The 115,343-nt window shown below is 40.2% G+C and carries 117 protein-coding genes and 1 pseudogene (2 of these 118 cut by a window edge); 63 read left to right on the forward strand and 55 right to left on the reverse strand.

Annotated elements, in window-relative coordinates; translation table 11 throughout:
- A protein-coding gene (locus tag CH377_RS06795) for an adenylate/guanylate cyclase domain-containing protein (protein WP_100723032.1) crosses the window boundary here: on the reverse strand, positions 1-962 show its beginning. The gene continues 1,120 nt to the left of window position 1, outside the view; only the first 962 of its 2,082 coding nucleotides appear in the window; the start codon lies at positions 960-962; its stop codon lies off the left edge, out of view.
- 105 nt (positions 963-1,067) lie between these two features.
- Here CH377_RS06795 and CH377_RS06800 point away from each other — a divergent pair, with 105 nt between their 5' ends.
- Positions 1,068-2,036, forward strand: coding sequence for an LIC12353 family lipoprotein (locus CH377_RS06800; protein WP_100723033.1), 969 nt, complete (start codon positions 1,068-1,070; stop codon positions 2,034-2,036).
- A 59-nt stretch (positions 2,037-2,095) separates the two neighbouring features.
- Here the strand turns inward: CH377_RS06800 and CH377_RS19845 are convergent, their stop codons facing one another.
- The 6 genes and pseudogenes from CH377_RS19845 to CH377_RS06825 all read right to left on the reverse strand — a co-directional run bounded on the left by CH377_RS19845 (position 2,096) and on the right by CH377_RS06825 (position 8,202).
- Positions 2,096-2,566 (reverse strand): MarR family winged helix-turn-helix transcriptional regulator, encoded by a 471-nt coding sequence (locus CH377_RS19845; RefSeq protein WP_423789928.1) that lies wholly within the window; start codon positions 2,564-2,566, stop codon positions 2,096-2,098.
- Positions 2,567-2,599: 33 nt separating this feature from the next.
- Positions 2,600-2,962, reverse strand: a pseudogene (locus CH377_RS19850) (EVE domain-containing protein); the annotation flags it as partial.
- Positions 2,959-3,384: an SRPBCC family protein gene (locus CH377_RS06810; RefSeq protein ID WP_100723035.1), complete on the reverse strand. Its 426-nt coding sequence runs from the start codon at positions 3,382-3,384 to the stop codon at positions 2,959-2,961. The gene CH377_RS06810 and the pseudogene CH377_RS19850, both read right to left, overlap by 4 nt.
- A gap of 160 nt (positions 3,385-3,544) precedes the next feature.
- Entirely contained in the window at positions 3,545-4,465 is a 921-nt protein-coding gene (locus tag CH377_RS06815) for an esterase/lipase family protein (protein ID WP_100723036.1), read from the reverse strand.
- 938 nt (positions 4,466-5,403) lie between these two features.
- The gene (gene typA, locus CH377_RS06820) at positions 5,404-7,218 is read right to left on the reverse strand and encodes a translational GTPase TypA (RefSeq protein WP_100723037.1); all 1,815 of its coding nucleotides are present in this window, start codon (positions 7,216-7,218) and stop codon (positions 5,404-5,406) included.
- A gap of 126 nt (positions 7,219-7,344) precedes the next feature.
- A complete protein-coding gene (locus CH377_RS06825) occupies positions 7,345-8,202 on the reverse strand; it encodes a pirin family protein (RefSeq protein WP_100723038.1) in 858 nt (285 codons plus the stop codon).
- A gap of 177 nt (positions 8,203-8,379) precedes the next feature.
- Between CH377_RS06825 and rplU the strand changes: the two genes are divergently transcribed.
- The 10 genes from rplU to rsfS all read left to right on the forward strand — a co-directional run bounded on the left by rplU (position 8,380) and on the right by rsfS (position 15,334).
- Entirely contained in the window at positions 8,380-8,691 is a 312-nt protein-coding gene (gene rplU, locus CH377_RS06830) for a 50S ribosomal protein L21 (RefSeq protein ID WP_008593635.1), read from the forward strand.
- The gene (locus CH377_RS06835; RefSeq protein WP_100723039.1) at positions 8,688-9,008 is read left to right on the forward strand and encodes a ribosomal-processing cysteine protease Prp; all 321 of its coding nucleotides are present in this window, start codon (positions 8,688-8,690) and stop codon (positions 9,006-9,008) included. The genes rplU and CH377_RS06835 overlap by 4 nt, the downstream gene beginning before the upstream one ends.
- Before the next feature lie 2 nt (positions 9,009-9,010).
- Positions 9,011-9,265, forward strand: coding sequence for a 50S ribosomal protein L27 (gene rpmA / locus CH377_RS06840; protein ID WP_100723040.1), 255 nt, complete (start codon positions 9,011-9,013; stop codon positions 9,263-9,265).
- A gap of 96 nt (positions 9,266-9,361) precedes the next feature.
- The gene (obgE, locus tag CH377_RS06845; protein ID WP_100723041.1) at positions 9,362-10,417 is read left to right on the forward strand and encodes a GTPase ObgE; all 1,056 of its coding nucleotides are present in this window, start codon (positions 9,362-9,364) and stop codon (positions 10,415-10,417) included.
- On the forward strand, positions 10,398-11,264 hold the full coding sequence (gene proB / locus CH377_RS06850; RefSeq protein WP_207797605.1) for a glutamate 5-kinase: 867 nt from the start codon (positions 10,398-10,400) through the stop codon (positions 11,262-11,264). Before obgE ends, proB begins: the two co-directional genes overlap by 20 nt.
- Complete coding sequence (locus tag CH377_RS06855; RefSeq protein WP_100723043.1) at positions 11,261-12,523, forward strand: glutamate-5-semialdehyde dehydrogenase; 1,263 nt, start codon at positions 11,261-11,263, stop codon at positions 12,521-12,523. The genes proB and CH377_RS06855 overlap by 4 nt, the downstream gene beginning before the upstream one ends.
- 16 nt (positions 12,524-12,539) lie before the next feature.
- The gene (locus CH377_RS06860) at positions 12,540-13,148 is read left to right on the forward strand and encodes a nicotinate-nicotinamide nucleotide adenylyltransferase (RefSeq protein ID WP_100723044.1); all 609 of its coding nucleotides are present in this window, start codon (positions 12,540-12,542) and stop codon (positions 13,146-13,148) included.
- 21 nt (positions 13,149-13,169) lie between these two features.
- Positions 13,170-13,763, forward strand: a complete 594-nt coding sequence (gene yqeK, locus CH377_RS06865; protein ID WP_100723045.1) for a bis(5'-nucleosyl)-tetraphosphatase (symmetrical) YqeK — start codon at positions 13,170-13,172, stop codon at positions 13,761-13,763.
- 42 nt (positions 13,764-13,805) lie between these two features.
- On the forward strand, positions 13,806-14,954 hold the full coding sequence (locus CH377_RS06870) for an LCP family protein (protein ID WP_100723046.1): 1,149 nt from the start codon (positions 13,806-13,808) through the stop codon (positions 14,952-14,954).
- A gap of 2 nt (positions 14,955-14,956) precedes the next feature.
- Positions 14,957-15,334 (forward strand): ribosome silencing factor, encoded by a 378-nt coding sequence (gene rsfS, locus CH377_RS06875; RefSeq protein ID WP_100723047.1) that lies wholly within the window; start codon positions 14,957-14,959, stop codon positions 15,332-15,334.
- On the opposite strand, the gene CH377_RS06880 is transcribed toward rsfS, so the two are convergent.
- The gene (locus CH377_RS06880; protein WP_100723048.1) at positions 15,331-17,418 is read right to left on the reverse strand and encodes a thioredoxin domain-containing protein; all 2,088 of its coding nucleotides are present in this window, start codon (positions 17,416-17,418) and stop codon (positions 15,331-15,333) included. The two genes, rsfS and CH377_RS06880, sit on opposite strands and share 4 nt — an antisense overlap.
- 94 nt (positions 17,419-17,512) lie before the next feature.
- Here CH377_RS06880 and CH377_RS06885 point away from each other — a divergent pair, with 94 nt between their 5' ends.
- Positions 17,513-19,156: a TolC family protein gene (locus CH377_RS06885; RefSeq protein ID WP_100723049.1), complete on the forward strand. Its 1,644-nt coding sequence runs from the start codon at positions 17,513-17,515 to the stop codon at positions 19,154-19,156.
- A 17-nt stretch (positions 19,157-19,173) separates the two neighbouring features.
- On the opposite strand, the gene CH377_RS06890 is transcribed toward CH377_RS06885, so the two are convergent.
- Positions 19,174-20,112, reverse strand: a complete 939-nt coding sequence (locus CH377_RS06890) for a cytochrome-c peroxidase (protein WP_100723050.1) — start codon at positions 20,110-20,112, stop codon at positions 19,174-19,176.
- 154 nt (positions 20,113-20,266) lie between these two features.
- Between CH377_RS06890 and CH377_RS06895 the strand changes: the two genes are divergently transcribed.
- The 4 genes from CH377_RS06895 (at position 20,267) to CH377_RS06910 (ending at position 24,119) form a co-directional block, all read left to right on the forward strand.
- Positions 20,267-21,454, forward strand: coding sequence for an NAD(P)/FAD-dependent oxidoreductase (locus CH377_RS06895; protein WP_100723051.1), 1,188 nt, complete (start codon positions 20,267-20,269; stop codon positions 21,452-21,454).
- Positions 21,451-22,446: an RNA polymerase sigma factor SigJ gene (gene sigJ / locus CH377_RS06900; protein WP_100723052.1), complete on the forward strand. Its 996-nt coding sequence runs from the start codon at positions 21,451-21,453 to the stop codon at positions 22,444-22,446. The genes CH377_RS06895 and sigJ overlap by 4 nt, the downstream gene beginning before the upstream one ends.
- 156 nt (positions 22,447-22,602) lie before the next feature.
- A complete protein-coding gene (locus CH377_RS06905) occupies positions 22,603-23,439 on the forward strand; it encodes an alpha/beta fold hydrolase (RefSeq protein ID WP_100723053.1) in 837 nt (278 codons plus the stop codon).
- Between the two features lie 83 nt (positions 23,440-23,522).
- On the forward strand, positions 23,523-24,119 hold the full coding sequence (locus CH377_RS06910; protein WP_100723054.1) for a Crp/Fnr family transcriptional regulator: 597 nt from the start codon (positions 23,523-23,525) through the stop codon (positions 24,117-24,119).
- Between the two features lie 97 nt (positions 24,120-24,216).
- Here CH377_RS06910 and CH377_RS06915 read toward each other — a convergent pair whose 3' ends face one another.
- From CH377_RS06915 to CH377_RS06925, 3 genes are all read right to left on the reverse strand, one after another.
- Positions 24,217-25,380, reverse strand: a complete 1,164-nt coding sequence (locus CH377_RS06915) for an acyl-CoA dehydrogenase family protein (RefSeq protein ID WP_100706713.1) — start codon at positions 25,378-25,380, stop codon at positions 24,217-24,219.
- Positions 25,381-25,575: 195 nt separating this feature from the next.
- Positions 25,576-27,108: an FAD-dependent monooxygenase gene (locus CH377_RS06920; protein ID WP_100723055.1), complete on the reverse strand. Its 1,533-nt coding sequence runs from the start codon at positions 27,106-27,108 to the stop codon at positions 25,576-25,578.
- Positions 27,105-27,659 (reverse strand): TetR/AcrR family transcriptional regulator, encoded by a 555-nt coding sequence (locus tag CH377_RS06925; RefSeq protein ID WP_100723056.1) that lies wholly within the window; start codon positions 27,657-27,659, stop codon positions 27,105-27,107. The genes CH377_RS06920 and CH377_RS06925 overlap by 4 nt, the downstream gene beginning before the upstream one ends.
- 478 nt (positions 27,660-28,137) lie before the next feature.
- Between CH377_RS06925 and CH377_RS06930 the strand changes: the two genes are divergently transcribed.
- Positions 28,138-28,533: a DUF1761 family protein gene (locus CH377_RS06930; RefSeq protein WP_100723057.1), complete on the forward strand. Its 396-nt coding sequence runs from the start codon at positions 28,138-28,140 to the stop codon at positions 28,531-28,533.
- Positions 28,530-28,934: a hypothetical protein gene (locus CH377_RS06935; protein WP_100723058.1), complete on the forward strand. Its 405-nt coding sequence runs from the start codon at positions 28,530-28,532 to the stop codon at positions 28,932-28,934. The genes CH377_RS06930 and CH377_RS06935 overlap by 4 nt, the downstream gene beginning before the upstream one ends.
- A gap of 8 nt (positions 28,935-28,942) precedes the next feature.
- Here CH377_RS06935 and CH377_RS06940 read toward each other — a convergent pair whose 3' ends face one another.
- The 4 genes from CH377_RS06940 to CH377_RS06955 form a co-directional block, all read right to left on the reverse strand.
- The gene (locus tag CH377_RS06940) at positions 28,943-29,884 is read right to left on the reverse strand and encodes an MBL fold metallo-hydrolase (RefSeq protein WP_100723059.1); all 942 of its coding nucleotides are present in this window, start codon (positions 29,882-29,884) and stop codon (positions 28,943-28,945) included.
- Positions 29,885-29,948: 64 nt separating this feature from the next.
- Positions 29,949-31,121, reverse strand: a complete 1,173-nt coding sequence (locus CH377_RS06945) for a CaiB/BaiF CoA transferase family protein (RefSeq protein WP_100723061.1) — start codon at positions 31,119-31,121, stop codon at positions 29,949-29,951.
- A gap of 123 nt (positions 31,122-31,244) precedes the next feature.
- Positions 31,245-32,111 carry a polysaccharide deacetylase family protein gene (locus tag CH377_RS06950; RefSeq protein WP_100723063.1) on the reverse strand — a complete coding sequence of 289 codons (867 nt, stop codon included), beginning with the start codon at positions 32,109-32,111 and terminating at the stop codon, positions 31,245-31,247.
- 196 nt (positions 32,112-32,307) lie between these two features.
- Entirely contained in the window at positions 32,308-32,685 is a 378-nt protein-coding gene (locus CH377_RS06955; RefSeq protein WP_100723064.1) for a DMT family transporter, read from the reverse strand.
- A gap of 144 nt (positions 32,686-32,829) precedes the next feature.
- Between CH377_RS06955 and CH377_RS06960 the strand changes: the two genes are divergently transcribed.
- Positions 32,830-33,657, forward strand: a complete 828-nt coding sequence (locus tag CH377_RS06960; RefSeq protein ID WP_100723066.1) for an alpha/beta fold hydrolase — start codon at positions 32,830-32,832, stop codon at positions 33,655-33,657.
- 13 nt (positions 33,658-33,670) lie between these two features.
- Positions 33,671-34,453 carry a helix-turn-helix transcriptional regulator gene (locus CH377_RS06965; RefSeq protein WP_100723239.1) on the forward strand — a complete coding sequence of 261 codons (783 nt, stop codon included), beginning with the start codon at positions 33,671-33,673 and terminating at the stop codon, positions 34,451-34,453.
- 73 nt (positions 34,454-34,526) lie between these two features.
- On the opposite strand, the gene CH377_RS06970 is transcribed toward CH377_RS06965, so the two are convergent.
- A complete protein-coding gene (locus tag CH377_RS06970) occupies positions 34,527-35,063 on the reverse strand; it encodes an Mpo1 family 2-hydroxy fatty acid dioxygenase (protein ID WP_100723068.1) in 537 nt (178 codons plus the stop codon).
- A 156-nt stretch (positions 35,064-35,219) separates the two neighbouring features.
- On the opposite strand from CH377_RS06970, the gene CH377_RS06975 reads away from it, so the two are divergent.
- From CH377_RS06975 to CH377_RS07000, 6 genes are read left to right on the forward strand one after another with little or no spacing between them, the layout of a single operon-like run.
- Complete coding sequence (locus tag CH377_RS06975; protein WP_100723070.1) at positions 35,220-35,399, forward strand: tautomerase family protein; 180 nt, start codon at positions 35,220-35,222, stop codon at positions 35,397-35,399.
- A 2-nt stretch (positions 35,400-35,401) separates the two neighbouring features.
- Positions 35,402-36,226: a YdcF family protein gene (locus CH377_RS06980; protein WP_100723072.1), complete on the forward strand. Its 825-nt coding sequence runs from the start codon at positions 35,402-35,404 to the stop codon at positions 36,224-36,226.
- 6 nt (positions 36,227-36,232) lie between these two features.
- On the forward strand, positions 36,233-36,631 hold the full coding sequence (locus CH377_RS06985) for a cytochrome c maturation protein CcmE domain-containing protein (RefSeq protein ID WP_086446084.1): 399 nt from the start codon (positions 36,233-36,235) through the stop codon (positions 36,629-36,631).
- Positions 36,628-38,811: a heme lyase CcmF/NrfE family subunit gene (locus CH377_RS06990; protein ID WP_100723075.1), complete on the forward strand. Its 2,184-nt coding sequence runs from the start codon at positions 36,628-36,630 to the stop codon at positions 38,809-38,811. The genes CH377_RS06985 and CH377_RS06990 overlap by 4 nt, the downstream gene beginning before the upstream one ends.
- Positions 38,808-39,392 (forward strand): cytochrome c-type biogenesis protein CcmH, encoded by a 585-nt coding sequence (locus CH377_RS06995; protein ID WP_100723077.1) that lies wholly within the window; start codon positions 38,808-38,810, stop codon positions 39,390-39,392. The genes CH377_RS06990 and CH377_RS06995 overlap by 4 nt, the downstream gene beginning before the upstream one ends.
- Positions 39,392-39,802 (forward strand): zinc ribbon domain-containing protein, encoded by a 411-nt coding sequence (locus tag CH377_RS07000; RefSeq protein WP_100723078.1) that lies wholly within the window; start codon positions 39,392-39,394, stop codon positions 39,800-39,802. The genes CH377_RS06995 and CH377_RS07000 overlap by 1 nt, the downstream gene beginning before the upstream one ends.
- Before the next feature lie 8 nt (positions 39,803-39,810).
- Here the strand turns inward: CH377_RS07000 and hisE are convergent, their stop codons facing one another.
- Complete coding sequence (hisE, locus tag CH377_RS07005) at positions 39,811-40,089, reverse strand: phosphoribosyl-ATP diphosphatase (RefSeq protein WP_008593771.1); 279 nt, start codon at positions 40,087-40,089, stop codon at positions 39,811-39,813.
- Positions 40,090-40,209: 120 nt separating this feature from the next.
- Here hisE and CH377_RS07010 point away from each other — a divergent pair, with 120 nt between their 5' ends.
- The gene (locus tag CH377_RS07010) at positions 40,210-41,031 is read left to right on the forward strand and encodes a thioredoxin family protein (RefSeq protein WP_100723079.1); all 822 of its coding nucleotides are present in this window, start codon (positions 40,210-40,212) and stop codon (positions 41,029-41,031) included.
- A 1-nt stretch (position 41,032) separates the two neighbouring features.
- Here the strand turns inward: CH377_RS07010 and CH377_RS07015 are convergent, their stop codons facing one another.
- From CH377_RS07015 to CH377_RS07035, 5 genes are read right to left on the reverse strand one after another with little or no spacing between them, the layout of a single operon-like run.
- A complete protein-coding gene (locus CH377_RS07015; protein ID WP_100723080.1) occupies positions 41,033-42,343 on the reverse strand; it encodes a UDP-glucose dehydrogenase family protein in 1,311 nt (436 codons plus the stop codon).
- A 42-nt stretch (positions 42,344-42,385) separates the two neighbouring features.
- On the reverse strand, positions 42,386-43,588 hold the full coding sequence (locus CH377_RS07020) for an ABC transporter ATP-binding protein (RefSeq protein WP_100723081.1): 1,203 nt from the start codon (positions 43,586-43,588) through the stop codon (positions 42,386-42,388).
- Positions 43,585-44,355, reverse strand: coding sequence for an ABC transporter permease (locus CH377_RS07025; protein ID WP_100723082.1), 771 nt, complete (start codon positions 44,353-44,355; stop codon positions 43,585-43,587). The genes CH377_RS07020 and CH377_RS07025 overlap by 4 nt, the downstream gene beginning before the upstream one ends.
- 38 nt (positions 44,356-44,393) lie before the next feature.
- The gene (locus CH377_RS07030; RefSeq protein WP_100723083.1) at positions 44,394-45,065 is read right to left on the reverse strand and encodes a JAB domain-containing protein; all 672 of its coding nucleotides are present in this window, start codon (positions 45,063-45,065) and stop codon (positions 44,394-44,396) included.
- 2 nt (positions 45,066-45,067) lie between these two features.
- Positions 45,068-45,292 (reverse strand): LIC12298 family protein, encoded by a 225-nt coding sequence (locus tag CH377_RS07035; RefSeq protein WP_086446075.1) that lies wholly within the window; start codon positions 45,290-45,292, stop codon positions 45,068-45,070.
- A 291-nt stretch (positions 45,293-45,583) separates the two neighbouring features.
- Between CH377_RS07035 and CH377_RS07040 the strand changes: the two genes are divergently transcribed.
- Entirely contained in the window at positions 45,584-46,450 is an 867-nt protein-coding gene (locus CH377_RS07040; protein ID WP_100723084.1) for a hypothetical protein, read from the forward strand.
- On the forward strand, positions 46,451-47,749 hold the full coding sequence (locus CH377_RS07045) for a hypothetical protein (RefSeq protein ID WP_100723085.1): 1,299 nt from the start codon (positions 46,451-46,453) through the stop codon (positions 47,747-47,749).
- 29 nt (positions 47,750-47,778) lie between these two features.
- Here CH377_RS07045 and CH377_RS07050 read toward each other — a convergent pair whose 3' ends face one another.
- The 7 genes from CH377_RS07050 to lexA all read right to left on the reverse strand — a co-directional run bounded on the left by CH377_RS07050 (position 47,779) and on the right by lexA (position 52,608).
- Positions 47,779-48,135, reverse strand: coding sequence for a DUF5615 family PIN-like protein (locus CH377_RS07050; RefSeq protein ID WP_100723086.1), 357 nt, complete (start codon positions 48,133-48,135; stop codon positions 47,779-47,781).
- The gene (locus tag CH377_RS07055; RefSeq protein ID WP_100723087.1) at positions 48,132-48,389 is read right to left on the reverse strand and encodes a DUF433 domain-containing protein; all 258 of its coding nucleotides are present in this window, start codon (positions 48,387-48,389) and stop codon (positions 48,132-48,134) included. Before CH377_RS07055 ends, CH377_RS07050 begins: the two co-directional genes overlap by 4 nt.
- Positions 48,390-48,506: 117 nt before the next feature.
- Positions 48,507-49,265: a CDP-diacylglycerol--serine O-phosphatidyltransferase gene (gene pssA / locus CH377_RS07060; RefSeq protein ID WP_100723088.1), complete on the reverse strand. Its 759-nt coding sequence runs from the start codon at positions 49,263-49,265 to the stop codon at positions 48,507-48,509.
- The gene (gene tsaD, locus CH377_RS07065; RefSeq protein ID WP_100723089.1) at positions 49,262-50,278 is read right to left on the reverse strand and encodes a tRNA (adenosine(37)-N6)-threonylcarbamoyltransferase complex transferase subunit TsaD; all 1,017 of its coding nucleotides are present in this window, start codon (positions 50,276-50,278) and stop codon (positions 49,262-49,264) included. The genes pssA and tsaD overlap by 4 nt, the downstream gene beginning before the upstream one ends.
- Positions 50,279-50,280: 2 nt before the next feature.
- Positions 50,281-51,648 carry a S41 family peptidase gene (locus tag CH377_RS07070; RefSeq protein ID WP_100723090.1) on the reverse strand — a complete coding sequence of 456 codons (1,368 nt, stop codon included), beginning with the start codon at positions 51,646-51,648 and terminating at the stop codon, positions 50,281-50,283.
- On the reverse strand, positions 51,638-51,940 hold the full coding sequence (locus CH377_RS07075; protein ID WP_100723240.1) for an LA_1448 family UV-C exposure upregulated protein: 303 nt from the start codon (positions 51,938-51,940) through the stop codon (positions 51,638-51,640). Before CH377_RS07075 ends, CH377_RS07070 begins: the two co-directional genes overlap by 11 nt.
- A gap of 59 nt (positions 51,941-51,999) precedes the next feature.
- Positions 52,000-52,608 (reverse strand): transcriptional repressor LexA, encoded by a 609-nt coding sequence (gene lexA, locus CH377_RS07080; RefSeq protein WP_086446331.1) that lies wholly within the window; start codon positions 52,606-52,608, stop codon positions 52,000-52,002.
- Between the two features lie 87 nt (positions 52,609-52,695).
- On the opposite strand from lexA, the gene CH377_RS07085 reads away from it, so the two are divergent.
- Complete coding sequence (locus CH377_RS07085) at positions 52,696-52,992, forward strand: type II toxin-antitoxin system Phd/YefM family antitoxin (RefSeq protein ID WP_100723091.1); 297 nt, start codon at positions 52,696-52,698, stop codon at positions 52,990-52,992.
- A 6-nt stretch (positions 52,993-52,998) separates the two neighbouring features.
- Positions 52,999-53,400: a type II toxin-antitoxin system VapC family toxin gene (locus CH377_RS07090; RefSeq protein ID WP_100723092.1), complete on the forward strand. Its 402-nt coding sequence runs from the start codon at positions 52,999-53,001 to the stop codon at positions 53,398-53,400.
- Here the strand turns inward: CH377_RS07090 and CH377_RS07095 are convergent.
- The 4 genes from CH377_RS07095 to CH377_RS07110 all read right to left on the reverse strand — a co-directional run bounded on the left by CH377_RS07095 (position 53,390) and on the right by CH377_RS07110 (position 58,305).
- Entirely contained in the window at positions 53,390-54,571 is a 1,182-nt protein-coding gene (locus CH377_RS07095) for an efflux RND transporter periplasmic adaptor subunit (protein WP_100723093.1), read from the reverse strand. The genes CH377_RS07090 and CH377_RS07095 overlap by 11 nt on opposite strands.
- 2 nt (positions 54,572-54,573) lie before the next feature.
- Positions 54,574-56,037 (reverse strand): TolC family protein, encoded by a 1,464-nt coding sequence (locus CH377_RS07100; RefSeq protein WP_100723098.1) that lies wholly within the window; start codon positions 56,035-56,037, stop codon positions 54,574-54,576.
- Positions 56,038-56,112: 75 nt separating this feature from the next.
- Entirely contained in the window at positions 56,113-56,709 is a 597-nt protein-coding gene (locus CH377_RS07105) for a hypothetical protein (RefSeq protein WP_100723099.1), read from the reverse strand.
- Between the two features lie 33 nt (positions 56,710-56,742).
- Positions 56,743-58,305, reverse strand: a complete 1,563-nt coding sequence (locus CH377_RS07110) for a tetratricopeptide repeat protein (protein WP_100723100.1) — start codon at positions 58,303-58,305, stop codon at positions 56,743-56,745.
- 310 nt (positions 58,306-58,615) lie between these two features.
- Here CH377_RS07110 and CH377_RS19855 point away from each other — a divergent pair, with 310 nt between their 5' ends.
- Genes CH377_RS19855 through CH377_RS07135 form a run of 5 tightly spaced genes read left to right on the forward strand, consistent with a single transcriptional unit; the run spans position 58,616 to position 61,775 of the window.
- Positions 58,616-58,900: a hypothetical protein gene (locus tag CH377_RS19855; protein ID WP_243402009.1), complete on the forward strand. Its 285-nt coding sequence runs from the start codon at positions 58,616-58,618 to the stop codon at positions 58,898-58,900.
- Positions 58,897-59,562: an ABC transporter ATP-binding protein gene (locus CH377_RS07120; RefSeq protein ID WP_100723101.1), complete on the forward strand. Its 666-nt coding sequence runs from the start codon at positions 58,897-58,899 to the stop codon at positions 59,560-59,562. Before CH377_RS19855 ends, CH377_RS07120 begins: the two co-directional genes overlap by 4 nt.
- Positions 59,559-60,464, forward strand: coding sequence for an ROK family protein (locus CH377_RS07125; protein WP_100723102.1), 906 nt, complete (start codon positions 59,559-59,561; stop codon positions 60,462-60,464). Before CH377_RS07120 ends, CH377_RS07125 begins: the two co-directional genes overlap by 4 nt.
- Positions 60,461-60,808: a histidine triad nucleotide-binding protein gene (locus CH377_RS07130; protein WP_100723103.1), complete on the forward strand. Its 348-nt coding sequence runs from the start codon at positions 60,461-60,463 to the stop codon at positions 60,806-60,808. The genes CH377_RS07125 and CH377_RS07130 overlap by 4 nt, the downstream gene beginning before the upstream one ends.
- Positions 60,809-60,827: 19 nt before the next feature.
- Positions 60,828-61,775, forward strand: a complete 948-nt coding sequence (locus CH377_RS07135) for a lysylphosphatidylglycerol synthase transmembrane domain-containing protein (RefSeq protein ID WP_100723107.1) — start codon at positions 60,828-60,830, stop codon at positions 61,773-61,775.
- Between the two features lie 6 nt (positions 61,776-61,781).
- On the opposite strand, the gene CH377_RS07140 is transcribed toward CH377_RS07135, so the two are convergent.
- Both CH377_RS07140 and CH377_RS07145 read right to left on the reverse strand, forming a co-directional pair.
- Positions 61,782-62,300 (reverse strand): OsmC family protein, encoded by a 519-nt coding sequence (locus CH377_RS07140; RefSeq protein WP_100723108.1) that lies wholly within the window; start codon positions 62,298-62,300, stop codon positions 61,782-61,784.
- 75 nt (positions 62,301-62,375) lie between these two features.
- On the reverse strand, positions 62,376-62,804 hold the full coding sequence (locus tag CH377_RS07145; protein ID WP_100723109.1) for an LA_2478/LA_2722/LA_4182 family protein: 429 nt from the start codon (positions 62,802-62,804) through the stop codon (positions 62,376-62,378).
- Between the two features lie 178 nt (positions 62,805-62,982).
- Between CH377_RS07145 and CH377_RS07150 the strand changes: the two genes are divergently transcribed.
- Positions 62,983-64,269 carry a beta-ketoacyl-[acyl-carrier-protein] synthase family protein gene (locus CH377_RS07150; RefSeq protein ID WP_100723110.1) on the forward strand — a complete coding sequence of 429 codons (1,287 nt, stop codon included), beginning with the start codon at positions 62,983-62,985 and terminating at the stop codon, positions 64,267-64,269.
- Between the two features lie 7 nt (positions 64,270-64,276).
- The gene (locus CH377_RS07155) at positions 64,277-64,816 is read left to right on the forward strand and encodes a SiaB family protein kinase (protein ID WP_100723111.1); all 540 of its coding nucleotides are present in this window, start codon (positions 64,277-64,279) and stop codon (positions 64,814-64,816) included.
- Between the two features lie 39 nt (positions 64,817-64,855).
- Here the strand turns inward: CH377_RS07155 and CH377_RS07160 are convergent, their stop codons facing one another.
- From CH377_RS07160 to CH377_RS07175, 4 genes are all read right to left on the reverse strand, one after another.
- On the reverse strand, positions 64,856-65,620 hold the full coding sequence (locus tag CH377_RS07160; RefSeq protein ID WP_100723112.1) for a PP2C family protein-serine/threonine phosphatase: 765 nt from the start codon (positions 65,618-65,620) through the stop codon (positions 64,856-64,858).
- 96 nt (positions 65,621-65,716) lie between these two features.
- On the reverse strand, positions 65,717-66,478 hold the full coding sequence (locus CH377_RS07165; RefSeq protein ID WP_100723113.1) for an SDR family NAD(P)-dependent oxidoreductase: 762 nt from the start codon (positions 66,476-66,478) through the stop codon (positions 65,717-65,719).
- A complete protein-coding gene (locus CH377_RS07170; protein WP_100723122.1) occupies positions 66,475-67,353 on the reverse strand; it encodes a four helix bundle protein in 879 nt (292 codons plus the stop codon). Before CH377_RS07170 ends, CH377_RS07165 begins: the two co-directional genes overlap by 4 nt.
- Positions 67,350-67,790 carry an acyl-CoA thioesterase gene (locus CH377_RS07175; protein ID WP_100723123.1) on the reverse strand — a complete coding sequence of 147 codons (441 nt, stop codon included), beginning with the start codon at positions 67,788-67,790 and terminating at the stop codon, positions 67,350-67,352. The genes CH377_RS07170 and CH377_RS07175 overlap by 4 nt, the downstream gene beginning before the upstream one ends.
- 331 nt (positions 67,791-68,121) lie before the next feature.
- Here CH377_RS07175 and CH377_RS07180 point away from each other — a divergent pair, with 331 nt between their 5' ends.
- The 6 genes from CH377_RS07180 to CH377_RS07205 all read left to right on the forward strand — a co-directional run bounded on the left by CH377_RS07180 (position 68,122) and on the right by CH377_RS07205 (position 78,859).
- Positions 68,122-69,933 carry a CoA-transferase gene (locus CH377_RS07180; RefSeq protein ID WP_100723124.1) on the forward strand — a complete coding sequence of 604 codons (1,812 nt, stop codon included), beginning with the start codon at positions 68,122-68,124 and terminating at the stop codon, positions 69,931-69,933.
- Between the two features lie 72 nt (positions 69,934-70,005).
- Positions 70,006-70,983 carry a ketoacyl-ACP synthase III gene (locus CH377_RS07185; protein WP_100723125.1) on the forward strand — a complete coding sequence of 326 codons (978 nt, stop codon included), beginning with the start codon at positions 70,006-70,008 and terminating at the stop codon, positions 70,981-70,983.
- A gap of 48 nt (positions 70,984-71,031) precedes the next feature.
- Positions 71,032-76,410, forward strand: coding sequence for a protein kinase domain-containing protein (locus tag CH377_RS07190; RefSeq protein ID WP_100723127.1), 5,379 nt, complete (start codon positions 71,032-71,034; stop codon positions 76,408-76,410).
- Positions 76,411-76,442: 32 nt separating this feature from the next.
- Entirely contained in the window at positions 76,443-76,994 is a 552-nt protein-coding gene (locus CH377_RS07195; RefSeq protein ID WP_100723242.1) for a SiaB family protein kinase, read from the forward strand.
- Positions 76,995-76,996: 2 nt separating this feature from the next.
- Entirely contained in the window at positions 76,997-77,371 is a 375-nt protein-coding gene (locus tag CH377_RS07200; protein WP_086446050.1) for a DUF1987 domain-containing protein, read from the forward strand.
- A gap of 21 nt (positions 77,372-77,392) precedes the next feature.
- Positions 77,393-78,859 carry an adenylate/guanylate cyclase domain-containing protein gene (locus tag CH377_RS07205; RefSeq protein ID WP_100723128.1) on the forward strand — a complete coding sequence of 489 codons (1,467 nt, stop codon included), beginning with the start codon at positions 77,393-77,395 and terminating at the stop codon, positions 78,857-78,859.
- 44 nt (positions 78,860-78,903) lie between these two features.
- Here the strand turns inward: CH377_RS07205 and CH377_RS07210 are convergent, their stop codons facing one another.
- The gene (locus CH377_RS07210) at positions 78,904-79,362 is read right to left on the reverse strand and encodes a VOC family protein (RefSeq protein WP_100723129.1); all 459 of its coding nucleotides are present in this window, start codon (positions 79,360-79,362) and stop codon (positions 78,904-78,906) included.
- Positions 79,363-79,431: 69 nt separating this feature from the next.
- Entirely contained in the window at positions 79,432-80,517 is a 1,086-nt protein-coding gene (locus tag CH377_RS07215) for an endonuclease/exonuclease/phosphatase family protein (protein ID WP_100723130.1), read from the reverse strand.
- Positions 80,518-80,666: 149 nt separating this feature from the next.
- Between CH377_RS07215 and CH377_RS07220 the strand changes: the two genes are divergently transcribed.
- Positions 80,667-81,692 carry a hypothetical protein gene (locus tag CH377_RS07220; RefSeq protein ID WP_243402011.1) on the forward strand — a complete coding sequence of 342 codons (1,026 nt, stop codon included), beginning with the start codon at positions 80,667-80,669 and terminating at the stop codon, positions 81,690-81,692.
- Positions 81,693-81,749: 57 nt separating this feature from the next.
- Here the strand turns inward: CH377_RS07220 and CH377_RS07225 are convergent, their stop codons facing one another.
- The gene (locus tag CH377_RS07225) at positions 81,750-82,700 is read right to left on the reverse strand and encodes an alpha/beta hydrolase (protein WP_100723132.1); all 951 of its coding nucleotides are present in this window, start codon (positions 82,698-82,700) and stop codon (positions 81,750-81,752) included.
- A gap of 261 nt (positions 82,701-82,961) precedes the next feature.
- Between CH377_RS07225 and CH377_RS07230 the strand changes: the two genes are divergently transcribed.
- From CH377_RS07230 to CH377_RS07240, 3 genes are all read left to right on the forward strand, one after another.
- Complete coding sequence (locus CH377_RS07230; RefSeq protein ID WP_100723134.1) at positions 82,962-84,347, forward strand: MFS transporter; 1,386 nt, start codon at positions 82,962-82,964, stop codon at positions 84,345-84,347.
- Entirely contained in the window at positions 84,348-85,052 is a 705-nt protein-coding gene (gene mtnC, locus CH377_RS07235; RefSeq protein ID WP_100723136.1) for an acireductone synthase, read from the forward strand. It begins immediately after the preceding gene.
- 246 nt (positions 85,053-85,298) lie between these two features.
- Positions 85,299-86,576: a tetratricopeptide repeat protein gene (locus tag CH377_RS07240; RefSeq protein ID WP_100723137.1), complete on the forward strand. Its 1,278-nt coding sequence runs from the start codon at positions 85,299-85,301 to the stop codon at positions 86,574-86,576.
- Between the two features lie 40 nt (positions 86,577-86,616).
- Here CH377_RS07240 and CH377_RS07245 read toward each other — a convergent pair whose 3' ends face one another.
- A complete protein-coding gene (locus CH377_RS07245) occupies positions 86,617-87,750 on the reverse strand; it encodes a putative glycoside hydrolase (protein WP_100723138.1) in 1,134 nt (377 codons plus the stop codon).
- A 92-nt stretch (positions 87,751-87,842) separates the two neighbouring features.
- Between CH377_RS07245 and CH377_RS07250 the strand changes: the two genes are divergently transcribed.
- The 8 genes from CH377_RS07250 to CH377_RS07285 all read left to right on the forward strand — a co-directional run bounded on the left by CH377_RS07250 (position 87,843) and on the right by CH377_RS07285 (position 97,275).
- Positions 87,843-88,769, forward strand: coding sequence for a histone deacetylase family protein (locus CH377_RS07250; protein WP_100723139.1), 927 nt, complete (start codon positions 87,843-87,845; stop codon positions 88,767-88,769).
- Positions 88,770-88,849: 80 nt separating this feature from the next.
- The gene (locus tag CH377_RS07255) at positions 88,850-89,080 is read left to right on the forward strand and encodes a hypothetical protein (protein WP_207797600.1); all 231 of its coding nucleotides are present in this window, start codon (positions 88,850-88,852) and stop codon (positions 89,078-89,080) included.
- Between the two features lie 238 nt (positions 89,081-89,318).
- Entirely contained in the window at positions 89,319-91,358 is a 2,040-nt protein-coding gene (locus CH377_RS07260) for a 6-bladed beta-propeller (RefSeq protein WP_100723141.1), read from the forward strand.
- Complete coding sequence (locus tag CH377_RS07265; RefSeq protein WP_100723142.1) at positions 91,355-93,376, forward strand: tetratricopeptide repeat protein; 2,022 nt, start codon at positions 91,355-91,357, stop codon at positions 93,374-93,376. The genes CH377_RS07260 and CH377_RS07265 overlap by 4 nt, the downstream gene beginning before the upstream one ends.
- Before the next feature lie 35 nt (positions 93,377-93,411).
- Positions 93,412-93,888, forward strand: coding sequence for an SRPBCC family protein (locus CH377_RS07270; protein ID WP_100723143.1), 477 nt, complete (start codon positions 93,412-93,414; stop codon positions 93,886-93,888).
- 144 nt (positions 93,889-94,032) lie between these two features.
- A complete protein-coding gene (locus tag CH377_RS07275) occupies positions 94,033-94,362 on the forward strand; it encodes a hypothetical protein (protein WP_100723144.1) in 330 nt (109 codons plus the stop codon).
- A 106-nt stretch (positions 94,363-94,468) separates the two neighbouring features.
- On the forward strand, positions 94,469-96,877 hold the full coding sequence (locus CH377_RS07280; protein ID WP_100723146.1) for a TonB-dependent receptor: 2,409 nt from the start codon (positions 94,469-94,471) through the stop codon (positions 96,875-96,877).
- Positions 96,878-96,885: 8 nt separating this feature from the next.
- Positions 96,886-97,275, forward strand: coding sequence for a hypothetical protein (locus CH377_RS07285; RefSeq protein WP_100723147.1), 390 nt, complete (start codon positions 96,886-96,888; stop codon positions 97,273-97,275).
- Position 97,276: 1 nt separating this feature from the next.
- Here CH377_RS07285 and CH377_RS07290 read toward each other — a convergent pair whose 3' ends face one another.
- Positions 97,277-97,723 (reverse strand): methylglyoxal synthase, encoded by a 447-nt coding sequence (locus CH377_RS07290; protein WP_100710321.1) that lies wholly within the window; start codon positions 97,721-97,723, stop codon positions 97,277-97,279.
- 93 nt (positions 97,724-97,816) lie between these two features.
- On the opposite strand from CH377_RS07290, the gene CH377_RS07295 reads away from it, so the two are divergent.
- Entirely contained in the window at positions 97,817-98,623 is an 807-nt protein-coding gene (locus CH377_RS07295; RefSeq protein WP_100723148.1) for an FcpA-related putative periplasmic flagellar protein, read from the forward strand.
- A 166-nt stretch (positions 98,624-98,789) separates the two neighbouring features.
- Here CH377_RS07295 and CH377_RS07300 read toward each other — a convergent pair whose 3' ends face one another.
- The 3 genes from CH377_RS07300 to miaB all read right to left on the reverse strand — a co-directional run bounded on the left by CH377_RS07300 (position 98,790) and on the right by miaB (position 102,828).
- Positions 98,790-99,626: a hypothetical protein gene (locus CH377_RS07300; RefSeq protein ID WP_100723149.1), complete on the reverse strand. Its 837-nt coding sequence runs from the start codon at positions 99,624-99,626 to the stop codon at positions 98,790-98,792.
- Between the two features lie 74 nt (positions 99,627-99,700).
- Positions 99,701-101,482, reverse strand: a complete 1,782-nt coding sequence (locus tag CH377_RS07305) for an LptF/LptG family permease (protein WP_100723150.1) — start codon at positions 101,480-101,482, stop codon at positions 99,701-99,703.
- The gene (miaB, locus tag CH377_RS07310; protein ID WP_100723151.1) at positions 101,479-102,828 is read right to left on the reverse strand and encodes a tRNA (N6-isopentenyl adenosine(37)-C2)-methylthiotransferase MiaB; all 1,350 of its coding nucleotides are present in this window, start codon (positions 102,826-102,828) and stop codon (positions 101,479-101,481) included. Before miaB ends, CH377_RS07305 begins: the two co-directional genes overlap by 4 nt.
- 113 nt (positions 102,829-102,941) lie before the next feature.
- Here miaB and CH377_RS07315 point away from each other — a divergent pair, with 113 nt between their 5' ends.
- Together CH377_RS07315 and CH377_RS07320 are read left to right on the forward strand one after the other, a co-directional pair.
- Complete coding sequence (locus tag CH377_RS07315; protein WP_100723152.1) at positions 102,942-103,586, forward strand: J domain-containing protein; 645 nt, start codon at positions 102,942-102,944, stop codon at positions 103,584-103,586.
- Positions 103,558-104,199 (forward strand): hypothetical protein, encoded by a 642-nt coding sequence (locus CH377_RS07320; protein ID WP_086446026.1) that lies wholly within the window; start codon positions 103,558-103,560, stop codon positions 104,197-104,199. Before CH377_RS07315 ends, CH377_RS07320 begins: the two co-directional genes overlap by 29 nt.
- A gap of 162 nt (positions 104,200-104,361) precedes the next feature.
- Here CH377_RS07320 and CH377_RS07325 read toward each other — a convergent pair whose 3' ends face one another.
- The 5 genes from CH377_RS07325 to ribH are packed head-to-tail and all read right to left on the reverse strand — an operon-like array spanning position 104,362 to position 109,311.
- Positions 104,362-104,997 (reverse strand): hypothetical protein, encoded by a 636-nt coding sequence (locus CH377_RS07325; protein ID WP_100723153.1) that lies wholly within the window; start codon positions 104,995-104,997, stop codon positions 104,362-104,364.
- Positions 104,998-105,024: 27 nt separating this feature from the next.
- Entirely contained in the window at positions 105,025-106,305 is a 1,281-nt protein-coding gene (locus CH377_RS07330) for a HEAT repeat domain-containing protein (RefSeq protein WP_207797607.1), read from the reverse strand.
- Between the two features lie 56 nt (positions 106,306-106,361).
- Positions 106,362-108,434 (reverse strand): tetratricopeptide repeat protein, encoded by a 2,073-nt coding sequence (locus tag CH377_RS07335; protein WP_165780467.1) that lies wholly within the window; start codon positions 108,432-108,434, stop codon positions 106,362-106,364.
- The gene (gene nusB / locus CH377_RS07340) at positions 108,382-108,846 is read right to left on the reverse strand and encodes a transcription antitermination factor NusB (RefSeq protein WP_100723157.1); all 465 of its coding nucleotides are present in this window, start codon (positions 108,844-108,846) and stop codon (positions 108,382-108,384) included. The genes CH377_RS07335 and nusB overlap by 53 nt, the downstream gene beginning before the upstream one ends.
- Positions 108,847-108,849: 3 nt before the next feature.
- Positions 108,850-109,311, reverse strand: a complete 462-nt coding sequence (ribH, locus tag CH377_RS07345; protein ID WP_100723158.1) for a 6,7-dimethyl-8-ribityllumazine synthase — start codon at positions 109,309-109,311, stop codon at positions 108,850-108,852.
- Positions 109,312-109,358: 47 nt separating this feature from the next.
- On the opposite strand from ribH, the gene CH377_RS07350 reads away from it, so the two are divergent.
- Entirely contained in the window at positions 109,359-110,162 is an 804-nt protein-coding gene (locus tag CH377_RS07350) for a tetratricopeptide repeat protein (protein WP_100723159.1), read from the forward strand.
- On the opposite strand, the gene CH377_RS19685 is transcribed toward CH377_RS07350, so the two are convergent.
- On the reverse strand, positions 110,159-110,329 hold the full coding sequence (locus tag CH377_RS19685) for a hypothetical protein (protein ID WP_165780463.1): 171 nt from the start codon (positions 110,327-110,329) through the stop codon (positions 110,159-110,161). The genes CH377_RS07350 and CH377_RS19685 overlap by 4 nt on opposite strands.
- A gap of 73 nt (positions 110,330-110,402) precedes the next feature.
- Here CH377_RS19685 and CH377_RS07355 point away from each other — a divergent pair, with 73 nt between their 5' ends.
- Positions 110,403-110,981, forward strand: coding sequence for a hypothetical protein (locus tag CH377_RS07355; RefSeq protein WP_100723160.1), 579 nt, complete (start codon positions 110,403-110,405; stop codon positions 110,979-110,981).
- Positions 110,975-112,309 (forward strand): peptidoglycan recognition protein family protein, encoded by a 1,335-nt coding sequence (locus CH377_RS07360; RefSeq protein WP_100723161.1) that lies wholly within the window; start codon positions 110,975-110,977, stop codon positions 112,307-112,309. Before CH377_RS07355 ends, CH377_RS07360 begins: the two co-directional genes overlap by 7 nt.
- Here CH377_RS07360 and CH377_RS07365 read toward each other — a convergent pair.
- Positions 112,290-113,510 carry a helix-turn-helix domain-containing protein gene (locus CH377_RS07365; RefSeq protein ID WP_100723162.1) on the reverse strand — a complete coding sequence of 407 codons (1,221 nt, stop codon included), beginning with the start codon at positions 113,508-113,510 and terminating at the stop codon, positions 112,290-112,292. The two genes, CH377_RS07360 and CH377_RS07365, sit on opposite strands and share 20 nt — an antisense overlap.
- A gap of 324 nt (positions 113,511-113,834) precedes the next feature.
- Between CH377_RS07365 and CH377_RS07370 the strand changes: the two genes are divergently transcribed.
- Positions 113,835-115,343, forward strand: partial view of a hypothetical protein gene (locus CH377_RS07370; RefSeq protein WP_100723245.1) — the 5' portion only. Its footprint extends 795 nt past the window's final position; only the first 1,509 of its 2,304 coding nucleotides appear in the window; it begins with the start codon at positions 113,835-113,837; its stop codon lies beyond the right edge, outside the window.

Genomic DNA, 115,343 nt, shown 5'->3' on the forward strand with positions numbered 1-115,343 from the left:
CCTAAAAATACATATTGAAAATAAGGGACCGGCAAAGAAGGAATCGGAAAAGGGAAAAGTGTACTTAATAAAAATGTAAATGAGATTAGATAAAATAATAACATCCATTTTCGAGGAAAATACGCCGGAAACGAATGCCTTAGAAAATGAAGTCCCAAAGGCAAAGCAGCATACATAGTCAGATATTCCAAATTCATGGATAGAGGATACTCTACCCAAGGAAAATAGAATTGGATCAGTTTTTCCTCAGTCACGAATATACGGAGGAATAAACAAAAACAGAATAATGCAAATACGAGAGGAGTTCGATCCTGTCTTCTCAGAAAGAAAAGACCAAGGTGATAGATTGTGGACATGAAAAAAAGCCCGGATAAAAAGAGATCCCAATCCCTAAGTATTAGAGTTTCTTTATAAAGTGCCGTTGCGTCTCCGAAACGGATATCGAACCAAAGTCCTGTCAACCTATGATGAAAATTAGAAATTTTGAAACTAATATCCACTTCCTTAGTGGACTCGTCCCATTCATAATAAACCGGCCTATTATCAGGAACACTTGTCTCAAAACTAGTTCCCGGTTTTCCAGAACTACCGGCAGAAACACCATTGATCAAAATTTCGAAAGCAGTTGCCTGGTGTTTGGAATAGATCGCTAATCGCCCGTGTTTCTCCGGAAGAAGTATTTTTAACTTAAGAAGTGCATAACCGGTGCCAGGCCAAACCCCAGGGATTTTTCGGAACTCTGGAGATTTTTCAATATTAGGATCAGGCTGGAATGTATTCGGGAAAAAAGACCAATCTCCCTGCAAATTAAATGTGGGAGTAGACCTATAATCCCAATGGGTTAAATCTAAAATCCCTTTTTGAGCAACTGGTGCATCCGCAGAGGAGCAAGAAACTAAGAAGATACAGAAAATTATAGAAAGTAAATATTGAAATCGGAAAGCTGTCGGCTCAGGATCCATCGTTTTTATCCGCTCATTGGTCTATGAAAACGACAACTTTGTCAAGATAATATGAATCTCCTTTTTTTTCTTTACCCTTTTCGGTAGAAAACTAACGTAATTCAAATGTTTCGAAACCGTTTCAAAATATCTGTAATTCTCTTAACCCTGTTTAGTATCCTCATAAACTGTGGAGATAGTTTAAGAGGTAAACCCACTCCGGCAATTCCAGAACTGGCAGGATTTTACGTAAATGAAAGATCCAAAGAATGGTTTGAAAACGGAAAAATCAAAATACAAACTCTTTGGATCCGACGCACCGCAAAAGGAGAGATGGAATTCAACCATCAAATATTAACAAGACTCCAATTTAGCGTGAGCGAGAACAGAGAGGAGTTAAAAGTTAAAACTGGAAAACTTCTAACTAGCGATAAGGAACTTTTATTTTTTGAAACGAATGGTAAAGAGTTCCATAGGAATTATCACGGCCAAAATTCGCCGGATCCTAAAAGTTGGGCGGTCCGTTCTTTCGGACCTTTTATGAAAGTAAAAGATTTCAACAAATTAATAGGAGAAGGAACCGGAAGATCCGCAGAACTTGCCCAAGACAAAAACTCCATCGTATTCTCTAACGGAGACGTTTATAGAAGGATAGGAAATCCGCTCTTAGGTAGAATCTCCATCAATCTAGGAAAATTTAAAAAAACCATAGATAACGAAGTTGCTGGAGTAATATTATATCCTTTAGATGCGGACGCGTTTCCTCAAACAGAAGGAAAACAAAACTTCTTCGCATTATTTTCCACAACAGATAATATAGTTGCAGGAACTCCAATCAAGATCGCTGAATTTCCTGGCCAAGTACAAGAAGTTTTCGAACATGTAGCCGTGGTAGAATTGAATAAAATGAAACCTGGGATTGTTGCACCTAGTATCCAAAAGTTCTCTTCTATAATTCTAGACGGAGTTGTGGATACTAAAACAATATCCCAAAAAGAGAGCACTGACGAACTCATCCGAAGATTAAAACAGGACCCGAATGTTTCTAAAGAGGAACTGATCCGAGAACTGGAAAAACTTAAAAACAAAGAGTAACTCACTCGCGAAGTTAATGAGCCTGAACCATTTTGGAAAGGCTCTTTGGACCTTCTCTGCTATTTCCTAGAAAGTATCTGCAGTCCAGTTACCATATCTTTTCTTTTTCCGCCTAAAATGGAAAAGAAAGCCTCATCAAAATCTTCTACCACCTTCACTGCTTGTTTTAGGACCTTCTGTCCTTCCGAAGTTGTTTTCACTAATTTTGCACGGGTATCAGTTTCATGAGAGATACGTTTTACTAACTTTTTGGACTCAAGAGTCCGAAGAACCGTAGAAGTAGTCATAGGATCCGTTTTAGCTCGATCCGCAATTTTGATCTGAGTGGTTTCCTCTTCGTGGAGTTCCAACCAATGTGTAACTGCTAAAAGAACGAATTGAGCATGGGTGAGATCCAAAGGTTCCAAAACCTTTCGGATCTCTCTCTGCCAAAGATTCGTGACCTGCCATAACAAAAATCCAGGACTATCGTCGGATTTATCGTATCTGAATATTTTGTCCTTCGACACTTCTTCCATCCTTTCCGATATTAGTTCGAAATCTTTCGAACCGATTTCCAGAAAACCAAACCGAAACGGAAAGCCCCAGGATTTTTTATTTTTGATAAAATCCAAAGATGAAACCAAAGGTAAAATATCCGCTTCCTGAGTAGGAAAATATTTAACGTTCCTTCTGAAAGGACAGAAATCTGCGCTCATTTGGAAAGGATAGATAGAATCATCCTCTATCTGCCCAAGTGAAGTGAATTTTCGATAAGGAGTTTTAGATCCGAAGTTTTCTTTAGATGAATACACCAAGACCCAATCCCCCTTTTTCATTCTTGCGAGAGGCGCTTTTTTTCCATGACAGGCTTGGACAATCCCTTGAGACGTTCCTAGGGTGGAATGCTCCTTGGAAGCGACAACGATCCAGTACTTCGAGCTCATCCGATTTCCTTCCTGACCAATTCGGAAAATTTGCGGATCTCTTCTTCCATTCCTTTTGCCTGTTCTTCTCCCAGGATTTTTTTCCAAAGAAAGCCAAGAGGCCCGGAAATACTCAACTCCACCTTGATCTCAGTTCCGTCTTGGTTCGGCTTAAAAAAATGCAAAAATTTCATTTTGGCCCCAGGAAGGTAGGTCACGTCCCCGAATACGAATGGTTTTTCGGATTCAGTGATCAAAACCTTACAGGCAAATCCTCCGCGAGGTTTCAGCACAAATTCCTTACCTACGGAAACTTCTCCTTCTATCTTAGTCCATTCTATATCAGAATCCCATTTGGACCAATTGGAAACGTCAGATCTGGCTTCCCAAAGTGATTTTGCATCTATCCCTTTTACTGTTGTATTATACTCATACTTCCACATTTTATTCCTCCAGATAATAAGCACACTTACTATCTGGATATCCTATATAATAAGTGCACATATTATGCAAGCATTTTAATAAGCATACTTACTATATCGGGAATAAAAAAAACGCCTCCAAATGGAGGCGCATCCTATTTTACGAGATCGAAACTGTCTTTTATTGATTACTTTTTGCGTTAGAAGCCATTTTTAAGTAATAACCGTTAGTATCATACCAAGCTTGTCCTAGGTATAATGCGTTAGTTGCTTCTAAGTGGTCTACACCTGTAGTTAAAACTCCATAAGAAGGACCACCTTTCCAGGTTCCCCATCTTTGAGAATCATCAGGAACTACACCGTCATTCCATACACTCATTCCATAGAAAGGTGCTCCGATGGAACAAATAGGTGCAAGAAGTCCCATTGCAGGGTGCTGGATAAGATCATTACCGATCATATAAGATCCGTAAGAGAAATACTTAACTCCAGAAGCATTCGGAACGCTTGCATTAAATGAGGTAGCACCGCTTACGGTCAGAAGTTTTAATGCAGCAACTGCATTTTGGCTAGATTGTCCGTAAACAACTCCCACCAAAGTATTCACTACTGTTCCTACATAAGGAAGTGCCCAATTCGGGATCACAGCTTCTATCACGCTCGCAACCGGACTTCCTTTGTGAGGAGTATTGATTGTGGTTAGAGTTGCTACTTTACTTGCAAAACTTAAGTTAGATACTAAGTATCTTGCGTCCAATCCACCTTGAGAATGTCCGAGGATATGGACTTTTCCGGTGTAATTATTAGCTGCCATTGCAGTTTGGATCGCAGTTTTCAACTGAGCAGCTCTCGCTGCAGAAGAGTTTGTGGCTGTTACAGTAGGAGTGAGAACAGTGGCTCCTTGGGATTGAAGATAAGCTGCGTTTCCGCCCCAATAATCAACAATACCAGTAGATTTACCCCAACCGAAAATACCATGAGTCAATACGATTGGATAAGCTCCTGCAAGAGGTTTACTTGAAGAACCTCCACCAGACGCGCTCACTGCTCCCGCTGCTAGGAATAGAACCCCAGCTACCATTAACTTTGCTCTTTTTAACATTCTCCTTAACCCTCTTCTTTTAAACTATTCTCTCTACGGATCTCACTTCCCGGGCTTTGCCTCTTTTGGAAGGAGTTCTTTTTATATATAACAAACAATCGATTTAAATATTTAATTTCGAACGTTCGCTATTTGAACCTTTGTACACCTCTTCTGTGTCTCCGGCCCACAAAGGGAATTATAGAACAGTGTTAAATTGTCAATTGAGAAAATAAGAGAATTATAAGTGTAAGTGAAAAAATAATCTTAAATCGATCGTTCAATCAAAAATAAAGATAGAGAATATTCTAAAATTATAATATGTTTTATACCATTTGGTGTAGAGATAATTCTGTAGCGATTGATACAGTGCTTAATTTTATTTAGAACACATATTTTCAATTTTATCAAATAGCGATACTGAATCAGTGCATCCCCAAGAACAAGAGCAGCCACCTTTGCTCCAGATACTAAGTTTTATGCTACAGAAGCAACCGTACTCGCAACTTGCAGGGCGATTTGAAAGTTTTATGACCGGAATTTCATTCTTCAAAAAAACAACGAATTCTCTATTGGAAGCTGATGACCAGAAGACCGGAATGGGACCGAAAACGAATCCGTTTGTATCGTTAGAATAAGCCTTATGATAATGTAAGGTACAAGTTCCCTTGGTCTCAATTCGTAAAGGTGGATAAACAGTTAAAGACTTTTGGTAGGAGTATATTTCATCAGCCTCTATCCGATGTTCTATATAACCGTTTTTTACAGAAGATACCATTAGTCCAAAGCAGTTTGACATTGGAATTATTATGAAAAAGACAGTAATCCGATTCCAAAAGAATATTTTCATACTAAAACCTTAAAACCCACTCTTACATAAATCCTTTGAAATCACAAGGAAGGACAAAAAAAGGCCCGCCTAAGCGAGCCTTCTTCTTTAAATGACTTTCGAAAATCGATTATTTGGCAGCGCGCTTTCTTGCGTTTGCATCCAAATGTCTTTTACGAAGACGCATACTTTGAGGAGTTACTTCCAAAAGTTCATCATCGTCCAAGAATTCAATATTCTGCTCTAAGCTGAACTTACGAGGAGGGACAAGTCTAATCGCCTCGTCTGCTCCAGAAGATCTTACGTTAGTAAGCTTTTTCTCTTTTACAGGGTTCACTTCCAAGTCATTGTCTCTGGAGTGGATACCTATGATCATACCTGGATATACAGCAGTTTGAGGATCGATTAATAACTCTCCCCTCTCCTGGATTTTCCAAAGTGCGTATCCTGTGGTCTCTCCTGAGTCCATGGAGATGAGTGCGCCGTTCTTTCTTCCAGGAATTTCTCCCTTATAGGCGTCGAATCTCAAGAATCGGCTGGATGCGACTCCCTCACCTTTGGTCTCAGTTACGAAGTAACCTCTGAATCCGATGATACCTCTGGTTGGGATTACGAATTCTACTCTGGTCATTCCGGATGGATGAGCATCCATTAACTGAAGCTCTCCTTTTCTACGGTTTAACTCTGAAATAATACTTCCTGTGAATTGGTCTGGTAGATCCATTACAAGATACTCATAAGGCTCCAGTTTTTCTCCGTTTTCTCCCTTCTTGATGATCACCTCAGGGCGGGAAACTTGTAGTTCGAAACCTTCTCTTCTCATGGTTTCAATAAGTACGGAAAGATGTAATTCTCCTCGGCCTAAAACCTTGAAGCGGTCTTTATCTTCTGTTTCTTCCAAACGCATCGCGACATTGGTTTCTAATTCTCTGTCTAAACGTTCGCGAATATTTCTGGTAGTTACAAACTTACCTTCCTTACTCGCAAATGGAGAATTGTTTACCATAAAATACATGGAAACGGTCGGCTCTTCTACCTCGATCGCAGGCATTGGTGCCGGTTTTCCAGGTTCACAAACCGTATCTCCGATAAATACATCAGGCAATCCGGCGATAGAAACGATATCTCCTGCTTCTGCTTCTTCGATCTCGTTTCTTTTGAGCCCTTCGAAATTATAAAGTTTAGTAATTTTTAAAACTTGGGTTTCGTCCCTACCGTTCGCTTTAGGGGAAAGTTGAACTACACTCATTCCTCTTTGCAGTTTTCCGTTATAGATCTTACCGATCGCAATACGACCTACGTAATCATTATAATCCAAAGAAGTAACTTGGAATTGTAGAGGAGCCTCTATATTCGCTTTTACAGGAGGCACATGAGAAAGTACAGTATCAAGTAATGCATCCAAATTCGTGCTAGGAGCATCTTCTAATTTGCTGACTGCCCAACCTTGTTTTGCAGAAGCGTATACAATTGGAAAATCCAATTGTTCGTTTGTTGCTCCCAAATCGCTGAACAAGTCGAAAACCATATCGACTACAGCGTCAGGGCGAGCTCCATCACGGTCGATTTTGTTGATAACTAGGATAGGTCTATGTCCTAATTGTAAGGACTTTCCGAGTACGAATCTGGTTTGAGGCATGGGCCCATCGAATGCGTCTACAAGAAGAAGACAGGAATCCGCTGTGGAAAGTACTCGTTCCACCTCTCCTCCAAAGTCCGCGTGACCAGGAGTATCTACTACGTTGATACGTGTGCCTTTATAAACAACTGCAGTGTTTTTGGCTTTGATCGTGATCCCTTTTTCTTTTTCGAGATCATTACTATCCATGATCCTTTCCCCGTCTTCCTTGGCAGTAACTGCTCCGGTTTGGCGTAAAATACCGTCTAGAAGGGTTGTTTTACCGTGGTCAACGTGTGCGATAATGGCGATATTGCGGATTTCCATGTTATGACCAAAATTTACGTAAGGGCCAGGGTGACAAGGTGGAATTTTAGGAAATTCTTTTCAATAGGATGAAAAAGAACGCATCCAATCGCTATTAATAACCGGTTTTAAACGATCTTAGGATTCTTAATGTTCGGGCAATGGGATCCTTTCAGTCTCTCCAGGCACATGAGCAAATCGATCTTCTTTCCAATCCACTTTTGCCTGTTCTATCCTCTCTAAAGAGCTAGATACAAAGTTCCAATACATATGCCTTGGAGTAGAAAGTGGAACCCCGCCTAGGAGTACAATTCGAGAGGTTTCTTCAGCTCTGAATTTTACAGCCCCACCTTTTGGATAGATAGCCATGTCCCCGACTGAAACAATCTTACCTTCTGCGTCAGCCTTACCCCTGGCTACATAAATGCCTGCTTCTTGTTCGGATGGAACTGGCAATTCTACTTCTGCACCAGCCTCAACTTCTAGATCCGCGTAGAATAAAGGAGAATATACTTTAACCGGAGAAACTTCTCCCATGAAGGAACCGGCGATCAACCTGAGTTCCCAGCCTCCTCCACTAACTGTAGGCAATTCTTCTCTTTCATGATGGAAAAATTCAGGAGAAGTCTCTTCAAATTCTTTAGGAAGAGCCACCCAGGTTTGGATACCTTCCAAAATATTAAATTCGGGATCTAATTTGGATCTTTCGCTATGTACGATTCCGGATCCAGCAGTCATCCAGTTCACTTCAAAGGGACGGATATCTTCTACCTTTCCGATACTATCTCTATGAGTGATCACTCCATCGTATAAATAAGTGACTGTCGCAAGACCAATATGAGGATGAGGGCGAACTACAATTTCAGTTCCTGTCTTAATGGGAAGCGGACCCATATGATCCAGAAAAACAAAAGGTCCCACATTTCTGGCTTCGATCTGTGGAAGTACCCTTCTTACAAAAAAACCGTCTCCCAAATCTTTTTTCTTAGCGATAAGATATCTCATAATAATATAGACTATTAGATCTGATTCCCAGAAATCTAAGCAAGATTTAAAACCCGAATAACGGAACTGCTTTAGCGAAAGACAATCTTCTTCCTTGGAAATCGTACCCCAAAACCCTTGACACCGGCTCGGACCGGTCAAAACTGGTCAAAACTCGAGAAAACTAGGCCAGTAATCATGTTCGCGATCATCTCTGTCGGCAACCGACAATTCAAAGTCACTCAGGATCTTGAATTCCTGACTGAAAAAACCGGTAAAAATGCTGGTGATACCTTCGATGCTAAGGTTCTACTATTCGCTGAAAATAATAAGGTCCATATCGGATCCCCGGAACTTAAATCCGCTAAAGTCTCCCTGAAAGTATTGGAAGACGTTAAAGGAGAAAAAGTAAGAGGATACGTTTACAAAAAACGTAAAAACTCTCAAAGAACTTGGGGCCATAGACAACAACTGCAAAAAGTTAAGGTAGTTTCTCTTTCGGCAGTTTGATCCGGATTAAGATACTCCGAAAGGGAGAAGAAATCCTAGGTTTGGAATCTTCCGGGCATGCTTCTAAGATGCACGGATCCAAAGGACAAAATCTTCTCTGCGCCGCTGTCGGAGTACTCATCCAAACTCTTTACTTGCACTTGAGCAAGGAAGGTTTGGCAGAAGAAGCGGTGATCGGAGACGGACTCTTGGACTTCAAGATCGTCTCCGGAAAAAAGACTGATCCGATTGTTCATACGAGTTTCGATCTCGTAAAAAGTGGATTGGTCAACTTGAAGGAACAATATCCTTCTGAAATTGAACTCATAGGAGAATAAACATGGCACATAAGAAAGGTGGCGGTTCATCCAAAAACGGACGCGATTCCCAATCCAAACGTCTTGGTGTAAAACGTTTCGGTGGAGAACTTGTTCTTGCAGGTAATATTCTCGTTCGCCAAAGAGGAACTAGATTAAACCCAGGAAAGAATGTAGGTGTAGGTAAAGATCATACACTTTACTCTCTAGTCGAAGGTCACGTAAAATTTGAACAAGTTTCTAAAACTAAAGTTCAAGTTTCCGTTTACCCGAAATAAGCATTAGATCTCAGATTTAGTGCGTGGAAAAAGAAAGGCCTTCCGGGGATTTTTTCCTCGAGCCTTTCTTTTTTTATTTTAGGGCCTTAGATTCACATGGAAAAATTTTTAGATGAAGTACTGATCGAAGTTACCGCCGGGCATGGTGGAGCCGGATCCATGCATTTCAGAAGAGAGAAGTATGTGGAATTCGGAGGACCTGATGGTGGTGACGGAGGAATTGGCGGCAATATTATTATCCGCGCCAACCTTTCCATGGTTACCCTAGATCGTTATCTTACTAAAAGAAGATTTAGAGCCCAGGATGGATTTCCTGGAGAAGGTAACGAAAGATCCGGTAAAAAAGGAGAAGATCTAATTCTTTTTGTTCCTCTTGGAACCCAGGTCTTCGACGAAGAAAGTGGAGAACTACTTTACGATTTCGTTAAGGATGACGGTGAATTCCAAGTTGTCAAGGGAGGAAGAGGAGGAAAAGGGAATACCCATTTCAAATCTTCTACTCACCAAACCCCTAAATTTTCTCAACCTGGAGAAGATGGAGAATATAAACATCTACGCCTGAGCCTAAAACTTTTGGCAGATGTTGGGATTGTAGGACTTCCTAATGCAGGAAAGTCCACCCTACTTTCTAAAATTACGGAAGCACACCCTAAGATTGCTGGCTACGCGTTCACTACTCTTTCCCCTAACCTAGGCGTGGTTAAAAGAAAGGGAGATATTTACCGTTATACTTTAGCGGATATTCCTGGGATTGTAGAAGGTGCAAGTAAAGGAATAGGCCTAGGACTTTCCTTTTTAAGACATATAGAAAGAGTAAAAGGTATATTATACGTTTTTGATGCAGCTGCTCTGGACATTAAGGAGGATTTCAAAATGCTTCAATCAGAATTGAGATCTTATAATCCGGAACTTCTGAACCGACCGCATTTGATCGTTTTAAATAAAATAGATATCTGGGAAGACCAGAGTTTTACGGAAGAATTACTTAAATCTATTTCTTCTTTGGGAAGGGTGATCCCCATTTCAGCCCAGGAAGAGATCAATTTAGAAGAATTACTTTCCGTAATGGATTCCACTTTCTTCCAAAAAGAACTGGAAGAATTACATTTTAACGAAGAAGAACACCGGGAAAATTCAGATGAATCGAAATGATCTGAACGAGAGAATTAAAACATCCAATAAAATAGTAATTAAGATAGGTTCCGCAAGACTTTCAGGCTCAGAAGAGGAAGTGAATGATTTCCTTTTCAGTCTGGTTTCGGACATACGACATTTAAGGGATCTTGGAAAACAAGTGATCTTAGTTTCCTCTGGAGCAATCGCAAGAGGAAGAAAACTTTTATCCTCACTTTCCAACCCGACAGAGGCCGGAGAATCTCTCCCCGAAAAGCAAGCTCTGGCAGCCATGGGCCAAAATCGCCTGGTGAACTTATACGATAGTTTTTTTTCCAAGGTAAATCTTCCGATCGCTCAGATACTTTTCGGAGTTCTGGACATGGAAAATCCGGAAGGATTTAAAAATCTGAAAAATACCTTCGGACAACTTTTGGATTGGGGCATTCTGCCCATAGTAAACGAGAACGACTCAGTCGCCACAGAAGAAGTAAAATTCGGAGATAACGACGTTCTTTCCGCGATCGTAAGTCTAATCGTAGAAGCGGATCTTCTGATCATACTCACAGGTGTAGAAGGTTTTCTAAAAGACGGAAAAGTATTACCTTTCTTGGAAGAAGTAGGAAAATCCGAACTTTCTCAAGCGGGAGGCCCAAGCGGCCCAGGCACCGGGGGAATGTATACAAAACTCAAGGCGGCTTCTATTTCCAGTGAGGCAGGAATTCCTTGCGGGATCATAGACGGGAATCTTAAAAATTGCGTGCGTGAGTTTATAGAAAAGAATACTCTAGGGACATTGGTTGTCTCTAACGGTAAGAAGAAAAACTTTACGGAGGAGGAAATTAAGTCCATTCTCCGAGCCAAACGTAACGGAGGTCAGGAATGATCCAAAGATCAGCAGAATCCATCTATGTGGACGAACTTTGTAAATCCGCGAAAGATGCTTATAGACAAATTCGATCGATCAATACATCCCAAAAGAATAAAGTTTTGGAAAAGCTCAGCCAAGCATTGGTCTCCAGAAAATCCGAAATCCTAAAAGAGAATATTAAGGATCTTGAAGCAGGAAAATCAAAAGGATTATCCTCTGCACTTTTGGACAGATTGACTCTGGATGAAAAAAGGATCCAAAGTCTAGCTAACGCAGTTTTAGAAATTAAGGCTCTTCCTGATCCTGTCGGCGAAACCGTAAGAGGGACTACTCTTCCGAATGGTGTGCGTTTAAATACAAAAAGAGTTCCATTGGGCGTAGTGATGGTGATCTACGAATCCAGACCGAATGTTACCATTGATGTGGGAGCTCTATCTTTCAAATCGGGAAACGCATGTATTTTGAGAGGCGGTTCCGAAGCAATTCACTCCAACACAATACTTGCTAAAATTTTCCAAGACTGTTTAAAAGAAGAAGGCCTGTCTCCGAATGCTGTCACCTTCGTAGATAGAACGGAAAGAGAATATATGATTCCTTTCTTAAAACAAACTTCTTATATTGATATAGTAGTTCCTAGAGGCGGAGAAGGTCTTATCCGTTTTGTTTCTGAAAATTCTCTTATCCCTGTGGTGAAACATGATAAGGGAGTAGTGAATCTTTATATAGATAAATCGGCAGATCCTAAAAAAGTTTTACCTATCGCGATAAATTCCAAGGTTCAAAGACCTGGGGTTTGTAATGCTGCAGAAAACTTAATTATACATTCCGAATATCCTTATATTAAAGAATTATTAGAAGGACTTGCATCTAAAGGAGTTCAACTTCTTTTAGATCCAAGATCTCTTGCAATTTTTCCTCAAGGCCAAGCTGTTAAAGAAGAAGATTACTTAGAAGAATTTTTAGATCTAAGATTTTCCGTCAAAACTGTGGATAAGATAGAAGATGCGATCGAATTCATTGAGGCAACTAGCTCAGGTCATACCGAAGCAATCGTAACTGAAGATGTAAGTGCTGCGAATTTTTTCAGTCGTTCCTTGGATTCAGCTGCTATCTTTGTAAATATCTCTACTCGTTTTCATGATGGAGGAGAATTCGGACTCGGAGCAGAAGTCGGAATTTCCACAGGGAAACTACATGTAAGAGGTCCTATGGGACTTGTACATCTTACTACTACCACTACTTACGCGGAAGGAGAAGGACAGGTCCGAGGATAAGGGACCTTCTACTTACATGAACTCTTCCGGGCTGGTCGGAGTTTTTGGCGGGAGTTTTGATCCTCCTCATCTAGGTCATGCAGAAGTCGCATCCAGTTTCTGGGAGAATTTTCCGAACGCAAAGGAACTTTTGATTGTTCCAAATCATACATCTCCTTGGAAACAGAATAAAAAAACTCCTCCAGAACTGATCCTAAATCTTGTTCAAACTCAGTTCCAAAACTTTCCGAATACAAAAGTTTGGGACTGGGAAATCAAAAGAGAAACTCCCAGTTACACCGAAGAAACCATTTTAGAACTTCTGAATATAAAACCCGGTGCCGGGCTCGCACTTCTAATCGGAGAAGATAATTATTCGGAATTCCATAAGTGGAAAAACTGGGAGAATATTTTGGACAAGATCCATTCTCTTTTGGTGTTCAGAAGATTTTCAGAATCCATTCCTCAAAATGAAAACCTGCAAAAATTCCAAAATAAAATCGTATTTTTACAAAATCAGATCATACAAGCTGCTTCCATAGATTTAAGGGAAGAACTTCCTAAATGTATTTTGGATAATAGGAAACCGATTGCATTGTCTGATGAAGTGTGGAATACCATACTTAAAAATAAATCTTACATTTAAACGACCAATCATTACTTATCAATGCTTCCGAATACTACTCTCGAACAGATAACTTATTTTACTGATATTGTTCCCAAGGAAATTACTAAGACCCGTTGGGAACATAGTCTTCGGGTAGCCGAGATTGCACAAGAACTGGCAAACATCTACTCTCCTAATGAAACAAAGGAGGCGTATTTAGCGGGTGTGGTTCACGATATCACAAAACAAAAACCCAAAGAATTCCATTTGGAACTTTTCGCTAAACTAGGAGACTCTGAATCCCCTAAACTTCCGGAAGCAGCCTGGCATTCTAGATCCGCCGTTTATTATCTGGAAACAGAATATGGTTTAAAAACAAGATCAGTTTTAGATGCAGTGAAACACCATACACTTGGTGGAGATGACCTGAAAATTTTGGATTATATCTTATATGCCGCCGACTTTTTAGGTTCCGAGTTTGCGGAAAGACAAAAGGAATATTCGGAATGGAGAAACAAGGCCAAAGAAAATCTATACAATGCCGTTTTGAATAAGGCGATCCATACTATGCAAGACCTTTTGGATCATAAAAGAGAAATCCATAAAAGAACCATCTCCATGTATCATTTCGCCTTGGGAAAATTATCCAATTGACAGGGTTATTTTTTCTTTCTGAATGGAATCCGAGGCTTTGATTTGAGTCCTAACAAACCGATTCGACCTTTTAATCTTATTCCATTATGGATCGCCGCAGGCTTTCTATTTTTGGCGTTATTGTTTTTTCTATTTCGTAATTTCAGAAGAACAGGTCTGGACGAGAAGATCAGCTCAGGCAAACCGATCCATATACTTTTCCATGCAGTAGGAAATGACGACATATATGAATTCGGATTTTTAGCCACTATCTTCCCTTCCCAAGAAAGAGTCGGCTTATTCTTCTTTCACCCGATCACTACATTCGAAGATCCGGAAGATAGTTTAGAACAAATCAAATCTAAGGCTACATCCGCAGTTAAAGATGCAGTCCAAGATATCTTAGGCTCTAAGCCAAATTATACGATAAAGATCAATGCTTCAGCATTTATTAAGATAGTAGATATTTTAGGCGGAGTGAATTTATACACCGATAATCGCACTAACAGAATTTCTCCTTCTTATGTGAGAGAACCTGGTTTATATTCTTATTCAGGAGAAGATGCGTATGATTACGTTTCTTATATGGATAAAAAGGAAACCTTGGATTATTTGGATCGTATCAGCAGACAAGAAAGCGCGGTCTTATCCGTTTACGAAACCTTATACGAAAACAAAGAACTTCTAAATTCGTTTTGGTCAGAGATGGTTTTCAGTCTGGTGGATTCTGATTTTTCAAAAGAGGATTTTTACACTCTTCTAAAATTCGCGACTTCTCATAGACTTGCATTTGGGATTACTGAACTTCCTGGAGAGCCTGCATTAGATCCGAAAACTAGACGTCTATTCTTAACTGCGGATCCTGCGAGAGTTTCCGTAGCCATCCGAAAATTTCATAAAGATGTATCTGCGGAAATTTTTACGGACGGGGAATATGCCAGAACGGAAGTATTAAATGGAACGGATGTTGCTGGTCTCGCAAAAGATGTTAGAACCACTTTAGCAGACAAACGTATCAAGGTCCTCTCAGTAGACAATGCTTGGACAAAAGATATCAAAAAAACTGTTATCTTGGATAGATCCGGAAATACCGCTGTGGCAGACAAAATTTCCTCCATATTAGAAAAAACGAAAGTATATCACGTATTAAGAAAGGATCTAGGGCTCGATTCTACAGTTCTCCTTGGATCCGATATAGAGCCTAAAAAATAAATATGAGTCCTTCTCCCAAAAATAACCCTGAAAGCACAATGGAAATCCTGAAAACCATTCATAAGATCATGCAGGATAAAAAATGCGAAGAGATCGCAGTTTTAAATCTTGAATCAGTACATTCATACTTAAGTTACTTTCTGATCTGCACCGTGAATTCTGCGGTGCAAGCAAATGCAGTAGCAAGAGAGATCAAAAAAGCATTAAAAGGTTTTAAACTACCTCATAAAGAAACGGACAAAACGGGAACATCCTCTTCTTCCGGTTGGACCCTACTCGACTACGGCGAATTCATAGTCCATATCATGACTCCTGAAAAAAGAGAATATTATAATCTGGACAGACTTTGGAGAGATGCAGAGAGAATAGAACTCTCTTAATCTTCTACCAATTTTGCTCTTAGGCTAGCCCAGTCCGATACTGGAAGCTCGCAGTGAAATCCAACGCAGACGTAAGCTTTCACTCCGCCACCGGAATTCCTGTTTCTTAGAAGTAGGAATTTTTCTCCATTCTCTTCCGCTTCTTTATCGTTCGCCCAAACAAGCACCGTTTCGGGTAAAAATAAAGAGCCGACACCTTTCCATATAGGTAATAATTCTTCTTGGGAAGAATATACTACTGCGAGTTCCCTTCCCGGGGATTTTCTAAGCCATAATGCGGAAAGCATGTATGGATAATTCATTGGATATGTTTCCATCTCAGGTTTGAAATAAGAGAAAATTAAATCCGCATATTGCAGATATTTTTCTGAATCCACTACGCCTAATTTAGAAAGTAAAACAAATGCGGTCGCAAAGGAACTATTTGCAGAAGGTTCTACTCCGTCATATCCATCTACAGTTCTTCTGAGTAATGTTTCTCCATCGATCCCGGAATCAAAGAACACTCCGGATGGACTTCTGAAAAGTCGGATTGCTTCTTCAGTATATCGGATTGCATTTTCCAAATATCTGAATCCTTTTCCTGCTTGGAATAAGTACAAGGATGCCAGTACAAACTCAGCATAATCAGTACTATACGCGAGGAATCTTGCTTCTCCTTCTCTAAATCTTCTAAGTAGTCGGCCGTCTTCTCGGATCAAATTGTTTTCTAAGAACTTATAGGTCTCTTCCGCTTCTCTTAATAAATCCCCGTCTCCAAATGCCATTGCGGCTTTTGTGAGCGCCTTAATGTATAAACAATTCCAAGAGAATAAGATCTTATCGTCGCGAAGAGGCCTGATCCTACTCGAACGTTTTTCTAAAAGTTTTTTCCTGTTTCTGGAAACAATCTCTTCCAGCTCGGAATGTTCCAAACCATGCAGTCTGGAGAAATTCATTCTGAATGTTTCATGTAGGATATTTCTCTCTTCGAAATTCCCTTTTTCGGTAATATTCCAAAATTCATCTAAAAGAGATGAGTCTTGTCCGCAGACTTCTCTTATTTCTTCTTTTGTCCAAAGATAGAATAAGCCCTCTTCTCCCTCTGAATCAGCATCTTCTGCACTTGCGATCCCACCACCGGATAATCTCATATCCCTGTGAAGATACTCTATTACATCGTAAGCATAGTCTTTGTATTTTTCTTCTCCCACTGCTTGGTAACATTCTACCAATGCTTCCAAGAAGAGTGAATTATCGTACAACATCTTCTCGAAATGTGGAACCAACCAATGATGATCGGTGGAATACCTACAAAGCCCTCCGCCGATCTGATCATAGATCCCGCCCTTTTTCATGGCAGTCAGGGTCTCTTCTACCATTTCAAGAGCTTTGGGTTCTCCGGTAGACTTATGATAACGTAATAAAAAGCTAAGGCCCATGCTTGGCGGAAATTTATTTACGGAATTAGATTTAAAACCCGCGTACTCCGGATCATAGAGTCGATCATATAATAAAAACCCATTCTCGAATACTTCCGGTCCCGGGGATGAAAGTTCAGATGTATCCGTGAGAGCTTTGGTTTCCTCGGATTCTTTTAAATGTTTGGTCAGATCTTCTGAAGCCTCGAGTAATTCTTCTTTTTTGTCCTTCCATAATCCGGTTATAATTCCCAAAACTTCTGTGAAACTTTTTCTACCATACTTGGGAACGGGAGGAAAATAAGTCCCACCTGTAATCGGCTTACCTTCAGGGGTTAAAAACATATTCAAAGGCCAGCCTCCCTGCTGTCCCATGGCATGTAACGCATCCATATAGATCCGATCCACATCCGGCCTTTCTTCCCGGTCCACCTTAATGGAAACGTAATCCTTATTTAAAACATCTGCAGTGGTTTCATTCTCAAACGATTCTTTCTCCATTACATGGCACCAATGACAGGTGGCATAACCGATGGATAAGAAGATCAATTTATTCTCGGATTTTGCCTTTGCAAAGGCTTCTTCTGACCAAGGAAACCAGTCCACAGGATTGGTAGAATGCTGGAGTAGATAAGGACTTTTTTCAGACGCGAGTCGGTTCAATTTTTTATCTGGAGTTTTCATCGATTTTAAGCTGTCTAGACTTTTACTTTAGATTTTTCGATTTGGCAAATTCTTCCGAACCAAAAACCATGCTCCGTAGGAAGACCAACGACATATGCTTAGGCCTGCAAAGATTCCTTCGTTAAGGAAATTTTATCTGCGACTCTTGCTTGTCGGAGCTTTTGGTTTTCCAGCTTCACAGTTCGCCCAAGAGTTAGACCCTTCCCTTCAAAATAGGCCTAGAGTCCTGAAACTCACTTTGAAAGAAGCGGTCAATTATGTCCTCGCGAATAATATCACAGTTAGAAACGCTGGGATGGAATTCGTGAAAGCGGATACTGCCGAGTTAAAAAATCTATCTCAATATGCATGGACGCTGGTCGGCGGTTTTTCGAAAACAAAAACTAATCTTCCTCTGAATAATAATAACGTTCTCTCCGGAACAAAGATCTCAAACGATCGAATAAACGTAGGGATCCAAAAAAACTTCCAGACTCTGACCTATTTTAGCTTAGAACTTAGCCATACTAGATTCGATGCGGACGCATTCGAGACTCAGGCAGCTGCTGCCAGACTAGGTGCAGTAGGTTCTTATTTAGCTGCCCCTCCTCAATACACAGATGCTTTGACTGTAACTCTTGGTCAGGAACTTTTAAAATATTCTTTCGGCCAGACTGAAAAAGAGAAACAAAAGGTCTTACAACAAAACGCAGTCATTCGTAGAGACGAGTTAGTTAATATTCTCGCTCAGCTCGTAGTAAAAACCCTGGTGGATTATTGGAGCTTGAGTGTTTACGATTCTCAGGTAGAAACTTTCGATAGATTAGAAAAGAATACCAAAAACATCAGGGATCTCACTGTCAGAAAACGTAATCTTGGTCTTTCGGAAGGATTCGAGGTTAACCAATGGAACAGTGCTCTCACTCAAACTGAAAATAGTTTAGAAAGAGCAAGACTTGCTAGATCAGAAGCAGAAAGAAATTTGATCCGAGTTTTAAATGTGGATCCAAGTTCTAAAATTTCAGGGATCACTGATCTTCAAGAAAAAGTTCCGAACGATATCAATCCTACTAAAGATTATCAATATGCATTGGATCATAGGATCGATCTGAAAAATTTGATCCGCCAAAGACAGATAGCAGAATTAGAACTAAAGATCAAGAATGCAGAAGATATGCCTTCTTTAAAAATTACGGGAAGTTATTCGACAAGAGGCCAAACTTTCTTAAATCCTCAGACGAACTATGTGAATCCTGATACTGGGATGATGTCTTTTAAGTATCCTGAAAAAACTTTAAACTTCGCACTATCTTATCCTTTATTCGATACCGGGATCCAGACAGATATCAGAGATGCAAAACTCAAATTGGATATCCTGTCAAAACAAGAAACAGAACTTAGGACTCTGATCAAAGAAGAGTTGGACAATAGATATTATGCGATCGTTGCAGGACAGGAACTTTTAGAAACCGCTAACACTCGTAAAGAAGAAGCGGAGAAGTTTTATAAGGGTGTCCAAGCACGCTTCAACCAGGGAAGATTCACAGCTGTATTAGTAAAATCTGCTTTGGACGGTTTAATCCAAGCCGAGCTGCAAGTGGCTCAAGCAAGGATTAACTTTAACGTGGATATCATCCGTTACGAACTGGCAAGAAACTCCGTTTTTGAGAAATTCGGAGTGAATGTGGATGAGATCGTAGACACGATCATCAAAAACGAAGTGGAGCGGGCGCGACAAGCCACTCCATCTAACAATTAATTTTATATTTAGTAAGATTAAGCTTTTGGAATAGAAGGGATCTCCAATTGGATCGGTTCCCCTTCTAATGCTTTTAAGAATTCAATCAAGTCCTTCTTATCCTGATCTGAAAGTTCCGCAGGTCTTAACATAGGATCATGCACGGCTTTAGAATGACCACCTTCTGCAAAATGGTTCACGGTATCTTCTATCGATCCAAAAATCCCGTTATGCATAAAAGTTTTCTTTTTAGTAACGTCCCTTAATGTAGGAGTTCTAACCTTATCCTTGATCCCTGCAAGTCCAGTTGTATGTAATTCCGAGTCAGAGAAGTTCGGACCCTGGTGACACTGGATACATTTTGCTTTGTTCTGAAAAACGTCCCAACCACGGATCTGAGCAGGAGTGAGTGCAGTCTCTTCCCCCATCACAAATTTATCGAAACTCGAATTTTTACTTACGATAGTTCTTTGGAAGGTAGAAAGTGCTAAAACAATTCTTTCTCCTGAAATTCCGGGATCTCCATAAGCTTTCTCAAAAAGTTCCTTATAACCTTGGATAGAAGAGATCCTTTGCACAAGTTTCGCTTCATTTTGGAACATCAGTTTAGAATGTATTTTATCTTTTACAAGATCTTCCAACTCTTTTGCTTCAGGATCTTTGAACACATCCTTATACAATGCTACATTGGTAAGAGAAGGAGCGGGATTATGGATCTTAGTACGAGGAAAACCTTTGGATGGAGAAGCAGTATTATGGCAGCTTGCACAGCTTACGTCTAGGTTGAAAGAAAGCCTAGAATCGAAATATAGAGTCTTACCCAACTCCACCTTTTCTTGGTTGAACGGGTTATTACTGGGATGAATTACACTTTTAACAACGAACCCTTCCAGTTCTGGGATTGGTTTTTTTTCCTTACATACAATCAATCCTAAGATCGAAATCAAAAATAGGATCAGGAAAAAAATACGCTTCATAGTTCCTTATCCAGGATGCTTAAAAGAATGCCTCTGTCAATCTCCTAATCAGAACCGTTCCAAAAGTCACCTGAGACCATATCTCAAAGAAAATCCAAAACGTTGTCACAAGTGTTACTCTAAACGCGTCTTGCTTTTAGAACCGGAGGCAACTATGTCAAAGAAGAAGGTATTGATCGTAGGTGGAGGTTATGCAGGGATCGTAGCGGCAAACAGATTGTCCCGCAAAAATCCAGAGGTAGAGATTACTCTGATCACTGCAGAACCTATCTTTAGAGAAAAGATCAGAAACCACCAAGTTATTGCAGGAACCAAAGGAAAAGATTTCCAGATCCGAAATTTATTGAACTCGAAGGTAAATTTGATCATCCAAAGAGTAGAGAAAATATTTCCGAAGGAGAACAAGGTTCTCTTAAATGATGGGACCTATTTCGAATACGATTATTTGGGTTATACTGCGGGAATGAGAGCAGGAGATCCGGGCACCAAGGGGGTTAATTATTTTTCAGTCGCAAGTTTCCAGGATTCGGAACGATTGAGAAAAGAATTAAACAACCGTCCTGATGCAAATATTACAGTATTAGGTGGAGGACTTTCCGGGATAGAAGTAGCTACAGAACTCGCAGAAAATTATCCAAGTGCAAAAATAACACTTTTGGATTCGGATAAGATCGGAAAAAATTTCTCTCCAAGCGCTGTTCTTTATATGAAAGAAGTCCTGAAAAATCTGCATGTAAACCTGATCGAAGGAGAAAGGGGAGAATATCTATTAGAAGATAAGATTAAAACTTCTAATGGAACGCAGATACTTCATAATTATTGTGTGATCTCGGCAGGGCTCGTTGCCTCCGACTTAGGAAAAAACTCGGAATTGGAATCCAATAAGATCGGTCAAGTGTATCTGAATGAATATATGCAGGTTCCTGAATATTCGAATATTATAGGAGCAGGAGATGCAGTAAAAATCCCTGGAGAAGAATATTCCTATTTAAGAATGGCATGCGCAACAGCTCTTCCGATGGGGATCTATCTAGGAGAAAGGATCTCCAACCTATTAGGAAAAAAATCAGATATAGGACGAAAACCGTTCCAATTAGCATATGTAGGACGTTGTGTAAGTTTAGGAAGAAAAGAAGGATTATTCCAATTCTTAAACTACGATGATAGCCCTAAGGAAAAATTTTGGACGGGGAGACTGGGAGCGTTTATAAAAGAGCTTATCTGTAAATTTACTGTCTTCTCCTTTAAAGCCGAAAAATATTTCGATTTTTATACGATCCCTCAGCCTAAAGAAAAAACTTTAGTTAAAGAAAACGAAAGATTAGTAACGGTAGAAAAATGAACACCCAAGAAAGACTAGATCAATTTATAGAAAACAAAGGTTTGGTCTTTGGGATCGCCTATAAGATGACAGGGAGCGTGGTAGAAGCCGAAGATATTGTGCAGGAAACTTTTCTGAGATGGGAAAAATCCAAAGAAGAAAAGATCAGATCTCCAAAGGCATTTTTATCCACTGTTGCTGCCAGACTCTCTCTGGACTCTTTAAGAAAAGCAAAAAGAAAAAGGGAAACCTATATAGGTCCTTGGTTACCGGAGCCGTTGGCTCCGGCACCTATGGAAGAAGAGCCAGATTCTGAAACTTTGGATCTGGCATTCCTACATCTATTAGAAAAATTAAACCCGATCGAAAGAGCAGTATTCTTACTCAGAGAAAGTTTCGAGATGGGATACGATTCTATTTCAAAAGTAGTAGGGAAAAACCAAGAGAATTGTAGGCAAATCCTCAAAAGAGCCAAAGAGTCGCTAAAATCGGATCGTAAAAAGTATGATGCACCTTCCGAAAAAAGAAAAAAGATCTTCCGAGATTTTTTACTAGCTTCTTCCAAAGGAAAACCGGAACTACTTGTTCCTTTCTTAAAAGAAGAGATAGTCCTTTGGTCTGATGGAGGAGGAAAAGTAAATGCAGCCAGGATACCTATCGTTGGTAAAGATAGAGCCTCTCATTTCTTTATTCGAACCGGAAGTAATAGACTCAAATATACGTTGGATTTCTATTTCGGAATGGTAAATGGCGCGGAAACATTGATCGGTTATTATAATGATCAGCCTGCATATCTGCAAAGTTTCCTAATAGATGAGGATGGAATTTCTAAAATTTATTCAGTTCTAAATCCGGATAAATTGAAATCCATGGAGAACAAACATAAGCTAATAGAAGAAGGGCTTATTTTTCCTATGGAGAATTTCTTATTATTCCCTCACACTTATCATAAGAAAGTTGCGAAATGGTTAAACCCAGTAGCCAAGTTGGTCAAATGGGCAATCGTAAGGTGAAAAGTAATTAACATAGGATAATCCGTTTATCTGCAGATCCTTTTCTCCTTTCTTGACTTCGCCTCGTCTTTAAGAGAAGATCCGAATATGAAACGAATACTAACAACAAGCCTATTATTCGGTTTGTTATTCATTCAATGCAGTGGAGGAGAGAAGATGGAAACAGTTTTAGAAAACAAGACTACGTTGCCAAAATCACCAAGTGGATATTATACTTCTAAGTTAGGAAAGATCGCCTATTGGGTAGAAGGAAAAGGAAAACCGATTTTTTTACTTCATTCTGCCGGTCATGATCATAATGATTTCGAATCCATTCTGCCAAGTTTATCAGAAAAATATAAAGTGATTTCTCTGGACTGGCCGGGCCATGGATTATCCGAAAATCCTCAACCTGCCACTTCCGCTTCTGCAGTGGAATATGCGGAAATATTGCCTGACTTGGTTGCAAGTTTAGCCCCGGAAGGTGGGATCTTTATAGGGAACTCACTTGGAGGATTCACCTCCATGAATCTTGCCGTCCAAAGACCTGAACTTGTAAAAGGACTAGTGATCGTAGATTCCGGCGGACTAAACGATCCGGATTGGATCACTAAAAGTTTTGCAGGACTAAAATCCAAGGTTTGGTTTACTGGACTCGTTTGGAACTTCTTCCCGAATCATTACATAAAGATTAGAAACAAATACACAGAATCCATTCTAACTAGGATTAAAGAAAGAGAGGATGTGGAAGGTTCAAAGGAAGTGAATGCTTCTATATGGAAAAGTTTTTTGGATGAAAGACATGACCTAAGAGAAAAAGTCTCCCAGATCAAAGCGCCAATGTTGATCGTCTGGGGAGAATATGATCCGGTGATAGATCCAAAACTTGCGCTAAGGCTTCATGAAAAAGTAAAAGGTTCAAAGTTGACCTATCTAAAAACAGGGCATGTTCCTTTTGCGGAAAATCCAAAAGAATTCCTGAAAGTCACACTTCCCTTCTTGGATTCCATCTGAGGTATTTTTGAATTTCTCCCATAATTAGATTTGTAAAATTTTCGTTTACGGACTTTCTTTAGAAATCCGTAAACGGGAATTATATGGATCAGAAAGATCATCCTTGGGAAAAAATATACCAAACCGTGAACCGGATCTCTCCAATGCCGAAAGAAGTCTGGAAAAAATCGGAACAACTATATACGATCCGCAAATTAGAATACGGGGATTTTCTGATCAAACAGGGAACCCAACCGACCGAGTTTGCATTCGTATTCTCAGGAGTTTTGAGAGAATATTATCTAACAGACCAAGGAAATGAGTACATTAAAAGTTTCAATTTCCCGGGAGACTTTACAGGATCTTATTTCGATCTACTCACTGAACAACCTTCTACCTGCAATATCAGAGCGATTACAGATTGTGAACTTGCAGTCGCAAAGTTTTCTGAATTCAGGAAATTGTTTTCTCAAGATATTGTATGGGAAAGATTAGGCAGGATTTTTGCCGAAAACTTATTTTTAAAAAAAGCCAGAAGAGAATATGAACTCTTAGCTTTAAGCGCAGAAGAAAGATACGATCTACTTTTAAAATCCAGACCGGAAATAGAAGAGCTTGTTCCTCAATACCATATCGCTTCCTATTTAGGGATCACTCCAGTTTCCTTAAGCAGGATCAGAGCGAAGAAAAAAAAAGATTAGAAAATCAGTGCTGTAGGAATTCCTACACGTAAGTAGAAACAAAAAAGGCGCCGGGTAAACCGACGCCTTCTTCAAGCTTTGCAATATTAGAAAATTCTTATTTTGCGGAAGCTGCTTCACGGATCACATAAGCTGCGATCTCGTTTTTCTGAATTTGAGTGGTTCCTTCGAAGATACAAAGGATTTTTGCGTCTCTCATCAACTTCTCAACAGGATACTCTTTAGTGTAACCGTATCCACCGAAGATTTGAACCGCGTCAGTAGCAGCTTTCATTGCAGTTTCAGAGCAATAAGCTTTTGCGATCGCGGAATATTTCGGAAGACGAGGATCCTCAGCATCAGACATACGAGCAGAAAGATAACAAATCTGACGTGCAGTTTCTACACCGATAGACATATCCGCAAGCATGTGCTGAACAGCCTGGAAGCTGGAAATTTTAGAACCGAACTGCTCTCTTTGACGAGCATATTTAGATGCGTGATCTAAAGCAGCTTGAGCAACACCTACTCCCATAGCAGCAACATATGGACGAGATGCGTTCAAAGTTTGAAGAGCGTAGATGAATCCAAGGTTTTCTTTTCCGATCATGTTAGCTTCTTCCACTGCACAATCTTCGAAGATGATCTGGCGGGTGTCAGATGCACGAATACCAAGTTTATCTTCTTTTTTACCTACGATCAAACCTGGAGTGTCGCGTTTAACGTAGAAACAAGAAACTCCACGAGTTCCACGGCCTTTATCAGTATAAGCAAAAACAGTATAAGCTCCTGCGCTACCGCCACCGGTAATCCATTGTTTGGTTCCGTTGATGACCCATTTGTCGCCTTTTTTAACTGCAGTAGTGCTCATACCTGGAACGTCAGAACCTGCACCAGGCTCGGAAAGACAGAAAGAAACTCCGTATTCTCCGTCAACGACTGGTTGGAGCCATTTTTTCTTTTGTTCGTGGCTTGCACCTTTCATGATTGGAAGGATACCAAGACCGGTATATCCAAAACAAAGGCTGATACCGAGACATCCTCTAGAAAGTTCTTCGGTTACCAAACACTGCTCTACTGAACCAAGACCCCATCCACCGTATTCTTCGGGGATAGTGAGTCCATTGACCCCTAACTCGGTTCTCATTCTATTAATAAGTTCTTCTGGATGCTTATTTGCTTCGTCCCAATGGATAGCAACTTCATGGGTGATCTCTTTCTTAACGAAAGAACGAATCGTGTCCCTAATCTCGATCTGCTGCTCAGTCAGTTCCTGATACATTTTTTCCCTTCTTGCGAGAGTTTCTAGTCCTAATTTTTCGCCAGGGTCGATTCAATCAAGAAAAACATGGCTGATTAAACGTTCATTTTAGCCCTAATGGGACAGAATTCCTGGAAATCTCGTTATTTTCCTAGATTTTGGCGATCCGAAAGCATATAAAAAACAGAACGTTCGTTCTGTTAATGTTTCTCTCATCTAATTTCGAGAAATAAATTGAGTAAACCAAAGAGACGCAGCCTGTCTTATAGATGGTTCATCAGGTTCGTTATCGGAAGCCCAAGAGATAATTCCATCTGGACGTATTAGCACCGCGCTTAAGCCTAACTGTTCTTTCGCTGGCCCAGAAACGTATCTCACTTGATCTCCGTATTCATTCGCCAAGGTTTTAAGAGAAGTTTTGGCATCGAAATCCAGAAGTATTCCTTGGCCATCTTGCATAAGTTCGCCTATCCTTCTACCATCCTTAAACTCGAAATTCGGAACACTATAACCCACTAAAGGATGAGCATCACCTAAATCATAATGTGTGAAAATTCCCCATACTCTTGCGGCCATATACGTTGAAGCATCACGAGTTTCCATAAGATCTCGAATGATCGAATTCAATGCGCGAGCCTGTGGATCTGGCTTCATGATCATAACCTGAGCGCGAGACCAATCTAAGACCTGCGCACCGATTGGATACCTTTCCTTATAATAACTATCGAGCAAACCTTCAGGTGCTTTTTTATGAATTGTTGCAGCAAGTTTCCATCCAAGATTCATAACATCTCCCAATCCAAGGTTTAAACCTTGGCCTCCCAAAGGAGAATGAATATGTGCTGCATCTCCGGCTAAAAGGATCCTTCCATTTCGATAGTTTGTTGCTTGTCTTGCTCTATCAGTCCAAGTAGTTGCAAAATGAAGAGCACTGATAGTCACATCCGTATTAGAGATACGTCGTAGAACTTCCTGCACATGTTCCAAGGTAATTTGTTTTTCCGAACTATGAAATGCTCCGCCATCAAAATCCTGGATCACTATAAAACCCGGTTGGGATTGTAAATACATTCCTCTTTCAGTTAGATTCCGTCCCGGATTTAACTTTTCCGGATCTGCGATATCGACCTTGGTGGAATAACCGGTAAATTCCGGTTCGGTACCTGCAAATTCGAAACCTCCCAATTTGCGAACCACACTTCGGGCACCATCACAACCGACAAGCCATTGGCTTTGAAAAGTTTGATCACCCGATCGAACAGTTACTCGATCATCCGATTGACGAAAAGAATCCAATGGAAGTCCTCTCTTGATCTCTACGCCCAACGCTACTGCTCGACGAGTCAAAATGGTTTCAATTTCTTCCATTTCAGAGATCAAATTTGTTTCTGTAGAACTCTCTAACCGATACTTCCACTGCGATGTGTCAATATTACCTTCAAGAAATGGAATACCTGCGAAATGCCCTACCTGACGGCGAGGGCCTTGTTGAACAGAATTGGCATGAGGATTTTTAAACCGTTTATGTATTTCAAATTCTTCTAATAATCCTCGGCGATAAAGAGCTTCAATACTAGGCGCTGAGAGTCCGCGCACCCCAAAAGGAAGTTGTTTGAAAGGCGATTGAGGATTTTCGGATTTTTCCAATATAAGAACTCTACATTTTGCTAATGCAAGTTCGCAGGCTAAAAAGAGCCCAACTGGGCCTGCTCCGGAAATAATAACATCATGCGGTTGGTCTTGTTTCATTTATTCCATCCATTTTTTAAAACTTTAAACGTAAGATTTAATACATCCTTTGGGGACGGTGAGTTACACGCAAAACTCACACCTTCTAAAATCAACTTTGCAATACATTCAGCTTCCAGCTTATTCACACCGGAATCGTTTTGGATCTCTTTAGCCAAAGAATTTTCATAACGCGCCCATAAACCGCGCAGATAAGAAGTAAGTTCAGGTGAAGATCTGATAAGTTTTCCAAATCCGGAAAAAGTTTTCTTATCGGGAGGGTTAAATAATTTACTCGAGAAAAAGTATTGATGGAGAGAATCCAAAATGGACTGGCCCTTCTTTCGTTGCCTAATCGCATTCAAGATATCTGCATCTATCTCATCCTCAAGATCGAAAATGAGGGATTCTTTGGTCGGAAAATAATTGAAAAGTGTAGTAACGGCAACTTCCGCTTTTTCGGCTATTTCAACGATAGTGACAGCATCATAGCCTTTTTCTATAAATAGATCACGAGCAATATCTGAGATAAGTTTTCGAGTTTTAGCCTTTTTTATTTCACGCAATCCCATCCGAATTTGCTCCCCCCAATCTGTATCAGTATTAAGCCTGTGTGACCTAGAAAACAATATCAAGTATAAAATTGTAGTTACTTCATTTTTCTACGTACTCCAATAATATTTAAATTGTAAAAATGCGTCCCTTTAGGGGTATAACGGGCGACTCCTCGCAAATGCTCGGACCGAGCTGCTACGGGCTACGCTAACGCTTCGGTCTCTTACGAGACTAAACCCTGCGCATCTCTGTCGCGGTGTGGTAATTTAAATTGATAGAGAGAACTGATTGTAAAAGGGTGCCCCACCCTACTTAGGGTGGGGGCCGGTGCGGTGGTACCCGCCTTAGCACATTTCCCTTTGTTTGGCGAGAAAAATTTACCACTACTTCCGACGTTGGAATTCCTACAGTGGAATTTGGATTCAGAAATTTGTTTGCTTTCGAAAGCAAGGAAGACTAAATATTTTTCTGAAATAGTATATCAGGAGAGATTTTATGGAACAAAGTGTCGTAGCGCCTATTATTGCTGGAATAGCTGGATTTATCTGTGCCTTTATTTTTAGTGGCCCTCTTTATTTCGGTCTTTCAAAACTTCTGAGTCTACCTACACAAGAAGAGAAAAAAAACCTCGGGATCCGAATATTTTTGAACTTCTGCGTTTTCCTAGCTACTGCATTTTCTATCTCATTGATCCTACAATATATGAGCTTACAAAATAAAGCTCATGGCCAATCTATCGCTTTCATTCTATGGTTCGGATTTATATTTACTTCCAGCTCGATCGATGTGATCTGGAAAGGTAAACATCTGAAATTATGGATTTTTGAATCGATAGCCTCTCTAATTACAATCCAGGTTTTAATGTTCGTTCTATTACTATTTTATAAATGAAACAAGCTCGATTCATTCTTACACTTGATTCTTCCGGAGCGTTTGTCGTAGGAGTACTTATCTTTCTTTTCTCCTCTTTTATTTCGACCCTAAATGGATGGGACAAAAGTTTCACTCATATGGAAGGTTTTGCAAATCTGATATATGGTTCTTATTCAGGAACTCTTCTACTATTTTTTAGAAAGGGAAATCTTCATCGTGTATTTGTTTTCATATTAATTACGGCAAATTCACTTTGGGGTTTACAATGTTTTGCTCAAGCTTGGAGATTAAAAGATGAAGCCACTCATGTTGGGAACTCTGTACTATTACTCGAAGGAATTTATTTGGTGGCATTAGCTTACTTTGAGGCAAAGTTCGTTTTGCCTCAATCTATCTCTATCCCTCATAGAGTGTCGTAGGTAAAAATCTATTTAGCAGGAGTAGGAATACTTTGGTGTCCAGGATGGATCTGGATTTTCGGGAACTTAGCCGCTACCGCCTGCAATAAATTTAGACTCACTTTGTTCCTTTCTAAATCCTTAGTAAAACCTCCTGGAGTCACGTTGTTAAGCCAACCCCAGCTAGTATGACAAGTATCGCCAGTAATTAGCTGAACCCCGCTAGTAGATTTTATCAAAAATGCAATACTACCCTCAGTATGTCCCGGAACAGAAATAATATAAAGAGATTGATCACCGAAGAAATCCAAAAATTTAATTGGAGCCCCTTCTTTCCCGAAGAAGTTCAACTCGGAAAGTGCAGTATCACGCCCGAGTAAGCTATCCGTACTTCCTTGCACAAAAAGGTGTAGAAAACGAGAATCTCCCGGTTCGTTTTGCCCAGTATATACAGAAGTTCCCGCCGGAAAATCTCGAGTACCCAAAATATGATCTAAATGCAAATGAGTAAGGAAGATACCTTCTACTTTTTTCGGTTCTTTTTGCTGCCACTCCTTAATCGTATTATGAATCTTCAGCTCACCTAGATTCATTTGAGAAGCAACTATGCCTGAAACAGGCCATTCCTTTTTATCTTTGCGAAACACATCGCCAAGTCCGGTATCTATTACATATCTGCCGAACTTCGGATGATCCATTACATAAAAATAAATTTGGATCGGTTCCTTGCCGGATTGCAAACCGGCAGCAACCGCTTTTGGATCCTCTAAATTGATCAAACCCGCGCGTTCTGCCACCCAATCCGCAGAGAGGATCTTTTTAAGATTGATAGGCCCTTTGTCAGAAGAATTTATATCTTGGATATTTACTAGAGTTCCTTTATTCACTAGAACGGAGCGATTAGAAGTAACTGAGCAAGCAGTTAGAAGCCAGATAGATATAAATGAAAAAATGATTCGTTGGATTTTCATGAGAACAGACCTTACACATTTAAAATAGTTAGAAAATAATTTTAAATTCCAAATTGTATTTCAATTAAATTACTTTATCTTTTTTCAATTCTTCTATCTCAGAGTCTGTATAACCCAGAGATTTTAGGATTTCTTGGTTATGCTCCCCGTGATCAGGAGGATCTGTCCTATAGGTCACCTTACTTTCCGAAAAAGGAAACGGGGAACCGAATTGTATATAATCGCCGTATTGTTTATGAGTGCGATCCAGGATCATCCCCTTCTCTTTTAACACCGGATCTTTAGAAACCTCATCTAGGGTTTTGATAGGAGTGAGACAGGAATCAGGGTTTTGGAATATAGGCTCAAGGTCAGCAAATGTTTTAGAGGAGAAGTATTCAGTTAGGATCTTTTTCCATTCTGCAAAATGTGTCTCTGCAATAGGTACTTTTTCTAAATGTGAGTCGAGGCCGGATTGTCTTAAGAATGTTTTGAAAAACATTTCTTCCAGAGCGCCTAACGCGACCCAACGACCTTCTTTGGTTTTGTATGTGGAATAATTCGGAAGTTTTCCGGATAATAATTCATTTCCACCTTCAGGATTTTTACCTGTAGCAGAATATATCCCACCGTATAAAGAGATGAATTGAAGAGAAGCTTCCATCATAGAAATTGCAATCTTTTGTCCACGACCTGTTTTTTCTCTATAATACAATGCAGCTAAAATAGATGAGAGCGCAGTTAATGTCCCTCCTCCTATATCCGCCAATTGGAATCCTGGAGCCTGAGGATTTTTTCCCGTTTGATCCAATACTCCTGAGAGTGAAAGATAATTTAAATCATGTCCTGCAAAGTCTTTATAAGCACCAGAGTCCCCATAACCGTAGATACCACAATATATCAATCTTGGGAATTTTTCTTTTAGGTCATCGTAACCGAGTCCCATTTTTGAAAGTCCGTCCGGGCGGAATCCTTCCAAAAGTATATCAGCATCTTCTAATAGTTTGAATAGAATTTCCTTCGATTTTTCCCTTTTAAGATTAAGCGTGATCGCTTTTTTATTTCTATTCAACATCAGGTATAAAGAAGGAGCGCCATTTTCTTTTTTGAACATCACCCTAGTTGCATCCATTGCTCTCGGATTTTCTATCTTGATGATCTCGGCTCCCATATCTCCTAAATACATGGAGCATAAAGGACCAGGCAGTAATAAGCTTAAATCTACTACCTTAACTCCAGAAAGTGGACCTTTGTTCATTTTTATAATTTCCTAAATATAGTCGCTACGCTCTTGAAGCCCACGCTGCAGACTAAAAACTTTGGACCTGTTTAGATCCGGAATGCGGGAAGAAAAGTGTTTTTTGTTTTTAAAAAACGGCGTTCAATCTGAGGCTTCTTCACTTAGCTCCTCGCTGGTTTTTCCCCACCGCCATCTAGTATAATCTTCAGCGGTAGCAAAAGTATACCCTTCTTCTTTTAATTTTTCTATAATGTATGGTAGAACTTCTTTGGTGGTAGGATGTGTATCATGGAATAAGATCACAACTCCCTGTCCTTCCGTTTTATATACCAATGAGTTATAGATACGATCCATTTTCCTTCTGAATTTTTCGCTATCTGGATTGATCCTCGGCCCCTTTTCATACCATTCTCCCTTCACCCATTCTTTGGAATCCGTGGAATCGAATTCTTTGGTCCACATGAATACAAGACCTTTTCCTTGTAACACTGAACTTACTCTTTTTCGAACTATTTCGTTTTTAGTTCTGACATAAGGAGACCCGAAAGGAGGTCGGATCCATATTAGTTTTCCGGAATATTCTCCCAGCTCATTTTGGTATAATTTTTGGTTTTCATACAATTGGCTTTCTATCTTTTTCGGAGACATATATGCGAAGTTCTGGTGACCGAGCGTATGATTTCCGATCGTGTGACCTTCTTCTTTCATTCGGATCAAAACCGTTTTGTATTTTCGGAAACTATTTCCTCTAGTGCTGGCCTTAGGCAACCATGCGCCACATACAAAAAATGTAGCTTTCACATTTTCTTTTTTGAGCACATCCAATACATCGCCGGTCCAGTCAGAAGGTCCGTCATCGAATGTCAAGAATGCGGTTTTAGGGGGAAGTGGGTCTCCTTCATAATATCCAATGGGGCCGTCTTTATGATCTGTTTGGATATTTGTAGAAGTTTCGAAGCTGGAACAATAGATTAGAAATAATAAAATTAGTAGAAAGGTGGTCTTCATAAAACTCATACCATCCTATAAAGTTAAAAAACTTTAAGCTTGGACCGGTTTGAATTTTAGCTTATAGTCCGGCTCCTCGGGCTTCATGAGCGAAGGGACTATCCTCCTGTAATTAGACTCCAGGAGTAACAACCTCGGTCACAAATGAGTTCGAGATCACTACTCTATTCGGTTTATTATTTATTAACTTTATGACTTAGACGAACATTTCCGCGGATGTCAACCATACGCCGGCAAGTATCAAACCAATACCGGTCCATTGGGTCCAGTTCAGTTCTTCTTTGAAAAATATTGCGGAAGCTACGAGTACAATGATAAATCCTGCGGAAGTGAAAAGTGGATAAGCTAAGGATAATTTTAATCCGTTACCTAATACCCATCTATAACCTAATAACGCGATCCCGAAAGAAGCAAGTCCCGCAAAGAAGACTGGATGTAAAAATGCTTTGATCAATCCTTCTATTCCGGAAGCCGTATTTGTTTTATCTCCTAAAGAACTTGCCTTGATCAAAATGTTTGCCAAGGCATTGAAGAATAATGCGACTATGAAAATGATTATCACCGTTAATTTCATCTATCTCTCTCAAGAATTCGATTATTGTTTTCTTGTAATCTCCCCTTAGGAAGAGTGTATTATCCCGCTTTTGGGAATCGGTCGAAACTCCGAATTCCTGTCCATCGAAAGCAAAGGGAAAGAAATAGCAAGGGCAAATCTTGAATGGATAGAAAAACGTTTAACTTCCGTGGGATCAAACTTTCTTATATTGATGCAGGCAACAAATCTTCGGATCCAATCTTAATCGCTCATGCTAATGGATTCTCTGCAGGTTGTTATACTTATTTAATACAGAAACTTTCTAAAACTCATAGAGTTCTTGCCTTAGATTTTTGCGGTCATGGAGGATCGGAGCCAAACTTAGAATGGAAGGATTGGTTTTTCTTTAGAGATCAAATTTTAGCTCTGATCGAAACAGAAAGTTTGAAAAATGTTGTGGGAGTCGGACATTCTTTAGGAGGAGCAAGCATGCTGCTATCCTCTTACCAAAGACCTGATCTGTTTCGTAAAATTTTCGCAATGGATCCTGTGATTTTAAATTTCGTGTATCTTCTTCTTGCATTGGCTTTCGATACTCCTTTAGCAAAAGGTGCAATAAAAAGAAGAAGAGAATTTAAAGATCTAAGTCTTGTTAAAAAAGCATTTAGAAAGACTCCCACTTTTGTGAATTGGTCTGATGAAGTTTTTGAGGACTACTTAAAATTTTGTTTTAAAAAAGAAGGAGATAAATGGGCTTTATGTTGTCCTCCTGAGTTAGAAGCCAAAATTTTCAACTCGGTCAGTTTTTTGAGTTTATTTCAATATAGAAGGATCAAAACCGAAACCCATATCACGATTCCCGGAAAATATGAAGTATGTTCTCCTTCTGCCGCCAAAAGGATTATCAAAGGAAATCCGAACTCAAGCCTAGAGTTATGGGATGGTGTATCTCATTTTTTTCCGTTTGAACGTCCTGAAAAAACCCTGGAAAGAATCATTCAAAAATTATAATCCGGTATTCGGGGTGGAAGAGTCTCAAATCGGAACATTATTCTATTTCGGAGCCAGGGTATTCTTGGCCCAGAAAGGACTGACCACAGATCCCCACTCTCACTATGCGGTTTCCATTTTGATCTCTTTAACTTCTAAGTTCAAAGTGATCGAAGAATCTGGCAATCTGTTGGATTTCCAAGCAGTGGTTTTAGCTCCAAATACTTATCATACTCTTTCTGCAGAAAATTCCGATATGATCGTTTTACAGATCGATCCTTACGGTATCGACTATGCATCTGTTGCTGCCAGATTCGGAAGAAAGGGAATCTCAGAGATCCCTTTTGAAAATTTAGAACCAGTTCTCTCCAGATGTAAGAATCTATTTCATGAAAATATAAATTGCCAAGCAGCCAAAGAACTTTTCGAAGATATCCTTGCCTGTGTCGGAACGGAAAAACCATCCAGGGTTTCTTTAGATCCAAGGGTCTTATCAGCGACTCTTAGAATGAAATCCGCTCTTCCAGGTTCCATCTCCGTTCCGGAGCTTGCTAAAGAAGCAGGATTTTCAGAAACAAGGTTTATGCATGTTTTCAAATTACAAATGGGCCTTCCTGTAAGACAGTACCAACTTTGGCTGAGATTACATGAAGCGGCAAAACTTTTGAAAGAAGGTGGAAATCTTACGGAAGCTTCTCATGCAGCCGGTTTTGCAGACCAAGCGCACTTGAGCAGGACTTTTAAAAGGATGTTCGGTGTACAACCTTCTAAATTTTTAGGTGCGAATACGAACGTTGCAGTCCATTTTTGCGTTTAATAAATATTTAATATCGTAGAAAAGAAAAGCGCCCGCTTGATAGCGGGCGTTTGCGTAAAAGCAAGAGAGAATGTTAATGAGCAGTGCTGAAGTTTTTTAATTTTCCTTGTGCCGCTAATTCTTTACGAACCGCTTCTTGCACATCTTTTCTATATCCCAATTCAAAGAACACATCTGCGATCACAAAGATCGGAGCGGAGACTACCGCTTGGAATAAGTTGTCGAATAATGCAGGACGGCTTTTTTCAAAAATGAAATGTCCGTAAAACTGAGCTCCCCAACCTACTAATTGAGCAACCGCAAATATGCTCCATGCAGTGGTAGCGGTCAATGACAGGGTGATGTATTGAGCAAGAAACATCAAAGACCCGAAAACAACAGTGGTTGCCGCAGCAAAAATAAAATCCAAGGTGAAGTAGTAGGCAAGTACTACGATCCCGAATACGGTAGCAGCAGTTACGGTATAGCCTAAAACATTAACTAACTCTAATCTATTCAGCACCAAAAACAAGGTGAAGGTGATGGTAGGAACTCCTAACACGTGGATCCACACGTTTCTTTTTTCTTGGTGGTACGCAGAATAGAAGGCCATTTCCTTAGCGAATTTCATGGATAAAACTCCTCACAATTTCAGGTCCAGTATATACCCTATCCTCGGGTTTCAGCTTGAACGAACCTGCCATTTTTAGAAAAAAATCCGTTGCGTAATACTCGTTCGAAATAAACAATTGAGTCGGTCTCAAACCTATTCAAACCAGGGAATTTTATGCCTTATATCAATTTAAAAGTAGCCGGACCTCTAACCAAAGAGCAAAAACAGAAGATAACGAAAGAATTCACAGAAACTCTTACGAAAGTCGCCGCAAAACCACCTGAATCTACATATATCGTGATCGACGAAGTTTCCAGAGAGAACTGGGCAGTGGGCGGAAAACTCCTAGAGTAAAAATGGATACGATCTTTTTTGCGGCCTCCAAACTTGCGGGGGCCTTCTTATTCCCTTTACCAGCTTCCCTACTTCTGTTGGTATTTTTTGCTTTCAGACTTCCTAAATTCAAACATAAGGTTTGGATTTTAGTTCCTACACTTATTATCTGGGTGGCTTCTACTGATAGTTTTTCCCAATGGTTGGTAGGAGGTTTAGAAGAAAAACATCCTCCAGTTCGTTTAGAAACTCTGGAAAACTCGGATGCAATTTTAGTTTTGGGCGGGGCAGTAGACAATCTTGCCTTATACGAACAACAGGTACAGCTGACTTCCGCTGCAGAACGAATGACTGATGCTGTAAGATTATTTCAAAAAAGAAAAGCACCTCGTATTGTTTTCACCGGAGGTTCCGGGAATTTATTCTTCCAGACTAGAAAAGAATCGGACTTTGCACTTCAATTTTTCGAATCTTTGGGAGTTCCCGCAAAAGTCGTTTTTTTGGAGAATGAAAGCAGGAACACTAAGGAGAATGCGGAAAAAACGGCAGAACTTTTTCGTAAAAACAAATGGAAGTCCGCAATACTAATCACTTCTGCATTTCATATGGAAAGATCTTTGTTGGTATTCGCAAACACAGAGATCAAGATACATCCTTGGCCAACAGACTATAGGTCCAGAGTCAAAATTCTGACCATAGACGATTTTATACCTTCTTCCCAAAGCCTGGAGAATACAAGCATCGCCTGGAAAGAGAGAATAGGCCTATTCGTTTACGGGTTTAGAGAGAGTATTTCCACTTTTCTTCCCCTCCGTATCCGATATCCTTGGTCTAAGGACTGGAATTAAACACAGATGAACGTGAAATTTACCGTGCTTGCGAGTATCATCGCACTTTCCTTAGGAACGATCGCATTCTTTTCTTCTAAAGAAACTTCTTATACTTTATTAGATGCTTCCGATTTAGCTGCAAATACCACTAAATACGAAGCAGATGATCTGTTAAGAGTAAGGGGATTCGTAAAATTAGGCTCTCTTATCCGGGAAGGAAAAACTGCCAAGTTTGTCCTCCAACTGAATGAAAAAGAAGTTCCTGTTTTTTTTACAGGGGCTACATTATTACCTGATGCATTTAAAGAAGGTGCCAGAGCAAGAGTGGACGGAGTTTGGAAAAACGGAGTCCTTGTTGCCGATAAGGTAGAAGCAAAATGTGCATCCAAATACGAAGCAGGTTATAAAGAAGAAGAACAATGAATGATTTAGGCGCAGTTTGTCTCATCTCCTCCTTCTCCATCCTATTATTTTCCATTATCCAAACAAGTTACGGGATTTTTAAAAACGATTCTAGAGCATTAGAATTAGGCCGTTATACTTTGATGGCAAATTTCGCGGTCATCCTTCTGGCCTTTATAGTGTTGGTTGTCCAACTAATGAGAACGGATCTATCCAACTACTATGTTGCGATGCATTCCAGCGAACATCTTCCTTTATTCTATAAGATGACTTCTGTCTGGTCCGGATCTTCCGGTTCACTTCTATTCTGGAATTTATTACTCTCAGGATTTACATTCGTAGTTCTCTGGCAGACGAAAGATCTTTTGAACGAAAGAATTCCGGTTATGCATCTCTCCTTAGGAGTGATCACATGTTTTTTCTCCTTTTTAGCAATCTTCTTTCCGGATGCGCAGCCATTCCGCGAATTCCAACCCGCAGCAGTCGCAGGTAGAGGATTAAACCCACTATTACAACATTGGGCGATGATCATTCACCCACCGATTTTATATATAGGTTATGTGAGTTTCGCGATCCCATTCGCAATCGCATCTTCCGCATTGATCACTGGACAATTATCCGAGAACTGGTTCAGATTCGTAAGAAGATGGAGTATCTTCTCTTGGTTTTTCTTAGGAACAGGAATACTCTTAGGTTCCAAATGGGCATACGAAGAATTGGGATGGGGAGGCTATTGGGCCTGGGACCCGGTTGAAAACGCAAGTTTGATGCCTTGGCTTTTATCCACAGCATTCTTACATTCGATGATCATCCAAGAAAGAAGAGGAATGTTAAAATTTTGGAATATGTTTCTGATCATTCTGGCATTCCATTTCTGCTTACTTGGCACCTGGATCACTCGAAGCGGAGTGTTAGAAGGACCACATTCTTTCTCAAAATCCAGTATCGGAACTCCATTTATAGTTTTTATAGGTGTAAGCTTTTTCTTCTATCTAGGAATTTTAATATATAGAAAGGACAGGCTCAAACCGGAAAGAAATCTAGAGGCAATCACATCCAAAGAAGGAAGTTTTTTACTCAATAATTTCCTTTTGGTGATTGCAACACTTTCCATTTTATTGGGAGTATTCTCTCCTTTATTGTCCGGTGTAGAATATAAGGCTCCTTGGTTTAACTCTTGGGGAGTTCCTGCCGGAATTCTACTCATTCTACTCATGGGTGCGGCTCCATTGCTCGCATGGAGAAAAGGTGCGGATCAAATCTTCTTTACCACACTATTAAAACCTTTGATCGCTGGGCTCGTTGGAGCCGGGATCTATATCCTATACTATAAAAACAATTTCTCGATCAGTGACTATAGTCTAGGCGATGTAATGGGAGAGATTTACAGTGTCCTCACAGTAGGACTCGGGATCTTTACCATAGCCGGAATCGTACAAGAATATCATAACGGGATCCAAGCAAGAAGGTCCGCTATCCAGGGAGAAAATTATCTCCAAGCCGGATTCAGAATGCTTCTGAAAAACAAAAGAAGATACGGCGGATACTTAGTTCACCTCTCCATGGTGATACTGTTTATCGGTCTTGCAGGAAACGCATTCAAACAAAACACATCCGTAAAGTTTTTCTATTTCTTGAGATTTTCCCCTACGAATGAGCTTATCTATACAAGCGACGATACTGCGATCTTAGGCGATTATACGATAGGAGCGACCACTCTTAAGATCAAACCGATCGTAAACGGAGATCCGGAAGCAGGAGTCAATCATAGAAACGTAATCGTTTCTCATGAAGCAACTTTCGAAGTCAAAAAACAACTGAAAAGTTTTGATACGATGGTAACCGAAAGAAGATATTATCCTCAAATTTCACATTTGAGCGGAGACTTCGAGACACATATTCCTACTAGTGAACCTTCTATCTCTTCTACCCCTAAAGAAGATCTTTATATTCAGTTAGGAGCAATAGAACACGCGGATCTTTCTGATGAGAATCCAGATCTGCCTGGAATGTTCCTGGACTTTTTCTTTACGAGAGATCCAGCGATCAAGGCCGCAAAATATCTGAAATTCCCGAACCAGATCGTAGCGAATTTAGAAGTCTGGGTCAATCCGATGGTGAAATTTATATGGGCCGGATCTCTGATGTTCTTCTTATCAGGATTATTGATCCTATTACCAATAGGAGAAGATAAAAAATGAAAATTTTGATTTCTCCTGATCTACATAAGAAAGTCCTAATATTTCTTTTCGGATTCTTCGTTTGGGTAAGTGCCGCAAATGCAGATTCCACTTTTACGAATCTGACTGACCCTGGACAGATCCGTACATTCCATAATGTGACTGAAAGAATACGATGTATTTGTATCCCTTCTATCGCGATCAAAAGTTGTTCCTTCAATAATTGTACAGTTTCTGCGAAACTCAAACTTTTCATAGAGAACAGGATCAGAGCCGGGGAATCTGCGGATGTAATCGTGGACAAAATGGTCCACGGCTTCGGTCAAGATGTTGTTTCTGATCCGATCATTGCAAAGTTTATTGAAACTGGAAACCAAGGAATGGCTCAAGGAGTCATTATGGGTTTTGGTCCGGACATTCTGGCAAAACCGGATTCTTCTTGGATCGATTTTAGTATCGCTGCAGCCGCTGCATTCGGGATACTTCTTATCTATCTTTATTTAAAAAGAAGGACTGCTCCAAAAGCAGCAATCGCAACGGAATCGGAAAACCATTCTTCTTTTGATAAATACATCTCCGAAATAGAGGAGAAACAGAAATAATGGATTTTTTATTAATTTTCTTTTATATAGTTTTGGTCGCTATTGTCGCGGCCCCATTCGTTTACGTAAGTATGTTTGCAAAACATATCCCGTACGAAACGGATCCGAAAAGTTCCGAGTTATTTGACAGAAGGGACGTTCTTCTGGATAACCTGAAAGATCTGAAAATTGAATTCGATACGGGAAAATTAACCGAAACAGAATTCAAATCTATCTCTTCCGGTTTAGTAAAAGAATTAGAAGAGCAAGACAAAAGGATAAGCCAAGGTGCAACGACCGCAACTTATTCCAAAACGGAAACTTCTGCCAAACCTCAGCTTGGTGGAAAGTTCTGTCATAACTGTGGATTTAAGATAGAAATTTTTGGAGCGAAGTTTTGTCCTGAATGTGGGACAAAACTCCAGGTCTGAACTGATTATTAAGAATGTCTTTTTTTAAGTTCTTCTACTATGTCGGAAAGGGAAAGACCTCTTTCCACAAGAAGAACTTGTAAATGGAAGAGTAAGTCCGCTGACTCGTGAGTGAGTTCTTTTTTGTCCGCGTTTTTTGCCGCGATAATCACTTCTCCAGCTTCTTCCCCTACTTTTTTAAGGATACGATCCACGCCGCCTCTGAAGAGGTCCGCAGTATAGGATTTTTCGGGAAGTTCTTCTTTTCTTTTTTTAAGGATTTGCTCTAATTGAAGCAGGAAGTCCATCATTACCACCGGAGATACTTCGAATATTCGGGCCCGTTCTTGACGGTAAACAAAAAATTCCGTATTTCTGCGTTTCCTTAAAAACGAAACGGAGAAAAAAAGGTCGAAGAGATGAGACCAATGCTCCCTTTTTCAAAAATCCGATCCGCCCTAGTCTTGATCTGCCTCGTGCTCACATCCGAAATCAGCTCCGAGGTCTGGGAGACTTCCGTTGAGGTAGCTTTTAATAAGGCGAAGAAGGAAGGAAAACCAATCTTTATAGATGTATATGCGGATTGGTGCGGCTATTGCAAAACCCTCAAAAAGGAAATTTATCCTAAAAAAGAGGTGAAACAAGAATTATCTAAGTTCGTACTTCTTTCTCTCGACGGGGACAGATTTCCCAACTTAAAGAAAAAGTACGATGTCACGGGATATCCCACTCTTCTATTTCTAGACAAGAACGGAAGTCTCACCGAGAAGATCGCCGGAATGCCTGATCATAAAATGGTGATCAAGACCTTAAGAACAGCGTATTCAAAAAGAGATAAAGAAACTAGCCTACTTGCAGATTTAGAAAAAGATCAGGAGAATAATCTTCTTCTATTAAAAATGGGAGAATATTACTTCGAAGCAAAGGAATACAAAAAGGCAGCGGATTATTTCTACAAATCATTTGCATCTGAAGATCCAAGAATGCCGGAGAATAAACATAAGGCGTTATTCAATCTTGGGCTTAGCTTTTCAGAATTAAAAAACTGGGAAAAAACGATCAAAACGTTTTCTTTATATTTAGATAAGTTCCCAACGGGACATTCTAAAGCGGCTTTGTATTATAGAGGGGGAGCTTATTCTTCTCTCGGCCAAAAAAAAGAAGCGAAAGAAGATCTGAAAAAAGCCCTGGAACTCAGCTCTGACCCTGAGGAAAAGAAAGAGATCCAGGACTTATTGAATCGGATCTGAATTAAACCGATTGTTTACCAATAGAGAAATATTTGAATCCTTCTTTTTTCATATGATCCGGACGATATTGGTTTCTACCGTCAAAGATCACATGACCCTTCATTAATTTTTTAATTCTGGAAAAATCAGGTTCTCTGAATTCTCTCCACTCGGTAAGAAGAAGAAGCGCATCAGCACCCTCTAACGCGTCATACGCGTCTTTAGCATATTCGATCTTACCTTTAAAATAATATTCGGAAGTTTCTTTGGAAACAGGATCGAACGCCTTGATCTTAGCGCCTTCTTCATGCAATTTTAATAATAAAGGAATAGAAGGTGCTTCTCTCATATCGTCTGTGCCCGGCTTGAATGCGAGTCCCCAAACTGCGAGAGTTTTACCTTTGATCTGGCCTTTTCCGAAAAAGTCCTCTATCTTAGTATATAAGCGGACCTTTTGGTCTTCGTTCACTCTTTCTACTTCTCTAATAATACGAAGAGAAGAAGAAAAATTTTCAGAAGTGCGGATCAATGCACGAACGTCTTTAGGAAAACAAGATCCACCGTAACCGATACCTGCATATAAAAATTGGCGGCCGATCCTGGAATCGGTTCCCATTCCTTTTCTTACATCTTCGTAATCTGCACCTACGGTTTCGCATAGGTTTGCGATCTCATTTGCGAAGGAGATCTTAGTAGCTAAGAATGCGTTACATGCATATTTAGTCAGCTCTGCAGAAACTGTTCCCATTTTAATGATAGGATTTCCGTTCAATACGAATGGAGCATAAAGTTGAGCAACAAGTGCCCCTGCTCTTTCGCTGTCTGCGCCGATCACTACTCTTTCAGGTTTCATGAAGTCGTCGATTGCGGCTCCTTCTTTTAAGAATTCAGGATTGGAGACGACGTCAAATTCGTGTTTGGTGTTTTTAGAGATAATTTCTTTTACTTTAGCAGCGGTTCCTACTGGAACAGTGGATTTATCCACGATCACTTTGTAACCATTGATTGATTTTCCGATCTGTTCAGCTACTGCATACACAGCGCTTAGATCAGCGGATCCGTCTTCGGATGTAGGAGTTCCAACAGCGATAAAAATGATTTCTGAGCCTTCTACACCTTCTTGGATGGAAGTGCTAAAACCCAGTCGATTCTCCTTATGGTTATTCAAAACCAATTCGGAAAGACCAGGTTCATAAATAGGTATGATTCCTTTTTTTAAGTCCTCTATTTTTTTAGAGTCCTTATCCACGCAGATCACATGATTTCCATATTCAGCGAAGCAAGCCCCAGCCACAAGGCCTACATAGCCGCTTCCAATTACGCAAACTTTCATACGAAAACCAGAATCCTTTCAAAGAGGAGGCTGGGAAGGAATTTATCCGGAAAAATCCCCTTTTTTCGCCTCAACTTTGACCGGGATCCAAGCGGCACCTTCAAATTTAGGCACATCCAATCTTTCCAGCTCGAATTGTAAGACCCCATCCTTCCAAAGATAGGAACCTTCCGCATGACTTTCGCCGGAATGTAATGCAATTCCCAAAGAATATTTCCCAGGAGAAAGATTGAGCGGAAAACGAAAATCTATCCGAACAGGTTCCTTAGGTTTTAGATCTTTTTGACGGCCACCAATATGGAATGTATTTGTTCCGAATACTCGGATCCCTCTATGATCATCAATATGAAAACCAACGGTTAAATCTTCCAGAGAAGAACGAAAAGATGCGGCTACTCTTAATAAAACTTCTGCACCGACTGGCAGGATAGAAGGATTTGATTTACCTGCATATTGGATCTCAACGTCCAAAGATTCCACCAATGAATCTTTGTCCTGGATCTTAGTGTTTCCTTCTAGAGAAGAAGATGCAATGATCTGCATATATTCCCTAAAGCCGTCTATCGGATCTCCATCGAATACCAATTTTCCTTTTTCTAAGACAAGAAGTCTAGTGCAGACAGATTTTAAAAGTTCCAGGTCGTGGCTTACGATTAGAGTCAAAGTTCCTTCTTCGGAAAACTTACGAAATCGGTTTAAACTTTTCTGTTGGAAACTCGCATCACCTACGGCCAAAGCCTCATCCACGATCAAAATATCCGGACGTTTTGCGGTCGCGAGTGCAAACCCCAATCTCATCGTCATTCCGGAGGAATAGTTTTTTAAAGGGCTTTTGCGAAATTCAGACAGACCGGAAAAACGAAAAATCTCCTCAGAAGATTTGATCAACTCTTCCGGATCTAATCCCCAGACTAAACCGTTATAGTATAAATTTTCTTCCCCGGAAAGTTCCGGATTAAAACCGACGCCCAATTCTAAGATAGAACGAACAGTTCCCTTCTTTTCCAATTTTCCGGAATCTACTTTGGAAACTCCGGTCAGCAATTTAAGTAAGGTGGATTTTCCCGCACCGTTTCTACCGATGATGCCGATGACTTCTCCTTTCTCCGCAGAAAAAGAAATTCCATCTAATGCCTTATATTTTACATCCAAGCCGAAATAACCAAATGTAATCGCACTTAAAAGTCGATTCCAAGGTTTGCTATAACCTTGATAGGTTTTGGAAATATTCTCTATTCTGATCAAAGGTGATCCAACACTATCTGATTTAATTTAGTACGGCTTAAAAGAAAAATCCCCAAAAAAATTCCAAGAAAAGGAAGAAAGTCCAAAATCCCCGCCTGAGGAATATACCCAACGAGCAACGCAGATCTAAAAACTTCCAAAGGAAAGAAGAATGGATTGAATACATTCAATTTTCCTAAAATACCTTTCGATTCATAAAGAATAGGAAGACCCCAGAACAAGAACTGGGTCAATAATCTCATTAAAGGAGAAATATCTCTTAAAATAATATTCACACGAGCCAGATAACTTTGGAGGCAGGCCAAAAATAATCCAGTGCAGAACATTGATAGAAAAGAAAGAGGCAAACTCCAGATCCCAAGCTTACCTGCCCATGCCAGAAAGAGAAAGATCGGAATAGAAGTCACAAGCCAATGTAACAGAAACTGTACAAATGGAATCCAAAGAAAAATTTCGGGACCAAGAGGAGATCTTTTGATCAATTGCCTGTTATCAGTGAGAATCCCGGTACCTCTGATCAAATATTCTTGCAAAGGGATCCAAAATAAAAGTCCGCTTAGTACATTAGAAAAATATTCTATGGAATTTTCGCCTTGGGATCTAATCCCAATAAAATAAAATACGATCGTATAGATCAGGATCAAACTTACGTTTTGTAGGAACATCCATGCCAGGCCCAATGCGGAACCTGCGTACTGCAATGCATAATCCCTTCTTACAAGAACTGATAAAATTCTGAGATTACGCAAAAAAACGAAAGAGGTCACTCTATAACCTAAGATTAGAATTTAAGAGGAGAAATAGATCAGTTCCCTTCTAGTCGAGTAGATTGTTTGCAGGAAAAGATCCCGTCAATTCCAAAAATCCAATGGTCCAAGAGCTCCACATCCAAATTACTGAGTATATCCTTTAAGTTGGTATAAACTTCCCAATCTTCTTGGCTAGGAAAACAGATCATACCGGGATGATTATGAGCAAGTATCGCCTGGGAGGCCTCGTCATTGAGTATGATCCGGACCAGGTCTCTTGGAAGAACTCCCACCTCTTCCAAACTACCTTTAGAAACTGTCTCCACTCTTAAAAGATCTCCTGCTGGGGAGATGGTAGCTAAAACAAAACATTCTCTTTTTAAAGGGGAGAATAATCCCTGCAGATAGGAAGAAAGTGTAGTAGGGTCATAACCCGCCATTCGGATGGATTTATATTTGAGTCTTTTAGTAAGTTCTAAAGCCGCAAGTAAGATGCTGACTTTTGCCTTACCTAACCCGTTGATATGAAAATTTCTAGGAATATTGGATGAGAGAAGTCCTCCCAATCCTCGGGACTTTTTTAGAATATCTCGGCTGAGATCTTCAATAGGAAGGCCCCTGCTCCCTTTACCCAAAAGAACGGCAATCAGTTCCCAGTCTTCCAGATTCTCCGCATCATGAAAGATACGGGATCTAGGATCCGGACCTGAACCCCAGCGCTCAGCCAAGTTTAAATTTTTCTTAGGTTCTTCTTGCTCAGCTCGGAAAGCGTTTCAGAGAACCAATTTCCGTCCTGGACCAAGTCCCCTTGGAAAGATTCTTCCAAATAATCCGCGAAGGTCTTAGAGTTCGGTTCAGAAGAACGAACTTTTTCCCTCCAATCGAATCCCGCACCAGCGAGACCTTTACGGCTTCTCTCATAAGCACCTGAATCTTGTAGAGATCGAATCATCATAACTTTTCTCTCCCTCGCCTAATTAGTTAGACGACATAAATTGAATTTATTACACCAATAATCTACTAAACGGTTATTTATATACTATACGAATTTATAGTTACCGTCAAGCGTTTACCGTGTTTTTTTAGAGAAATTTCAGAACTTCTGCCCAGAAGTTTCTCACTTACAAGATCCATTCTATATCTAGCCCGGACAAATCCTGAATTCAACCGGGTTTCATTTTGGAAAAAATAACCCGATTCCCCAAAAAACGCACTCTGCTGTCCATTCGTTGGACCCGTCTCTGGAATGAGGTTCCTATATTTAGTTATCCTTCTTCTTCCCGGCGCTTTTGTTTTCGGATCGGATCTAAACATACCTGCAGAGATCTGGTTTCGGCCTTGGTGGAATGGAGGAGAAATATCCTTTTTTGGAATATACGAAAAAGAAGAAGTTCCCCTCTCCGGAATTTCTCTCCAATTCCCATTCTCCCCGGGCAAAAAAGAAGAGTATAGACTCTCCTATGTTCGCAGCGGTAGGACCAAAGAAGGGAAATTTTTCGAAACAATTTCCTTAGGTTATCAAATAGAACTAAGCCACAATCTAGGTTTTAGATTTCGATTCGGGACCGGAGGTTTTGGGCCTTCTTCTTATTTTACTTCTCTCGGAATCTATGGTTCCAAATTAAGTTGGGAAGTTTTTGGAAGAAAGTATCAGGAAGAAAATTCCTTAGGAATATTACTCAACTCTTCTCGGGACTCGGAGTTTCGGATCGGTTTAGGTTACGAAAGAATTCGAAACAGCCACTTAGATTTTGAAGATAGAGTTTCGCTCGGAGTCTATTGGAACTGGGAAGGATTTTTAGGACAGTTAGAAGGATTTGAATCGGAAAAAGATCCGATCGGATTAATCGGACTTGGATATTCTCCATTTTATAAAAAAGAAGAAGGTCCTAAACCTAGTTCTACAACACAAACATCCGCCGAAAAAGTAAATATCTATCCTTCTCTAAAAACGGAAGAACTTTTGAAACTTGGATTTTCCTTACAAGAATCCATTTCTATTTCTTCTCTTTCCGAAGGACCTGCTGAAAAATTTGAGACTTATCTAAAGTCACTTCCAGAACTCAAAAGCAGAAAAATTAAAAAACTGATCCGCAACAAAAGGGGATTTTAAATGAAAAGATCCCTTTTCTTAGTATTCTTTTTTTCGAATATTCTATCCGCCGAGAATTTACCCTCCCCTTTTTCTGCAGGAGTTTCTTTTTCCGGATACGATTCCAGATATTACACTAAAAGACAGGAGACTGTTTGGTTCAGAGGAGAAGTTTGTTTTAAAAGTTTTGTTTTAGTTTTTACCGATAAAGAATGTTCCAAACATAAAGTATTTTTGGAAAAAAGAGGAGAAACATATTTAGGTTCTTATCTATTTGAGAATAGGAATATTTATCTTTCTTACGGAAATCGATTCAGACCTTTAAACCATTTCTTCTTTTTAAGAGACAAATTCGATTTTTCTTCTTTCTGGTTTTTAGAACAACCTACTGTCAGAACCGGATTTTTAGGTATGAAGTTCGGAGAAAGTATATTAGGTACTTATTATGCGGATAATGTTGCGGATAAACTGCCCGGTTTCTTCTTCAAACCGTATAAAAATTTTTTAGAACTTGCCTATTCTCCCCAAACAAAAGAAGGATTTATACTTTTAGAATTCCCTTCTTCTGAAGAAAGAAAATCCGAAAAGAAACCATACTGGTTTAGGACTGAAATTTTCGGAACCAAAGATAATCCTCAAGGAATTGTATCTGCATCCTGGTCGGACAAAGAGAAAGACAAAAGAGTATTCGTTTCAGGATTTAGAGGCAGATCGGGGCAATTATTCCAGCTTTCAGAAAGAACAGATCCGGAAGAAAAAGCGGAACTATTCAGATTTGTTTGGGAACCAGGTCCTTATAGAAGATTACAATTCGCAGAATCCAGTCGATATTCGTCGGACGGAAAAGAAATCTACTCAGCCAAATCCGTTTTGGGTAGGATGGAAATTTTAGAATTTCCTTGGTTTGCGGTCTTGGCCCAAGTTAGAGCCTATTCTTTTTCGGATCATTCTTCTTGGATTTTTGGAAAAGGTTTATATCTATCTTACCAGAGAAAGTTTTGGAGATGGGAATTAGGGCAGGAGTGGAGAAAGAACGGAGATAGACTTACTGAAGCAGGTTTACAAATTTCTGTGGGAAAAAATTGGAAAATTTACACAAGTCTCCTCTATGCAGAAGAAAAAAATTTATATCCTGCGTTCGCGGAGGAATCTATCACTCCCGAGGAAACCGGTTTGGTCGTAACGGATAAATCTTTTTATTCTTTTTTACGGATATCCCATTCTTACTTTGCTATTCATATTCGACACACTAGAGAAAAGGAAGGCAAAGGAGACGGTTTAAGCATGAGATTTCAGGTGTATATCCCGCTCTTTGATTGAAAAATCTAAATAGATTCCGGTAGCCTTCTTTATGAAAGGTCCGGCAGTCGTAATCTTAGTTTATTTGCTGACGCAGTAATAATAGCACCGGAAAATAATTCCGTTTCATGCAAACTTAATATATATTTGCTGATTCTCACTTGCTCGCTTGTTGAAAGATTCACCAGGCGAACAATTCCATGATGCGGGATTTTTCGGACGACAGCCAATTCTCCGAAATCTTTATCTAAGGTTATTAAGATCCTTTTCTGTTCAAATGCCAGTTTAAGGATCTCTTCATCACCTGGATCGGATGGAAACTCTCCAGTCCAAATCACATCAATTCCAGATGAGAGTAATTCTTTAAAGACCCCTCCCCAAACGCAGGTGTCCAATAATACTTTCACGCAACTTGGCTTGAGTCAGTAGGAATATTTTCTATCCTTTCATGAGAAACTATTCGATGCGCATAAACAAGGCAGGCCTGTATGTCATCTAACTCTAACCAAGGATACCCTTGTAAAATCTGCTCAGACGTATCTCCTGCTGCAAGCATCCCGAGTATATGCTCAACAGCCAATCTACGACCTCGAACGATTGGTTTTCCGCCCAAGATTTTAGGATCGAAAGTGATCCTTTTAATTAGATTTTCCTGATCCATATCATATTTACTTTCCTGGATTTTTTAGGCGCCGTCCAATCTTTTTTAAAGGAGAAGATAGTATCAGTAGTGAAAAGTTATTCCATTTAAGCTAAGCCAAAAAATAAAAATGCTCTTTTAGTCCAGTTTTACTCTCAACTCCTGCAGAATATGAATTAGGAAAGTTAAAATCCCCGAGAAGATATAAAGGCAGATCAGTCCATAAACAAGCCAAGGCCAACGAGCAAATCCTACAAAGAATAACGCGATCAAAGCAGCACCAAGCATTAAACCTGCACGCAAAGGACTTAGTTTGGAACGAATTGCAACCTGAGGTTTGCCATATCGAATATTAGAAACCATTAAAAATGCAATCAGCACAAACAATGGAATTCCCAACCAATGAGGAAGAGTATGATCTTTTCCCAGGAAAATAGGAAGAAATCCGATAGTCACTCCGGCAACTGGAGAAGGTAATCCAGTAAAAGAAGAAGGATCATGAGCCACATTAAATCTTGCTAATCTGTATGCAGCACAAGCAGGGAAGATAGCAGCGATCAACATTCCAATAGGGAAAAGATCTTCTTTTCCGAAAACATCTATCTTGTATTCTCCGAGGACCATATTATAAAAAAGGAATCCAGGTGCGATACCGAATGCAGTAAGATCTGCAAGACTGTCCAGGTCAGCGCCTAGTTCGCTAGTTGCGTCCAAGGCCCTTGCAGTCATTCCATCCAATCCGTCGCAGATCGCTGCGAGTAGGATGAAAAATCCAGAGAGTATATAGGATTGAGGTCCGTTACCTGTTGCCTCGGAAGCAATAAGTATGGAAACAAATCCCATACTCAAGTTCCCGAGAGTGATCATATTTGGAATCCAATGTAGCCTGCGATTCATATATAGGTCTCCTGCCTTACTGGACTTACAGTAAAGTCCAAACTCTTAGAATATCCCTGTTTAAATAGATAATAACCGAGGGCAGCAACCATCGCGCCGTTATCCGTGCAGTAGATCTTTTTTTGGGGAGATAAAAATTCCAGGGAATTTTTATCCGCGAATTTGGATAATCTGTTACGAAGTGTAGAATTCGCCAAGACCCCTCCTCCTGCCATGATCCTTTTGATCCCGGTAATAGAAACCGCACGTTTTAGATTTCTTTCCACAAGTTCAAATGCTGTCTTTTGGAAATGATAACATACTGCCTGAGTGGATAGATCCGGTTGTTTTGCGATCAAATGAGAAACAGCAGTTTTTAGTCCCGAAAAAGAAAACGCCACACGATCCTGTTCCAGATTCCTAAGCAAAGGAGGTAAAAGATCTTTCTCCTTTGGATCGGGAACATATTTGGACGCTTCCTTTTCAATTGGGGGGCCACCAGGATAAGGTAGGGATAATAACCCGGCAACCTTATCGAACGCCTCTCCCAAAGCATCGTCCATCGTATCTCCCACCACTTCCATTTTACCGAAATGAGGGATCTTATAGATAGCAGAGTTCCCGCCTGAAAGAAGTAAACCTAATACCGGAAAAATAGGCTCCACTCCTTCTAAATGTAATACTGCAAAGTGAGCCTGTAAATGACAAAGTGGAACGATAGGTGTTCCATACACTGCATGAATAGACCTCGCCAATTGAGCGCCGATCATGAGTGAACCGGTCAAACCTGGAGATCTGGTCACGGCCACATAGTCTAGATCGCCAAGTCGGAGTTTGGATTCTTCTAACACTTCAGAGAGAAGAGGATTGATCTTTTCTAAATGGGCACGAGAAGCGATCTCCGGAACAATCCCTCTAAAAGGTTTGTGAAGATCTATCTGGCTAAAAATTTTGAGGGAAAGTAATTCTTTCCCATCTTTTACGATTGCTAGGCTGGTTTCGTCGCAGCTAGTCTCTATTCCAAGACCGATCATAATTAAGATTTGGGAGAAAGTAGATCCACTGCCTTTTTCAATTGAGGATCCAATTCCAAATCAGTCATACTTCTGTCTTTTTCTGCTTGGGTTTTATTTTTATAAACTGCTCTGGCAACGTCTGAACTAAGTTTGATGCCTTGTTCTTTTAGCGCCTTCTCAAAATTCAAAAAGTTCTGCTCATTATAATCAGGATATTTAGAAGCAAGTTGTTCTAATAATTTTTTCTCGCTCATCTTTCTAAGATAAAAACGATCATCTTCATTAGGTTCTATCCCTTTCACGATCACATCCGGTTGGATACCTTTTCCATGAAGTGATTTTCCGGAAGGAGTATAATACTTTTGGACCGTAAGTTTGACAGCCATTCCAAAAGAAAGTGGATAAACAATCTGCACTGAGCCTTTTCCAAAAGAAGTAACTCCTACAATTTTCCCTCTCTTATGATCCTGGATCGCTCCAGCAAAAATTTCAGAAGCGGAAGCGGAACCTTCATTGATCAAGACGACTAATGGTATAGAAGTATATTTATCTCCCTTTCCACTAGACTTGGACACATCTGCAAGTTCTCCACCTCTTCCTCTTACGGAAACTATATCTAATCCTTCCGGGAGGAAAATATCGGATAATGCAACAGATAAGGGTAATAATCCACCCGGATTCATCCTTAAATCCACGATTAGACCTTCAGACTTTTTATCTGCGAGTAGCTTCAGATGTTTTTTAAATTCTTCTAATGTGTTTTCTCCCATGAACTGGTTCAAACGAAGATAACCCACTTTTTCTTTTTCGAAGAAATAAGAACGAACGTATCGTATCCTAATGTTCTCTCGAACTAAAGTGAATTGTAGAGGTTCTTTTATATTTTTTCTTTCGACTTTGATACTTACGGAACTTCCAGGTTTTCCACGCATTAGTTTGATCCCTTCTGCGTAGCCCAAGTTTGCTGTACTTTTTCCGTCTATTTCTATGATCCTATCTTGAGGCAAGATCCCCGCTTTCATTGCAGGAGTATCTTCGATAGGAGAAACAACTACTATGGCTCCATCTGTATAAGCCACTTCCATTCCGACTCCGCCGAAAGATCCACGAGTCTCTTCCCGCATCTGTCTGTATTCTTCCTCTTCTAAGAAAGAAGAATGAGGATCTCCTAAAGATCCTAACATTCCTTTGATCGCACCTAAAAATACTTTTTCTTCGTCTACGGTTTCTACATAACCGTTTTGCATGAGTCCGAAAACTTCATGGAATAATTGCAGATATTTTTCAGCAGTCTCTGAAACCGCTTTTGCATGTACTGGACGGAATACAACTGTCGTAAATAGGATCAGAACCAAACTGGCCCAGGCAAATCTTTCCTTATTCTTCATTTTTGCCGACCAAAGCGAAGTAAGTCTTCGGGTATTTGATTCGAATTTGTTCCATTACGGAATCCTTATCTAGTTGGTATCTTTCGCAGGCTGCTTCCAAAATTTCGGGATCTTTTCGAATGGTTTGTTCGGAAGCATAATTCAATCTTTCCGCAAGGCGGGCCTCGGTCAGATATTCAAGGACTAGTTTTAAATCCCTGTCTCCGATCTCTTTTTTTCGGGAGGCACAATCGAATAATAGAAGTAATAAGAAGAAGGCCGCGAACACGCGGAAAAAGGAAAGATAGTTCACTCTTTCAAAATCTTTCCTCTCACAAGGGCTAATGTCAACTCCGAAATCCGGAGCGCCCATCAATAGGAGCGATAAAGGCCGATCAACTTTCCTACGATGGTTACTTTTTTACTACGGATCGGTTTGTATTTTGGATTTCTAGCTTCCAAACGAATATGATCCGCTTCTTTAAAATATACTTTTAAAGTCGCCTCGTCTTCGATCAGTGCTACTACGATCTCTCCGTTCCGAGCTATATCCTTTTTCTGGATAATCGCCACGTCTCCGTCATTGATCCCAGCTTCTATCATGGAATCCCCTTGCACTTTCAGTGCGAAAGTAATCCCTTTAGAGGCCATCTCTTCCGGAACTGGGATATAAGCTTCAATATTTTCTTCGGCCAGGATAGGTAGACCGGCAGCTACTCTACCTAAAAGCGGGATACTAGGAGTGGGAACTGGTAAACTTTCGAATGGACTTTGGCGGGTAAGCTCTATTGCTCTGGATTGGTTTTTGGAGGTCTTGAGATATCCTTTTTTCTCGATGGCTTTTAGATGATCGTAAGCACCCTTTGCCGTAATCCCAAACTCATCTCCAATCTCTCTGATCGTTGGCGGAAAGCCTCTTTCTTTGATCACATTTGTAATAAACTGTAAAACAGCGAGTTGCTTTTCCGTAAGATCTTTCATGCTTAACAAGTTATTAGTGAATAAATGTTGTGCAAGTACTTTTTTGGTGATATGATTTTTAAATAAAAAGCGGGGGTTAAAAGGAAGATGAATAAAAAACAATTGAATCACTTAGAGACTAATAATAGTCTAAAAGTAGACTATTTTATGAAAAAGATCAATTTAAGTGAGGCAAAGGCCCATTTGGGGCGTTATTTAAAAGCGGCCAGCTCTGGTGAAAGGATCGTCATCTCAGAACGAAACCGCCCTATGGTGGAACTTGTAGCTATCTCTACACCCAAGACAAAAAAGCTTAAACCTGGGATCTTAGCGGGTAAATTCTCCGTACCGGATGATTTCAATTCTACTCTTACAGAATTCGAATCCGATTTTTACGGGGAATAAAATAACTTGAGAACAATCCTATTAGACACTCAAATCATTCTCTGGTTTTTATTGGAAGATCCAAAACTTCCCACCAGCATCAAAGAACTTTGTAAGGAAGAAGATACCAGACTTTTATTTCACCAAGTTTCACTATGGGAAATTCAGATTAAATACGATTTAGGTAAATTGCCTCTACCGGAAGCGCCTGGAAATTTTTTAGTAGCCGCTTGTATTCAATCGGGTTTGGAAAAATCGAACATACAAGACGAAGCGATCTTCTTTTTAAGTAAGCTCCCCAATATACATAGAGATCCTTTTGATAGATTACTTCTTTCCCACGCTATGATCAACGGTTGGGAATTCGCCACTGAAGATGATATACTTAAAAAATATCCGGTTAGAATATTAGAAAATATTAAAACTTAAGGAATTCGCTCTTCAGGACGAAGGAACCCTTGGAGACAACTTCTGCGCCGTCCGGAAGCCCACCTAAGATGATAATATCATCTTCTATCGTGTCCCCTACTATGACATTTACCGCTTCAAAGCTACCTTCTCCATGAGGAATGAATACGAAAAATTTTCCTTCTATCTCGTGGACTGCTTCCAGAGGGATCATCTTACGTTTTCCTCCTCCAGTACTCACTACAAGACCTGCTACTTTTGCAGTAACGGTTTGGCCAGGTTTTAATTTGTTTCCTTTATTGGAGACCATGATCCTGAGTTTTGCGGTACGTTTTACGTTATCTAAAACTGTTCCTACATAACCTACTTTTCCTTGGATCTGAACACTACTGTGTTCGTCCCCTAAAGGAAAAATAGTTGCCTGTGCGCCTTCTCTCACTCCACCCAGATCTTTTTCATATACATCGAGTAAAACCCAAAGATGGCTTAAGTTGGCGATGGTGAACAGTTCTTCGTTACGAGTCACCTGTTGTCCTAGGATTGCCTTTCTTTCGGTAACCTCTCCGTTGATAGGGCTTCTGAGGATCAGGTTAGAAGAAACATAAATACCTCTTTCGATCCCTTCAATTTCAGAAGGAGTTAGACCGTAATTGTCCAACTTGATACGAGTGGTCTCCACTTCCGTTTTGGCGGTTTTGTATTGCATGGTCGCGAACTCGTATTCTTTTGCGGAGGTAACTTTCATTTCAAAAAGTTCCTTAGCACGATCCGCTTGCATCTTCAATGCGTCCAAAGATGCTCTTGCTTTTACATATGCTGCTTCTACTTCTCCCAATTGAATGGAAGAAAGAATTGCTAATGGAGATCCTTGGCTGACCTTGTCCCCTTCTTTTACTAAAACTTTTTTGATCCTGGCTTCTACCTGAGAGCCTACTTTGGCCATACTTTCCGGATCGTAGGTGATCCTACCTGGTAATGCAAGTTCTTCGAATTGAGAGACTTCTTTTAAACCAACATAAGTAAGAGGATGTCTTCTGATCACGTCTTCTGGAACTGTGAATACGTTTTTGTTCTCCTCCATGATCTTTTTTTCAGGTTTCTTTTTGGAGAAATATTTGAACCCGAAAAAAGCGATCGTGATCCCCAAGGCTAAAACGATCAGAACTTTATATTTTTGGAATAATAGTTTCATTGTTATTCTCCCTTCGCCTTGTTTGCCGAAGAAATTTCCGCGATTTTTCCGGTTGCGGCTTTATAGTTTTCTACCGCATTAAAATATAAATATAGTAGGTCGTAATATTCTCTGAGGATGGTGAGGTAGTTTTTTTCTGCTTGGAGGAAGGTTACTTGATCGGAGGCGCCGCGGACATATGCAATTCTGGATTTCTCTTCCAACTGTTTGTTTTTCTGGAGAAGATTGATCCTTTCGTATTTGGTTAAGAGTTCTTCTCTCGCCAAGAGTTCTTTTTTAGCGGCTTCTATCTCGGCATTTATTTCTCTTTTTTTTGCATCTAAGGCCAGTTCGAATTTTCTATATTCTTCTTTTGCGGAATATACTTTTCCTTGGCCTCTATCGTTCAAAGGTATTGGGATGGAAGCGAATACTCCTCCGTAATTTTCCCCACCTTTGACCCTCCATTCTCCACCTAACTGCAACCATCCGAAGGACTCCCTTCTTTGCAGTTCTATGTTCATCTTCTTTTCTTGGAGTCTTTGTTCCAAGGCGGTAAGATCAGGACGTTCTATAGAAGGAAAATCCTCTTTTAGATGAAGTCCCATCTCTTCCAAAGGTCTGAACTTCATGGAGTCCACTTTGAAAGCGAATACACCCTCTTCTTCGGATAAACCGGAAAGGATTCTTAAATCCTTTTCGATTACTTGTCTGCGAACGATTGCATCACGGTAGAATTTTTCTACCTGTATCCTTTCTAACTCGAGACGCTCGAATTCGAGAGGGGAGATGTCTCCCTTCTGCACTCTAAACTTAGTGAGTTCCAAAAGGTCGCTATAGTTCTCATAGAATTCTTTGTTTGTGTCTACTAAAAGTGTTAGAAATACGAATGCCCAATAATTCTGGCGAAGTCTCATTCTAAAAATTCGATCGAAATTCCGGAAGTCTTGGATGGAGGCTTCGAACGATTTTTTGGCTACTCTTGTTCTAAGAGGAACAACTCCGTATACGTCCAGTTCTTGGTACATACCAGGTGCAGTTTCCGGACTTCCTCCTTGGGAATTAGGAGTTCCTCCAATGAACTGTTGTTGGAATTGAACAACTGGATTTCGATACAAAGAAGCGGTGATTACCCGTCCTCTTTCGATCCCCATATTTTGTTTTTCGGATAAATACAGAGGGTTGTTTGAGATCGCATATTCGGTTAAACGATCCACATCCCAGTCTATAACCTTACCTGCAGTTGGAGTAGTATTCGTGGAACTGCTAGTTACCGGAGTGGCATTTTGGTTAGGCTTATTAACCGGACTTCCCTTCTTATCTTCGATAGTCGTTTCGAAAGGAATTGTTTCGGGAAATACAAGCGTTCCGAAAGGGAATAAGAATGAAGAAGCAGCAAAAACAGAGAGAAGGACCCAACTTCTGTTCTTATTATAGGAAGTTTTATCGAGTAGATCTTGTTCGTGTCCCGATTGGAAGTCTTGCATCCTCTTTCCTTATGGCTATTTCAATATCACGCCCTGGTACCGCAAGTCCGTTTGCCTTTTTAGAAGATTTCATTTTTAGAAAAGCCGGAATAAGTACCATTTCCCGTCTTGCTTTATGAAATACGGATTGATCAGTTCCCTTTCTAGTTTCTGGTTTTCTTTAAATTTCAGTTTTAACTCGCAAGCGCTCTTGCTCTCATAATAAAAATCGACCTCTATTCCTCCGGAAGAGAGTAACAAATCCCGAACAGTTCTTACTTCTTTCGAGTTCTTCTGTTTTTCTAATAGTTCTCTTTCGAAGAAGTATATACGAAAATAATTATCCGCACTAGAAAGCTCTTGTATAAGTTGTTCTTTGGTCCAATTCCCTTTTATGTCCAGATAGATCCCATCTTTTTTGGAAACGACCTCAGGTAAAAAGTTCAAATCCCTTGCGATCGTTCCTGAAACGAGACGTTGTAATAATTTCAGGATCTCTTCCGTATCCTTGGAGTGTTCTCCGGTATGTCCCGCTAAAAAAACTTTTCCTTGAGTAACAGTTGGAGGGATTTCGGGACTTCGCTTAGCAGAAAGAGGAGATTCTCCCCTTATAGTAATGCAAGAAACTTGTAATAATATTAGAAGTAAGAGTCCTCTGAACAAAGCGGATCCGTAGAAAGATAGATAGAACATGTTTAGGACCCCTAATAAAGCTGAAGGTTCCCGTTAGCCCTGGGATTTCAGCGCCTTTTTTAATAGTTCTTCTAAATCTCTTCCATATAGTACGGAGAGTCTGGACGGATTATCCGCCAAAAATCTGCGGGCTCCTTCTGTAAATTCCGCATCGCCTATAATAAACGCCTTGTCCAATGCCATATCTTTTACTTGGCCCAAGGTATCTCTTAAGAATATATCCGAAATTTTAGCGTCCTTCCATTTTCTGAATTTGAAAAGAGCACGAGTTTCTTTGTCGGTTTTGTTCAGACCTTGGAAATTGACTCCGTCCCCTTCTTTGTTGGGAATCTCCCTACTAACCGTATAATTCAGGGCCAGAACTACTTTCACGCATAAGTTTTTGAAATCCACACCCTTTAAGGATCTATAATGATCCATGGCGCTGATACCAATTTTATTCACATCGATTACGATCTTATTGCCTTCTTCATCTATAATCCCTTTGATGTGAAAGGATTTAGAAGATTTTAAACCGGAGATCTCATAATAACGTTCTACTGGAAATAGTTCTGCGAATAATTTTCCAAGTTCCTGTTCCGGGACAAATCCACTTTTGGAAACTTTTCCAAGTTCTAATCTTTTGGTTTCTACTTGGTATTTATAATTTGCAAGTTCAATGATCCGATCATCATCCACTCTTTCGGATTCTGCTTCGATCAGATATTCGCTGGCGTCTTCCAACCTTCCCATATTAACAGCGATCAAGGAGAAATGGAAATCGGAGTCGATCATCTCTTGCTTCCATCCATTATTCCTTGCGATTTCCATACATAGTCTTGCGTGTTTTAAAGCTTCATTCCAATTTCCCTTCATGATGAATTCCAACATGATAAATTGAAATAATGTGTAACGAACATACTCGTCTGTAACAACATCTACCACAGAGTTTGCTACGCGGATTGCCTCGTCATGTTCTCCGGCTCTTGACAAAGAGACTGCATATAAAAATCCACTTACCGAAGAAGTAGGATCTTCTTCGAATGCTTTTTGGAAATAAGTCCTGGGATCTCCTTTTCTTAGGATACCAGCGACCACACCTTTTCCTATGAGTAATGCAGGCATTTTGATCTTCTCATCGGGGATCCTGGAGAGGAATTTATCTGCGATCCCGAATTCTTTCTGACCGATCGCCATAAAACCGATACGGATACATGCCTCTAGATTATCAGGGTCTACGGAGAGAGTATCCGAATAATGAAATACAGCTTCTTCATATAGATCTTGTTGGTAATAAATATCAGCGAGACGATTGGATACCACTATTTCCGAAATTTCCTTATCGAAGCTACCGATCTTTTTGATCTTATCTAAATGTTTTGCTTCGTTATTATAATCACCTTCCATGGCATAAATTTTCGCCATGATAAAGTGAGCCCGAGTGTTAGATGGATTTGAATCTAGAATATCTCTGATCAAAATCCTAGAGTCGACGTAATTTCCCATAGCCGCCAAAGCAAGAGCCTTCTCAAACGAATCCTTTTTGGATTGAATGAGAAAGGAACCTGCTGCGACGATCAGGATGATTCCAGCTGCTACGAGAATTACAAAGATCATTTTTCGGAATTTCTGCTATTAACTAAATAAATGTTGGATAAAATCAAACGTTTTCAATATCCTGCTCCCGATGGGAAGAATCACTTACCTGAGGTTTGCATTTTCCCTTTTTCTCCGGGACTGGATCACCAGTGTATTGCACGTCGTATTCTCGACGTTTTTCGCCTACGGATTTTTATTCGGATTTTTCTCCCTTCGTACGGAAAAAAGACCCACGGACATTTCTAGTATCGATCTATTCCTGAATTCTCCGTACTTGCTTTTATCTCTTTGTGGCCTTGCTTTAATTTTTATGAGCATAGTCCGGATAATGACTCGTTCCGGGGATAACGGAATTATGATGGCTGTAGGAGGGAATAGGCAGGGGGTCGTGCTCCTACAAACCGTCGAACTTTGGATCATTCACGGGATCGGGTTCTTATTTTCTTTAATTTTAAGCGTTTTTATCCCTATCGGAAAGTCGGAATTGGTCTCTCCAATGGACTACCTCGTGAGTTTGGTCTCTGAGGCCATTTTGATCGGTGGAGTCAGTGCTCTTATAGCTTATTTATACACCTTGGTTGATCCTTATAGATCGATCAGGAGGGGAAAATGATCCTTAGGATTAATAATCTCTCCAGGCATTACGGTTCCACCAAGGCAGTAAACGGGATCTCATTCGATATCAACCAATCCGACTATGTCGCGATTGTAGGACCTTCCGGTTCCGGAAAAACTACACTCCTTTCCATGATTACCGGTATGTTATCCAGTAGCGCGGGAGAGATTTACTTCGATACTTTAAAACTTTCCTCCATGACCAAAGGGGAACTCGCTCGATTTAGAGCGAAAAATATAGGACTGATCTTCCAATTTTCGGAACTTGTTTCTCACCTAACTGTAGAAGAGAATATTCTTCTTCCTGCTTTATTAGTTGGAAAATTCGAAGAGCAGGAATACAGAGAAAAATGTGAATATTTAATCTCTAGTCTGAATCTTCATACAATTCGAAATCAACTCCCAAGTAGTCTTTCCGGTGGACAGATACAGATGACTGCAATCGCAAGAGCACTCATCAACGAACCAGAGATGCTTCTCGCAGACGAACCTTCCGGTGACTTGGATCCGGAAAACAGTGAATTAGTACGTAAACTTCTCTCCGATTTTAATTCCAGGGGACTCACGATCCTACTCGTGACCCATGATATGAATCTTGCATTCGATGCTAAGACGATCTACGAAATGAGAGAAGGAAGTTTTACTAGAGTCGTTAAATGAGTTCTATTATAGGCGTGGATATCGGCGCCCAAAGTATTAAAGCCTGCCTTACCAATTCTTCTGGCCAAATGATCTCTCAATCAGATCGAAAGACCGGGCCGGAAATGGATTCAAAACTTTTTTTATCTTCTCTTGAAGAACAGATCTCTGAACTCGTTTCAGATTGTAAAGATCAGGTAAAAGGTATCGGACTTGGAAGCCCGGGACCAATAGATAAAGAAAATGGAATATTAATCTCTTCTGCAAATCTTCCTTTATTAAAGAATGTTCCTTTAGTTGATTTTTTAAAGAAGAAGTTTGGTGTTCCAGTATATTACGATAACGACGCAAACTGCGCCGCGCTCGGAGAGTATTGGTTCGGAGAAGGTAAAACTTCTTCCAATCTAATCGTTCTTACATTGGGAACGGGTTTAGGCGGAGGATGGGTTTTTCAAGGTAAACTATTCGACGGGTATCTTGGAAATTCTATGGAAGTTGGACATACCACTATTCATCCAGGCGGAGCGCTTTGTGGCTGCGGACAAAGAGGATGTACAGAAGCTTATTTCAGCGCGAGCGGATTCTCTTCGAGGTTTTTAGAAAAGACAGGCTCCAAACTTTCTGATATAGAGACCCTATTCGATCTTGCTTCTAAACATCATAAAGAAGCAAACGAGATTCTGGAAGAAGGAATCGAAAGTTTAGCGCAACTCATTCGTAATCTAATCCATTTACTCAATCCTGAACATATCGTATTATCCGGAGGGATTGCTAAGTCCTATTCATTCTTCGGAAAACGGCTTGAAAACAGGGTGAGAGAAATCATATTTCCCATATTCAAAGAATACGTAAAGATCCTTCCAGGAAAATCAGTCACTGGGGCCCTGGGAGCAGCAAGTTTATGTTTGGATAATAAAATATGATAGATTCCTGTATATTTTGTAAACTTATCAATAAGGAGATCCCGGCTAAGATCATTTTCGAGGACGAGAATCTATTAGCTTTTCATGATATTTCTCCCCAAGCACCAACTCATTTTCTGGTCATTCCCAAAAAACATATCGTAGACATTGACAAAACCAACGCTGAGGATAAAGCTCTTCTTGGAGAAATTTTATATAGAGCCACTGAAATTGCCAGATCCCTCGGGCTCAACAAAGACGGTTTCCGCATCGTAAATAATATGGGTGAATTGGGCGGCCAAACAGTATTCCATCTTCATTTCCATGTACTTGGCGGAAGACAAATGAAATGGCCTCCGGGTTGATCTATAACGAGGATCTATTTTGAAAAAATTATTACTCGGGTTCGGGATCAGTGTTTTATCTTTAGGTTTCCTGTTTTGGAACCTGGATCTTTCCGGTTTTACTTCTATTTTAGAAAGATGGAAACCTATTTTCTTAGTTCCATTCTTCGTAGCCATTCTTTGGGGATTACTTTTATTCTCTTGGAGATGGTATTTACTACTCGGTAAAAAAGTTCCGTTTAGAACCGCACTTCTTTCCGCTTATATAGGAGTAGGAGCCAATCAATTCCTACCTGCAAGGGGTGGAGACATTTTCCGACTCTATCTCTGCAAAAAGGGAGAGAATATAGGTTATGGAAGTTTGGTCAGTGGGATTTTCTTAGAAAAGGTTTTAGACTTCTCTTTTATATTCTGCGCCGGCTTAGGTGCACTTTTTATTTTAGGAGTCAACGGATCCGAAACCAAGATACTATTTCCATTACTTGGGATCTTAGCGATCTTCTCCGTACTCGTAATTGTTCGATTATTTCATAAACAACTGATCTCCTTAGGAGAATTCCTATTTTCTAAAATCAGGAAGAAGGAATTCTTTTCCGAAAAACTGGCGCCTCAAGTCTCAGAATTGGGAAGTTTTTTAACTTTTCGTAATGTTTCCAGTTATGGGATTTTGACTGCTTGCACCTGGCTTTTAGGATATGCGATCCATTATACTCTTCTACAATATTTAGTAGGGATCCATTTAAGTCCTTTAGAAACTATATTTATCATGTTCTGCGGAGCTGTAGGGGTAATGGTACCTTCTGCTCCATCAGGAGCAGGAGTATATCATGCTTCCATTACATCAGGTTTCGTATTATTAGGAAGAGAAAGTTCGGAAGGTTTGGTATATGCAACCACCGTTCACCTTGGACAGATGGTTGCACTCGGGATCTTAACAGCTATACTTTATGTGTACTGGTCTTTTACCGAAAAAGAAAAAGTGAAATAACGATTCTCAAACAAAAGCCGAACTATTTGCGATCTTTGTATCGATCTTTGTCCCGGAAACAATCGTCTGGTATACCACACAATATCTTTCTGTAAGTTTTAGCAAGGTTTGGATCTTCTCTTGATCTGCGTCCGAATTCAAATCGAAAAACAATCTGATATCTTTGAATCCTACCGGAATCTCTTTAGAAACTCCTAAAGTTCCTCTAAAATCCAAATCCCCTTCCGCTCTTACAAAACCTTCTTTGATGTTTATTCCGATGGAAGTAGCAACTGCACCTAACGTTACTCCTGCGCATGCAACCAATGCTTCTAAAAGTAGATCTCCAGAACACGCTAACATTCCGTTTCCACCAGTTGCAGGGTGAAGTCCAGCGTCTGCGAGTGCTCTGCCAGTTTCTAGTTTACAAGAGATACCCTCGCCTAATTTCCCTTTTGCTTTTAATGTATAAACCGCGGAGTCTGGAGCTTCGCGATATTTGTCTTTTAAAGGAGTTTGGATTTTTTTTAATTCTTCGGAATTCATGTATCTGACCTATATCCGGATTTTTGATCCTGATATAGGTCTAACAACCAGGCTTCTGATAAAAACCGGAAATTTTTAAGGAGATTCAGGTTTTGAAATCTTTTCCAGATTTTCGCAACCAGGCACTCCCAGTCTTGGGCCTCTTTGTCCTTTAAAAGGTTCGCAAGTAGTAGTTTCCAATCCGACTATACAAGCTTCGAAAGAAGCGACAGTCTCTTCGGTTAACTCTCTCTTTTGGGACTTTCTTTGTTCTCTTGCTTTATCAAAATTTTCCTTAAAGTAGGAAACACATCCTTCTTCCGACTGCATAAAAACAGGAAGAGTAGCTCTGTATTGGGGCGGTATCTTTGCTATATCGTCCTTACTACATTCAATCATTTTGGAACAAAGCGCTTTCTGGAACCGAGGAGCCAAAGCCAAAATTTTGTCCTCAGGGGATTTCGAACAGGAAACCATAAGGGCAATTCCGGAAAGGAGTAGTATTAAAACTCTAATATGTATCATTGGATACCTCAAAATAAATTTCCAACAAATTAGAAGACCAACTTCTTTCGGAAATCCTTTTTCCGTCTATTTCGGGTTTTGTGAGATTTTTCTCCCTTTTTTGCGTCTTATATGTTTCGGAATGATTTTTTTATTTCCAAAACTAATCCACATAGGTAATTTCTAAACCCGCTATTCTATGGATAAATCTAAAAATGGAAAAAACTCCCGTGTAGTCATCACCGGCATTGGAGTCATTCTTCCTAACACTTTTTCAGTACAAGACTTTTGGACAAATCTTTCAGAGGGAAGATCCCAACTGGACTTTATCACTCGTTTCCCTACAGAAAACTTTCCGATCAAGGTCGCAGGAGAGATGAACACTTTCGATTGGAAGAAACATCTACCTGATCTGAGTGATAAATATTCTAAAAATTATAATACAGAAACCCTAGCGTTAATGTCCGCTATGGAAGAGGCAAATAAGGATGCAGGTATCACAAAAGGGGATTTACATCCTAGCAGAGTAGGTTTTATAGATTCATCGTCCAGAGCTTCTATGGCTTGGTGGGATTTTGCTTGGAGAAAATATTTAGAAGAAAAGGATCATAACGTGTTCGATCGTTATTCCGTTCTAACTTCTATGGCTTCTAACCCCACAAACCTGACTGCAATTAACGCGAATATCCAAGGTTTTGTAACTACAGTATCCGCTGCTTGTGTAGGCGGGCATCATGCAATCAGTTTATGTTACCAGGCCATCCGTAAAGGTAGAGCGGAAGTAATGTATGCGGGTGGTCACGAATTTCCTCTTCTACAACCTTTGATGATGATGTATTCCGATCCGATGAGCCGGGTAATGTCCCTCGAAAAAGATAATCCTAAGAAAGGAATCCGTCCTTATGATAAGAACAGAGACGGGTTTTTATTGGGAGAAGGTGCAGTCGTTCTTGTAATGGAAAGATTAGACAGAGCATTACAAAGAGGCGCTAAGATCTATTCGGAAGTTTTAGGAACTTATAGTTATAATGAAGCGGACCATGCGATGAGAATGGACTTAACCGGCAAAAAAGCAACCACGGGTTTAAGACATTTGATGAAGATCAGTGGACTCCGTTTGGGAGATATTGATTATTTCTGCGGACATGGAACTGCTACACATAATAATGATTTAGCCGAGAGCCGTGCGATCGGTCATTTGTATGAGGGTCGTCCTAAATTCCATTGGGCACCCGTTGGATCTATCAAACCTATATTCGGGCATACGTTCGGAGCGGCAGGAATTATCAATGTGGCTGCGACTTCTCTTATGTTGAAAAACCAAACTCTATGTCCTACAATCAATTTAGAGGATCCGGATCCTGAATGTGATCATGACCATGTCGCAGAAGGAGCCAGAAAGGCGAAAATCAGATATGCAATTTCCATGGCGTTTGCGATCGGAAGCCAATCTTCATTCGTAAGTTTGGCAGCTCCGGAGTTTTGAGGGGTATATGCAATTATCAAAACAATATAATGTTCTTAAAAGGACCGGAGTGGCTCTTCTTTATAAGGGCCCTTTTTCAGAGACTACCATCTCTTCTCTAAATGATCTTCTAAAAGAAAAGTTAGAAGGAGAAAAGAAGAAGAACAGGATTCTCACAGTGTTCGTGGAAATGGCTCAGAACGTTGCTCACTATTCGATCGAAAGGGACGAAAAGAGCGGAATTGGTATTTTAGTTTTAAGAAGAAAGGCCCATAACTGGGAATTAAACTGCGGAAACGCGATCACTCCAGAGCAAGCTACATTCTTAAAAAATAAAATAGAAGAAGTTAAAAAACTTTCCCATGAAGAACTCAAACAAAGATACAATGAACAAATCCGTTCTGACAGGCCCGAAAAAAGTAAGGGTGCAGGTTTAGGATTTTTTGAAATCGCAAGAAAATCGGATATGCCTTTGGTGTATCAATTAGAGGAGGCGGACAACGGGGATCTATTCTTCCGATTGACCGCCCGATTTCTGTTAGAAGGCGCCTACTCTTCCGGCTTATGAGTGCAAAGTAGAAGCGGCAACTCTCCGCGACATTCGTATTTAAATTGAATCTATCTTGATGATCACAATCGTGTGATTGTCTCTAGTCAGCCTAAGATTTGCTTCTTCTGAGAGGATTCTACAAGTTTCCCTTAGATCCTCATGTTCCCTCATGATCTTTTCAATTTGATCAATATTTAGAACTTCAGTAAGACCGTCCGTGCAGATCAGTATAAAATCTCCCGGGGATAATTTTCCGGAATAATCAAATGTATCTACTTCTATACTTTTCGTTCCGCCGCCTATACAACTGGTCAAAAGATTTCGGCCATAACTGGAACCCAACTCTTCTCCAATATTATGATCTACTGTTACTTTACTGAGTCCTTCTTTCGTGAGATGATAAAGTCGACTGTCTCCTACATTGAAGATCCAAGACTTTCTTTTTCCCAAAAGACAACCCACTAGTGTAGTTCCCATTTTAGGTTTTCCTATGGATTCTCCGTAGGCGTTTACTTCATTATTAATTTTGCGGATTAAGTTTTTCCAACCGGATGAAGGTAATTCTTCGATAGGACGGATCGCTTTTTCCATCCAGGCAAGCTTCTCTAACGCGACCCTACTTGCGATTTCTCCCGCTTCATGCCCGCCTAAACCGTCTGCCAAGGCGAATAACCCTGAAAATTCTTCGGTATCTAATTCACGGACCGCTTCTGATTCTCCGTGAGTTTGGCCGCATACCAAACTATCTACGGATAAGAAAGAATCCTCGTTATGAGAGCGAAAGTTTCCTTTGTCCGTGATTGCATAATACCGGAGTTTCATATTTTTTTTGACCGGAAAAACCGCTTACAATTCTCGAAACGGAATTACGCAATTTTGACTCATCCAAACTTTTCTACAAGAAAAAATATTACGTTTTTATTTAGCAGTGTAGCCGCCATCCACAGGAAGCGCCACACCGGTAATAAAAGAAGCTTCTTCGGAACATAACCAAACTGCCGCCTTTGCGACTTCACTCGGCTCAGAAAGTCGATTGACCGGATGTAATCTGGTGATTTTTTTCTCTGCCTCCTTTGGATCAGACGAAGAATGAAACAGTCCTTCTAACATTTCTGTTCGAATAAATCCGGGACACACTGCGTTTACTCTGATCTTTTTTTCTGCATATTCTAATGCTGCGGATTTTGTGAGCCCAACTACTCCATGTTTTGCCGCGGAATAAGGAGCCACTTTCCAATCGGCTCCGACCAATCCTGCAATCGAAGAAACATTTACGATAGAACCTCCTCCTCTTTTTAAAAGAAGTTCTATTTCATGTTTCATACAAAGCCAGGTGCCTTTTAGATCTACTGCGATTACCTTGTCCCAAACTTTTTCAGGATATTGGTGCAGATCAGTTGCAAGTCCTCCGACTGCTGCATTATTCACTGCGAAGTCCAGACCTCCAAATTCCGACTCTGCTTTTTGAAGTAATTCTTTTACTTGAGAATCGTCAGACACATCACATCGAAAGAATTTTACTTTTCCGCCAAGTTTGAAAATTTCCTCTTCAACTTTTTTTCCTTCTTCTTCTCTTCTTCCGCAGAATATTACCTTTGCACCTCTGGAAACAAATTCCAATACGATTGCTTTTCCAATCCCTGCATTCCCGCCTGTAACTAATGCGACCTTATCTTTCATCGGATCTTTCTAGTTTCTCCGGTCCTGACTTTGTTCAGATATTTTTTGAGATGAGAATTGATAGTCTGAAGATCTTCCAACTCTTGAGAAGGATCTACTTTTCCAAGATCAGCTACTAAGATCAAAAGATATCTTAGCTCTTCTAAATGTACTTTTGCCCTTAGTATATTTTTTACTTTTTCCGCACGGATCCTAGTTCCCCAAGCACCGGCGATCCTTACAGGTAATAAGGAAGAAATAGATCTGATATGTTCTAAAAGGCTCGGCTCTACTTTTCCTTTCCAGCTTTCACAAAGCTCGTATAAATGAAGAAGGAACACATGTGATAGATTCCAAACTTCCAATTTACGGAATCCGAATACAAATCCATCGGGACCGACTGCACTCGAGATCTCTTTGCCGATCTCTGGACTTTGCATCTTGATATATTTTCCAGTATCGAATTTATTTTTGAATTCAGAAGGAACCGGAACTACTTTTCTAAGTTTATAATCAAAGAATAAAACCCTGATCTTTACTACTGAGATCTTCTCCGCTCTATTTCTTTTAGAAAGTCTGAAATATAGATCAAAAGACTTCTCCCCGAAATTATCCAAGGAAACATCTATAATCACTTTATCTTTATATAATAATTCTCCCTGGTATAGTATGGAAGCATTTGCAAATATGATGCTATTTCCATGTATATCAGTTACTGAATAACCTAAGTATTGAAAAAATTGAAGGTGAGCCTCCATCACAAGGTCTAACACGCTTGCGAAAGAAACATGTATGTCCAAACTCAGATCTATCTTACGGATCGGTATCTCCGTCGAAAAATAATATTCCGAAGGAAACTCAGCTTCCGTCTGAGAAGATTGGACCTTAGAATTCATACTTCGAATTTCGCCCTAAATGCGGACGGGATCTCCAAGGTTTTTTTAGAAACATAGTCGAAGAATACTAGGGAAATTTTTGCAATTCCCACTTCTTCTTTAGAAACTTTTTGAGAAGCCGAGATATGTAACTCGCAAGACTTCTTCCCTAAATTAAAAACTCCGACGGAAAATTCCAAAACGTCTCCCGCTTTCGCTTCGGACTTATATTCCACATCCATTTTTGGAATGATGATATTTGCTCCCGCAATATTTGCCTTGGACCAGGAGTTAGATTCTAAGAATGCATCGAATACTTCGTTAACGAGTGGAATAAATGTTTCGTATGTTAGGTGAGAAACAAAAAGTCCACCTACTACGGTGGCGCTTCTAGTGTCCGATCTGCGAACAACTAGCTCTGTCTTGAAGTTAAAAGACTCTTTTGGGGCTTCTGACATTTCAGCTTCTCTTTCCCTGTGGGTTCCATCTTAGTATCGGAGCCTGGAAATCCGATCTTAAAGCCCGGATCTCCCGTATCAGATAGAATGGGAGGAAGATGGGAAATTTTTTATACCTAAGTCTGGTAAAAATGAGAGACCTAATCCCTCTTACTTAGTAAACACTCGCATTAAACGATGTTAGTCTTTAAATACAAAATGTCACAGGATTTAAACTCACGATTTGGCAGTATTTTCACCCTGAATTCGTATGAATTCGGCCTTTTTTCCGTCAAAAATTTAACCTTTGGTGAAAACGCCTTTTGTCCGGGCTTTTTTGCAAAATAAACGAATGCCACAAGAATCGAATCATCAAACTACTAAGATTCTTTCTGATCCTGATTCCCTCGTGCGGGAATTCGTGAAACCCGGCATGTACTTACACTTGGCAACTACAATGTCTAGGCCAAATGCACTTATCTATTCTCTCTCTCGAATTTTTGAAGGAACAAATCCTGAGTTTACTATCAGTGTTGCAGGAATTCATTCTAGCGCTCATTGCCTTGCTCTTTCGGGCATCGTAAAAAAGATGATCACCGGTTTTGCCGGAGATAATTATCCTAAGCCAAGTCCTAACAGTTTATACAAGGACTTAATGAGAGGAAAACCTTTCGAGTTGGAACTTTGGTCCCTTCTTACCTTGGTGCAAAGACTGATGGCGGGAGCAATGAAACTTCCCGGCTTCGTTTCGAATTCTTTGGTAGGGTCTGACCTGATTACGGACAAATTAGGAAAGACTGCATTTTTATATCATAAACCTACCGAAGGAAATCCTTATGGAGAAGCGGCAAGCCCTCATCTAGTTTCCGAAAGTAGAGGAACAAAAGAGAAGGACATGGTAGTTCTTCTTCCACTCTGCCCTGATATCACATTGGTTCATGGAGTAGTAGCAGACGAAGACGGGAATATTGTTCTTTCCCAACCTGCTGGAGAAGGAGCCTGGGGTGCGCTTGCAGCTACCAAAGGTGTAATCGCTACCGTGGAGAAGATCGTACCAAGAGGAACAGTTCCTCCGGAACTAGTGCTTATACCAAGTACAAAAGTTTTGGGAATAGCTCCCGCAAGATACGGAGCACATCCTCAATCCTTAAGAGTACAAGGTTTTCCTGAGATCCCTGCATTCGAAGGTGTTGAATCTTATCTGGATGATTACGAATTCCAAATGGAAGCCAATAAAGCGGCAGGCATTCCCGCTAAGGCTGAAAAATGGTATAAAGAAAATGTAATATTATCCGGAGGCCACGAAGATTATCTAGATCTGATCGGAGAAACAAGACTCAGACGATTGAAGATGACTCCTCCGGAACATTCTCTTACTTCTCCTGAAAATCCTAAAACTGTAAATGATTCAGAGCAGATGATCATTCTTGCTGCAAGAGCGATCATTGAGAAGGTTAAAACAAAAGGATATAAAACGATTCTTGCAGGAATTGGAGCCGCGCATATGGCAGCCTGGACAGCGGCCAAACTTCTAGAAAAAGAAGGGATCCATATCAAGATCGTTGCAGAGCTTGGATTTTACGGAATGAAACCTTTCGTGGGTGATGTTTTTCTTTTCAGCCAACTTCACACCCAACATTGCTCTATGTTATCCGATATAGTAAGTATACTTGGAACAGTTGTACCTGATGATTGTTTAGGAGTAATTGGCGCGGCGGAAGTGGACTGGTTCGGAAATATCAACTCGGTATTAGATGGAAAAGGAAACTTCTTAGTAGGATCCGGTGGAGCAAATGATATTGTCTCCACTGCGGACACAATCGTAGTAGCAAAGGCGAACCGCTTTCGATTTGTGAGAAAAGTAAAACATATCACTTCTCCCGGAGATCGAGTAGTAGAGGCAGTATGTCAGTTCGGTAGATTCAAAAGAACTTCTTTCTCGGACCATCCTTTCGAATTGAGTTCCTGGCTTGCACCAGCATCCGACGAGGAGATGGAATCGGAAGAAGCTGTTCTAAGATATACACTTTGGCTTCCTCCTGATGAGGATCTTCCGATCGCCCAAGAACCTGAGATTAATGCAGATGAATTGACTGCTCTGAGGGAATTAGATCCGGAAAGAATTTACACCGAACAATTTATGGTGTATACCCGTTTGCCTTAAGTATGATAAAGATGCAGCAAAAGATTGGAATTATGACTGGAAATTTATTATGGACCAAAGGAGTATTGATCCATGGCGAATTCTAAAAACCTAGTTTCGAACGGGGTTCGAATCACCGGGATTGGACATTATCTCCCGGAAAGGATCGTCACTAACGACGAAATTCGACCTAGATTAAAATATCCTGAAATGCATCCTGCCGAAAAAGCAGTCATCGGCAATATTGGCGTAACGGAAAGAAGAAGGGCAAACGAAAAAGAAACTGCTCAATTCATGGCGGCAGAAACTTCCAAAATGATCCTCAAAGACGCAGGAAAAAAACCTGAGGATATTGACTTATTCATCTTAGCCAATTGGACAGATCGCCTCTATTTACCTGATCTGGCTCCTCAGGCTTCTAAACTTGCAGGAACTTCCAATTCTTTAGCATTCGATATTTGTACTGCTTGTACCGGATTTGTTCACGGAGTACAAATGGGATCCGCATTCTTGAGTAGCGGCAAATATAAGAACGCACTCGTAATCGGTAGCGAAAGATTTTCAGTAAGAACCAGAATGAACGGTTATGGAGAATTCACAGCAGGCGATGCAGCCGCAGGAGTTTTATTAGAATATACCGGAAATAAAGAATTCGGCATTATAGATTCTTTCCTAAAGGATGATGGAGATCTTGCAAACATCATAGAATTAGGACCAGGACCGAATTTTTATATAAAAAGTTATCCAGAACTTGTGACTAATGCTGCGGATCTCACTCTTTCTGCAATGGATGATCTATTAAAAAAGAATAATGTCTCATTAGAGGAAATAGATTGGGTAATCCCTCACCCTGGAACGGATGTGGTAGTGCAGGATGTTCTCAAAAGAACAAAATTCCCTAAAGAAAAAATACTTTTGAATTTCGAAAGAGTGGGTAATACTTCTGCGGCATCCATTCCAATTGCATTGTCCGAATACTATTATAAGGGAATCGTCAAAAAAGGCGATTTAATCCTTTCCCCCGCAGTTGGAGCCGGATTTTATTGGGGCGGACTTTTGTATCGTCTCTGAAAATTCGATATTTAGAATATAATATAAAAATAAAGGTGAAGTAGAAGGATGATCGTAACAGGGTTCGAACTAAAAGAAAGACTGAATGCCGAATCTGCGTCCGAAGTTTATAAAGCTGTTCGTAAAGAGGATAATAGGTCCGTCATCATCAAATTTCTTCCGGTTTTGGACGAATTACATCCTTCAGTTGTCAATCTTAGGAACGAATTCGAGATCCTAAATTTACTTTCTTCAGGTTATTTTGTTAAACCTATTAAGTTCGAAAAATTGCAAGATGGATTCGCACTTTTTATGGACTTCGTACCTGGAGGTTCCTTAAAGGATTTTATCTCCAAAAAACCGATGACACTTTCGGATTTTTTCCCGATTTCTATCCAGCTCGCAGAAAGACTAAGTGAGATCCATTCCAAAAAGATCATACACAAGGACTTAAAACCGGAAAACATAATATTCAATAGAGATGAAAAACAGATCCGTATCATAGACTTCGGGATTTCAACCAAATTGAATAAAGAAGAAACTTCTTGGTCAGCACCGAATATTCTAGAAGGTTCCATCCATTATGTTTCTCCGGAACAAACCGGAAGAATGAATCGATCCGTAGACTATAGAAGTGATTTTTATTCTCTGGGAATCACTTACTATGAGATGCTTCTCGGAAAACTTCCGTTCGACGGCGAAGACCTTTTACAATTAGTACACGCTCATTTAGCTAAGATCCCAACTTCTCCCAAAGAAGCAAGATCCGAGATCCCTACAGTACTTTCAGAAATCGTAATGAAACTTCTGGCAAAAAACGCCGAAGACAGATACCAGACTGCGAGAGGACTCCAAGGAGATTTGGAGAAGGCTTACGCTCTCTGGAAAGAAAAGACCGATTTCCCTTCTTTTCCTCTTGCCCAATCCGATTTTTCCACTGAATTCAAGATCCCTCAGAAGTTATACGGAAGGGACGAGTATATCAAAACACTTTTGGAAGAATTCAAATCCGTTGCCACAAACGGAAGATCCAGAATGGTCCTAATCGGAGGATATTCCGGTGTGGGAAAATCCTCACTCGTAAAAGAGATCAACAAACCTCTTACAGAATCCAAAGGTTATTTCATTTCAGGAAAATTCGACCAATACAATCGAAACCTGCCCTTCTCCGCCGTCATACAAGTATTCTCCAGCTTAGTAGAATTGATATTAACCGAATCTCCGGAAAGGATCGAAGCTTGGAAAAGTAAGATCAGAAAAGCTATAGGTGCGAACGGAAAAGTGGTCACAGACGTGATCCCGGAATTAGAGATCATCATCGGGAAACAAGATCCCGTTCCAGAGCTTGGTCCACAAGAGAACGCAAACCGTTTTTATATAGTATTCCAAAACTTCATTAAGGTTTTTGCAAGCCCTGAACATCCTCTTGCAATCTTCTTAGATGATATGCAATGGGCGGATACGGCTTCCTTAGAACTTCTTAAAAACCTGATGGAAGATGTAACCGTAAATTACCTTTTCATCATACTTGCCTACAGAGACAACGAAGTTGATTCTTCCCATCCTTTCCAAGTGTTATTGGATACTTTGGAAAAAGAAGGCCTCGATCCTTATAAGATCGTTCTCCAACCTTTGGCGTTAAAAGATGTAAGGCAATTACTCTCTGACAGTCTTTATATTTCCGATGATAAAACAGTTGAACTCGCGGAAATCGTCCATTCCAAAACGGGAGGAAACCCATTCTTTATCGGGGAACTTCTAAAACAACTCGCCAAAGAAGACTCGGTCTATTTCGATCAGGGCTCCGGAAAACCTGGGGAAGGTATCTGGAAATGGGACATCGCAAAGATCAGAAACACCAAAATTTCGGATAACGTTGTAGAACTTTTGGTAAATAGGATTCGTAAACTTTCTCCTAAGATCCAAGAAACACTGGAGATGGCTGCTTGTATCGGAAGCAGTTTCGATCTGGCGCTTATTACCAGAATTTTAGAGACGGATTACAAAACAGCACTCAGTTCTTTGCAGGAAACAATCGCAGAAGAATTGATTGTCCCGATCGGAGAGAATTATCGACTTGCGGAATCTTTCGAGGAAACTGCTGCAAATAAGGATAAAAATTACCAAACTGCAAAAACAGTAACCTTCCGATTCCAACATGATAGGGTCCAACAAGCAGCTTACGAAATTATAGAAGAAGAAAAGAAAAAGAAGATCCGCTTACAATTAGGAAGATTCCTGATAGAAGGCGCGGATTCTAAACAGATAGAAGATAATATTTTCGATATTGCGAATCATATGAATATCGGCTCCGGGTTAATTACGGAGTCCGCTGAAAAACTAAAATTAGCTCAATTAGATCTAATAGCGGGAAAGAAGGCTAAAAATTCCACAGCTTACAAACCTGCTCTATCTTATATAGCGAAAGCGAGAGAATTACTTTTCCTTCTACCTGAAGCTTCTCAAGGAGATGATGCTCTTTGGAATTCTAAGTATGAACTTTGTTATTCTATCTTCAGAGAATTGGGAGAAACCCAATATCTCACTGGAAATTTCGAGGATTCTCAAAAAACGATCGATACACTTTTAAAATACGCAAGATCTCCGATCGAAAAAGCGGATGCTTGTAACCTTCTGATCATTCAATATTCTGCTCTCGGAAAATTCGATTTAGCTCTTCCTATGATCATCAAGGCACTCCAACCGTTAGGCGTGGATATACCTGAAACAGACCATGAGAAAGTAACAGGAGAAGAGATCGAGATCGTAAACAAGGCTCTAGAAGAAAAGACTGTAGATTCCTTGTTGGACCTCCCACTGATCCAAAAACAAGAACAGATCATGGCAGTGAATCTTTTGATCAGCGCCATTCCTACTGTTTATAATTTTGCATTATCACTCTTCCCTATCGTTTCCTTAAAAATGGTAAACCTATTCTTGAAGTATGGAAACCTTTCCGATCCGTACGGATATTCTATGTATGCCATCCTTCTCACTTCAGGATTCCAACAATATAGAAGAGGTTACGAATTCGCTGAACTTGCAATTAAAGTTAGTGAAAAGTATAAGAACCCAAGCGGGATCACTAAAGCAGCCAACATTCTTGCAAACTACACCACTCCTTTTGTAAGACATTTAAAATATTCGGAAGAAATCAACCATAGAGGGATCCAGGCAAGCTTAGAATCTGGGGAATTCCTACACGGCGGTTACTGCGCGATGAACGACGCAGTCAACGTGGTCCTACAGTCTAAAAATCTAGAATTAGTAAAACCTAAAATAGATGGGCTTTTAAAGTTCACTCGAAAGGTAAAAAACAACTTAGCAATCGATACTGTTCTCGCTTCTGCGCTGGTAGTTTCCAACCTACGAGGAAAAACTTCTTCTCAACTTGAATTCTCCATCGATGATATGAGTGAGCAGAATTACATTGAGTTATGTAATTCTCACCAGAGTCCTTTCCCTGTTTGTCTTTTTAAGATCATGAAGGCAAGAACACTTCTCAGCTACGGAGAATCCGAGAGTGCATTAAAAGAGTTAGAAGAATCCGAAAGTATGCTTGGATTTATCTCCGGTCAGATCGCAGTAGAAGAACATGCTTATCTATATTCTTTAGCTATGGCTGCGAACTACAAACTTTCTACCCAAGAACAAAAAGCAAAGTTCTTAGAAAGGATCAAGAAGAACCAACAGAAACTGAAAGTTCTTGCTGAAAACGCTCCCGAAAACTTTGAGCACAAATTCCTTTTGGTAGAAGCTGAGCTTGCTAGATTAGAATACAAAAACTGGAAAGCAGCCAAAACATACGAACAAGCGGTTCAGCTTGCAGGCAAAAACGAATATTATAATGACGAGGCTTTAGCTGCAGAACTTGCATCCAAATTCTGGTTCTCTAAAGGTAGTATCAAGATTGGTTCCCAGTACATCGCAGAAGCTTACCAAAAATACGGAAGATGGGGAGCGACTAAAAAGCAGGAGCTCCTAAAAACTCAGTTCCCGGAATTCATCCGAGAAAAAGGGGGAAGAGACACCTTCCGCACTACTCGCACGATCGGGACCTTAAGCACCAGAACTGCTTCTGCTACTGAAGTATATTCTGGGCAAACCTTGGATTTCCAATCCATTCTAAAAAGTTCCACTGCAATCTCCGGAGAGATCAAATTAGAATCCTTATTGGATACCTTAATGCAGATCTCCATCGAAAACGTGGGCGCTGAAAAAGGAGTTATGATCTTAAGAAGGGATGGAAAACTTTTCGTAGAAGCGGAAGGTAGTACGACCGATGATGAGATTAGAGTTCTCCAAGGGATCCCGATCCAAGAGAGTAAAAATATACCTATCAGCGTTATTTACTATGTTGAGAGGACAAAAGAGGATCTGGTTCTACGTAACGCGTTCGCGGACGAGAAGTTCAATAAAGATCCGTATATTAGAGAAAGGAAAACAAAATCCGTTCTATGTTCCCCTATCATCAAACAAGGGGAACTGATCGGTATATTATATTTGGAGAATAATCTTTCCGAGGCAGCATTCACTTCGGATAGACTGCAGACTATCTCAATTCTGTCCTCTCAGGCAGCGATCTCCATCGATAACGCATTACTTTATGCGAATTTGGAAAGCAAAGTAGCTGAAAGGACCAAAGAATTAGCTCAGGCTAACGACGATCTGGCATTAAAAAACCAGCATATTACGGACAGTATTACATATTCATTGAATATCCAGCAGGCTATTTTACCTTCTTCTGAAGTATTAGGAAGTGCGCTTTCCGATTATTTTGTAGTATTCCGTCCGAAAGATATAGTATCTGGAGATTTTTACTGGTTTTCAAAACAGGAAGATACAATATATATCGCATCCGTCGATTGTACAGGCCACGGAGTTCCGGGAGCTCTTATGTCCATGATCGGCAATACTTTGCTCAATCAGATTGTGAATGAAATTGGTATCACCGATCCAGGTTCTATTTTAGAACAACTGCATAAAAAAGTAAGGCAGGCCCTCAAACAAGACATGGACCAAACAAATTCCAGAGACGGAATGGATCTTTGTCTATTAAAGATTGAAGGAAACAATTTATACTTTGCGGGAGCAAAACGGCCTATTTTTATAGGAAAAGGTGGAGTCTTGACCGAAATTAAAGGTGATAGATTCTCGATTGGCGGAAGGCAAAAAGAAGAAACGCGAAAATTTACAACACACTCCATCTCCTTGGAAAAAGGAATACGTACGAGTGTTTACTTAACCACGGACGGATTTATGGACCAGCCGAATCCGGACCGACAAAAAATAGGTACCAAAGGGTTATTAAACTTCTTAAGCGGGATAGAACATCTTTCCGGTGAAGAACAAAAAGAACGTTTAGAATCCTTCCTGTTAGCCCACCAAAATGGAGAGGCTCAACGGGACGACATAACACTAGTCGGTGTAATATTGGGGGGAAGATAAGGAGATGTTTCTGAAAAAGGAAGATGCTGAAGATGGAAAATGAAGTCGTAAATCTATTTAAGACTTATCAGGAAACCAGCGAATACAATCTGCTCGTATCCTTTAAGGGCAGACTGTCCCAGGAAGTTCTAACTGAACTAGGATCAATGATCCGGACTTCTTTGAGCACGGAATCCAAAATAAAGAAAATTTTCGCGGTATTTATTGAACTAGCGCAAAATATGCTGCACTACTCCGCCGAGCGAAAAATCAACGAAGAGCAGAAAGATGCAGGCGTAGGGATCCTCATAGTTAGGGAAAATTCGGTTGGCTACCATGTTGCTTCGGGAAATTTGGTACTAAACGAGAAGATCGAGTTTTTGACCGAAAGGATCCAAAAAATCAACTCCATGAGTAAGGACGAATTAAAGTCCTTCTACCAACAGCAACTTAGATCGGAGAGGCCGGAAGATAGCAAAGGAGCAGGTGTGGGATTAATCGATATTGCCAGGAAGTCAGACGGACCTCTGGTATTTCGTTTCGATAAATTGGATGGCAAACTATCCTTTTTTACAATCTCCGCATTCTTTACGAAGGAAAACTAATCATGGAATCCTTACATATACAACAGACTAAAACTTCACCGGAAATCATCTTAGAATCGGACAAGGGGCTCGCGGAAATTATCGGAGAATCTTATCCGGAAAACGCAATGGCGTTTTACAAACCAGTCTTTGATTGGTTGTCTGCAATCCAAACTGCAAACAAACAGATCCAGTTCCGTTTTCAAATGGATTATTTTAATACCAGTTCTTCCAAAGTGATCATGGATATTCTCGACAATCTTCAGAAATATCATGACAAAGGTGGAAAGGTAGAAGTCGAGTGGCTTTATAAAGAAGACGATGAAGACATGCAGGAAACCGGAGAAGAATTCTCTTCCGATTTGTCCCTGCCTTTTAAAATGAAATCTTATAAATAAGATTTCATTCGTGCGGAACAAGTGGAAAAGAACGAAACTTCGAAAGAACAAAATACTTTTTTCGAGCAGGAATTTAAACTTCTCTCGGATGCTCAGTCTTTTTTAGAAGATTCGAACACAAAAGAGGATCCTAAACTAAAATTAAAAACCCTAGTAGGATCCTACGAGTCCCTTCTCAAACAATCTTCAAAGATCATGAAGATCGGGGATTCCACCCAGCATAGACTTCTCAAAACCCAAGAAGCATTAACCGATTCTAATATAATGTTAGAGGCCGCTTATATGGACCTCAAACTTGTAACGGAAATCGGAAAGATCATCACTTCTTCCCTTGAACCTAAAGTTATCATTCAATCAGTCTATGAGAATACCAAGTCGATCGTTCCAATGGATGTTCTCGCATTCGGGACTTACGACGAAGAAAAAAAAGAGATCAAATATAAGTTTTGTGTAATAGACGGAAGATATGTGCCTGCACCTTCCGTAGATTCCCTAGAAGAAGATAACCCTTCTTCTTATTGTGTAAAACAACAGAAAGAACTGATCACTCTGGATATCGAAAAAGACTTCCCGAATTATTTATCTGATATAAGAAAACATTTCGGAGAAAACTCCCAATCTGCCCTTTACTTTCCACTTAAGGTAGAGGAACGTTTAATCGGAATTCTTACAGTTCATAGTTATTCTAAAAATGCATTCCAGCCGAACCAGCTGAATATTCTCAGGACCTTAGCAAACTATGTGGCAATCGGTGTGGATAACGCGGATGCTTATAGAACACTTTCCAAAAGAAACAAAGAATTAAAAGATTCTTTGGAAAAGATCGAAGTCCTAAATAAAAGTATAGAGGAAGAAAGACAAAAGTCTGAAAACCTTCTCCTGAATATTCTTCCTAGAAGTATTGCTGATCGTTTAAAAGGTGGAGAAGGTGTTATAGCGGACTATTTCCCTTCTTCTACCGTACTCTTTGCAGATATAGTTGGGTTTTCAAAACTTACCACTAAGATCCAAACTCCTACAAGACTTGTGGAGATCTTAAACCGTATTTTCACGGAATTCGATGTGATCGCCGACAAATATAAATTAGAAAAAATTAAAACAATAGGCGATTGTTATATGTTGGCTGGCGGTATTCCTGTCCCAACAGAAGACCATGCCCATAAAGCTGCTCAAGCAGCACTTGACATGTTGAATCGTCTGAATGAACTCAAACCTGAGTTAGAATTCGAGTTTAATGTCCGTATTGGTCTTCATACTGGAGAGGTTGTTGCCGGAGTGATCGGAAAAAATAAATTCGTGTACGATCTCTGGGGCGATTCAGTCAACACTGCTTCTCGAATGGAATCTCATGGAGCCACAGGAAGGATCCATGTTTCTGAATCCGTTTATCTGTCCTTAAAAGATAAGTATAATTTCGAAGATAGGAATGTGATCGAAGTAAAAGGAAAAGGCCCGATGCATACTTACTTCCTAGAGGGCGTTAAGTAACCTTAATAAAAAAGGATCTCCGAAGAGATCCTTTTTTTTGATCTTCAGCCTAAGGCTTCGATCACTTCTTTAGGAGCCTGGACAAGTTCCACAAGAACTCCCTCTCCACAAAGTGGAAATTCTTCATTTCCTTTCGGATGAATAAAAGTTACGTCGTGACCACCAGCACCTTTACGAATCCCACCGGGAGTAAAACGAACTCCTTGAGCGCTCAGCCATTCTACTGCTTTGTGAATATCATCCACCCAAAGTCCGATATGATTCAGTTTAGGATCATTCACTTTTGGACTTTTGCTTGGATCCACAGGTTCCATGATATCTACTTCTACAGCGTAAGGCCCTTTGCCCATCTGTAGGATATCCTCGTCTACGTTCTCTTTTTCACTTCTAAAAGAACCAATGTTTTGCAATCCGAGAGTATCCACCCAAAATTTTTTGAGTTTATCCTTACTATCTCCGCCGACTGCGATCTGCTGCACTCCCAGAATTTTAAACGGTCTCATAATGCCCTATCTTTCGTTTTTTCCAAATTCTTGCCCTCTTAGAAAAGAGCAAGGATTTGTCCGACCTGATTAACGGGATTCCAAGGAGAAGGTCGCCTCTAAAGGAAGGTGATCACTGGATTCGTAAGCCTCACCTTCTTTTAACACTAAGTATTCTTTCTTAACTAAACCCTTAGAATAGAATATATAATCTATAGTTCTATCCGGTTTCGCAATTTGAGGATCATTAGGGAGATGAGTGTAAAATTTTTCCCGGTTAGGTCCGTTCAATTCCTCCAAACTTGCGGTCGAATTCCATTTCTTGAATAAGGGAGAAATTTCCTCGTCGTCACTATAATAATAAGCTCCGTTAGGATGTAATTGTTGTCTGGAAAATCCAGGAGGAAGAAGATTAAAATCTCCAGCTAAGACCCATTCCATTTTTTCCGAATCCAATTTTTCCAACAAATTCTCTATAAATGCAACCTGTCTTTGCATTGTATCCGTTCCCATAGAGAACGCATCCAAATGTGTATTCAAAAGAACTAAAGGTTTTTCACCTTTTACATCTACCTGAGCTTCTAATATCGCACGCTTTAACTGTAATTGTTTGGTGATAGGATCCGCAGGAGGAGTAGGAAGTTGATGGCGGGAAGCGGAAAGAATTTTATATTTACTGAATATAGTCAGCTTCATTCCGACTGAACCCATGATCTTTGGATGAGGAACAAACCCTGCCTTCCAATAGAATGCTTCCGTTTGGCATGGGTATTTGTCTGAAAGTAGGGGAAGAATCCGTTCCGACTGATTTTCAGAGTAAGTTTTTTTAGCTCCATCATCCACTTCTTGGAACAGAACAAAATCAGGATCCCTTTCCGAGATCACATTTGCTACTTTTTTGAGAGTAGATTCTATCTCTTCTCTAGATGGTCCGGTATCTGGTCCAGATTCATCAGGAACATCATACCAAAATACACGATTTCTACCCGCAAAATATTGTATGTTCCAAGAGAATACCTTGATCGGCCCTGAAGACTCCAGGCTCGGAGCACCTTCTTCACATTTTACTTGTACTGATTCCAAGTCGGATGGATGGAATGTGGAAAAATAAACTACTAGAAGTAATAAAGCGAAAACACTTAATAACACCAGAAGGATTCTTTTGAATAATTTCAAGGCAGCCTCTTTCTATTTATATCATTCTTGGCCTTCCTTTCTAATGAAATTCCCCGCATTCGTCCACAATTTTAGAGTTTTGGGATACAAGAATCAGAACGGAAAGACTTTCCCTTTTTCAGGGGATAAGAAACATTGGAATCGGTCCCATGCAGAATAAATTTCTAATCCTATTCTTTTCTCTTTTTATATGTTTTAGCCTATCTCCCTTGTTCGGGGAGGAACTAGAACTACAGATTGTCCTCAAAAATGGAAGCACAGGCGGACCAGGGTCCGCAGAAGGGATTCGTCTCTTCGCCTTAGAAAGACAGATGATGCCTTTACCTCTTCCTGACCAAGGTCCAGTTAGAGGAAGTTTCAAACTTCCTAAGATCAATGCTCCTGATGGACTTCCTATCCTACTGCAAGTGACCTATAACGGAGTAAATTATAATAAGATGATCCCTCCGGTACCTATGATGAGGTCCCGACCACAAGAAGTCACAGTTTATGATAAGACCTTGGATCGTTCCGTAGTTAAAACGAAATCCCTTCTACAGGTAGTAAGAGAAAAAGACGCATTAGTAATTTCTAAAGTATCTATTCTTACTAATAATACTATTCCACCTAAAAGTTTTCAAAATCCCAATGATCCATTAGAAGTTTATGTGCCTGAAGGAGCTTTAGATATAAGCGCTCAATTGACCCAGAGTACGAATAAAATGGCGATCCCAATCCAATTGACTAAGGGAAAAAACGGCTGGGTGATTGATAGGGCAATTCTTCCGGGGACTTCTCAGTTATTCGTAAGTTATGTGATCCCTTCTACCAATTTATCCCCTACTCAATTTAAGGATAGGCTCTTATTCGAGAACCAAGAAGGAGAGAAGGTGATCTTCTCTAAGCCGAAGGATATGCAAGTTTCTTTTATCGGGCAGAAGGGAACACGCCCTGTTTCCGTCGACGCTCCTCCTGATGTAAATTCGAATATTGTAAGTTATGCGGGACCTCAGTATGAAATCACTCTTTCTGTGATAGGCGGGGAACCGATCAACGAGACTGCAAACCAGGAAAGAGAGATCAATAATGGCAGTATATTCGTTTCTACTGAAAAAACGATTTATGGTGTGATTGGAGTTCTTTCTTTCTTATTCTTCCTTTCTTTCACAATCACGTACAGATTAAGAAAGGAATAAAAAAGCCCGACCTTTGCGGGTCAGGCTTTTTGCAGAGCGGCTCATTTCCGGTTAATGCTACTTCCTCTTTGCTACTGTTTTCTTTTTAGGAGAAGGTTTCGATTTGGCAGCCTTCTTTATGCTCGGCTTTTTGGCGGCAGACTTTGTCCTTTCAGGAACCAGAGAATCCATAAATTCTTTGATATCCTTGAGGACCTTATCTCTTTCTCCTACAGGTTCATTCATAAGTTCATGATAGAAACCTTTATAAGTCTTCATTCTTTTATTCTTATAAACCAAATGATTATAGAATTCCAGACTTCCGGCCGGATCAGCGATCCCATCAGCTAAACCGTGTAGAATTAGAATAGGAGTTCTTAAGATCCCTGCCTTTCTATTCGCAATCCCTCCCTGTTGGAACAATTCATAACCCATGGAAAATGAAATTTTGCCGTGAACTAATGGATCATCGATATAGGCCTGGACCACTTCAGGATCCCTACTCACCAAATTTGTATCCAAATTTGCATCCAGAGTGGTGGAAGGAGCAATCTTACGTAAGAATCCTGCCACAGAGATCTGGAATCTTTGGAAAGGAGTAGTAGGGATTTTTAATGCAGAAGAACAAGCAACAACTCCATAAATATAATCCTGGTTGATACCTTCTAAGGCATAGCGGATGACCACCACTCCTCCCATGGAATGTCCTAAAAGTAGAATCTTATCTTTCTGCTCTTTTTTACGGACCTCTTGCACGAAGTCAGCGAGATCATCTACAAATGCCTCGAAACCGGAAGCATGACCTCTTTTGCCTTCGGATTTGCCATGGCCTCTTAGGTCCAAACCGTAAAAGTTTACATCACTATCCTTAAAATATTGGATGAGGTTGGAATACCTACCGCTATGTTCTCCGAATCCATGACAAAAAACAATTACACGATTGGCTCCTGATTTGGTCCATGCCTGACCGTATAACTTGGTATCGTCTCTGGAAGATTGAAAGAAGAACTCTTTATGTTGGTAGGCCATGCTGTTTGGCTCCAGTTAGGTTAGGGCGGTATCCCTCGTAGTCGGACCGAAGCTATAGACAAGTAAACGTCGGGTCAAGTATTTATTCCAAAACAGAAGAAAGAGGATGTTCTAGGACTAAAATCGGACCTTTCTTTCTCTCAAACCTCTGACAGTAAAATCACATTTTCGTTGCCGATTCCTTTTCCCCTCACCAATCTGTCGCTTTACGTGCTTCTTATAGAAGCCGACATCAAACAGAAACATAGTGGAGAGAATTGGATGTCTCAACCGACCTCGGAAAAAAGCCTGCTTCGATATTTCGGATTAGGCGAACTTGCCGCCCATGGAGGAAACGCGATCCTCGCCTTTTGGATGATCATGGGAATGGCCTTCTTTCTATTCGCGGACCAAAACCTGATCGCACCGAACCTCAGAAATATAGCAGGCTCTTTCGGGATCACTGACCAAAAAGAGATCGATTGGAAATTGGGAGGACTGATCCCGATTTGCTTCTTTGTATTAGGAGGATTCGTTTCAGTTTACATGGGTTATCTTACCCAAAGATTTCCGAGAAAACCTTTGGTCATCGGGACAGTATTATTAGGAGAGATCCCTTGCCTTCTTTCTGGATTCGCAAGAAGCTACGATGAATTTTTAATCCTTAGAACTCTTACAGGTTTCGGCTTAGGCGGAAGTTTCCCTCTTCTATTCTCTTTAGTGGGCGATTATTTTTCAGATAAGTCCCGTTCTACTGCAGCGGGTTATCTTTCTCTTTCTATGGGGCTCGGAGTTGGGCTCGGACAAATGGTTGGAGGGACCTTAGGCACGGCTGATCCTATCAACGGTTGGAGAGAAAGTTTTATCTATATGGCGGCTCCTTCTTTCCTATTCATGCTGATTTATGGATTATTCTGTAAAGAACCAGTTAGAGGTGGAAAAGAAAGGGAACTTGCAAATGTTTCGGCGGATTTAAACTCCGAAGCCGTTCGCTTAACCTGGAAAGATATTCGTACAATTTTTGCTACCAAGAGTAATATTGGTATTTTCATGCAAGGGATCCCGGGCTGCGTGCCTTGGGGAGTATTCTTCGTATTCTTGAACGATTATTACGAATTCCAATACGGAATGCCGAAAGATAGTGCTTCAGCATTGGTAATTTTTGCTGCAGTCGGAATCTTTATCGGAACCTTTTTCGGTGGGATTGTTGGCCAAAAAATATACGACACGAACAAGACATTATTACCTATCTTTTGCGGGAGTATGATCCTAATCGGGATACTTCCGACTGTATATTTATTGCACGCAGGAAATGTTGCAGGAAGTTCTGCATTCATTTTTATTAATATACTTACGGGTATTATTATTTCCGTAACAGGACCGAATGTAAGAGCATTGATCATGAATGTGAATCCTCCAAAAAGCAGATCTTCTATGTTTGCTCTTTATAATCTGACCGACAATTTAGGGAACGGACTTGGACCTGCGATGGCCGCATTGATCCTTACTGTGTTGCCGGATAGAACACAAGCGTTTACGATCGCGATCCTTTTCTGGATACCTTGTGGACTGGCTTGGTTATATATCCTGAAAAATTTCAAACATGACGAACAAAAGATGCATGAGGAACTGGCAGCGGAAGCGGGCAGGATCAAAAGGACAGCTTAATTGGAAGAACAAAACACCGAGTTATATTTATTTGATATAGAAGGGACAACTACGCCGATAGAATTCGTGCACAAGGTTTTATTCCCCTACTCGGTCCAAAACTTCATTACATTCTTCTCTGAAACCTCGGCGGACACAGGCTTCGCCGAGGAACTCATACTTGCTTCCAAAAACGAAAACGAATATACGGAAGAAGTTTCCGATTCTCCAGAATCACTTACTAAATTCTGCAAATACTTAGTTTCCAAGGATCGTAAATTAGGGATTTTGAAAGAGATCCAAGGAAGGATCTGGAAAACGGGGTACGAATCCGGCGAACTAAAAAGTACGATCTTCTCAGACGTTCCTCTCTTTTTGGAAAGGATTAAAAAATCAGGAAAACGTGCAGCCGTATATTCTTCAGGAAGTGTAGAAGCTCAGGTTTTGATCTATAAATATTGTGAAGCAGGAGATCTTACAGTATATTTCGAAAATTATTTCGATACTGCTGTAGGTGGAAAAAAAGAAGCCTCGAGTTATACTAAGATAGCCGAAAAACTTTCTTTGTCTCCGAACTCCATCGTATTCTTCACGGACATAAAAGAAGAAGCAGACGCTGCTTCTGAAGCTGGAGTCAGACCTATTATAGTTTCTCGTCCCGGAAACCACCCTCAGGCGGCACATAAGTATCAGATGATCCAGGACTTTAGCAAGATCTTGGCTTAGTTTTTTTCGCACGGAGTTCACTGAGATCACGGAGAGTTTTTCGAGTACAATGCGACAGCGATGCGTAGGGGAAGTCTCGAAGAGACCGAAGCCCGTAGCAGCGCGGTCCGAAGGAGTCGCCCAAACCCTTACCTTACATGCCAATCATGGAATCTCAAGGATCTTTTAGTAAATTAAAGAATTCCATCCCCGTCGAAATCGTTTAAATTTCTATTGCACATTTATAATCCGGCCGAAAATAAAAATATGGCCCTAACCCGACCTGTAATCATACTATTACTCTGCGCCTTTTCCTCTTCTATCTTCTCCAAAGAATTCGTGTATGCGTTCCGAGATGTAGGGATGCCAAAAAACACAGGAAAAGACGGAATGCCCAGAAAGGAAAAAATGGTCTTAGTTGGGGAGACCATTATGTTCGATAAGGTTAAACCTATCGAATACGAAGGGAAATACAAAAGTTTCGAGTTAGGATATGATACAAGACCGGATATAGTTACTGTAAAAGTACATTATGATCCAGGGATCCGCCCAGGGCAGATACTTTACTTAATCGAAAAAGATTTTGATCATGAAACATTCAAAGACGGAAGTATCGTAGGACAAATAGAAGTTAAATCCATTTTCCAAACTGCTTTCACAGGAAAACAATTAAGAGGTGTTGGATATTTAGGAATGGCAAAGGAGAAGGTGTTAACCGTCGCATATCCAGTGTCTTCCGAATTAAGCGGACCAGCATTAGTAGAACGTAAAACTGGAGATTATCATTTTACAAGAGATGAGATCCCAGAAGCGATCCAATCTTTTCGCAAAGCAATTCGTTTAGATCCAATGTCTCCAGTTCCACATTATAGATTAGGAATGTTATATTTGAACGAGGCCGGAGTAGATTCCAAAGAACCTGTGTGTTCCGGAATTCTGCCGATGAGTGCTGGAGCAGAGTTTTCTTCCGCTTGGAAAAAAAGATCCAGATTCGATTCGGATCAAGATATGATCCGATTTTCCAGAGAATATGTTTCCTTCTTAAACTGTAAGGCGGACCAGGCCCCAAGCTTTTCCAAGAACAGTTTTGTTCCGGAAGAATTAGAAAGAGCTCAAGAAGTAGCCAGAGAAGGATTCAGACTTTCCAAAACAGATTACGAACTTTTGATTAGAAGTGCAGAGACTTATTATAAATTATATATTTCTTATTCATCGAGCAAAAGACCAAAGGGAAGTATTTCTCCTGAAGAAGAGCCTAAGATCAGAAATCGTCAGGAAAAGTCTTGGGAAATTGCCCAAAAACTTTTAAAAGAAGCCGGCTTGGATAATATCACTGATTATAGACTTCATAGACTGACCTCCCTTTTATTTGGTAAGAGATATATGGAACTTTCGGGTGGAGCAAAGTCCACTACGATCAGTGAAGAAGCAAATTTCCTAAGAACGAAGACTATAGAATCTATTCAGGCTTATAAATTACATAGACCTAAAAATATTCCGGGAGATAAGGATCTTTTAATATTAGAAAAAGATCTTGGGTTTTAAACGAGATGTTGGAACTCCAACATTAGCGGCAGCTGTAAGATCAGTCCTCTATCTTTAACTTTCCGCTCTGGATACTTTCCTCTATCGCTTTAAAAGTATCTCCGTATTTCCCTACTATATTCCAGACAACAAAACCATCGCTATCGCTATCTACACTTGCTTCGATCTGAGCCTTGATATAATCTTTCAAAGATTTTCCTGAAGGACCAAGACTCATTCCGAAACCTTGGATCCAACCGACCACTTTCGTAGTTGATAAGGATCTTTTTCTAGTATTTTTCAAACCATCATAAACGGTTTGGTAAGGGTTTGCAATACGTCCAGGTTGGCCATAGAAGTGAGAAGGATATAACATAGGATAAATCACATCCACGAGCTGTGCAAAGTTTTCCACCTTCTGCCCGATCTGATCGTCACGGTTAAATGGAATCCTACCAAAAATATCCGCTCCCAAATAAGGAAGTTTTTCACATTGATTCGCTTCTCCACGAATTCTGGTCACAATCTCGCCGATATTATTATATTTTTCCTTCAAAGAAAGATCTATATCAGTAACATCCGCATAACGTATATAATCCAACTGAACTTCCGGAAATCCGGAAAGACATGCCTTTCTAACATAGCCAAAAATAGAATTTAATCTTTCAGAACTAGGATACTTAGTCTTAAGCCCACCGTCGAAATTTACCAACCTTCCCACGGGATAAAAACCCAAACTCTTAATACGAGAGACCTCTTCCGGAGAAGGAGTTTTAGGTTGAAGATCGATCACTAAAACATTCACTCCGTAATCGGAAGCATCCTTTAATAAGGACTCCCATTCATTCTTACGGGATTTATCCGAAACTAAAGAATTATTCACATAAAGACCACGATAGAATTTGGGGCGATCTCCATAAGTCCCCTTGTTTGTTGACCTTGTAAAAAACTTTTTAAGTTTCTCTTTCGGAGTCTCCTTTTCGCTTTCCTCCTGAGTGTTTCTGGAAGAAAGTCGTATCTCCTTCTTCTCCTTTTCTTTGGAAACGGATTGGGGTTTGGTTTTCATTTCCGGAGATGATTCTAATACGGGAATTTCCTTCTTATTAGAATTTTCCGGATAAGGAATAGTAAACTCTGCACAGACCGGGAAAGCGGTAAGAACTAAGATAGGAAAAAGTGAAAACGGTTTGCGCACAAATTTACTCCGGGTCTATATTATAATATCGAACCGGAGACCTCGGTACTTGTCCTCTTTGTAGGACTTCCAACAAAAAACGGGAGAAGAAAATGAAACTCGGCTACGCCTATGACGATACATTTTTGCTACACGATACCGGGACATTCCACCCTGAATCCCCTCAAAGATTGGAATCCATACTCAATCGATTACATAAGACCTCATATTTTAAGGACATGTTTTGGATTAAACCTAATAAACTACCATTAGAACTGATCGAGTCCGTACATAATAATAGGCATAGAGAAAGGTTTTCAGTCATCCAAGGCAAAAGAGGAAGTTTCGACGGAGATACACCATATTCAGAATCCAGTTTCGATGCAGCACTCTTAGCAGCAGGTAGCGGAGTAGATCTCGTAAATAAGATCAGATCCAATGAAATAGAATCAGGGATAGCACTCGTAAGGCCGCCAGGACATCACGCAGAAACAGGAAGGTCCATGGGGTTTTGTTTGCTAAATAATATAGCGATCACCGCGGGTTATCTGCTTACGCAAGGAGTGGAAAGGGTTTATATACTGGATTGGGATGTTCATCATGGGAACGGAACCCAGGAAATATTTTACGACTCAAATAAAGTATTCTTCACTTCACTTCATCAATATCCGTATTATCCTGGGACAGGCTCAGTTCATGAAAGAGGAGAAGGAAAAGGAGAAAACTTTACATTAAACATTCCCTTGCCAATGGGTTCCGGAGATAAAGAATATCTACATTATTTCCAAGAAACAGTGGTGCCTTCCATGTTGGACTTTCAACCAGAGTTTGTATTAATCTCCGCAGGATTTGATGGACATAGAAGAGATCCATTAGCCGGTATGAACCTAAGCACGAATGCATTCGCAGAATTCACACGTTTAATATTATCCGCAACAAAACAGATCGATGCCAAAACAATTTCCTTCTTAGAAGGAGGTTACGACCTGGATGCTTTAGCCGAAAGTGTAGAAGCCCATGTAGCGGTCCTCGCAGGCTAACGACCCGATTTCTTTTTTTTCCTACCGAAAATTCCTAGAAAAAATGCCTCTTCCCACCCTCTTGGGCCGATATGAAAACCATGCAGGAATATTCCTCAAACACCGACCTGGCCCTGCGATTCAGAAATTATGTGATCCTATTGGACCGATTGATGAGAGAGGTCGAAGAGGAACTCCAACAAAACCAGTCCGTTCGCAATGAATGGTCCGAATGGCATTCCAACTGGAAAAACGCCTGGCTCTCTCCAACGGGCAACTCCCCTTCTTCCAATCTAAAAGAAAGATTCTCAGTCAAAAGAAGACTTGGATAATTTTCAGGACGGGCCCCGCCCGATTTGGGTGGGGGCCGGAGCGTAGCGGTGGAGAAAATCGGACATTTCCACAAAATGCCGATTTTGACAAACTGATTTATCAGCACTGCGCCTGTAGGAGCTCCTACAAAATCGTTACCTAAAATCGCTTGCAAGAGTAGCAAAACCCTTCTAAAAGACTCGAAAAATAGGTTGAAATTATGTCTCTTAAGCTATTCTATCGACTAAGAGGATTAGAATGGGGAGACGTACGCAAACAAAACTTATAGTTTTCGTTCTACTCTTAGGAATTCTCACCCAATCCGGATGGTCCGAGCCCTTACCTAACTTCGGACTGAAAGAAAAAGAAGCCAGGACATTCTTCAAGCGTGGTCTCGCTTATTATAATAAGGGAGAATTTGCCGCGGCCAGAGAGAATTTTGTCCGCTCCCTTTCTATCAAACCTGATTTCGTTCATCCAAAGTTTTTTCTCTCCGAAGCATATTACCTGAGTGGAGACTGGCAAGAAAGTCTTTCCGAATTGGAACAATTAGAATCTTCTAATAAACTCGATTTGATCAGCAAGAATCGATTAGACGCGCTTAGATACAGACTAGGCGGCGGAAACAGAAAAGATAATTTAGAATATTATAAATCAATTTTTGGAGATGACCTAAGGAGATTTCGTTTCAGGAATCCTGCTGACTTAGCGGTAGATGAAGAAGGTTATCTTTACGTAGTAAGTTTCGATACAGCTAACGTGGTGAAATTTGATGCCAACGGTTTTCCTGTCGAAAATTTCAAAGGTTCTTTTGGTAGAAATTTAGAAGGACCGGTTGGGATCAGTATTCGAGGAAAATCAATCTTCGTTGCAGATTATGCAGGAGATAGAATTTACGAATTCGATACCAGAGGCACTTACGTAAATCGATTCGGTTCTACCGGAAAAGATCCGGGAAGTTTTCATGGACCAGCGGGGCTTTATTTTACGAAAGAAGGATTTTTGTATGTTTCCGATATGGGAAATAATCGGATCCAAAAACTTTCCAGGACAGGAGAACCTCTCCAAGAGATAGGTGTTGGGATCTTAAAACAACCTGCAGGTATCAAAGTTAATAATCGCGGAGAAATTTTCGTAGCTGATCGAGGTAATAAAAGACTCGTAGTATTCGATCATGAAGGAAATTTTTTAAAAGAAATTAACAACCCTTCTTTCAAAAGACCAAGAAATCTTTCTATCAAAGACAATAAGGTAGTCGTTGCAGATGAAACCGCGGGGCTTTTTATATACGATTCCGTTTCTAAAACTTGGTCAGGCTTTGATAACTTTAAGGATTCTAAAAATAGAGTCAGAAATTTCGACCAAGCGTTCTCTGTGACTTTCGATTATACAGGTTCCATGTTTGTTGCGGATTTTAACAGGCATAGGATCGAATCCTTTTCCCCCAAAGGACAACTTTCTTCCAACTTGGATCTGATCGTGGAAAGAACTATTAGTTCTGATTATCCCGATGTCTCTTTAGTTCTTCATGCGAAAGATAGACATGGTGTTCCTGTAAAAGCAATTCCTAGAGATTCTTTCCGCATCTATGAAATGGACAATCTCTCTCCTTTAATCGGTTTAACCGATATGAAAAAATATAATAATAGAGTGAGTGTTTCCATCGTTGCAGAAAATTCTCAGATTGTATCCGATTCTTATGCAACAATAGAGAAGGCAATCCGTCCTTTTCTATCAGAAATCAGAGTAGAAGATAAAATCCAACTTCTACGCTCCGGAAGAGACACTCAAATCGCTTACCCTTTCGGAAAAAGTATGTATGATATTCTGAAAGCGTTACGCTCCTTTGCTCCGGAGGAAGAATCCCAAATCGGAAAATCATTACAAAGAGGGATCACGGATCTACTAGATAGTTTAGGCCCAAGAGCAATTATCGCAATCGTTTCCGGAAAAGATTCAAAAGCAGCATTCACTCAATTTTCCCCCACAAAGATCATTCGTTTCGCAGTCGCCCATGATATCCCTATCTACTTTTTATGCTTGGGGGAAAATGGAGAATCGGTTTCCGTATATAAAGAAATCGCGGAAAAAACGGGAGGAAAATTCTTAACGATCCCTTCCGGTGGAACGGAGAAAAACCTAAGAAGCTGGATAGATTCCAAAAAAGACAGAAGGTATCTTCTTTCCTTTAAAAGTAGGATAAATCCTGAAGGAATGGACGTCTATGTCCCTGTGGTTGTAGAAGCTATTTTCAGAAATTCTAATGGAAAAGCGGAGACCGGATTTTTTACACCATGATATTCGGATCTAAAATCTCAAACAAACATCTGAATTTAAAATTCCTCTTAAGGAATTTTGCAGTTCTTTTTGTTTTATCTTTTTCCTTCTCCCTTTCTTCCAAACAAACCATAGACTGGATCAAAGAAGGCGAAGCGGCCTTAGCTTCCAGGAATTATCCTGCAGCGTATGATTCATTTAGAGAAGCGGTAAACTTAAACCCTCTATCCGTTCGTTCCAGATTGGGGCTCGCAGATGCTGCATTAAAACTTCATAAAGAAAAAGAAGCATTACAATCTTTAGATAAAGTTCTAGAATTAGAGCCTAAAAACAAAAAAGCAGTCCGCGAAAAAGCGATCACACTTGCAAAACTAGGACGTTACGAAGAAGCATTTTTGATCCTAAAACCATTCTTGGAAGAAGACAGATATGATTCTGATCTATTTCCAATTTATATAGAAGTACAACTTGCTTCCGGAAAAACCCAAAAAGCAAGTTTCGAATTTCATTCTGCTTATTCCAGGATCCCTAAAAATAAAGAAGTCAAAACCTTAGAGGCAAAAGTAGAAGCATTCGATGGCAACTTTACAAAGGCCGCATCTCTTAGAAATCAACTGGAAGCAGAAGCTTCCGATGATCCAGGGATCTTTTTAGAATCCGGGAAATTCTTATTGATCTGGGCGGAAAAATCCCAAGGTAGCAAGCGAGATTCTAAAATTGCTGAGGCTGCCGAAAAATTCGAAAGATCCGTTTCCTTACACCCGAACGAAGAAGAAGCTCTCAAACTTTTGGCAAAAACCAGGATCTATTTTGGAAGATACCAAGAAGCGGAAGAGTATTTAAATCGTTTATTAAGCCTATTTCCGAATTCCACGGAGTATTTATACTTACGCTCCTATGCGAGATTGAAAAAGGATCCTGCCTCTAAAGAAGCCAAAACTGATTTAGAAAAATTAATCTCCTTAGATGATTTAGATCCAATCGCCAGAAATCGTTCAGAATTGTATGCATTGGAAAATCTACCAGAAGGAAATTCGCTCAGAAGAACCTTAGGAGAATATAGACTCCAAAGATATAGAGCGAATAAAAACGCATTCTTATATGATTTAGCTTGGTATCATTTAATCAGAGCAAAAGAGCTTCTTCCTAATCGACCTGAAATTTTAGTTTTAACATTAGAAGAATATAAAAGAAGAGGACTATTCCCGAGCTACTTTAATTTACTTCTGCTTTTAAGAGATAAATTCCCGGATAATAAAAAATATGGCTACTCTGTAGAGAATAACCTAGAAGGTTTTAAAACTTCCTTAAGCTATAGAGAAGGTCTTGTCAAGATCGGAGAATTCGGCATCCAAGAAGATTACGGAAGAACTCCCCCCGAAGTCCTCGTATTTGATCCAGATGGCGAAGATTTTTTAGCGAAACATACCGACCTTCCCGCTTTAGCAGGAAAAGTCTTTCGCCATTTTTTAAACTCTGATCCAAGAATCCGCAATATCGATTTAGATAATATTAGAAAGTCTGAAAGTTTAGAATCCGAGCCTTATTCGGGAGCCATTCACAAAACAGAACGAAACTATTCCTCCATTAAGAACTCCAGAGGTGAAAATATTCGTTTTGTCGTGAGTGGTAAAATTTCCTTCCAAGATGATAACTTACGCATAGAATGGAGCCTCAGAGATCATAAGGAGGAGAAAATTTTAGGTAAATTTAGGATCTATGCAAAAGGTAGAGACGCTTTGGCAGAAGCCACCTTAAGAGCTAGAGACAAAATTCTCGCCTTAATTCCTGCCAGCGGTAAAGTACATAGAGTAAAAGAAGATTCGCTGATCGTAAATGCCGGGATCATAGACGGACTCAAAAAAGGAACAACCGTTTACTTCTTCAATTCGGCTACATTGCTTGGAGAAGGTACCGTAACAGAAGCGGATCTTTATACTGCAAAAGTAGTTCCAAAGAACCAAGATGCTGTCTTAAGAAATATTGCAGTAGGAAATAAAGCCTACTGGAAAAAGACTGAAAGTGCTCCTGCCAATTAGATATATTCTGATTTTTTAATATTTTTGGAATTCTTGTGATATTTATTTGTCGTTCTGAATTCAATTGCAAGGCCTCCGAGTTATTCGAATTTCATACTGGCCCGGATGGATTTTCTTCTCTCGTAGGTTCTTCTAAAAAAGCACAAGTCATTTCCCCTCCTTCTTCACTGGAACCTGGCTCAAAGGCGATTGTTAGAGTAAGGATTTTTCCCGGAATTTCTTTCCGCTGGATAGCTCTACATACTGAACTGGATCCAGGAAAACGTTTTGTTGATATCCAAGAATCGGGCCCTTTCGCGAAGTTCAAACACGAACATATTTTTACTCAGACCAATAAGAACACTTCGATCTTGGAAGATCGGATCACTTGTATCCCTCCTTGGTATGCGAATCATTTTTTGTTTGAACTCCTACTCGAGAAAATCATGAAGAATGAATTTTACGCCAGACATAAGATTACTGCTAGGCAGATCGGCTGTAATTATAGAACGGATTTTTGCGGAAGAATATAAGGATCCCCACCCTAAGTTCCGATCTTTTGGGACTTTCTCGCATTTCAGCGATGTCTGGTAATGCTTTCTATCCATGTTTTTGTAAAGATAGAAGGTCCCAAAAAATTGATTGCTTATTAATAACGATTTATCATTATTGAAAAAATGGGAGTTTTGGCTAGAAGACGAAAAAACGGGCTTAAGTCCTTCTTTGCGTTGTTCGCGTTTTGTGGCGGACTTTTAATTACAAGCGCCCACTCACATTTGGATATATCCGAAAAAGGAATATTCTCCAAACACTCTTCCAAAATTTCCTCGGAATCCTGTTTTGTCTGTATCCATTCCCAGATCAATTCCGGAGCGGAATTCGTCCAAGCTCCTAGATCGGAACAACCCTTTCTAGAATATAATGAATTTATAATTTTTGATCTTATTCCTGCTCAAACTTCCCAATCGGGGAACTTGAGAGGACGAGCTCCCCCTTATTTTTCCTAATTTATCTGCATCTACTGTTTTCAACAGCCTTCGCAGTCGCGATCAGCTTTGAATTTTATTTTGTATATGAAGAACCCGACCTCAATAGGTCTGGAGTTTAGGAAGAATGAAAAGTATTTTATATAAATTTAATTTATTACCTGTTTTTATTGGCTTATTTTTGCCTTTTTCAGAAGTTTTTTCCCTGGATGTGAATGTTAGAGGGATTATTAAAGATTCGGAAGGACATCCCATTGCAGGCGCCAAACTATTCCTTACGGAAAACAAGTTTGTATCAAGATCTGCTAAAGATGGTAGTTTCGAATTTCAGCACGTTTCTCCGGGAAATTACACGTTAGTTGCTTCCGCTCCGAATTATGAATTAAAAACGGAAAGATTCGAGGTGAAAGATCTAGACAAAGTTTTGGATATCGTTTTAAAACCTTCTCTATTAGAAGGTGTAGCAATCAATGTCACTGCTAAAACATTGGCATCCGATTTTTTATCTACTCCACAGCCTACAACAGTTTTAGAAGGTAGGCAATTGCAAAGATTAAGAGGACAAAACGTAATGTCTGCCTTGGAAAATACTCCAGGAACTGCGACCCTAACCACTGGCGCGGGAACTTCTAAGCCGGTAATTCGAGGTCTGACAGGCCAAAGAGTTTTGGTGATGACTGATGGAGTAAGGCAAGAAGAGCAGCAGTTTGGAGATGATCATACTGTCGACTTAGATGCATTTAATATAGATAAGATGGAAATTGTTAGAGGCCCTGGATCCGTTCTTTACGGTTCGGACGCTTTAGGTGGTGTAATTAATGTGATCCGCTCTAAGGCACCTACCGCAAAAGATGGTGCTCCTTTATTAGGTGGAACAATTTCCACAAATAGTTTTTCGAATAATAAACAAGACGCAGGTGCAATCTCTCTCTTTGGTTATCATAAAGATACGAATTTCGGTTATAGAGTGCAGACGGATACTCGAAAGGCTGGAAGAATCACTACTCCCAACGGGACTCTCCCTAATACCGGTTTTCATGAAAGAAACGTGAACGCTTCTTTGGGGACCGATGGTTCTTGGGGGAATTTCTATGTGGATTCTTTTCAAAGATACCAAGAACAAGATCTATATGATAATCCGAATGAATCTCCAGGTTCAAGCGCTTACCAAACAGTTCTTCACCAAAAAACCCATATGCATGCTTTTTTCATTCTTCCTTTAGTGAATGTGGAATTAGATGCGGCTTACCAAAGAAACAATCGTAGAGAGATTGAAGATAAGAATAGATATATGCCAATCAAGGATACATTATTAGATCCTTCTATCGATTCTTTCACCAAGGCCGCTTCTGCTTATCAAGTGAACAAGTATGATTATAAGCAGGGTTTAAACCTATCCTTAGATACCACAACTGCAGATGCAAAAATCCATCACAAAGAATGGAAAGGGCTCAAAGGTACAGTTGGTATTTCAGGTATGCAACAAAGAAGTAATACTATCGGAACCGAACCTTTAATCCCAGGTTATGGTTTAAGCAATGTCGGATTTTTTCTTTTTGAAGAATGGAAGATAGGTGACTTTAGTTTTTCTGCAGGTGCCAGAACCGATAAAAGAAGTATGGACATAAGAGCCAACGCGGACCTTGGAAATTTGGAACAGACCAGAAATTATTCGGCGAGCACTGGATCTCTCGGGACTGTCTGGAGATTTGCAAAAGATTTTTCTTTAGCTTTGAATGCCGGTCGAGGCTTTAGAGCACCGACTCCTTTCGAATTATTCGCCAATGGCGTTCATGAGGGGAGTGGTCGATTCGAGATCGGTAAGGATAGTTTAAGACCGGAAACTTCTTTAAACTATGATGCTTCTGTCCGTTTCGCTAATGATAAATTTCAAGCAGAGCTTAGCGTTTTCAGAAACAAGATAGATAATTATATTTATTCCGTAAGTGCAGGTGCTATCGATTCGGATTCTGGCCTTCCCGTTTACAGATACAGACAGGATGCTGCAAAGTTAGAAGGCGGAGAATTCAGCTTCCAAGCTCAGGCAACTTCCTGGCTTGTGCTCACTGGCGGTATTGATATTTTAAGAGCTACTATTCAAAAAAATATTCCGCCGGAAATCGCTCTAAATCCAGGAGGCATAGATCCTAATTCAGTATATTCTGATATTAGAAACAAGTATCTTCCAAGAATGACTCCGAATCGAGCTCGTTTAGGCCTTAGATTCACCACGAATAAACTTTTAGGAATTTCCAAACCATATATCTCCGTGAACGGTACTTTTGTTCAGTCCCAGTATAAGGTGGATAAATTAGAAACTCCAACGCAAGGTTATAATTTGTATGATATTGGTTTCGGTGGGGAGATTCCCGGCGTAACGAACGGAACTGAATCGGCAACCTTTGATGTCGCGGTCTTGAATATCTTCGATAAAGAATACGTGAATCACCTAAGCCGATACAAGGAATACGCCTTGAACCCTGGCACAAACGTCACTTTCAAAACGACTATCCCTTTTACTTTGATTTCTGAATGAGGAATTTTATGGATTTTAGATATTTTCCACTTTATATATTTATAATATTTTCACTGTCCTTCTGCACTTCTGACCCACAAACTAAAAAGGAGAAGGAGGACTATCAAAATCAATCCTTGATTTCTGCCGCTTTGAATGGAAATGAAAAATCAGATTGTGTGTATTGTTCGGATACAAGAGCCTTTGAAGGAAATTGTTCCTGCTATAAACAAATCCCTGTATTTTCTTGCGCAGGTATTCCTTCGGGAAAGGGTAAATCAAACTCTTATAAGATTTCTTGCGATGAATTGGTAGAATCAGGGACTTGGAGCCAAACTTCTTCCGACTCTTATTCTTGCAGTTATTTGACCTGCCCTCCAGAAGCATATCGAGCAGCATTTACAGAAGAAGGGAAATAACTTAGTAAATTGGAAGCCCTGTATTATAATCGATTGTAGTTTTTTTATAAGATGTGGCGAGAAGGTCAGAAGAGATTAAATAATCAGCGGACCTTCTGTTATTCGCAATTGGAATATTATAAAGTACTGCAATCCTCAAGAGAGCTTTCACGTCCGGGTCATGAGGTTGAGCCGTTAATGGATCCCAAAAGAAGATTACCACATCTATCTCTCCATCTACGATCTTCGCGCCGATCTGTTGATCCCCGCCAAGTGGTCCGGACAAAAATCTATGAACAGGCAGATCCGTTTTTTCATGGACGATCTTTCCGGTTGTCCCGGTCGCATAGAGATGATGTTTGGAAAGTATGTCCTTATGTAGTTGCACCCATTCCACTAAATCTTCTTTTTTATTATCATGTGCGATAAGCACAATACGTTTCGTTTTCGGGACTTCAGGGCTCTGCATATTCTGCTCCTAAATCAAATTCATCGGAAGGCTTTCCGAATGAAACCATTTTTATGGTTTATCTCTTGAAGTGATTTCCCGATCCTAGTGCTAATGAAACTCGTTAAGCTTTCATGCTTAAGATATTTGTTCTTATTCGCTCTGATTGCCTCTTCTTCCCATCTATTTTCCCAAGAAGACCCTCATGATCGACCGAAAAAACTGGAGATCCTAATCCCTGAATCCGTAAAAGAGGGCCCTTGGAGTGACGACCCTAACGAATTTAAAGATATAGATTTCTTAGGAGATTTTTCAGAAGGAAATTCCAAGCAGGCTTTAGAAAAAACGGAAGAATATTTCTCTGCCGCCTTAGATGGTTTCAGAAAGGTTTCGGATAGTATTAAATCCAAAAGAGAAAAAGAAGAAGCTAAGGTTTTAGATTCGGAAAGATTCCCTTGGCAAAGAAAGAGCAGACTGGAAAACTCAGAAAGAGTTTGGAATAGAGAGTTAACCAAGGCAAGATTGGATTCGGTTAAAAATCTATCCCTCGCAATGAAAAATCTGGACAAGATCGCAAATCCTAATATTAGAAAATCTGAATCTTTTATGGAACTGCAGGCCGGAGTTTACAGAGAATTCATTAAACACCAGTATGCTCTGAAAAACTTCAACCAATCTGCAGAGTTCTTGGAAAAGTATATTTCCCTGGATCCTAAGTTTAACGACGAAGCAGAACCTCATCGAATTTTATCCCATTGTTATGAGAGACTCTATCTATCAGCGAAGAAGTCCGGCCATCCGGATGGTATGGATTATTATAAGGATCGAAGAAAGAAACACGGGATCTTATACGCGGAAAAAGCCTACGGCAGGAACTCCTACGAATTCAAAAAAGTTTTGGAATTGTTTGCGAGAGAATAAAGATACCGGTTTGTTGGAATTCCAACAAGGATTAGTGAAAGAAAATTCTATTGTAAGTTTTGGGGAATTATGATAGAGGGAAAGCAGCTCTCCCACGGGCCACTCCCCCCTCCCTATGCAGGGCGGGGGCGCCCTTTAACCCATGTTGGAATTCCAACACTCAGTTCTAATTATTCTCAGGAAGTCCTAGTTCTTTTCTAAGACGTTTATTTTCCTCAACAAGATCTTTGATCTCTTGCTCAGTATATTCAAACAATTTGGTATGAGCTTCGAGGATATTTTTCATTTCAATCTCTTCTATACTGGAATATTCCAAGGCCCTTTCAGTTGCTTTTTTCAACTCGAGCGCATGTTTTAATTCCATCGTTTTGAGATTGTCTATGATTTCGGAAACTTTCAATCTTTCGTGAAGCGTAAGAAGCTCTTGGTTCTTGAGTTCATTCACTCTTTCGATCGCTTTATTGATATCTTCGTTATTCTTTTTAATCTTTGCTTCAAACTCAAGGATAGCGTGAAGAGCAGCATTTGCCTTGTGAGTATCTTTATATTCCTTGTTAGCGAGTTCGAAAACTCCCTCAAAAAATCCTACGTTCGCCAGGCAACTGTTCCCAATTTCGTTAGCTACCATTTTGAAAAACTCAGTCTGGATCACTCTATCCAAAATGATCCTTAAAGACCTGGGCTGAACAGGATACTCTAGAACTTCGGTTTTACCTTTAGGAGAAAGTTTGTTATAAATTTCTTCAGCCTCAGGAGAGGAAATAATGGTAAGCGCGACGAACGGATGTAGTTCAAAACGTTTTAGGAAATCGTCCTTAATGTCTGTCCATTCTTTCAGGTTTGTATTCACATAGAATACGTTGATATCCTGAGCATCCAATTCTATCGATCTATAGTCCTTTAATTGGACCTTGCGAAGTTCGATATTAATTCTCGGATGTTTCCATATATGTACGGGGAATTCAGCTCCGGAAGTTATGTGCCAAATATTCGCGGTTTTCAAAGCCGACTCTCCCCCTTACTCGACATCATAGATAAGACGCCGAAAGCCGATCCCGTCCTTCTAAAAAACGGAAATCAGTATCGATTTTCTCGATTTCTCCATAAGGATAATTTTTTGAGTCCCTCTGTCAATTTTGTTTTTAGGGAAGAAAGGGGTCTCTGTATCCGGGCAAAAACACGGGCAACGGGGGAAAAGAACTTAGCAAGGATTTGAAAGAAATTTACTACAGCTGGCGGAAAGCGCATATCGGTTCGTTTTAACATAACAACCGAACCAATGATCGCAATCGCGATGTTCCCACTCCAAGGTCCTAACCAAACCGGAAATTTGGAATTTTCAGAAATATTTGATCCGAATGTAAAAAGGGCCCAATACACTATGATCAAGACGACTGCCATTGTAAAACTCATCCCTTTTCCGGAACGTTTTACTACGAGACCTAATGGTAAGGAGACTAAGGAAAAAATAATACAGGAAATAGGGATCACATATCTCCTCTGGATCTCTACATCGAATTGAGAGACTCTTTTTTTGGCCTCTTTTAATAAAGTAGTCAGCTGAAGAACGATAGTAACACTTTGAGACTTCTGAGCATCCGAAATCGTAGGATCCTCCATGATGTTCGGCAATTCAAATTGTAAACGTAGAACTCTGTCTTTTAAATTTTCAGATCCATCCGAGGGAATTCCCATCTCTTGCAAAATTTCGAGACCTGGGATCTTCTCCAATCTTCCCGCTTTTATATTATCCCGAATATCGATCAGTGTCCAAAGAGTGAAAGAACCTGGATCTACATCGATAACTAGGCTTTTTTTCTCTTCGGTCTTCGGAATATTATAATCCATCTCCCCTTTTCGAAGATCGCCGACTGAAAATTGCTGTTTGGCTCTATCCCATTCTAAGATCCAAGCATCTTTCAATCGAATAGATTTTTCGAATTCACCGTCAGGCCCTTTCTTCTCCACTAACGTTCCTTTTTTAGCAGAGATGATTTGTGTAATATAAGATTCTCCTAATTGAATAGGACGACTCGCGGCCCCCATAGAAAGAAGAAATGGATCTTGGTTTTGTGGAATAAATACTGTCCACTCTCGGATCTGAACTCCGGAAAGTTCTCCTGTCTTTGCGTTTACACCTTCGGTATACATCGCGATCGCTTTTTCAGAGCCCGCATTCTGCACCTGGTCCCCTGCAAACTGTCCGGGAGTTAATGCAAGAAGAGGGTTATAAGCCAAAACCCATTTATTGAACTCGGTCATTTTTCGGGTGTTAATGGGAGAAAGATAGAAACACAAGAACGCAACAACAGCCGCCAAGAATACGCCGAAACCAACGAACACTACGTAAATTCTGGAAAAACCAATTCCTGCAGAACGTATCGCAGTAATCTCAGAGTCGCCAGAAAGTCTCCCTGCTGCCATGACACCACTCATCAAACAAGCAAGAGGTGCGGTTGTAGGAAGAATATTCCCCAATAGATAACCAAAATAATCCAAGAGTCGAAAAGGATCCACGCCCTTCCCCACGAAAAGACCGATCATACTTTTAAGCGCGATGGCCATGTAGATACTTGTGAAAAATAAAAGTGCAACGAAGAACGAAGGAACAATTTCAGAAAGAATGTAACGATCCAAGATGGGAAGCCATCTCCAAAACTTCTCTCTATCGGTATGAACAAAAAAACCGGGGGGAAGGTCTGCAACGCTATGCACTCTTACTGAGCGCAGATCTTTTCCTTCCGCTACTTTTCCGGCGGCTTCTGTTCCAAAACCTGTAGTATCAGTCCGATGTACTGCCTCGGACTTCTTTTTTTTAGGAGAGGAATCGCCTCCCGAAGCACGGGAGATCTTCTTCACTCTATCACCTCTCCTTTGAGAGTTGCGCTAGTAGCAAAATTAATTTTAACAGAAACAGTTTTCCCAATCAAAGAATCTACGTTAACATTCTCCGGTAATTTAAAAACTGTCATTCTTCCACAAGGAGTGCGACCACAAGCTTCCTTGGAAGATTTTTTAGAAGCGCCTTCTACCAAAATAGGAAAAGTTTTACCGATCCTTGCTTTGTTCTGCTCTGCAGAAATAGAAGTCTGTAGGTCTACTAATTTAGTGAGACGCTCTCCTTTTACTTCTTCTGGCACGTCGTCAGGATATCTTTTCTGAGCAATAGTACCTTCTCTCTCTGAATACTTGAACATGAATGCCATGTCGAATCCAACTTTGCGAACCATGTCCAAAGTATCCTCGAACTGCTCTTCCGTTTCCCCGGGAAAACCTACTATAATATCCGTTGTAAGTCCAACATTTGGAACAATCGTTTTGATCTGGTCCACTACTTCCAAAAATTCCTCTTTGGAATAAGTTCTTTTCATATTCTCTAATACATCCGTATTTCCGGACTGTAATGGAAGATGAATATTAGGACAAAATCTAGGATTTTCAGCCATAAGCTCTAAAAGATGCATCGGAAAGTCTTTAGGGTGAGGAGAAGTAAAACGAATTCTTTCTATATCAGTTTCTTCTAATAAAAGGCGAACGAGTCCGGCAAAGTCGACACCCTCTGACTTATAAGAGTTCACATTTTGACCGAGCAAAGTAAGCTGTTTTACACCTTGTGCAACAAGATCACGAGTTTCTCTTACGATAGAATGAGGATCTCTACTTCTTTCTCTTCCTCTCGTATAAGGAACCACGCAGAACGTGCAAAAATTATTACAACCTCTCATGATGGTAACAAATGCTTGAATACCATTTACGACTCTTGGCTCTATCTCATCATAAGTTTCAATCTTAGAAAGGCGGGTTAATGAAACAGGTTGTTTATCTGAACGAATCGTTTGGATGAGTTCAGGAAGAGTTCTATAATTATCAGGACCAACCACCAAATCCAAAGGAAGTTCCTGATGAAAAAGATCATCACCCAGGTTCTGGGCCATACATCCAAGAACTCCAATAACCAGGTCAGGATTTCTTTTTTTCAGATACCCAAGACCTTGAAGCCTTGCATAAATTTTCGCGTGAGCATTTTCGCGGATTGCACATGTATTTAAGAAAATAACGTCGGAAAGTTCCGGGTCAGAAACTGTCTCAAACTGAGCGCCTTGCATCAAACTGGACACGATACCCGAATCGTATTCATTCATCTGGCAACCATAGGTCTCTATATAAACCTTACCGGCCTTTTTTTCTACTTCAAGCACGCTCATAGGTCCAGTTTTGGAGAAGGAAAGACCCTGTCAACCCGCTCGAAACATTAAAAAAAAGTTTCCTTTCCTGCTGAGATAGGATCATAATCAGAATTCTTCTAAAGACGAATCAAATGAATCGATCCGGAACAGGACTCAGCCGTAAAACGGACTATTATGTACTATTGGACCTTTCCAGAGATGCCTCTCCCCGAGCTGTGGAAGAAGCTTTTCATCGATATGTACAAAATCTAAAAGAACATTCTTGGGTGCCTTGGAAAGAAGCGGAATTAAGAGAAGGAGCAGAGGCATACTATCATCTGTCAGATCCTGCAAGACGAAAACGTTATGATTCTTCCTTGGACTATGAATTGGTACTTCCAGATCCAGAAGGTGTGCCAGAAGAATTCGAACAATATTTCGAAGTCCAAAAGATTTCCACACCTAAGGAATATGAAAGATTATACAAACAATTCCTAATGTTAAAATACGAGAGAGAAGATAAACTCTGGATATTCAGAGCCACAGTATATTTTATATTGGCCTGTTTTTCTATATTGGTACTTTCTTCTCTCGTTTTTGTAGTATTCCAAAAAAACGGCTGGCTCTCCACAAGCGCAGACCTTTTCTATCGTAGATGGGGACTCTTATTTTCCTGTACGTTTATGGGAACAGCATATACTCTGTTCCGAGTATTTTATTTAGAAAGAGTGATCTCCCGCAGAGAGAAAAAAAGAGAAATAGAACACAATGAAGAAGTCTCGGACATCGGACCCTAAGGCCTTAACAGAAGACGAAATACAATATTATTATACGTTACTTCAAGAAGAAGTAACTGAATATAACTGCGGAAGTTTATGTGCCCCTTCCAACGGAGGGATCCCCGTATGTTGCCAAGCGGACAATGCACTCCCTGCATTGTACAAAGCGGAATACGAAATGTTATCCAAAAGGACGGACTTATGGAAAGCATATGTTCCTATGACAAGGGAAGAAAAAAAAGAATTTGCGGTGTACGATCATAGGAAAATTACATTTTGCGAATGTAAGGGAGTGGCTCATTGTGAAAGAGAAAATCGCTCCATTAGCTGCAGAACTTTTCCGTTAGAGCCGTATTTGGATACGAGAGGAGTTTTAGTTGGATTAGTATTTATGCAGGAATTCCAAACAAAATGTCCTTTAACTTCCAGGGCCAAAGATGTAAGACAAGAATTCATAGATAATCATTTCTTATTTTGGGAAAAACTATTATTTAGAGTCGAATCAGAATACGAAGTTTATACTGATTCCAGTAAGGCCTACCGCAGAAAGAGAAAACGCACAGGAGTGGAATTTCCTATTTTATATCCGAGCCACTTAAAAGGAAAAGAATACTTAAAGCAATATATCTGATTGAAATGTTGGAATTCCAACAAGGAAGAGTGACAGGAAATTTTGTTGTAAGTTTTAGGGAAATATGATAGAGGGAAAGGAGCTCTCCCACGGGCCACTCCCCCCAATCCCAACGCAGGGTGGGGGCAACCCTATCACATGTTGGAACTCCAACATTCCGCTTCAATACTCGAACAGAAACCTAAAAGTAAAAAGTTCAAAACTCAAAATCTGGACTTCCAGCGGATTCTGGCCCTTTTGAAAACATGATTCTGGAAACGCAGCTAAAACCTTTTTAGTCTCTTCTTCATAAGAATTTTTAGGTTTCACTTTTACCGAGGAAGAAGAAGGTTTAGAATTTTCGAATTTGTATTTTGTGATCTGATTTTTACCATTTCTTCCCCCACCGGTCTCCACAGGGAAAAAATAATACGTATAAGGAAATTCTATCTTGTCCTTTCCTTCACACTCCCCTAAACGAATACCGATCTCTCCTAAAGTATCCACTGGGCGATAGATCGTATTAGGACGAATATCCACCAAAAACACCCGTTTACCCTTCGGATCCCAGCCAAGATCCGACTCCAGAAGACTTTCTTTAGATTTAGAAATAGTCGTATTATTATTAGGGTCTTCTAATATATTTTTTAAGATTTCACCTCTGACTTCCCAAACCCGGACATCATACGCGAGCCTTTCTCTTTCGGAACGTTCCGCTCTTCCTTCCTTCTTATCCCAGGAATCATTTACTAGATATTTGCGCTCTAAAGTAGTTTTGCAGGAAATCATGCATAAGATAAGAAGAAGTAAAACTCTCATCCCTAAAACTCCGCGGCTTTGAGCCTTTTACTTAGAGACCTTAATAGAAATGATCTCTCTGACAGCCTTCTCCATTTCGGACTTCACTTCAGGAGTTTTTTCTATTACATAAGCGTCAAATAATGCAGGCAAACATTCCGGGTCACCGATGATACGAACCGTATCGATCGCTTGCAAACGAAGAGGAAGATATTCTTTTTTATTATTGGAGACAAAAGAAATAAGTGCCGGAACAGAAGTTTTATCCTTTAATTCCCCCAAAGCCTTTAAAAGAGAAAGTTTGACTTCGTTTACTTTTTCTTTTTCAAAAATACGCTTAAGCTCATTGGTTCCAGGATTAAATCCTAGTTTTCCCATTACTTCTGCCGCACGAGAACGAAGACCTGAGTCTTTGTCTCCATCAAGAACGGTAAGTAATCCCTGACCACCACCGTGAGCGCCAAGCTCCAAGAGTAGATCGATCAATCTTGCTTTGAGTCCTGGAACAGTTTCTTTTACTAATTGTTCAGAAACTGATTTAGCTCCTTGTTTATCATTCAGATAAAATAGTGCTTCAGTGCAGATTTTTCTAAGATCTGGATTCGGCTCTGTAATCCCTTTATAGAAAAGAGAAATATACTGCCTACTTTTTCTATTTTTCAGGATCTCCAAGCCGTGAAGACGTACATCCTCATCCGGATCTGAAGCAGCCATCCGAGGGATATTCCCGCGGTTATCAGGTGTATTCGTTTTATTTAATACTGTAAAAAATCTTCTACGAAGAGCAGGAATATCGTCTGTAGCGAATTTGTTGATCAGGTTCTGAACTCTTTCGTCTTTGATCCAGATAGCAGATTCTAAAAAATATTCCCTATAAACCGGATTATTGGAAACTGCAAGATCCAGAACATGAGGCATCGCCCTGTCATCCTTAATCCCTTGCACATATCTATAAGAAGATTGCCTGACCTCAAAATCGGTATGAGTAAGACCTGCAATAACTGCATAGATCAGTCTTTTTTCTTTTTTACGATCTGCGAGTTCTAAGATCCTAGTTTGGATCTCGGTGTTTCGGGTGGTTTTAAAAACAGTATCGAGTTCGTTTGCCCAATATGGAGCAAGAGTGTCCAGGTCATCTAACTCGGAAAAAAGTGCCAAGGAAGCGAAGATACTATCTTCTCTCGCATCTGGTTCTGAAATAATTTTGGGAAGTTCTTTTACAAGATCCAAACGATTCTTGGATTTGATCTCGGATATAGCTCTGGATTGGGATCTTCCTTTGGAAAGAACGGATTCCTTAAACGGATCCTTTTGTTCTTCGGCGAAAATACTTCCGCCGAAATATAAAGTGAAGAATAGAACCAGGCAAAAGAATGGAATTCTTTTCAGAAAAGACCGTCCCTCTTGGAGGAATCCTCCAATGCTGCCGTCGCGGCACGCTTATTATCGTAAGCTTCCGTATTGGACGGATCTAAGTCTATTGCATTTTGAAAAGAACGAACTGCCTTTTTATATTCTCCGTTCTTGTAATATGCAACGCCCAGATAGTTATAGGCAGTGGATGCAGTTTTGGGTTTTATTTCCGACTTAACAATAGCAGTTAATTCTTCAATCGCCTTCTCTCGATCCAAAACGGAATTGGAATCCAATAAAATTTTAGAAAGAACTAAGCGACCTTCATAATCTTCCGGATCCATATGAGCGGAACGATACGCTTCGTCTTTCGCTCTGTTTTTCATATCAGGGTCTTTGGATTTATTGTATAGAAGAGCAAGTTTTTTATGCGCTTGTTTGATCTCGTTTGAATTTCTGGATCGATTCAACACTTGCAATAAGATTTTTTCTGCACTGGAAGATTCTCCAGTACCCATATATGCTTCTGCAAGTTTTAAGGCTACCTTGTAGTAATCTTCTTTTTGTTTAAATAGTGTTGAGTATTCCTCTATCGCTTCTCTATAAAATTTGTTTTCCAGATAATAATCACCCAAGGCCTCCTTAGGTTTGATATCATCCGGATCCAAATAAGATGCCTTGCGGAAATTCTCGATTGTTAGGGTCCCATTGCCTGTATGTTTATAAACAAGACCTAAATTATAATACGCCTTTGCATTTTTAGGATTCAGATCCAGGACTCGATTCAGATAGGTGATTGCCTCTCCATATCTTTCCATTTGGTCCAAAACAACACCTAAGTTTAATAATGCAGTCTCGGTAAAACTATCCCCAGGTGTGGAATCTACGATCCTTCTGTAAGTTTCTTCTGCTGCGAGAAGGTCACCTTTATTATAATATGTTTCTGCAAGCTGGAATAATAGATCCAAATTATTTGGATTATATTTCAGTCCTTTTTGGAGTGCATTAATAGATTGCTCTCCTTGGTTCAGCTGCTCGAAACCTTCTGCAATGGAACGGAATAATTCAGGATCATTGGAGCCCGCTTGGTTGGCAAGTTCCAGATATTTTACGGATTCTTCTAACTTACCATTCTTCTTCAAAACGATAGAAAGATTGTACAATGCCTTTGCATCGTTAGGAGTTATAGTTGCCGCTTCTCTAAAATAATGCTCGGCGGAAACGTAATCTCCTCGATTATAAGAAATATTTCCAAGATACGAACTAGAAAGAGCTGCAAGTTTTCCACCCCTGGCTCTCATCAATACAAGTTTGAAATGTTCTTCCGCTTGCGGGATCTCACCTTTTTTAAAATAACTTAATGCAAGGTTATAAGTCAGATAAGGATCATCCGGAGAAGTGGAAAGGCCCTGCTTATACGCATCTATAGCAGCGTCCGGATCATTGATCTCATTAAAAAGATTTCCAGCCATAAGAGCAATACGCGGATCATTAGGCGCAATCTCTCTTGCTTTTAGAGCAGTACTTCTTGCAGCAGAATTTTGGCCACTATGAGCATAAGCTAAAGTTAAATTATAATATGCGTATACGTTATTTCCATCCAGAGTGATTGCCTTCTGTAATGAATCTATAGCTTGAGGAAATCTTCCATCCTCATCGTAAATCACTCCGAGTACGGTCAAAGCCAATGACTTCTCCTGACTAGTCGCTGGACCTGTCAAAAATTCCGTACAATAATCGAATGATTGCTTTCTATAATTTTGTTTATATAAAGTAACACATTTAGTTAAAAGAGGATTGTTCGTTCCGTCTGGAAGATAAGGTCTTTGTAATTCTTGGGCAAGACTTCCCTTAGGCATCAAAGGAGATTTGCCGTCTGCAACTCCGTTTGCGCCAAAGCCTTGTCTACCTTCTCTGAAAAAAGAATACCAAATCGCAAGACCGATCAAAAGAAGAAGGGATGCAGCAAGCGCTCCCCATGCAAATGCAGTCGGATTATAACGACGTCTGGGACGAAACTCTTCGGGTTCGTCTCCGTAATAGTAAGAAGGTTTAGGTTCTTCCGTCTCCAGGAAGATTCGGTTCTTGCGGATCGGGTTTTCCATGTCGGTTCGTCTCGTACTGAAGGATGGAATCCAAGATCCCGTTAATAAACGGTACCGAATTCTCGCTTTCAAATTCCTTAGTCAACTCGACCGCTTCGTCGATGGTGACTCTGGGTGGAATTTCCTTGGAATGCAATATCCCGTAAATGGACAAACGTAGAATACATTTGTTCACCGGGGAAATTCTGGCAAAATCCCAATTCCTCGAGTATTTCTTGATGAGAGTATCGATTGTTTCCGCGTTTTTCACAACACCATTTATGATAGAAACAGCAAAATCCCTTTCTTCCGTTTCTATCTTTTTGTCGTACCAACGGAACTTTAGGACCTCCGACAGTGCGGAATTCACCAGTTCCAACTGGTATAATGCCATTAATGCGATTTCGCGGGACTTCCTTCTGGAAGAAGACATAGATTAGAGAAGCTTAAGAAGATTTGTCATTTCCACCGCAGTCAGAGCAGCCTCATAGCCCTTATTACCTGCCTTGGTACCAGCTCTTTCGATGGCTTGCTCAATTGTATCCGTGGTCAAAACTCCGAAAATCACAGGCACTGAGTGTTGCACTCCAATAGAACCTACTTTTGCAGATTCTCCGGCAACAAAATCAAAATGAGCAGTAGCTCCTCGGATCACTGCGCCTAAACAAATGATGGAATCGTATTTTTTACTTTGAGCGGCTTTGGATACTACGATCGGAAGTTCATATGCTCCCGGGATCCTTACCACAGTAATATCTTTATCTTCGACTCCTGTCGCATGGAGTCCGTCTATCGAACCTTTCAAAAGGCTTTCGACTATAAATTCATTAAAACGGGAGACAACAATACAATGTTTTTGTCCCTTTCCGTCCAGCTTGGCTTTCAATTCTTGAGGCATCTGTTTCCTGGTTGCTTCTTATATCGAGAAAACACAAGTTACCCTGAGTGGCAACCGGAAAAGAAGCTTTCAAATCCAAATTCTGCATATTCCTGATCCTATTAGGAGTCCAGGTTTTCGCCTTCTCTTCCTGTGAGACCATCCGATCATTCTGGAAACCAAAAGACGCATTTATAAAAAGTTTAGATCTACCTGATTGGGTCCTTGAATCCTCTATCAAGTTACGAATATTCAATGATTCTCCCAATGTAATCAACCCCGAAGATGCAATGCCGGAAGATGATATCGCTTCTTACGGAAACCAACTCAGAGTTTTACTCGCAGTTTCACCTGCTGCGATGAGAGACATATATGAGATGGCAGGATGTTTGGACGGAAGTGATCTCATCAAAGTCCGCGGAAACAAAATGACGGATAGCGGAGAAGATATCTGGTTCGGAGTATGTAAGAGCGGAGCCCAGGACGCGATCGTATTCAGAGTATTGGAGATGGGAAATAACCAACTCTATTATTTATACGAAGAAGAGCTGATCAAAACCTGGGACGAATCCAAGAAGAACGCAAAAACAAATCCGGATAAATCTATGAGGCTCGCCACAAAGATCATAGAACATGAACCTGCTCATCCCGGTGCCAGAAGATTATTGGGAAGTTTATATTTAAAGACGGGATATTGTCCTGGAGCTGTTCGCAATTATAGGATCTATTTACGGATACTTCCCCACTCTGCAGAAAAATCTAAAATAGATTCCCTTCTTAAAAAAAGCTGCGGAGATACTTTGGTCCCTAAAAAACCCGAACCAAAAGAATTTTCGGATGAACTGCCTACGATAGAGGAATCAGCGCCTTAGTCTTTCACTCTAAGAACTAGAGTGATCTTGCCGTCTGCCTTTTCCACTACTTCGAAACCTTCTTCCCTAAGAGTTTTTTTGATCCGATAAAATCCAAGATTCACGACTTTAGGTGGGTCGGATTTGCGGGAAGAAGAAGTTAAATGTTTCGCAGAAGCATCCATCACTATTTAGTTTCGGCTCCGAGAAGGCCCGTCTTGACCTTGACAGAAAGAAAACCTTTTCCTAAATGAGAAAGAGATGAGGCGATTTCTTGCTCTCGTATTATTTTTAATCCTGTTGGCCTTAGGGGGCTCAGCCTTTTATTTTCAAGAATGGTTCGATTCTCCCGGATTCCGTTGGGTCATTTCAAAGTTTTCTTTTTGGGTCTTTCTATCCGTTCTGATACTTTCTGCCTTGGCAATGCTGCGGATTTTCAGAAGAGCTAAAAAGGCAATCCACACGCAAAGGCAGGCAATTGAAAAACATTTAAGCGGAATTTTAGAAGAGCTGGTCCAAGATTCCCAGGCATTAAGTGAATTCTTAAAGATAGACCTCCCTCAAATGGAAGAACGTATCAAGGTTTCGAAAGATAAACTCCCTAAAGAAATCTATTCTTCTTATACGGCGAATTGGACCAAGATCAGAACGGACGCAGAATCTTCTCTCAGAGATTTGGAAACACTTCCTTTAGAGCCGGACTTCGGAGAGGAAAAAAACCGAGCCGTCCCTGAATACAAGTATCTTCTGAACAAACACACTAAAGCGAAATCCATTTTGGAAAGAGTCAGATCGGACCTTTCTCTATTAAAAGAAAAACTAACGGAGAAAGGATGTTGAGAACTGCCCTTCTATTACTCACTACCTGTATTATATCTAGTTGTTCTTCCCTTCCGGAGACGAACTTTTCTATCGCAGAACTTGCTTCTCCTATCCATCCGATCTCTCAGTTATTGCCTAAAGATAAAAGTACAACTTCTCTTTCTATTCTTCGTAAAAAGACAAAGGTAAGCGGAATACTACTCCATCATACCAAGGGACTTTCCAGCGAAGACTATATTACAAAAAGTGCAAATTCCGGATGGTTAGTACATTATATAGTAGATAAAAAAGGCAAAATATACGGGGTAGAAGATCCCGGAACTTCTCTTATCAAAGCCGCGCCGAAAACAGACGCAAGTATGGTCCATATTTCTTGGGAAGGAGATAAGGAAGATATACTCAAACGTCCCGCTCAAAAAAAATCCTTATTATATGCTATCGCAAAAACTTCCCAAGAATTCGGGATACCAATTACAAATTTTGATGTGGGTTCCCGTTCCGGAATATTCACACATAGCCAGGCCAAAAAGAAATTCGGCGGTTTTTTAAATGGAAGCGATTGCGGAAATGAAAATGTCTTAAAAGCACTCCTGGAAGAATTAAAAGGTTCCTACTTCTCCGAAATGGAATGGAAGGATAGATATGGAGAATGGGTACTTCGAAAAGAAAAACCTTTTGTAGGACAAAACGGAGAAGTCAAAGAACCAAGTTACGATAAGGGAAGAAGTGTAACTCCTACTCCAAAAGCGGAACTGGATAGTATCGAAAAAACTGCAGATGGACTTCTTCCTGAAGAAAAAAGACTTAAATACAATTATAGAGGCGCAATCACCGCCGATTGTGTCGTATTACATTTTACTGCAATTAATGATTATGACGGAACTCTTAGAGTATTAGAAAAACGGAATTTAGCAGCCACATTCCTCGCGGATAAGGACGGAAAAATCTACCAATTGTTGGATTCTCCGCTTCATATGGCTGCGGCAGCTACGGGCACAAACCGAAATTGTTTCCAAATAGAGATCGTGGGCAAGGACACCGAGATGTTACTTGCAAACCCTGCACAGACTACTGCAGTTTCAAAACTTGTTCATGAGCTTTGCCAAAAATATCAGATCCCTTTGAATAACCAAAGAATCGAATCCCTAAAAGGAGTATTCTCCCATACTCAGGCTAAGAAAAAATGGGGAGGCTCTATCTTTTTGGATGCACAGGACTTTGATCCAGGCGAGCCATATATGAAAAAAGTAATAGAGACCTTGGGTGGGACTTACTATTCGGAAAAAGATTGGTACGATAGAAATGGAGAAGAATGGATACTTCTCTTTACCGATTTTCAGCCTTAATCGGGCGATTTTTTACGGAAATCCGGTCGCCATCGCCCAGTTCCACCATCCCTCCCAATCCTTTTCCCAGAGGAGGAACTCCAGTGCGGGCTGTATGTAAATTCTGTTTTTCAGGAATATCCGACTTCTTCTGACGAAGTTGAGTAGGAGTTTTTCCGGTCACCTTTCTGAACGCGTCATTAAAAGAGGATTTAGAATTGAATCCAACAAAATAGCAGATGGAAAGAATGTCCTGATCCAATTTTTCTTCCAGAAGTTTGACTGCTTCTTCTATCCTAAATCCGTTGATATAATTATGAAATCCCGTTTGCAGATGTTCATTTAAAAATTCAGTCAACTGATATGGTTTGATCCCCAAGTCTTCTGACAAAGAATGAAGAGTCAGCTCAGGATCTCTATACAGTTTATCTTCTCTCATCAATTCTTGGATCCTAAGCTCTAATAAGTTCAAATCCAAACCAATCAGAAGAGATTTTTCATACTTCTTCTTTCTCACCTCTCTAGTCAAAGGAGCAAAAAAGTCCGGATATCTAGAAGGAGCCAAAAATAGAAGAGTCACTATCCCTGTAACAAGAAGCCCACCCACTCTAAATAAAATATCCAGTCCGAACATGAATCCGAATACAAGCGAGTACATTGCAAATACCGTGATAGTCGCCAGAATAAAAATAAATCTTATCTGTGACTTTAACTCCGGAATAGAGATCACAGTTAATAACATTCTATATCTAAATCCGAAGTAAGCGGTAGTAAGTGCGGTTGTTAGAAAAAATCCCCAAGAAAGATAATGTTTATATCTAATATTCCTAAAGTCTCCCAAGTCGGAGATAATAGAATCCCAAGGTCTTCCGAAAAAAAGTAATTCACCTAACAAAAAGAGACCAGGCACAAGAAAGTGAAGTCGTATGTCCCTGTATAAAGTCTGATTTGGGTATATCAAAGAATGTGTATATAGCAAAGATAAGGGCCCGATAGCTGAAAAAGAAGTGAGTAATAAGAAGATTGCATGTGGATAAGTCCTGTCTATTTCCAAGACCACATTCGCAACTGTGAATAGTATGATCCCCAACGAAAGAAACAGAAGGGCTCCAATCCTGTCTTCTCTGCGTTTTATAGGTGGAATTAACTTTTGGACCACCAATAAAAAGGAAAGGCCACTTCCGAAGTAGAATAAAGGAGTTACCACTTCGGGATTTAACATAGGCGGTATATTAAGAAAATACCAAGGCTTGTCAAGTGTTCTCATCCAAATCAATGATTAGAACGATTTGAGATCCAATAAAATAAGTGAAAAATTTTTATTTCGAACACTTGCATTTTCCGTCCTTCTCAAGAACCGAACCCGCTCTTCTCTTATATTTTACTTATTTTCTAAATCATGATTTTTACACAACTGTTCGAATAATGAAACTCGAACGTTCGAATTCCGTGGTTCGGACGACCCGATTTTTATTATGGTGTATTCTTCTCCGCCAGAACTGATCCGGGATTTTTGTGTTCCGGACTAGGGAGCGGAAAAATGGAAATGCAAAGAATACGTGCCGCAAAACGTTATTTGCGGTACGCCTTGTTAGGAATGGCTGTATTAGCTGCGGGTTGCCCTGTAGGAATTTTTACAGAGTTCCCAAACCAGGAAGAAGTATGTAAATTTGATCCGATCCGAGAAGGAATTCGCGCAGTGTCCGCATCTTCTTTCCCGGAGCCGGTACTACAATCGGTGTTGGTAAATGGAAATCTTGTATGGCAGACTGTAACGGATGGGCCGGCGTACCCAACTCCTTCTTTAAGCCCCGGCCAAACCATCACACTTAGAGGAACAGGTTTCGGATCTGGACCAGAAATCGACTTTTCTAAAATTATGATCGGTAATACCAGAATTCTGGAAACCGATCTGAGAATGTTCCAGCAGAGATTGGACATCACCAAACAGGTGAACTTCGAAGTGGACGAACCTTTGGATAGTTGGAGCAAGTATATCCTAGCTTGGACAGATACCCAAATCCAATTCAAGGTACCGGAACATACAACCTCAGGTCCTCTCGTCGTTCAGATCCAAAAAAGAGTCGGATACAACGATTCTTTACTTCATCCAGGACAACCACATAACGTCATTGATGCGCAAACTCGACGAGTTACCGACGAAGATTTCAAACATAAATGCGACGTTGTTTCTATCTTAAGCAATGCGAAGGGAACAGTTCCTCTACAAGTAAATGTGAACAACCCTGGCTTTGCTTCCATAATAGCACTCGGCGAAAAGATTTTCTGGTCTTACGACTTCAATATCGGAGTAGCTCATGCGATCCGAAATTTGGATTGGAAGAAAATTTTCGCATACCAAGCAAAAGATCCTGTTACGGGATACACTGCGGACCCACTTCTTTTATTCGGTGCTTACCAAACAGTTTCAGGACAAGTTCCTTCCGCAGCGATCGACACCGTATACTTCGATCGTTACCCTCAACCTACTCCAATCCCTGGACTTTTGGGAGGAGACCAAAAATTTAAAGGGAACACTAAGAATAGTGGCTGGGCAGGTTATAGATATGCGGAAGCATCTCATCCATACACAGGTAACGGAGAATGGATTGGATTCAACTGCGCTTCCTGCCATGGATACAAGATCACTTATGAAGCTTCTCCCGGAAACACTGTAACAAAAGTGATACCTGGACTTCCGAACCCTAAATGGTCCATGAAATGGTCTCTATTGGGAGATTTTAAAGGAATCAAAGAAAGTGAACCGGGACCAAGTTTCGATTCTTCTGCTAAAGACGTGGATAAAACAATGTTGATCTACGTTATGCCTCAAGGAGCAGGTGAACACTCTTTGATCCGTATCAAAGGAGAAGGTAGCGAGACGGATAACGATTATGAGTTCTCTCCAATCGCAATTCCGAACGTTACCAATTATATGGGAGTTAGAAGATCCCTTTCTCATACAGAATCTTACGTAGGATTCGAAGGTTCTTATATCCATTCAGAAGAACCTGATGGAGCTACAGGTGCAATGTATGCGAAAGAACTACAAGCT

It is taken from the genome of Leptospira haakeii (assembly GCF_002812045.1).
GTDB lineage: Bacteria > Spirochaetota > Leptospiria > Leptospirales > Leptospiraceae > Leptospira_B > Leptospira_B haakeii.

Excerpts from the sequence above, each read along its gene's own strand:
- CH377_RS07365 (WP_100723162.1), bottom strand. The coding sequence starts at position 113,510 with ATGTTAAATCCCGAAGTGGTAACTCCTTTATTCTACTTCGGAAGTGGC.
- CH377_RS06920 (WP_100723055.1), bottom strand. The coding sequence starts at position 27,108 with ATGAAACAAGACCAACCGCATGATGTTATTATTTCCGGAGCAGGCCCA.
- CH377_RS07195 (WP_100723242.1), top strand. The coding sequence starts at position 76,443 with ATGGAAAATGAAGTCGTAAATCTATTTAAGACTTATCAGGAAACCAGC.
- CH377_RS06955 (WP_100723064.1), bottom strand. The coding sequence starts at position 32,685 with ATGAAATTAACGGTGATAATCATTTTCATAGTCGCATTATTCTTCAAT.
- CH377_RS07320 (WP_086446026.1), top strand. The coding sequence starts at position 103,558 with ATGAAGAAGTCTCGGACATCGGACCCTAAGGCCTTAACAGAAGACGAA.
- nusB (WP_100723157.1), bottom strand. The coding sequence starts at position 108,846 with ATGTCTTCTTCCAGAAGGAAGTCCCGCGAAATCGCATTAATGGCATTA.
- CH377_RS06935 (WP_100723058.1), top strand. The coding sequence starts at position 28,530 with ATGAAACAAGCTCGATTCATTCTTACACTTGATTCTTCCGGAGCGTTT.
- CH377_RS06915 (WP_100706713.1), bottom strand. The coding sequence starts at position 25,380 with ATGTATCAGGAACTGACTGAGCAGCAGATCGAGATTAGGGACACGATT.
- CH377_RS06905 (WP_100723053.1), top strand. The coding sequence starts at position 22,603 with ATGGAAACAGTTTTAGAAAACAAGACTACGTTGCCAAAATCACCAAGT.
- ribH (WP_100723158.1), bottom strand. The coding sequence starts at position 109,311 with ATGCCTCAAGAATTGAAAGCCAAGCTGGACGGAAAGGGACAAAAACAT.
- CH377_RS06880 (WP_100723048.1), bottom strand. The coding sequence starts at position 17,418 with ATGAAAACTCCAGATAAAAAATTGAACCGACTCGCGTCTGAAAAAAGT.
- tsaD (WP_100723089.1), bottom strand. The coding sequence starts at position 50,278 with ATGATCGGTCTTGGAATAGAGACTAGCTGCGACGAAACCAGCCTAGCA.
- CH377_RS06960 (WP_100723066.1), top strand. The coding sequence starts at position 32,830 with ATGGATAGAAAAACGTTTAACTTCCGTGGGATCAAACTTTCTTATATT.
- rpmA (WP_100723040.1), top strand. The coding sequence starts at position 9,011 with ATGGCACATAAGAAAGGTGGCGGTTCATCCAAAAACGGACGCGATTCC.
- CH377_RS07035 (WP_086446075.1), bottom strand. The coding sequence starts at position 45,292 with ATGATGATTCGATCTCTACAAGATTCAGGTGCTTATGAGAGAAGCCGT.
- pssA (WP_100723088.1), bottom strand. The coding sequence starts at position 49,265 with ATGAATCGCAGGCTACATTGGATTCCAAATATGATCACTCTCGGGAAC.
- CH377_RS07290 (WP_100710321.1), bottom strand. The coding sequence starts at position 97,723 with ATGCAGAGCCCTGAAGTCCCGAAAACGAAACGTATTGTGCTTATCGCA.
- hisE (WP_008593771.1), bottom strand. The coding sequence starts at position 40,089 with ATGGACTTCCTGCTTCAATTAGAGCAAATCCTTAAAAAAAGAAAAGAA.
- CH377_RS07210 (WP_100723129.1), bottom strand. The coding sequence starts at position 79,362 with ATGAGACCGTTTAAAATTCTGGGAGTGCAGCAGATCGCAGTCGGCGGA.
- CH377_RS07055 (WP_100723087.1), bottom strand. The coding sequence starts at position 48,389 with ATGGATCAGGAAAATCTAATTAAAAGGATCACTTTCGATCCTAAAATC.
- CH377_RS07160 (WP_100723112.1), bottom strand. The coding sequence starts at position 65,620 with ATGAAACTCCGGTATTATGCAATCACGGACAAAGGAAACTTTCGCTCT.
- CH377_RS06980 (WP_100723072.1), top strand. The coding sequence starts at position 35,402 with ATGGATACGATCTTTTTTGCGGCCTCCAAACTTGCGGGGGCCTTCTTA.
- CH377_RS06895 (WP_100723051.1), top strand. The coding sequence starts at position 20,267 with ATGTCAAAGAAGAAGGTATTGATCGTAGGTGGAGGTTATGCAGGGATC.
- rplU (WP_008593635.1), top strand. The coding sequence starts at position 8,380 with ATGTTCGCGATCATCTCTGTCGGCAACCGACAATTCAAAGTCACTCAG.
- CH377_RS07015 (WP_100723080.1), bottom strand. The coding sequence starts at position 42,343 with ATGAAAGTTTGCGTAATTGGAAGCGGCTATGTAGGCCTTGTGGCTGGG.
- CH377_RS06975 (WP_100723070.1), top strand. The coding sequence starts at position 35,220 with ATGCCTTATATCAATTTAAAAGTAGCCGGACCTCTAACCAAAGAGCAA.
- CH377_RS07200 (WP_086446050.1), top strand. The coding sequence starts at position 76,997 with ATGGAATCCTTACATATACAACAGACTAAAACTTCACCGGAAATCATC.
- CH377_RS07255 (WP_207797600.1), top strand. The coding sequence starts at position 88,850 with ATGCAGGAATATTCCTCAAACACCGACCTGGCCCTGCGATTCAGAAAT.
- CH377_RS07185 (WP_100723125.1), top strand. The coding sequence starts at position 70,006 with ATGGCGAATTCTAAAAACCTAGTTTCGAACGGGGTTCGAATCACCGGG.
- CH377_RS07170 (WP_100723122.1), bottom strand. The coding sequence starts at position 67,353 with ATGAATTCTAAGGTCCAATCTTCTCAGACGGAAGCTGAGTTTCCTTCG.
- CH377_RS07150 (WP_100723110.1), top strand. The coding sequence starts at position 62,983 with ATGGATAAATCTAAAAATGGAAAAAACTCCCGTGTAGTCATCACCGGC.
- CH377_RS06810 (WP_100723035.1), bottom strand. The coding sequence starts at position 3,384 with ATGTGGAAGTATGAGTATAATACAACAGTAAAAGGGATAGATGCAAAA.
- CH377_RS06945 (WP_100723061.1), bottom strand. The coding sequence starts at position 31,121 with ATGAACAAAGGTCCACTTTCTGGAGTTAAGGTAGTAGATTTAAGCTTA.
- CH377_RS07070 (WP_100723090.1), bottom strand. The coding sequence starts at position 51,648 with ATGAAGAATAAGGAAAGATTTGCCTGGGCCAGTTTGGTTCTGATCCTA.
- CH377_RS07155 (WP_100723111.1), top strand. The coding sequence starts at position 64,277 with ATGCAATTATCAAAACAATATAATGTTCTTAAAAGGACCGGAGTGGCT.
- CH377_RS19855 (WP_243402009.1), top strand. The coding sequence starts at position 58,616 with ATGACTCGTTCCGGGGATAACGGAATTATGATGGCTGTAGGAGGGAAT.
- CH377_RS07175 (WP_100723123.1), bottom strand. The coding sequence starts at position 67,790 with ATGTCAGAAGCCCCAAAAGAGTCTTTTAACTTCAAGACAGAGCTAGTT.
- CH377_RS06910 (WP_100723054.1), top strand. The coding sequence starts at position 23,523 with ATGGATCAGAAAGATCATCCTTGGGAAAAAATATACCAAACCGTGAAC.
- CH377_RS07230 (WP_100723134.1), top strand. The coding sequence starts at position 82,962 with ATGTCTCAACCGACCTCGGAAAAAAGCCTGCTTCGATATTTCGGATTA.
- CH377_RS06930 (WP_100723057.1), top strand. The coding sequence starts at position 28,138 with ATGGAACAAAGTGTCGTAGCGCCTATTATTGCTGGAATAGCTGGATTT.
- CH377_RS07325 (WP_100723153.1), bottom strand. The coding sequence starts at position 104,997 with ATGAGAGTTTTACTTCTTCTTATCTTATGCATGATTTCCTGCAAAACT.
- yqeK (WP_100723045.1), top strand. The coding sequence starts at position 13,170 with ATGCTTCCGAATACTACTCTCGAACAGATAACTTATTTTACTGATATT.
- CH377_RS06940 (WP_100723059.1), bottom strand. The coding sequence starts at position 29,884 with ATGAAAATCCAACGAATCATTTTTTCATTTATATCTATCTGGCTTCTA.
- CH377_RS06825 (WP_100723038.1), bottom strand. The coding sequence starts at position 8,202 with ATGAGATATCTTATCGCTAAGAAAAAAGATTTGGGAGACGGTTTTTTT.
- CH377_RS07165 (WP_100723113.1), bottom strand. The coding sequence starts at position 66,478 with ATGAAAGATAAGGTCGCATTAGTTACAGGCGGGAATGCAGGGATTGGA.
- miaB (WP_100723151.1), bottom strand. The coding sequence starts at position 102,828 with ATGAGCGTGCTTGAAGTAGAAAAAAAGGCCGGTAAGGTTTATATAGAG.
- obgE (WP_100723041.1), top strand. The coding sequence starts at position 9,362 with ATGGAAAAATTTTTAGATGAAGTACTGATCGAAGTTACCGCCGGGCAT.
- CH377_RS07095 (WP_100723093.1), bottom strand. The coding sequence starts at position 54,571 with ATGAAACTATTATTCCAAAAATATAAAGTTCTGATCGTTTTAGCCTTG.
- CH377_RS07225 (WP_100723132.1), bottom strand. The coding sequence starts at position 82,700 with ATGGCCTACCAACATAAAGAGTTCTTCTTTCAATCTTCCAGAGACGAT.
- CH377_RS06970 (WP_100723068.1), bottom strand. The coding sequence starts at position 35,063 with ATGAAATTCGCTAAGGAAATGGCCTTCTATTCTGCGTACCACCAAGAA.
- CH377_RS07110 (WP_100723100.1), bottom strand. The coding sequence starts at position 58,305 with ATGATCTTTGTAATTCTCGTAGCAGCTGGAATCATCCTGATCGTCGCA.
- CH377_RS07240 (WP_100723137.1), top strand. The coding sequence starts at position 85,299 with ATGGCCCTAACCCGACCTGTAATCATACTATTACTCTGCGCCTTTTCC.
- CH377_RS06995 (WP_100723077.1), top strand. The coding sequence starts at position 38,808 with ATGAAAATTTTGATTTCTCCTGATCTACATAAGAAAGTCCTAATATTT.
- CH377_RS06885 (WP_100723049.1), top strand. The coding sequence starts at position 17,513 with ATGCTTAGGCCTGCAAAGATTCCTTCGTTAAGGAAATTTTATCTGCGA.
- CH377_RS06800 (WP_100723033.1), top strand. The coding sequence starts at position 1,068 with ATGTTTCGAAACCGTTTCAAAATATCTGTAATTCTCTTAACCCTGTTT.
- rsfS (WP_100723047.1), top strand. The coding sequence starts at position 14,957 with ATGAGTCCTTCTCCCAAAAATAACCCTGAAAGCACAATGGAAATCCTG.
- CH377_RS07275 (WP_100723144.1), top strand. The coding sequence starts at position 94,033 with ATGGGAGTTTTGGCTAGAAGACGAAAAAACGGGCTTAAGTCCTTCTTT.
- CH377_RS06985 (WP_086446084.1), top strand. The coding sequence starts at position 36,233 with ATGAACGTGAAATTTACCGTGCTTGCGAGTATCATCGCACTTTCCTTA.
- CH377_RS07100 (WP_100723098.1), bottom strand. The coding sequence starts at position 56,037 with ATGCAAGACTTCCAATCGGGACACGAACAAGATCTACTCGATAAAACT.
- CH377_RS06815 (WP_100723036.1), bottom strand. The coding sequence starts at position 4,465 with ATGTTAAAAAGAGCAAAGTTAATGGTAGCTGGGGTTCTATTCCTAGCA.
- CH377_RS07120 (WP_100723101.1), top strand. The coding sequence starts at position 58,897 with ATGATCCTTAGGATTAATAATCTCTCCAGGCATTACGGTTCCACCAAG.
- CH377_RS07040 (WP_100723084.1), top strand. The coding sequence starts at position 45,584 with ATGAGGTTCCTATATTTAGTTATCCTTCTTCTTCCCGGCGCTTTTGTT.
- CH377_RS06860 (WP_100723044.1), top strand. The coding sequence starts at position 12,540 with ATGAACTCTTCCGGGCTGGTCGGAGTTTTTGGCGGGAGTTTTGATCCT.
- CH377_RS07250 (WP_100723139.1), top strand. The coding sequence starts at position 87,843 with ATGAAACTCGGCTACGCCTATGACGATACATTTTTGCTACACGATACC.
- CH377_RS07335 (WP_165780467.1), bottom strand. The coding sequence starts at position 108,434 with ATGGAAAACCCGATCCGCAAGAACCGAATCTTCCTGGAGACGGAAGAA.
- CH377_RS07295 (WP_100723148.1), top strand. The coding sequence starts at position 97,817 with ATGAAACTCGTTAAGCTTTCATGCTTAAGATATTTGTTCTTATTCGCT.
- CH377_RS07360 (WP_100723161.1), top strand. The coding sequence starts at position 110,975 with ATGTTGAGAACTGCCCTTCTATTACTCACTACCTGTATTATATCTAGT.
- CH377_RS07045 (WP_100723085.1), top strand. The coding sequence starts at position 46,451 with ATGAAAAGATCCCTTTTCTTAGTATTCTTTTTTTCGAATATTCTATCC.
- CH377_RS07140 (WP_100723108.1), bottom strand. The coding sequence starts at position 62,300 with ATGAATTCCGAAGAATTAAAAAAAATCCAAACTCCTTTAAAAGACAAA.
- CH377_RS07265 (WP_100723142.1), top strand. The coding sequence starts at position 91,355 with ATGATATTCGGATCTAAAATCTCAAACAAACATCTGAATTTAAAATTC.
- sigJ (WP_100723052.1), top strand. The coding sequence starts at position 21,451 with ATGAACACCCAAGAAAGACTAGATCAATTTATAGAAAACAAAGGTTTG.
- CH377_RS07145 (WP_100723109.1), bottom strand. The coding sequence starts at position 62,804 with ATGATACATATTAGAGTTTTAATACTACTCCTTTCCGGAATTGCCCTT.
- CH377_RS06925 (WP_100723056.1), bottom strand. The coding sequence starts at position 27,659 with ATGGGATTGCGTGAAATAAAAAAGGCTAAAACTCGAAAACTTATCTCA.
- CH377_RS07260 (WP_100723141.1), top strand. The coding sequence starts at position 89,319 with ATGGGGAGACGTACGCAAACAAAACTTATAGTTTTCGTTCTACTCTTA.
- CH377_RS07010 (WP_100723079.1), top strand. The coding sequence starts at position 40,210 with ATGCTCCCTTTTTCAAAAATCCGATCCGCCCTAGTCTTGATCTGCCTC.
- CH377_RS06990 (WP_100723075.1), top strand. The coding sequence starts at position 36,628 with ATGAATGATTTAGGCGCAGTTTGTCTCATCTCCTCCTTCTCCATCCTA.
- CH377_RS07190 (WP_100723127.1), top strand. The coding sequence starts at position 71,032 with ATGATCGTAACAGGGTTCGAACTAAAAGAAAGACTGAATGCCGAATCT.
- CH377_RS07105 (WP_100723099.1), bottom strand. The coding sequence starts at position 56,709 with ATGTTCTATCTATCTTTCTACGGATCCGCTTTGTTCAGAGGACTCTTA.
- CH377_RS06890 (WP_100723050.1), bottom strand. The coding sequence starts at position 20,112 with ATGAAGCGTATTTTTTTCCTGATCCTATTTTTGATTTCGATCTTAGGA.
- CH377_RS07220 (WP_243402011.1), top strand. The coding sequence starts at position 80,667 with ATGCAGAATAAATTTCTAATCCTATTCTTTTCTCTTTTTATATGTTTT.
- lexA (WP_086446331.1), bottom strand. The coding sequence starts at position 52,608 with ATGAAAGATCTTACGGAAAAGCAACTCGCTGTTTTACAGTTTATTACA.
- CH377_RS07285 (WP_100723147.1), top strand. The coding sequence starts at position 96,886 with ATGGATTTTAGATATTTTCCACTTTATATATTTATAATATTTTCACTG.
- CH377_RS06855 (WP_100723043.1), top strand. The coding sequence starts at position 11,261 with ATGATCCAAAGATCAGCAGAATCCATCTATGTGGACGAACTTTGTAAA.
- CH377_RS06950 (WP_100723063.1), bottom strand. The coding sequence starts at position 32,111 with ATGAAGACCACCTTTCTACTAATTTTATTATTTCTAATCTATTGTTCC.
- CH377_RS07125 (WP_100723102.1), top strand. The coding sequence starts at position 59,559 with ATGAGTTCTATTATAGGCGTGGATATCGGCGCCCAAAGTATTAAAGCC.
- CH377_RS07000 (WP_100723078.1), top strand. The coding sequence starts at position 39,392 with ATGGATTTTTTATTAATTTTCTTTTATATAGTTTTGGTCGCTATTGTC.
- CH377_RS07280 (WP_100723146.1), top strand. The coding sequence starts at position 94,469 with ATGAAAAGTATTTTATATAAATTTAATTTATTACCTGTTTTTATTGGC.
- CH377_RS07085 (WP_100723091.1), top strand. The coding sequence starts at position 52,696 with ATGAATAAAAAACAATTGAATCACTTAGAGACTAATAATAGTCTAAAA.
- typA (WP_100723037.1), bottom strand. The coding sequence starts at position 7,218 with ATGGAAATCCGCAATATCGCCATTATCGCACACGTTGACCACGGTAAA.
- CH377_RS07355 (WP_100723160.1), top strand. The coding sequence starts at position 110,403 with ATGAGGCGATTTCTTGCTCTCGTATTATTTTTAATCCTGTTGGCCTTA.
- CH377_RS07130 (WP_100723103.1), top strand. The coding sequence starts at position 60,461 with ATGATAGATTCCTGTATATTTTGTAAACTTATCAATAAGGAGATCCCG.
- CH377_RS07315 (WP_100723152.1), top strand. The coding sequence starts at position 102,942 with ATGAATCGATCCGGAACAGGACTCAGCCGTAAAACGGACTATTATGTA.
- CH377_RS07180 (WP_100723124.1), top strand. The coding sequence starts at position 68,122 with ATGCCACAAGAATCGAATCATCAAACTACTAAGATTCTTTCTGATCCT.